The 115,343-nt window shown below is 62.6% G+C and carries 86 protein-coding genes, 1 tRNA gene and 8 pseudogenes (2 of these 95 running past the window's edge); 39 read left to right on the top strand and 56 right to left on the bottom strand.

Features of this window, described 5'->3' with window-relative positions; genetic code table 11:
• The 3 genes from ABIA42_RS29750 to ABIA42_RS29740 all read left to right on the top strand — a co-directional run.
• Positions 1 to 260: the 3' portion of a Panacea domain-containing protein gene (locus tag ABIA42_RS29750; protein WP_157790214.1), read on the top strand. The gene continues 184 nt to the left of window position 1, outside the view; 260 of the gene's 444 nt are visible here — the last part of the coding sequence; its start codon lies beyond the left edge, outside the window; the stop codon is at positions 258 to 260.
• Between the two features lie 639 nt (positions 261 to 899).
• Positions 900 to 1,460 carry a hypothetical protein gene (locus tag ABIA42_RS29745; protein ID WP_370118471.1) on the top strand — a complete coding sequence of 187 codons (561 nt, stop codon included), beginning with the start codon at positions 900 to 902 and terminating at the stop codon, positions 1,458 to 1,460.
• The gene (locus tag ABIA42_RS29740; protein ID WP_370118474.1) at positions 1,450 to 1,614 is read left to right on the top strand and encodes a hypothetical protein; all 165 of its coding nucleotides are present in this window, start codon (positions 1,450 to 1,452) and stop codon (positions 1,612 to 1,614) included. Before ABIA42_RS29745 ends, ABIA42_RS29740 begins: the two co-directional genes overlap by 11 nt.
• 40 nt (positions 1,615 to 1,654) lie before the next feature.
• Here the strand turns inward: ABIA42_RS29740 and ABIA42_RS29735 are convergent, their stop codons facing one another.
• Positions 1,655 to 1,864 carry a hypothetical protein gene (locus tag ABIA42_RS29735; RefSeq protein ID WP_370118477.1) on the bottom strand — a complete coding sequence of 70 codons (210 nt, stop codon included), beginning with the start codon at positions 1,862 to 1,864 and terminating at the stop codon, positions 1,655 to 1,657.
• 641 nt (positions 1,865 to 2,505) lie between these two features.
• Between ABIA42_RS29735 and ABIA42_RS29730 the strand changes: the two genes are divergently transcribed.
• A complete protein-coding gene (locus ABIA42_RS29730; protein ID WP_370118480.1) occupies positions 2,506 to 2,865 on the top strand; it encodes a hypothetical protein in 360 nt (119 codons plus the stop codon).
• Between the two features lie 799 nt (positions 2,866 to 3,664).
• On the opposite strand, the gene ABIA42_RS29725 is transcribed toward ABIA42_RS29730, so the two are convergent.
• The gene (locus tag ABIA42_RS29725; protein WP_183711709.1) at positions 3,665 to 3,925 is read right to left on the bottom strand and encodes a hypothetical protein; all 261 of its coding nucleotides are present in this window, start codon (positions 3,923 to 3,925) and stop codon (positions 3,665 to 3,667) included.
• 452 nt (positions 3,926 to 4,377) lie between these two features.
• On the opposite strand from ABIA42_RS29725, the gene ABIA42_RS29720 reads away from it, so the two are divergent.
• Entirely contained in the window at positions 4,378 to 4,650 is a 273-nt protein-coding gene (locus tag ABIA42_RS29720; RefSeq protein ID WP_370118483.1) for a helix-turn-helix transcriptional regulator, read from the top strand.
• On the top strand, positions 4,613 to 5,782 hold the full coding sequence (locus ABIA42_RS29715) for a tyrosine-type recombinase/integrase (protein ID WP_370118486.1): 1,170 nt from the start codon (positions 4,613 to 4,615) through the stop codon (positions 5,780 to 5,782). Before ABIA42_RS29720 ends, ABIA42_RS29715 begins: the two co-directional genes overlap by 38 nt.
• 821 nt (positions 5,783 to 6,603) lie before the next feature.
• Here ABIA42_RS29715 and ABIA42_RS29710 read toward each other — a convergent pair.
• A complete protein-coding gene (locus ABIA42_RS29710; RefSeq protein ID WP_370118489.1) occupies positions 6,604 to 7,569 on the bottom strand; it encodes an IS110 family transposase in 966 nt (321 codons plus the stop codon).
• 248 nt (positions 7,570 to 7,817) lie between these two features.
• Here ABIA42_RS29710 and ABIA42_RS29705 point away from each other — a divergent pair.
• The 3 genes and pseudogenes from ABIA42_RS29705 to ABIA42_RS29695 form a co-directional block, all read left to right on the top strand.
• Positions 7,818 to 8,513, top strand: a pseudogene (locus tag ABIA42_RS29705) (IS5 family transposase); the annotation flags it as partial.
• A 126-nt stretch (positions 8,514 to 8,639) separates the two neighbouring features.
• Positions 8,640 to 9,677, top strand: a complete 1,038-nt coding sequence (locus ABIA42_RS29700) for an IS481 family transposase (protein WP_370118492.1) — start codon at positions 8,640 to 8,642, stop codon at positions 9,675 to 9,677.
• Between the two features lie 76 nt (positions 9,678 to 9,753).
• Positions 9,754 to 10,398, top strand: a pseudogene (locus ABIA42_RS29695) (transposase); the annotation flags it as partial.
• A 299-nt stretch (positions 10,399 to 10,697) separates the two neighbouring features.
• Here ABIA42_RS29695 and ABIA42_RS29690 read toward each other — a convergent pair.
• A protein-coding gene (locus ABIA42_RS29690) for an IS3-like element ISRj2 family transposase (protein WP_109866565.1) occupies positions 10,698 to 11,827 on the bottom strand; the annotation gives its coding sequence in 2 pieces (ribosomal slippage) (positions 10,698 to 11,575 and positions 11,575 to 11,827; 1,131 coding nt in all).
• Between the two features lie 104 nt (positions 11,828 to 11,931).
• Here ABIA42_RS29690 and ABIA42_RS29685 point away from each other — a divergent pair.
• The gene (locus ABIA42_RS29685; protein WP_370118494.1) at positions 11,932 to 12,318 is read left to right on the top strand and encodes a hypothetical protein; all 387 of its coding nucleotides are present in this window, start codon (positions 11,932 to 11,934) and stop codon (positions 12,316 to 12,318) included.
• Positions 12,319 to 12,508: 190 nt separating this feature from the next.
• Here the strand turns inward: ABIA42_RS29685 and ABIA42_RS29680 are convergent, their stop codons facing one another.
• The 3 genes from ABIA42_RS29680 to ABIA42_RS29670 all read right to left on the bottom strand — a co-directional run bounded on the left by ABIA42_RS29680 (position 12,509) and on the right by ABIA42_RS29670 (position 15,913).
• Positions 12,509 to 13,147 (bottom strand): hypothetical protein, encoded by a 639-nt coding sequence (locus ABIA42_RS29680; protein WP_370118497.1) that lies wholly within the window; start codon positions 13,145 to 13,147, stop codon positions 12,509 to 12,511.
• 181 nt (positions 13,148 to 13,328) lie between these two features.
• On the bottom strand, positions 13,329 to 13,583 hold the full coding sequence (locus tag ABIA42_RS29675) for a hypothetical protein (RefSeq protein ID WP_370118500.1): 255 nt from the start codon (positions 13,581 to 13,583) through the stop codon (positions 13,329 to 13,331).
• 1,200 nt (positions 13,584 to 14,783) lie between these two features.
• A protein-coding gene (locus ABIA42_RS29670) for an IS3-like element ISRj2 family transposase (protein ID WP_109866565.1) occupies positions 14,784 to 15,913 on the bottom strand; the annotation gives its coding sequence in 2 pieces (ribosomal slippage) (positions 14,784 to 15,661 and positions 15,661 to 15,913; 1,131 coding nt in all).
• Positions 15,914 to 16,813: 900 nt separating this feature from the next.
• On the opposite strand from ABIA42_RS29670, the gene ABIA42_RS29665 reads away from it, so the two are divergent.
• Both ABIA42_RS29665 and ABIA42_RS29660 read left to right on the top strand, forming a co-directional pair.
• Entirely contained in the window at positions 16,814 to 17,806 is a 993-nt protein-coding gene (locus ABIA42_RS29665; protein WP_370118503.1) for a hypothetical protein, read from the top strand.
• Between the two features lie 62 nt (positions 17,807 to 17,868).
• Positions 17,869 to 19,374, top strand: a complete 1,506-nt coding sequence (locus ABIA42_RS29660) for a protease pro-enzyme activation domain-containing protein (protein WP_370118506.1) — start codon at positions 17,869 to 17,871, stop codon at positions 19,372 to 19,374.
• Positions 19,375 to 19,777: 403 nt separating this feature from the next.
• Here the strand turns inward: ABIA42_RS29660 and ftsZ are convergent, their stop codons facing one another.
• Positions 19,778 to 20,803: a cell division protein FtsZ gene (gene ftsZ, locus ABIA42_RS29655; RefSeq protein WP_370118509.1), complete on the bottom strand. Its 1,026-nt coding sequence runs from the start codon at positions 20,801 to 20,803 to the stop codon at positions 19,778 to 19,780.
• Between the two features lie 978 nt (positions 20,804 to 21,781).
• Between ftsZ and ABIA42_RS29650 the strand changes: the two genes are divergently transcribed.
• The 3 genes from ABIA42_RS29650 to ABIA42_RS29640 all read left to right on the top strand — a co-directional run bounded on the left by ABIA42_RS29650 (position 21,782) and on the right by ABIA42_RS29640 (position 23,743).
• The gene (locus tag ABIA42_RS29650) at positions 21,782 to 22,612 is read left to right on the top strand and encodes a nodulate formation efficiency C protein (RefSeq protein WP_370118512.1); all 831 of its coding nucleotides are present in this window, start codon (positions 21,782 to 21,784) and stop codon (positions 22,610 to 22,612) included.
• Positions 22,609 to 22,779 carry a hypothetical protein gene (locus ABIA42_RS29645; RefSeq protein WP_370118515.1) on the top strand — a complete coding sequence of 57 codons (171 nt, stop codon included), beginning with the start codon at positions 22,609 to 22,611 and terminating at the stop codon, positions 22,777 to 22,779. Before ABIA42_RS29650 ends, ABIA42_RS29645 begins: the two co-directional genes overlap by 4 nt.
• 616 nt (positions 22,780 to 23,395) lie before the next feature.
• Entirely contained in the window at positions 23,396 to 23,743 is a 348-nt protein-coding gene (locus tag ABIA42_RS29640; RefSeq protein ID WP_370118518.1) for a transposase, read from the top strand.
• 303 nt (positions 23,744 to 24,046) lie between these two features.
• On the opposite strand, the gene ABIA42_RS29635 is transcribed toward ABIA42_RS29640, so the two are convergent.
• Entirely contained in the window at positions 24,047 to 24,358 is a 312-nt protein-coding gene (locus ABIA42_RS29635; RefSeq protein ID WP_370118521.1) for a DUF3768 domain-containing protein, read from the bottom strand.
• Between the two features lie 1,148 nt (positions 24,359 to 25,506).
• Positions 25,507 to 25,947 (bottom strand): hypothetical protein, encoded by a 441-nt coding sequence (locus tag ABIA42_RS29630; RefSeq protein WP_370118524.1) that lies wholly within the window; start codon positions 25,945 to 25,947, stop codon positions 25,507 to 25,509.
• Positions 25,948 to 26,110: 163 nt separating this feature from the next.
• Here ABIA42_RS29630 and ABIA42_RS29625 point away from each other — a divergent pair, with 163 nt between their 5' ends.
• The 3 genes from ABIA42_RS29625 to ABIA42_RS29615 are packed head-to-tail and all read left to right on the top strand — an operon-like array spanning position 26,111 to position 29,753.
• On the top strand, positions 26,111 to 27,175 hold the full coding sequence (locus tag ABIA42_RS29625; RefSeq protein ID WP_370118526.1) for an Mbeg1-like protein: 1,065 nt from the start codon (positions 26,111 to 26,113) through the stop codon (positions 27,173 to 27,175).
• Entirely contained in the window at positions 27,176 to 28,717 is a 1,542-nt protein-coding gene (locus tag ABIA42_RS29620) for a hypothetical protein (RefSeq protein ID WP_370118529.1), read from the top strand.
• A gap of 4 nt (positions 28,718 to 28,721) precedes the next feature.
• Entirely contained in the window at positions 28,722 to 29,753 is a 1,032-nt protein-coding gene (locus ABIA42_RS29615; protein WP_370118532.1) for a hypothetical protein, read from the top strand.
• Between the two features lie 684 nt (positions 29,754 to 30,437).
• On the opposite strand, the gene ABIA42_RS29610 is transcribed toward ABIA42_RS29615, so the two are convergent.
• From ABIA42_RS29610 to ABIA42_RS29585, 6 genes and pseudogenes are all read right to left on the bottom strand, one after another.
• On the bottom strand, positions 30,438 to 30,923 hold the full coding sequence (locus ABIA42_RS29610) for a transposase (protein ID WP_370118534.1): 486 nt from the start codon (positions 30,921 to 30,923) through the stop codon (positions 30,438 to 30,440).
• A gap of 136 nt (positions 30,924 to 31,059) precedes the next feature.
• Positions 31,060 to 31,152 (bottom strand): annotated as a pseudogene (locus tag ABIA42_RS29605) (hypothetical protein); the annotation flags it as partial.
• Between the two features lie 110 nt (positions 31,153 to 31,262).
• A complete protein-coding gene (locus ABIA42_RS29600; protein ID WP_370118537.1) occupies positions 31,263 to 31,568 on the bottom strand; it encodes a transposase in 306 nt (101 codons plus the stop codon).
• Between the two features lie 37 nt (positions 31,569 to 31,605).
• Entirely contained in the window at positions 31,606 to 32,208 is a 603-nt protein-coding gene (locus tag ABIA42_RS29595; protein WP_370118539.1) for a replication-relaxation family protein, read from the bottom strand.
• Between the two features lie 422 nt (positions 32,209 to 32,630).
• Complete coding sequence (locus ABIA42_RS29590; RefSeq protein WP_370118542.1) at positions 32,631 to 34,757, bottom strand: ATP-binding protein; 2,127 nt, start codon at positions 34,755 to 34,757, stop codon at positions 32,631 to 32,633.
• Complete coding sequence (locus ABIA42_RS29585) at positions 34,747 to 34,929, bottom strand: hypothetical protein (protein ID WP_370118543.1); 183 nt, start codon at positions 34,927 to 34,929, stop codon at positions 34,747 to 34,749. Before ABIA42_RS29585 ends, ABIA42_RS29590 begins: the two co-directional genes overlap by 11 nt.
• Between ABIA42_RS29585 and ABIA42_RS29580 the strand changes: the two genes are divergently transcribed.
• Positions 34,928 to 35,161: a hypothetical protein gene (locus tag ABIA42_RS29580; protein ID WP_370118546.1), complete on the top strand. Its 234-nt coding sequence runs from the start codon at positions 34,928 to 34,930 to the stop codon at positions 35,159 to 35,161. The genes ABIA42_RS29585 and ABIA42_RS29580 overlap by 2 nt on opposite strands.
• Positions 35,162 to 36,235: 1,074 nt before the next feature.
• On the opposite strand, the gene ABIA42_RS29575 is transcribed toward ABIA42_RS29580, so the two are convergent.
• A complete protein-coding gene (locus ABIA42_RS29575) occupies positions 36,236 to 36,940 on the bottom strand; it encodes a hypothetical protein (protein WP_370118548.1) in 705 nt (234 codons plus the stop codon).
• 152 nt (positions 36,941 to 37,092) lie between these two features.
• Between ABIA42_RS29575 and ABIA42_RS29570 the strand changes: the two genes are divergently transcribed.
• A tRNA-OTHER gene (locus ABIA42_RS29570) sits at positions 37,093 to 37,194 on the top strand.
• A gap of 544 nt (positions 37,195 to 37,738) precedes the next feature.
• Here ABIA42_RS29570 and ABIA42_RS29565 read toward each other — a convergent pair.
• Complete coding sequence (locus ABIA42_RS29565) at positions 37,739 to 38,236, bottom strand: hypothetical protein (protein WP_370118550.1); 498 nt, start codon at positions 38,234 to 38,236, stop codon at positions 37,739 to 37,741.
• 1,678 nt (positions 38,237 to 39,914) lie between these two features.
• Here ABIA42_RS29565 and ABIA42_RS29560 point away from each other — a divergent pair.
• Positions 39,915 to 40,916, top strand: a pseudogene (locus ABIA42_RS29560) (IS256 family transposase); the annotation flags it as partial.
• Between the two features lie 308 nt (positions 40,917 to 41,224).
• Here ABIA42_RS29560 and ABIA42_RS29555 read toward each other — a convergent pair.
• Positions 41,225 to 42,442 (bottom strand): IS110 family transposase, encoded by a 1,218-nt coding sequence (locus ABIA42_RS29555; protein ID WP_370123862.1) that lies wholly within the window; start codon positions 42,440 to 42,442, stop codon positions 41,225 to 41,227.
• A gap of 262 nt (positions 42,443 to 42,704) precedes the next feature.
• Between ABIA42_RS29555 and ABIA42_RS29550 the strand changes: the two are divergent.
• Together ABIA42_RS29550 and ABIA42_RS29545 are read left to right on the top strand one after the other, a co-directional pair.
• Positions 42,705 to 42,920: pseudogene (locus tag ABIA42_RS29550) on the top strand (transposase); the annotation flags it as partial.
• 558 nt (positions 42,921 to 43,478) lie between these two features.
• On the top strand, positions 43,479 to 44,006 hold the full coding sequence (locus tag ABIA42_RS29545; RefSeq protein ID WP_370157182.1) for a 4'-phosphopantetheinyl transferase superfamily protein: 528 nt from the start codon (positions 43,479 to 43,481) through the stop codon (positions 44,004 to 44,006).
• On the opposite strand, the gene ABIA42_RS29540 is transcribed toward ABIA42_RS29545, so the two are convergent.
• From ABIA42_RS29540 to ABIA42_RS29475, 14 genes are all read right to left on the bottom strand, one after another.
• On the bottom strand, positions 43,989 to 44,729 hold the full coding sequence (locus ABIA42_RS29540; RefSeq protein ID WP_370118556.1) for a class I SAM-dependent methyltransferase: 741 nt from the start codon (positions 44,727 to 44,729) through the stop codon (positions 43,989 to 43,991). The two genes, ABIA42_RS29545 and ABIA42_RS29540, sit on opposite strands and share 18 nt — an antisense overlap.
• Before the next feature lie 92 nt (positions 44,730 to 44,821).
• Positions 44,822 to 46,249, bottom strand: coding sequence for a KamA family radical SAM protein (locus ABIA42_RS29535; protein WP_370118559.1), 1,428 nt, complete (start codon positions 46,247 to 46,249; stop codon positions 44,822 to 44,824).
• Positions 46,246 to 47,049 carry an acyl-CoA dehydratase activase gene (locus ABIA42_RS29530; protein WP_370118562.1) on the bottom strand — a complete coding sequence of 268 codons (804 nt, stop codon included), beginning with the start codon at positions 47,047 to 47,049 and terminating at the stop codon, positions 46,246 to 46,248. Before ABIA42_RS29530 ends, ABIA42_RS29535 begins: the two co-directional genes overlap by 4 nt.
• Before the next feature lie 17 nt (positions 47,050 to 47,066).
• Positions 47,067 to 48,227 carry a 2-hydroxyacyl-CoA dehydratase gene (locus tag ABIA42_RS29525; protein WP_370118565.1) on the bottom strand — a complete coding sequence of 387 codons (1,161 nt, stop codon included), beginning with the start codon at positions 48,225 to 48,227 and terminating at the stop codon, positions 47,067 to 47,069.
• Positions 48,228 to 48,296: 69 nt separating this feature from the next.
• The gene (locus tag ABIA42_RS29520; protein WP_370118567.1) at positions 48,297 to 49,424 is read right to left on the bottom strand and encodes a 2-hydroxyacyl-CoA dehydratase subunit D; all 1,128 of its coding nucleotides are present in this window, start codon (positions 49,422 to 49,424) and stop codon (positions 48,297 to 48,299) included.
• On the bottom strand, positions 49,421 to 58,666 hold the full coding sequence (locus ABIA42_RS29515; RefSeq protein WP_370118570.1) for an amino acid adenylation domain-containing protein: 9,246 nt from the start codon (positions 58,664 to 58,666) through the stop codon (positions 49,421 to 49,423). Before ABIA42_RS29515 ends, ABIA42_RS29520 begins: the two co-directional genes overlap by 4 nt.
• Entirely contained in the window at positions 58,650 to 61,856 is a 3,207-nt protein-coding gene (locus tag ABIA42_RS29510; protein WP_370118573.1) for an amino acid adenylation domain-containing protein, read from the bottom strand. The genes ABIA42_RS29515 and ABIA42_RS29510 overlap by 17 nt, the downstream gene beginning before the upstream one ends.
• On the bottom strand, positions 61,853 to 65,131 hold the full coding sequence (locus tag ABIA42_RS29505; protein ID WP_370118576.1) for an amino acid adenylation domain-containing protein: 3,279 nt from the start codon (positions 65,129 to 65,131) through the stop codon (positions 61,853 to 61,855). The genes ABIA42_RS29510 and ABIA42_RS29505 overlap by 4 nt, the downstream gene beginning before the upstream one ends.
• 29 nt (positions 65,132 to 65,160) lie before the next feature.
• Positions 65,161 to 66,342: an acyl-CoA dehydrogenase family protein gene (locus ABIA42_RS29500; RefSeq protein WP_370118579.1), complete on the bottom strand. Its 1,182-nt coding sequence runs from the start codon at positions 66,340 to 66,342 to the stop codon at positions 65,161 to 65,163.
• Positions 66,339 to 68,111 carry an asparagine synthase (glutamine-hydrolyzing) gene (asnB, locus tag ABIA42_RS29495; protein WP_370118581.1) on the bottom strand — a complete coding sequence of 591 codons (1,773 nt, stop codon included), beginning with the start codon at positions 68,109 to 68,111 and terminating at the stop codon, positions 66,339 to 66,341. Before asnB ends, ABIA42_RS29500 begins: the two co-directional genes overlap by 4 nt.
• A 3-nt stretch (positions 68,112 to 68,114) precedes the next feature.
• Positions 68,115 to 69,149 (bottom strand): 7-cyano-7-deazaguanine synthase, encoded by a 1,035-nt coding sequence (locus ABIA42_RS29490; RefSeq protein ID WP_370143687.1) that lies wholly within the window; start codon positions 69,147 to 69,149, stop codon positions 68,115 to 68,117.
• Positions 69,146 to 70,678, bottom strand: a complete 1,533-nt coding sequence (locus ABIA42_RS29485) for a class I adenylate-forming enzyme family protein (protein ID WP_370118586.1) — start codon at positions 70,676 to 70,678, stop codon at positions 69,146 to 69,148. The genes ABIA42_RS29490 and ABIA42_RS29485 overlap by 4 nt, the downstream gene beginning before the upstream one ends.
• Before the next feature lies 1 nt (position 70,679).
• A complete protein-coding gene (locus ABIA42_RS29480; protein ID WP_370118589.1) occupies positions 70,680 to 70,922 on the bottom strand; it encodes an acyl carrier protein in 243 nt (80 codons plus the stop codon).
• Positions 70,923 to 71,012: 90 nt separating this feature from the next.
• Positions 71,013 to 71,405, bottom strand: coding sequence for a hypothetical protein (locus ABIA42_RS29475; protein WP_370118592.1), 393 nt, complete (start codon positions 71,403 to 71,405; stop codon positions 71,013 to 71,015).
• Between the two features lie 685 nt (positions 71,406 to 72,090).
• Here ABIA42_RS29475 and ABIA42_RS29470 point away from each other — a divergent pair.
• The 3 genes and pseudogenes from ABIA42_RS29470 to ABIA42_RS29460 form a co-directional block, all read left to right on the top strand.
• Positions 72,091 to 72,735, top strand: a pseudogene (locus ABIA42_RS29470) (transposase); the annotation flags it as partial.
• A gap of 42 nt (positions 72,736 to 72,777) precedes the next feature.
• Positions 72,778 to 74,559: an ATP-dependent helicase gene (locus tag ABIA42_RS29465; protein ID WP_370123865.1), complete on the top strand. Its 1,782-nt coding sequence runs from the start codon at positions 72,778 to 72,780 to the stop codon at positions 74,557 to 74,559.
• 44 nt (positions 74,560 to 74,603) lie between these two features.
• Positions 74,604 to 75,155, top strand: coding sequence for a hypothetical protein (locus tag ABIA42_RS29460; protein WP_354140899.1), 552 nt, complete (start codon positions 74,604 to 74,606; stop codon positions 75,153 to 75,155).
• A gap of 62 nt (positions 75,156 to 75,217) precedes the next feature.
• Here the strand turns inward: ABIA42_RS29460 and ABIA42_RS29455 are convergent, their stop codons facing one another.
• From ABIA42_RS29455 to ABIA42_RS29440, 4 genes and pseudogenes are all read right to left on the bottom strand, one after another.
• Positions 75,218 to 76,561 carry a YhcG family protein gene (locus ABIA42_RS29455; protein ID WP_370118595.1) on the bottom strand — a complete coding sequence of 448 codons (1,344 nt, stop codon included), beginning with the start codon at positions 76,559 to 76,561 and terminating at the stop codon, positions 75,218 to 75,220.
• Positions 76,558 to 77,799: a site-specific integrase gene (locus ABIA42_RS29450; RefSeq protein ID WP_247973351.1), complete on the bottom strand. Its 1,242-nt coding sequence runs from the start codon at positions 77,797 to 77,799 to the stop codon at positions 76,558 to 76,560. Before ABIA42_RS29450 ends, ABIA42_RS29455 begins: the two co-directional genes overlap by 4 nt.
• Before the next feature lie 150 nt (positions 77,800 to 77,949).
• Positions 77,950 to 78,567, bottom strand: a pseudogene (locus ABIA42_RS29445) (RadC family protein); the annotation flags it as partial.
• Positions 78,568 to 78,622: 55 nt separating this feature from the next.
• On the bottom strand, positions 78,623 to 79,543 hold the full coding sequence (locus ABIA42_RS29440; protein ID WP_370118598.1) for a DMT family transporter: 921 nt from the start codon (positions 79,541 to 79,543) through the stop codon (positions 78,623 to 78,625).
• Between the two features lie 131 nt (positions 79,544 to 79,674).
• On the opposite strand from ABIA42_RS29440, the gene ABIA42_RS29435 reads away from it, so the two are divergent.
• Positions 79,675 to 80,271 carry a bifunctional transcriptional activator/DNA repair enzyme AdaA gene (locus tag ABIA42_RS29435; RefSeq protein WP_370143686.1) on the top strand — a complete coding sequence of 199 codons (597 nt, stop codon included), beginning with the start codon at positions 79,675 to 79,677 and terminating at the stop codon, positions 80,269 to 80,271.
• Positions 80,272 to 80,402: 131 nt separating this feature from the next.
• Here ABIA42_RS29435 and map read toward each other — a convergent pair whose 3' ends face one another.
• Both map and ABIA42_RS29425 read right to left on the bottom strand, forming a co-directional pair.
• Positions 80,403 to 81,221, bottom strand: coding sequence for a type I methionyl aminopeptidase (gene map / locus ABIA42_RS29430; protein ID WP_271531330.1), 819 nt, complete (start codon positions 81,219 to 81,221; stop codon positions 80,403 to 80,405).
• A 186-nt stretch (positions 81,222 to 81,407) separates the two neighbouring features.
• Positions 81,408 to 82,725 (bottom strand): annotated as a pseudogene (locus ABIA42_RS29425) (mechanosensitive ion channel family protein).
• 208 nt (positions 82,726 to 82,933) lie between these two features.
• Here ABIA42_RS29425 and ABIA42_RS29420 point away from each other — a divergent pair.
• Both ABIA42_RS29420 and ABIA42_RS29415 read left to right on the top strand, forming a co-directional pair.
• Entirely contained in the window at positions 82,934 to 84,727 is a 1,794-nt protein-coding gene (locus tag ABIA42_RS29420) for a potassium/proton antiporter (RefSeq protein WP_271531332.1), read from the top strand.
• A gap of 182 nt (positions 84,728 to 84,909) precedes the next feature.
• Positions 84,910 to 85,170, top strand: a complete 261-nt coding sequence (locus ABIA42_RS29415) for a hypothetical protein (protein WP_370118603.1) — start codon at positions 84,910 to 84,912, stop codon at positions 85,168 to 85,170.
• Between the two features lie 57 nt (positions 85,171 to 85,227).
• On the opposite strand, the gene modC is transcribed toward ABIA42_RS29415, so the two are convergent.
• From modC to ABIA42_RS29385, 6 genes are all read right to left on the bottom strand, one after another.
• Positions 85,228 to 85,890: a molybdenum ABC transporter ATP-binding protein gene (gene modC / locus ABIA42_RS29410; protein WP_370118606.1), complete on the bottom strand. Its 663-nt coding sequence runs from the start codon at positions 85,888 to 85,890 to the stop codon at positions 85,228 to 85,230.
• A 2-nt stretch (positions 85,891 to 85,892) separates the two neighbouring features.
• Complete coding sequence (gene modB / locus ABIA42_RS29405; RefSeq protein WP_370118608.1) at positions 85,893 to 86,588, bottom strand: molybdate ABC transporter permease subunit; 696 nt, start codon at positions 86,586 to 86,588, stop codon at positions 85,893 to 85,895.
• Between the two features lie 13 nt (positions 86,589 to 86,601).
• Positions 86,602 to 87,387, bottom strand: a complete 786-nt coding sequence (gene modA / locus ABIA42_RS29400) for a molybdate ABC transporter substrate-binding protein (RefSeq protein ID WP_370118611.1) — start codon at positions 87,385 to 87,387, stop codon at positions 86,602 to 86,604.
• A 194-nt stretch (positions 87,388 to 87,581) separates the two neighbouring features.
• Positions 87,582 to 88,085 carry a hypothetical protein gene (locus tag ABIA42_RS29395; RefSeq protein WP_370118614.1) on the bottom strand — a complete coding sequence of 168 codons (504 nt, stop codon included), beginning with the start codon at positions 88,083 to 88,085 and terminating at the stop codon, positions 87,582 to 87,584.
• A gap of 312 nt (positions 88,086 to 88,397) precedes the next feature.
• Entirely contained in the window at positions 88,398 to 89,288 is an 891-nt protein-coding gene (locus tag ABIA42_RS29390) for an autotransporter outer membrane beta-barrel domain-containing protein (protein ID WP_370118617.1), read from the bottom strand.
• A complete protein-coding gene (locus ABIA42_RS29385; RefSeq protein ID WP_370143685.1) occupies positions 89,227 to 90,192 on the bottom strand; it encodes an Ig-like domain repeat protein in 966 nt (321 codons plus the stop codon). The genes ABIA42_RS29390 and ABIA42_RS29385 overlap by 62 nt, the downstream gene beginning before the upstream one ends.
• 405 nt (positions 90,193 to 90,597) lie before the next feature.
• Between ABIA42_RS29385 and ABIA42_RS29380 the strand changes: the two genes are divergently transcribed.
• Positions 90,598 to 90,798 (top strand): hypothetical protein, encoded by a 201-nt coding sequence (locus ABIA42_RS29380; RefSeq protein ID WP_370118623.1) that lies wholly within the window; start codon positions 90,598 to 90,600, stop codon positions 90,796 to 90,798.
• 79 nt (positions 90,799 to 90,877) lie between these two features.
• Here the strand turns inward: ABIA42_RS29380 and mepA are convergent, their stop codons facing one another.
• A complete protein-coding gene (gene mepA / locus ABIA42_RS29375) occupies positions 90,878 to 91,822 on the bottom strand; it encodes a penicillin-insensitive murein endopeptidase (RefSeq protein ID WP_370118626.1) in 945 nt (314 codons plus the stop codon).
• Positions 91,823 to 92,276: 454 nt separating this feature from the next.
• Between mepA and ABIA42_RS29370 the strand changes: the two genes are divergently transcribed.
• On the top strand, positions 92,277 to 94,448 hold the full coding sequence (locus ABIA42_RS29370) for an EAL domain-containing protein (protein ID WP_271531341.1): 2,172 nt from the start codon (positions 92,277 to 92,279) through the stop codon (positions 94,446 to 94,448).
• Positions 94,449 to 94,639: 191 nt separating this feature from the next.
• Here ABIA42_RS29370 and ABIA42_RS29365 read toward each other — a convergent pair whose 3' ends face one another.
• Complete coding sequence (locus ABIA42_RS29365; RefSeq protein ID WP_370118629.1) at positions 94,640 to 95,794, bottom strand: acyl-CoA dehydrogenase family protein; 1,155 nt, start codon at positions 95,792 to 95,794, stop codon at positions 94,640 to 94,642.
• Between the two features lie 367 nt (positions 95,795 to 96,161).
• Between ABIA42_RS29365 and ABIA42_RS29360 the strand changes: the two genes are divergently transcribed.
• On the top strand, positions 96,162 to 96,644 hold the full coding sequence (locus tag ABIA42_RS29360; protein ID WP_271531343.1) for a Spy/CpxP family protein refolding chaperone: 483 nt from the start codon (positions 96,162 to 96,164) through the stop codon (positions 96,642 to 96,644).
• A gap of 193 nt (positions 96,645 to 96,837) precedes the next feature.
• Positions 96,838 to 97,971, top strand: coding sequence for an OpgC domain-containing protein (locus tag ABIA42_RS29355; RefSeq protein ID WP_370118632.1), 1,134 nt, complete (start codon positions 96,838 to 96,840; stop codon positions 97,969 to 97,971).
• Between the two features lie 36 nt (positions 97,972 to 98,007).
• On the opposite strand, the gene ABIA42_RS29350 is transcribed toward ABIA42_RS29355, so the two are convergent.
• From ABIA42_RS29350 to ABIA42_RS29340, 3 genes are all read right to left on the bottom strand, one after another.
• Positions 98,008 to 99,228 carry an MFS transporter gene (locus ABIA42_RS29350; RefSeq protein ID WP_370118635.1) on the bottom strand — a complete coding sequence of 407 codons (1,221 nt, stop codon included), beginning with the start codon at positions 99,226 to 99,228 and terminating at the stop codon, positions 98,008 to 98,010.
• Positions 99,229 to 99,372: 144 nt separating this feature from the next.
• Positions 99,373 to 100,488 carry a winged helix-turn-helix domain-containing protein gene (locus ABIA42_RS29345; protein ID WP_370118638.1) on the bottom strand — a complete coding sequence of 372 codons (1,116 nt, stop codon included), beginning with the start codon at positions 100,486 to 100,488 and terminating at the stop codon, positions 99,373 to 99,375.
• Between the two features lie 111 nt (positions 100,489 to 100,599).
• Positions 100,600 to 102,186, bottom strand: a complete 1,587-nt coding sequence (locus tag ABIA42_RS29340) for a winged helix-turn-helix domain-containing tetratricopeptide repeat protein (RefSeq protein ID WP_370118641.1) — start codon at positions 102,184 to 102,186, stop codon at positions 100,600 to 100,602.
• A 150-nt stretch (positions 102,187 to 102,336) separates the two neighbouring features.
• Here ABIA42_RS29340 and ABIA42_RS29335 point away from each other — a divergent pair, with 150 nt between their 5' ends.
• From ABIA42_RS29335 to ABIA42_RS29325, 3 genes are read left to right on the top strand one after another with little or no spacing between them, the layout of a single operon-like run.
• On the top strand, positions 102,337 to 103,254 hold the full coding sequence (locus tag ABIA42_RS29335) for a DUF1127 domain-containing protein (protein WP_370118644.1): 918 nt from the start codon (positions 102,337 to 102,339) through the stop codon (positions 103,252 to 103,254).
• 37 nt (positions 103,255 to 103,291) lie between these two features.
• The gene (locus ABIA42_RS29330) at positions 103,292 to 104,266 is read left to right on the top strand and encodes a Bug family tripartite tricarboxylate transporter substrate binding protein (protein WP_370118647.1); all 975 of its coding nucleotides are present in this window, start codon (positions 103,292 to 103,294) and stop codon (positions 104,264 to 104,266) included.
• 25 nt (positions 104,267 to 104,291) lie between these two features.
• A complete protein-coding gene (locus ABIA42_RS29325; protein WP_370118650.1) occupies positions 104,292 to 105,308 on the top strand; it encodes a methyltransferase in 1,017 nt (338 codons plus the stop codon).
• A gap of 204 nt (positions 105,309 to 105,512) precedes the next feature.
• Here the strand turns inward: ABIA42_RS29325 and lepA are convergent, their stop codons facing one another.
• Positions 105,513 to 107,324, bottom strand: coding sequence for a translation elongation factor 4 (lepA, locus tag ABIA42_RS29320; protein WP_028178572.1), 1,812 nt, complete (start codon positions 107,322 to 107,324; stop codon positions 105,513 to 105,515).
• 114 nt (positions 107,325 to 107,438) lie between these two features.
• Between lepA and ABIA42_RS29315 the strand changes: the two genes are divergently transcribed.
• On the top strand, positions 107,439 to 109,064 hold the full coding sequence (locus tag ABIA42_RS29315; protein WP_370118654.1) for a glycosyltransferase family 39 protein: 1,626 nt from the start codon (positions 107,439 to 107,441) through the stop codon (positions 109,062 to 109,064).
• A gap of 127 nt (positions 109,065 to 109,191) precedes the next feature.
• On the opposite strand, the gene ABIA42_RS29310 is transcribed toward ABIA42_RS29315, so the two are convergent.
• From ABIA42_RS29310 to ABIA42_RS29290, 5 genes are all read right to left on the bottom strand, one after another.
• A complete protein-coding gene (locus tag ABIA42_RS29310; protein ID WP_271531350.1) occupies positions 109,192 to 109,509 on the bottom strand; it encodes an HPr family phosphocarrier protein in 318 nt (105 codons plus the stop codon).
• Positions 109,506 to 109,907, bottom strand: coding sequence for a PTS sugar transporter subunit IIA (locus ABIA42_RS29305; RefSeq protein WP_024339151.1), 402 nt, complete (start codon positions 109,905 to 109,907; stop codon positions 109,506 to 109,508). Before ABIA42_RS29305 ends, ABIA42_RS29310 begins: the two co-directional genes overlap by 4 nt.
• A 133-nt stretch (positions 109,908 to 110,040) precedes the next feature.
• Positions 110,041 to 110,565 (bottom strand): HPr kinase/phosphorylase, encoded by a 525-nt coding sequence (locus ABIA42_RS29300; protein ID WP_370118659.1) that lies wholly within the window; start codon positions 110,563 to 110,565, stop codon positions 110,041 to 110,043.
• Positions 110,562 to 112,358, bottom strand: coding sequence for a stimulus-sensing domain-containing protein (locus ABIA42_RS29295; RefSeq protein ID WP_370118662.1), 1,797 nt, complete (start codon positions 112,356 to 112,358; stop codon positions 110,562 to 110,564). The genes ABIA42_RS29300 and ABIA42_RS29295 overlap by 4 nt, the downstream gene beginning before the upstream one ends.
• A gap of 117 nt (positions 112,359 to 112,475) precedes the next feature.
• Entirely contained in the window at positions 112,476 to 113,177 is a 702-nt protein-coding gene (locus ABIA42_RS29290) for a response regulator transcription factor (RefSeq protein ID WP_008542552.1), read from the bottom strand.
• 244 nt (positions 113,178 to 113,421) lie between these two features.
• Between ABIA42_RS29290 and ABIA42_RS29285 the strand changes: the two genes are divergently transcribed.
• Positions 113,422 to 114,171, top strand: coding sequence for a HugZ family protein (locus ABIA42_RS29285; RefSeq protein WP_370123869.1), 750 nt, complete (start codon positions 113,422 to 113,424; stop codon positions 114,169 to 114,171).
• Positions 114,172 to 114,235: 64 nt separating this feature from the next.
• Positions 114,236 to 115,343, top strand: the 5' end (the start) of a protein-coding gene (locus ABIA42_RS29280; protein WP_370118665.1) for a tetratricopeptide repeat protein. The gene runs 1,487 nt beyond the window's last position; the window shows 1,108 of its 2,595 coding nt (coding positions 1–1,108); it begins with the start codon at positions 114,236 to 114,238; its stop codon lies off the right edge, out of view.

The following is a 115,343-nucleotide window of genomic DNA, read 5'->3' as shown; positions in this document are numbered from 1 at the left end:
ACCGGCAGGTTCGGAATTTCGGAAACAAGCCAATTCAGGACGTGTTTTTCTGGGCTCCACCCATTGGTGGGACTCAGGAGGCGGCCACACTGGATGAGGCGTGCAACTTCCTTATTCAGAAATCACCGGGTGAATTGGTTGCCATGACGCATTGGCAGAATGGAGCTTGGGCTCGTCACTATGTCCCTGGATCAAGAGGCATCCCAATCCCCGACGCCGACATCATTGCCGAGTACCGCGCGCGAGTCGGAGGCGCATGATTTCTCTGTCATCGTTAGGCAGTCTCCGTCTCATCCAAATATGGTTGAGACGAGTGCTGCAGCGCTGGAAGCCGCTCTCCAGAAAGAGGCCGATGAGCGCCGCGAGGAACGATTCTACTGGATATGCGCGTGCATTACGCTAATTGATTTGGCCCACATTTCCCCACTTAGGATTTGTGGCCGTCATCTGCATTTTTCTGATTCAGATAGTCGCACTTGCCGCCCTGGCCAGAAAATATGCTGATGAGAACATCGCGATAGCGATCGACAAAATCATCGCATCGATTTGCGACAGGTTCGGGTGGAAGTAGGGCGGCGAGATCCTATCCGTAAAAGCCAATCAAAAAACGGATAGCAAAAAACGCCCCTGCGACTACGGCTGCCGTGATGGCTATCGCGAAACCAACCCTAAAGCTTTCGCTCATCAGTTCCCCCTAGGCCGCAGGCACATCCCCCTCCGAAATTGCGCCTGCGGCCTCCGCTGCGACGGTCCGCAATCATGCCGGTCACTGCGGTAGGTGTGCGACTACAAATTCCAGTAGTTGACCAGTTCGTGTTCTCTGGGCCGAATCGCTATCGAGCGAAGCCTATGTCAGTCGCGAGTCAGAATCACGACTGCAAGAAGGGGAGAGCAGAGCAATGTCTCCACTAAAAGCAATTACCAGTTGGCTGGAAACGCTGGACCTGGACATGCAGCTTGAGGTCGCGGGTTTCGCGGCGTTTTTGATGTTTGAGCGGGACGACGTTCTCACGATTGGCAGGTCGGAGCACCTTGAATCTCTTCATCAATGGTTGAACGAGCCGGGCTTATCAACATACGTCGCCGCAGACCGCGCTTTATCCTTTCGAATATGCTTCGGCAGTTTTGTCGCGGACAGAATGACGGACGCTGGATGGAAGCGAACCGAAGATCTGGTCCACGAAATCCTTAAACAGGCTAAGCGCGACGGAAAGTTCGCTGCTGCACGCAAAGCGCAAAGGATGCTAGCGCTTCTCCCCGCTCGAAAAGAGAGTTGGAAACATGTTGTGAAATCTTGGAACGAATTGGCTGCGACTTACCTAACCCATGAGGCTGTGACAAGTTGGAGCGCCGCCAAGAAGCGTGTTGGCCTGAGTGTTATTTCAAGTAGCGGTGTTCCCATTGTTGCGGTCAGGTCGCGTCATCGAACCGGAAGCATTGAGTGCAGTGATGGCGAATGAGCAGAATGATTACCCGGGCCAAATAGCGCGGATCGAAATCGACGAGTCTGCGGCGATCTGCGTTGAGCAAATCGACGACGAAATCACCATTGCCATCGCGAGCGTTGTCGGCGTTCATTTTCAGGTGACGGCGGATCAGGCGCTTGGCCGCTGAGAATGCGACGAGATCCAGCGCGTCAGTCGAGACGTAGTGGCTACTTCTTAATCGAGTGCTCTTGAATAAACCGCGCGGCTCGCACGCGTGCTCGCTCCATCATGTCTTCCTTCGCTTTCAGGGCGGCAAGTTCTGATTCAAGCCGCTCGAAAAGTGGCAGGTAGACTTCACCGCCCTTGGGCGACTGATTCATGAGGATAGCTAGACAATCAAGGCAGCGTTCGAGCACTTCGATTGTGATCTCGCCCATCGCGTCCTATCCCCAGCGGATATAGATCGAGACCAAAACTGAAATAAGAAATGCGATGGCTCCAACTAAGAACACCGGCGGCCCCTTGGGCGCGATCGCCTCTCGCAACCACCGCCAGAATCTCACTTCCCTCTACCTTTCGGGCCTAGATCTTCAAGCGGCGAGGGCATTAAGATCAATGTTCGACATGGTTGTCACCGAATCATTGTTGGCACCGCCATGCTGGCTGGCGGGGTGGTAAGTGTGACTCTAAAAGAGCGCGGCATCCACCTTCCTGTGGACGCGCGAAAGCGCCCCCAAGGTAGGGGTGGATTTTTTACCGAATCAGGGCAATCTGTCCGTGGGCTTGGAAACCCGGACCAGAGCTATAACCGCACATCCACTTGGTCAGGATGCTCCCGATTGGCGTCGGGGGTGACGGTTGAATGTTCAAGGTTGCAGACTGCCACCTTGAACGACGGACGCACTTGGCGGTGCGGCTCCGAACCCTGCCTTTATGGCCGGGGGCGGGCGTGCTGTCCAGAGGGTTTCGGCCCTTAAAAGCGCTCGGCGTGTCGCTCTAGCACGTTTCCAAACCCCGGCTGCCGCGGCTGCCCCGCGGCGAGGGCCTTGGAAAGCCTTGAACTCAGAGCATCACCACAATGAACTCCCATATCCAAATCGATACCCAGGCCGCGACACCCGTCACCATCGGCGCCACCACGAGCGAACTCGTCGCAATTCACGACATCGCCCACACCCTGGCGGCTGTGCTGACCGGGCTGGCCCAGGCACCGCGCTGTAGCGGACCGGCCGACGCGTGGGCGGCGAGCCTGTTGGAATGCCTGTACGCCGCCAGGGGCGCAGCCGCCGCCGCGATGCTGACGCGCACCGATGAAAACCAGATGCGGGTTGTCGCGCTCGCCCAGAGCTTGGAATGGGCCATGGAGGACGAGGATTCTGCGGCCTTGCTTAGGGTGGTTGAGGACGTGGCATCCCGGCCGGGGGCGGTCGCGCTATAATCGCAAGACAGATTCGGCGGCCGGTCCTACCTGACAACCATCCCGCGCCGCTGAGGCCCGCTCCAGCCGCAAGTTGGGGCGGGCTCTTACTTCCCGTCGCAGTAGGGGGCGCGTTTCTTAAGGGGCGCCCCCGCGCCGCTGAAGGCACCCCGTCCGAAAGGGCGGGAGTGTTTTTCTTTGCAGGGCGGGGCGTTGTCCTTCCGTTCCGACTTCGCGGACGGGTAGATCGGTTCCTATCGCTTCCGTCGTTCCATTTTGGAAAGCTCTTCTAGAAACCGCTCAAGCGCTTGGTTGCCTGCATGTTCGGCTGCCATTTGTGATTGAAAACCACTTGCCCCGATCCTGATCCCCATCGGCGTGCTGCGCCTATGCAATTCCCACCGCCAAGGGTGCGGACGCACTCCAGTATCGGTGATCTCAATGTAATAGTCTGGCGCCGTTGCCATACACGGAGAATATATCGCAGCGCGCCAAAGGGAATAGGAATCGGGTGGCGTGGGGGATTGGGAGCAGATCACCCAACGCTGAGCGAGCGGCGTAAGTCGACCTAAAGCCCGACCGAGCCCTCACTTATCCAACCATATGAACATCACCAGGCTGAAGGTTAAGCTCTTCGAACATTCGCTGCTGCTCTGCGGTGATCGGGACATCCAACACTTCCGCGGTCCAGCCTTCTGGAACGGCAGCGAGAACCAATAAATTTGCTCTGTTGTGTCGTCCGCAGTCACCTGAACGACCGAAAACGAGCTGCCAAACGACTCTGCCATTTCGTTCAATGCGGCAACTAGCGCTCGGGTTTCTAATCCGAGGCGACTCGATCTCGCTTTGCCGGTCTTCCTTCCTGCATATTCTCCAGCGCGGTCGGCGGTTGTAAGCCCGGCGATGTCAGCCATTCATTGATGTGAGCGGCGGTATCGGCCTGGCGGGCTCGTCTAAGATATAGCTCGCGCTGGGTGCCGGGCGGCAACTGGGCTGCAGCCTCCCTGAACCGCGCAGCCTCCTCGGCCAGTCGCTCTTCAAATGTCTTAGTATGTTTGGTTCGGTTACGACGCTTGATCATGCGCTGCACCTTTCCGTCAGAGGAAGGCGGGAGCGCATTGTCGCGTTCTCATCACCGATGTTTGCCACAATACCGCGCGGTGATGGCATTAAACTAACCAAGTCGTGGTTGCTTTCTATAACCTTTGTTAAGTCATTGATTTATTTTGAGAACTACTCAATTGTGCTAACTACTCATTTTACTGGAAACACAACGTTACCGCGCCCCCCACCCGCCCTGGCCCGCTCACGAAGGAGGGGCGGGCGCTCTACTTCCCGCCGTTCATGGCGTGTCGCCATAGGGGCTGGGCCGCCTCTGGGAGACCGGCTATTTTCTTTGGCATCGCCGCAGAAATTTACGGGTTTTGACTGGGATCCGCGCCGGCTCGATGTATACTTTCGGGTGGCGCGCATTTCGCCGGAAGGCGGCCTTAGAGCCGTGTTAAAGCTCGTAATTCATTCAGGGGCGCGCTCTTGCCCAATCCCGCCAACGATAACCAACGCGTACAGCCGCGCGGCCTGCGCCGCGCCGATGCGGCTCGATACTTGGGCATCAGCCCGACTCACTTCGACAAGCAGGTAAGGGCCGGTGCCGCCCCCAAGCCGCTGGCGCTATTCGGCGTGAACATTTGGGACCGCAACGACCTGGATGCCCTCTTTGAGAGCGCGCAGCCGGTAAATGACAACGAATGGGACAGCGTTCTGCGCCATGACGAAGAAGCCGAGACATCTTCACGTCTACACTGACCGTCATGGCCACGAGCGCATATACCTGCGCAAACCCGGCCAGAAGCGGGTCCCGTTGCCAGGGCCGCTGTTCAGCTACCAGTTCTGGGAGTCCCACCACAGGGCCGCGCAGGGCGTTGTAGCGGCCATTCGCACGAGCGCCGATCCAGAAGAGCGCAACCCGCCCGGCAGCGTGTCGGCGGCGATCGCGGGCTACTATGGCAGCGCAGAATACAAGCAGCTTGCTGATAGCTCGCGAAGCAATCGCAGGCGCATTCTTGAGCGGTTCCGGAAGGAGCACGGAACGAAGTCTCTGGCCAAGCTGGAGACGAAGCACATCAATGCAATCATAGACAAGAAGGCCGACAAGCCCGCCGCCGCGAACGAGCTACGGAAGTTGCTTCACATCGTGTTCGAGTACGCCATCGGCGCGGGCATGCTCACCGATAACCCGATCAAGCGCGCCAAGCGCGTCAAGTACGTTAAGCGTTCTCACCGAGCCTGGACCGATGCCGACGTTGAGGCGTACCGCGAGCGCTGGCCGGAAGGCTCGCCGCAGAGGCTCGGTCTGGAGCTGTTTATCCACACCGGCCTGCGCCGGAGTGATGCCGTAAGGCTCGGGTGGGATCACGTCAAAGAGGGCTGGATCACCATCACAACCGTCAAGTCGCGGCACAAGAAGACGCTGAACGTTCCAATCCACCCGACGCTCTGGCACCACATCAAAGACACCCCGCGCAACCAGCGGACCTTCTTGCGGACCAAGTGGGATAAGGACCGAAGCGCCAAGGGCGCGACGAACTGGATCCGCAGCGCGGCCCATGAGGCTGGACTGCCTTCGGACTCGTCGCCGCACGGCCTGCGGCATGCCATCTGTGTTCGGCTAGCTGAGGCAGGCTGCACCCCGCATCAGATCCAAGCAATCACCGGCCACGACAACCTCGCCGAGATCGAGACCTACACGAAAGCGGTGAGTCAGAAGCGTTTGGCGCAGATCGCAATGGACAGTTTGGCTACCCCAAAAACCGGGTTAGCCAGTTTCGACGCTAATGCATTGAAATTACTAGAAGCTTTGGCGCTCCCTAGCGGAATCGAACCGGCTACCCGCGAAGTAGGAATTCGCTGCTCGGCTAAGACGCCGATTGACTACTGAAATACCGTGACCAAACCGCGCCAAAGGACGTTAAACAAGCGCAAACGCTACTGTTTTTGTTGGTTTTTCGATTGCGACTTACGTTTGGGACGCAGAGGTCGCAGGTTCCGATCTTTCATGCAACAAGCCGGGGGATTTCCTGTTCGACCAATCGCAATAATCGGGTGTTGCGTGTCCGGGATTTGAACTTACTCGGCGATTGTTTGGGCGGTGATCCGCCTTGAAGACGCCATCGACACTGTTAGCTGTTGGATCGGCCCATTGCAGCCACTCATTCCCTCCAATGGATCCACTCTTCGACGCTGCGTCCCTCGATCTCGGTGGCGGCCGCGGCGCCTATTGATCGCAACGCCGTCAGAAAATCGCGCACGCCGGGGAGCACGCGCCAGTCCTGCGCTGATCGCCGTTCCATCTCCAGGGATATGTACCAATAGGTCCGGAATGGTGTTCGAGACCTGCAAATTGCGCAGCATCTCATGACCTCGCTCATCAACTTCGCCATTAATTCGTCGTTCGTTCTTTAATCGCGGGCACAGTGTCAACCCCGACAAACAAAAGTGATCCACTGCCGGGTTCATGGTTCTTTCCGCGGTCGTCTCGATGCAGGAGCGCCGCATGATGGCGTTCAAGAGGTGTGGCATCTCGATGTGAAGAGCGCGGTGCATGGAAGCCCGCAGGGACGACTTCGAGATTGCCCACACCTTCGTCCCGGCAGGGACGCTTGTTCCGCCGGAGGCGGATCTGGGTTGGTTTAAGACTTGTTCATGCGGTGCGCATCTCTGCCTGGAATTCGGTGCCATCGGTCCAGATGGCATGGAGGATCACAGCCATTTTGCGAGCGACGGCAACCTTGGCCCTCTTTGCGCCGATGCGTTTGGCCAGCTTGCTGCCCCAGCGCTTGAGCGCAGAACCTCGCCTGACACGGTCAGCAGGACGTTCGCGGCCTCGAACAAATAAGTCCGCATCTGGTGGTTGCCACGCTTGGAGATGCGGCCAGTGCGATCCATCTCACCGGATTGATAACGTCTTGGTGTCAGGCCGAGATAGGCGCCCACGTCGGCGGAATGTTTGAAGCGAGTGGGGTCGTCGATGGTAACGACGAAGGACAGGGCAGTCAGGGGACCGATACCGGGAACGGTCATCATTCGCCGAACAGTTTGGTCGCCTTTTGCCACTGCCATGAGTTGTCGATCGAACTTCTCAATTTGCTCAGTCAAACAGGATTGGGCAAGGAGCAGCGGTGCGAAAATATCTTGCAAATCCGGCGCTTCAGCAAGCACGGCATCGACTTTGCGAGCCAGGTTGGTCGAGCCGGCCTTGCCGAGCACTATTCCCAACCCCTTGCACAGACCGCGCATTTGATTGTCAATATCTCGCCGCAGATTTACCAGCTTGGTTCGAGCCGCCAGCATCGAACGGGTTTTCCAGCTCTCCGCCCCCTTCACGGCAGCTTCCCGGTACCATCCCATGCGGGCCATTTCAGCCAACCCCTTGGCATCGTTCTGATCCGACTTGTTGATGCGCATCGATAGCGCCGCGTTGGCGTGACGCGCATCAAGGCAAATCACCGGAAAGCCCAGTGCCCTGAGTTGATGCCAGAGCCAATTGGATAGCGAGCCCGTTTCAAAAACGATCCGCTCAGCACTGCCGGCATGACGCCGTAGGAGCTTAGCGATCGCCTCCGGATTGGTCGGCGCACAACCTTCGAATGTCACGCCTCCGGCCTGGTCCAAAACGCAAATGCTGGTTTCTTCCATAGAGATGTCCAGACCAACGTACTGCTTCATAGCGCGGCTCCTCTTCGATTTGCTGACGCCGATCGTACCGATCCTCGTGTTCTCAAGAAGACGTCAGCCGCGATTACGCCATGTGAAGAATTCGGAAGCGATTGATCTGTCGCAGTGATTTGACGCGAGCAAGTATTCGATTTTGCAAGAAAGCCGTGGGTAGGTCCTGGTTTTCTTGCGTTTTTGGATTCCGGATTGGGCGGCTTCGTGATTCCTTTGACGGCGAGATTCGCTGTTGGGGAGAACCCATGAGCCATCCGCGCGACGATCGTCAGGACGATCTGTTTCGTCCATCTCTGGAGAAGATCATCAACCTTCGCCATCCGTTGGTGCGTCTGGCGGCGGAGATCGATTGGGACTTCCTGGCGGGACGCTTCAGTTCGGTCTGTCGCCTCGGGCCGGGGCAGCCACCGTTGCCGACACGATTGGTAGCCGGACTATTCATCCTCAAGCACATGCACAATCTCTCTGACGAGGCGCTGTGCGACAGGTGGGTCGAGAACCCGTATTTTCAGTATTTCTGCGGCGAGGTGGTGTTCCGGCACGACTTGCCATTCGATCGCTCGTCGCTGACCCGCTGGCGCCAGCGGCTGGGTGAGGAGCAGATCGCCGCGCTGTTGCAAGAAAGCCTCTCGGTGGCGCATCGAACTGGGGCAATCGAGACCAAAGATCTCGAGCGGGTCGTTGTGGATACCACCGTACAGGAGAAGGCGATCGCGCATCCGAGCGATGCGCGGCTCATGCACCGGGCGATCGAGAAGCTGGTCGGTTTGGCCAAACGCGAGAGCGTCGAACTGCGCCAAAGCTATCTGCGCGTGGCCAGGCGCGCCGCCATCATGGTGGGACGCTACACGCATGCCCACCAGTTCAAGCGTGCCCGGCGAGAGCTCAAATTCCTGCGCACCCGGCTTGGCCGCATCATCCGTGACATCAGACGCAAGATTGTAGAAGTTTCGACTTAATCTGACGGCAAGGTTTGAACTGGCAGGGAATGGAGCTGCGGGCGAGCAGGAGCGCTCACCCAAAGGGCGCTCCCGCGCAGCCCGCAGCGTCTCACAGGAGACGTTACCATGACCCAGGAACAGAAGGTCATTCGCGCGAAAGTCGGCATGTTGGAATTGGCCAAGCAGCTCGGCAACGTCAGCCAGGCTTGCCGGATGATGGGCTATAGCCGCGACAGCTTCTACCGGTTCAAGGAACTGTACGACAAGGGCGGCGAGCTGGCGCTGGTTGAGATCAGCCGCAAGAAACCGGTCCTGAAGAACCGTGTCGCGCCGGAGGTCGAGGCAGCCGTCGTTGAGCTGGCGATCGACCAGCCGGCCTGGGGGCAGGTGCGGGTCAGCAATGAGCTCAGGAGCCGCGGCCTGTCGATCTCCCCGTTCGGCGTGCGGGCGGTGTGGCTGCGTCACGACCTCGCCAACGTCAAGAAGCGGCTGACGGCGCTGGAGGCCAAGATGGCTCAGGACGGCCTGGTGCTGACCGAGGCCCAGCTCGTTGCGTTGGAAAAGGCCAAATCCGAGAAGGAGGCGCACGGCGAGTTCGAGAGCGAGTGCCCCGGCTATTGCGGTGCGCAGGACACCTTCTCCGTCGGCAACATGAAGGGGATCGGGCGGATCTATCAGCAGACCTTCATTGACACCTACAGCAAGGTGGCGTTCGCCAAGCTGTATGATCGCAAGACGCCGATCACGGCGGCCGAACTGTTGAATGATCGCGTGGTGCCGTTTTTCGATGCGCGGGGCATCCCGCTGAACCGGATCCTGACCGACCGCGGCACCGAGTATTGCGGCAATCCGGAGCATCACGAATATGAGCTCTACCTTGCCGTCGAAGACATCGATCACACCCGCACCAAGACGAGGAGCCCACAGACCAACGGCATTGTCGAGCGCTTCCACCGCACCGTGCTCGAGGAGTTCTATTGCGTCGTGTTCCGCAAGAAGATCTATCCGAGCATCACTGCCTTGCAGAGCGATCTCGATGAGTGGATCGCTGCCTACAATGAGGGGCGCCCGCATCAGGGGCGCTGGTGCTACGGCAAGACGCCGATGCAAACCTTGCTTGACGCAAGTGCTCTGTCGAGAGAGAAATTGTTGCCGGCTGCGTGAGGTCGGACATGAAACCTTTGTCGGACACCTGCCGCGACAAAGCACTCACTGTCAGCTCAAGTCCCTTCTTTTACACAAGATCGAGGGCGACCCTGCGCTTGAGGATCGCTTTGGTCCGCTGCTCGATCTCGCCCACCGGGTTCGCCATCAAGAGCAGCGTCAGCGCGGTCCCAAGGTCTACTCGTTGCACGCCCCCGAGGTGGAGTGCATCGGCAAAGGCAAGGCCCGGGCACCTTACGAATTTGGCTGCAAAGTCTCGATTGCCACGCCTGCCACCGCGCCCAAAGGCGGGCAATTCGTACTGCATGCCAAGGCCCTGCACGGCAATCCCTATGACGGCCACACGCTCGGTCCCGTCATCGCCGACCTCGAAAAGCTCACTGGTGTTGCAGCGCGCCGCATCCACGGCGACAAGGGCTACCGCGGCCACAACTATCCTGACAGATTCAAGGTCTGGATCAGCGGCCAGGTTCGCCGTGTCACCAAAGCCATCCGCCGCGAGATGCGGCGTCGCGCCGCCGTCGAGCCTGTGATCGGCCATCTCAAGGACGACCACCGAATGCGCCGTAACCATCTCAAGGGTCGCGACGGCGACCGCACCAACGCCGTGCTCGCCGCCGCCGGCTACAACTTCAGCCTGCTCCGCCGCTGGCTCACCGAACTTTTATGCGGCCTGTTATGGATACTCTGTCGCCACCTATCGCAACCACACCTTGCGTAAAACGGTGCTCAGGGACGTTCTTCACGAACGACAACTTAGAGTCTTATTAGTCAGGTACGTAAAGTCCATCCTGGCGTTTGTCTGGACAATCGTCGCACTCATGGTTAGCCTGTCAATCGTTAAGAAGTTCCCGGCTCAAGCAGACATGATCTGAGAGCTGGCCCCGGTTGTTTGGACAGCGCCCCGCTGGATTTAAGTGGATTCCTGCCGGGTTATGCTGAACGCGGGGCTTTACGATTTTGTCGTTGCGTCGGGAGGGCGTAGCCCGACCAGAGCGACGACAAAATCGTCGGCGACGGTCATGCGGCCATCACCATAGCTTGCGTGCCGAAGTAAGCCTCGTCGGGCGTGCGCCCGTCAAGGCTCGAGTGAGGGCGTCCCTGATTGTAGAAGGCCAGATACTTGGCAATTGACGCTCGCGCCTCGGACACGCTGTCGTAGGCGCGGAGATAAACTTCTTCGTATTTGACCGTGCGCCAGAGCCGCTCGACAAACACGTTGTCGCGCCAGGCGCCCTTGCCATCCATGCTGATGGCGATCTTCGCGTCCAGCAGCACATCGGTGAACTCGAGGCTGGTGAACTGGCTGCCCTGGTCCGTGTTGAAAATCGCGGGCCTGCCGTGCTTCGCCAACGCCTCCTGGACCGCTTCGACGCAGAAGGCCGCCTCCATTGTGATCGAGACGCGATGGGCCAGGACCCGTCGGCTGAACACATCGACGACCGCCGCGAGATAGACGAAGCCACGCCGCATCGGAATGTAGGTGATGTCCATTGCCCACGCATGGTCGGGCCGCTCGATCTTCAATCCGCGCAACAGGTACGGGTAGATCTTGTGACCCGGAGCCGGCTTGCTCGTGTTCGGGCGACGATAGACCGCCTCGATCCCCATGCGCTTCATCAGCGTCGCGATGTGGCGGCGACCGGCGTATACCCCCTCCCGCCGCAGCAACGATCGCAGCATACGCGCTCCCGCGAAGGGATAATCGAGATGCAGCTCATCGAGCCGACGCATCAAGGCAAGGTCCTCGGCCGAAACTGGCCGAGGTTCATAGTAGACCGTGCTGCGAGCCAGCTTCAGGACCTTCGCCTGGCGCACGATAGAAAGATCATGACCGCGGTCGATCATCGCTTTGCGCTCAGCAGGCCCGCCTTGGTGAGCGCGCCGGACAAAAAATCGTTTTCCAACGCCAGCTCGCCGATCTTGGCATGCAACGCCTTCAAATCGACCGGCGTCTCGGCCGATGTCTTGTCATGCCCAAACACGCCGGCGGCGCCTTCCAGGAGCTGGTTTTTCCAGATCGTGATCTGGTTCGGATGAACATCAAACAGTTGCGCCAGCTCCGCCAGTGTCTTGTCTCCTTTGACCGCAGCCAAAGCAACCTTCGCCTTGAATGCCGGAGAATGCGTCCGGCGGCTCTTCTTCGTCATCTTCGCTCCTGATTCGCAGCAAGAATCCTCGCCGCTGTCAGGCAGAAAATCCACTCAAGCTACTGTCCGAATTTGCGGGGCCAGCTCTCTGTCTGGATATTGGAATGTTTTGGGCTGCGTTGAACCCTTTTGTGGTCTCGCTGCCCATTAAATGGTTGATTAAAATCGGCGATCAGAACAGCCTTCCATCGTCCTTCCGCAAAGACCTCGATCTAACTCATTTCGAGGATTCAGTGTGGAGGCTTTCGTTGTATTCAGGCTTGGTTAGCCTCGTGGGTGTTGCTTCGTTTGCGTCCATTCCTGCTCTCGCCTATTGGCAGAGCCCATACCTCGACGCCACCAAGCGCCTTGTAGGCATAGACGTCGTTTCGGGAATACCACGTAGCTATTACATGCAACTTGCATTGGCGGTCGTCCTGCTCATCATTCTGTTTGCTTCTGTAGTCCGCTATAGGACTCTCGGAAGAGCCGCTTATTGCAGGAAAAGTTAGAAGGTAAGCAACTGACGGCTGAAGTTCAGACAGGGCTAGCCCTCGGAAATGCAGCGAGGACACAAGTGTGCCGGCGGATGTCCCTCGATTACGCGCTCAAGGGGGCGAATCTTTTGCCAACAATAAGGTGTCCGAAAAGGCGTAGTAAGTCAGGGTCTCACGGACATTTTGCGCCATCAGCCGGCCTTGCTCAACCTGGCGGTGCAGCAAATCCTCGACGCTTGCCCCTTCCGCTCGTAGCGAACAAGGTAATGCAGCCCCTCCGTCGTTTGCCACCGTCCAGGACGATACGGCAGCAGTCGCCCTGCACCGACGCGCAGCGCGGTCGTTCAGTCTTGCCCCCCTCATACCCGGCAGGATCGAAGTCGCGAGCAGTCCATTCCTCTCCGGGTTCTAGGTCAGCTAGGTCAATTACATGGCCCGTGCCTTCAACAGTCCACCCTCCCATCTTGGCCGCCCCCTCGGGGGTGGCCATGCGCCGGGAGATAACCACTTCATCTGTAGCGATGTTGTAGAGCTTTACTTTGTAAACGGTGGTCCTGGCCATCTCTATTTCCATTTCCTCTTGATCTGCGTCGTGGGCGTATCCCCGCACATGAATCAGCACTAAGTTGCCCCGCCTGGGCAGCGGCGCAAGCCGGTCCACGATGTGCTGCGGGGCTCCTTCTTTGATTTCTACGCCGTATGCGTAAACCAGCCCATCGTCGTTGGCGATCTCGTTTATCCTATACTCGATTTGATTTAATTCATCGAGCGTGAGGTCAAGTGCCGCGGCAATCGCCTCAGCTTCCTCGCGATCGTACTCATCTTCAAGCTGTCTGCTGCTCATTGTACTTCACCCATCATCCCGAATGCCCGTTTCCTAAAAGATCAACTTCGTCTGCATCGGCTGCCAGCATATGCTCCAAGGCCTTTACATAATGAGTGAGCGGTGAGATTCGATCGACTATCCTGGGCGGCGCTCGCGGCTGTGGCATTTGGCAAGGCTTAGTATTCTCAGCGAGTGGGAATCAGTTCACGTCTCGAAGGTAGTTCAGCATACTGTTGCACGCATTCTCGGCCTCAGCGAAGCTTTGGAGCGGCCAGCCGAGAATCCTGATCGAGCCACGGCTCTGGTCAAGCGGACGCCACGAGGCGACGTAGCCCGACCTTCCGCGGAAGCCACGACCAGTCGGGCTCTGGAAGCTGATCACGAACGAATAGCCGTCGCTGTTCGCACTCCAAATTTCCATGTCTTCGCCAGCGCGATGGAATTGCAGGGGCATCAGGCTCCGTTCGCCTGGTCAACCCGAGGACGAAATGCTTCGGTCGAACGACGTGACGGGTCAATACATGGCAGCTCTCGCCGGCAACTTACGTTTCCTCGTCAAGTCGTGGCATAGGTCTGGAATTCCTAGCAGCTCGGCTTGTCCGGTCCAGCCACCTGCGTGGGTCACTTGCCTGAAGCTAGAGATGAGAGCGTATTCAGCGAAACGCATCCTTGGCGTCAATTTGTCCTGATGTTTATCATTTCGATCAAGTGCCTGAGCTGGTAGTTGACCGCGACACGAGGCATTGCCAGAGTGAGGGTGGAATGCAAATCTCCGCGTCTTCGCATGAGGAGTGTCTCGGCAGGATCGTCACCGAGCTACCTTGTGGGCGTCGACGGCGAGTGCGGAGCGCAGGTCCACCTTGGCGTGGCACGCTGAGCGGGCACAAGCTCGGCCAGTGATCTCGCGGCTGGTTGCGACAAGCCAGCTCTCATAAGTGCGCCATGCAGCGCGGCTTTCGCATCGGAGGGCCATCATGACAAATTCGGAGCGCCATTTTCGACCCGGTCCGGACGTCGCTCCCTACCGGAGTGGGGCTGGATGTTCGCTCTCGGCGACACTGTATCTGAATCACTGGCTTCGTGGCGCTCAGCAGCGTTGCGCCACGCGACCGTGCCGAGTGTGCTATTAGTTGCAGTGATGATGATTATCGCCGGCGTCGCCAAAGTGATTAATGCCTTTCAGGTAAGGCGTGGGGCAAGTTGTTGCTGTGTGCTCTTTTGGGGGCGCTTTACATCGTCGCCGGTTTCCTGACATTTGAAAATGCAGCGCTCATCGGTGTTCTGCTTACACTGATCGTCGGCGCATCGCTGGTCGCCGTCGGCTTCATGCGCGTGTTCTTGGCATTCAGCATGAAGCGCGCAACGGTTGGGGGCAACCTCTCGCGCGCTTCAGCGCAACCCCAGAGGGTGACTAAGTCTAGGAAACACATCTAGAGGAGGAATGACATGCCTAACGACGCTGAAGCCGGTACGTGGTCGGGGTTGTTTTCTCTGGTGTTGGGGATCATAGAGCTGGCCCCGGTTGTTTGGACAGCGCCCCGCTGGATTTAAGTGGATTCCTGCCGGGTTATGCTGAACGCGGGGCTTTACGATTTTGTCGTTGCGTCGGGAGGGCGTAGCCCGACCAGAGCGACGACAAAATCGTCGGCGACGGTCATGCGGCCATCACCATAGCTTGCGTGCCGAAGTAAGCCTCGTCGGGCGTGCGCCCGTCAAGGCTCGAGTGAGGGCGTCCCTGATTGTAGAAGGCCAGATACTTGGCAATTGACGCTCGCGCCTCGGACACGCTGTCGTAGGCGCGGAGATAAACTTCTTCGTATTTGACCGTGCGCCAGAGCCGCTCGACAAACACGTTGTCGCGCCAGGCGCCCTTGCCATCCATGCTGATGGCGATCTTCGCGTCCAGCAGCACATCGGTGAACTCGAGGCTGGTGAACTGGCTGCCCTGGTCCGTGTTGAAAATCGCGGGCCTGCCGTGCTTCGCCAACGCCTCCTGGACCGCTTCGACGCAGAAGGCCGCCTCCATTGTGATCGAGACGCGATGGGCCAGGACCCGTCGGCTGAACACATCGACGACCGCCGCGAGATAGACGAAGCCACGCCGCATCGGAATGTAGGTGATGTCCATTGCCCACGCATGGTCGGGCCGCTCGATCTTCAATCCGCGCAACAGGTACGGGTAGATCTTGTGACCCGGAGCCGGCTTGCTCGTGTTCGGGCGACGATAGACCGCCTCGATCCCCATGCGCTTCATCAGCGTCGCGATGTGGCGGCGACCGGCGTATACCCCCTCCCGCCGCAGCAACGATCGCAGCATACGCGCTCCCGCGAAGGGATAATCGAGATGCAGCTCATCGAGCCGACGCATCAAGGCAAGGTCCTCGGCCGAAACTGGCCGAGGTTCATAGTAGACCGTGCTGCGAGCCAGCTTCAGGACCTTCGCCTGGCGCACGATAGAAAGATCATGACCGCGGTCGATCATCGCTTTGCGCTCAGCAGGCCCGCCTTGGTGAGCGCGCCGGACAAAAAATCGTTTTCCAACGCCAGCTCGCCGATCTTGGCATGCAACGCCTTCAAATCGACCGGCGTCTCGGCCGATGTCTTGTCATGCCCAAACACGCCGGCGGCGCCTTCCAGGAGCTGGTTTTTCCAGATCGTGATCTGGTTCGGATGAACATCAAACAGTTGCGCCAGCTCCGCCAGTGTCTTGTCTCCTTTGACCGCAGCCAAAGCAACCTTCGCCTTGAATGCCGGAGAATGCGTCCGGCGGCTCTTCTTCGTCATCTTCGCTCCTGATTCGCAGCAAGAATCCTCGCCGCTGTCAGGCAGAAAATCCACTCAAGCTACTGTCCGAATTTGCGGGGCCAGCTCTCATATCGATCGTCGCGGTCGTCGTATGCTGGATCTCGGGAGTGAACGTCAGAGGTGCTAGACCAGAAGCGGTCCTTGCTGTGTGGATCGTGATATCAGGGAGCGTCATGGCGCTCTGGGGTCTTGGGAGACTTTTAAAGCTAAAGCCCAAAGTGGGGCAGCCCACCATAACCGCATGGGTTGGAATCTTCGCTGTGACCTTCACGATTTGGGCGATCGTCGCGGACAGATGAGAGCGGATGCTATGGCTTTCGTCGCCTTCCGGTGCTTGGGGTCCCAGCCTAAACCCCATACTTTGGCAGTGGCTGCATCCGTCGCGTTGAAATACCGCAGCTACAAGCAATTAGGTGACGGCAAAATCCGCCTGTTGTCTGCAGCCAAACGGTGAAAGAAAGGTTTGCTTTGAGCGCACACTGAGGTGTTCGAGAAACTCGCTCAGAGAGTTATTGTGGTTTATTTTAAATAGTTCTCCTCCGTTCCTTGCGGGGAAGGGAGCGAGTTCTAAGGCCGCACCCATAAGCGCGAGGATCAGTCGAGGGACCTACGGTGACCACTCGATCTAGCAACGGTGTGCGCTGATCAGTAGGTCCGCCGGAGACCGACCAGTTCTCGTAGGTGCCGCGCAGAAGGTTTCGGGCTATCAAACGCAAGCGTAGAGCAAAATGGATGTGGAGTGCGCTTGGCGCCTTTGCGTTAGTTTGCGTCCGGAAAGCTGCCAAGGCCGTCTATCGGGCTTTGCGTCCGGCAGTTGTCCCCTCAAGGGGGACGGCGGAGGAGCTACAGTGATTCGAAGGCCCGTGCTCCGCTCTAGAAATGACGCGGGATTTCGTTACGACGGGACGCGGGGAGCGTGCCACCACGTGCGCGCCGGCGCAGGTCGCGACGCTGACCGCAGCACTGCCGCAGCAGCCCCCGGTGACGCCGGTCGCAAGTCCGAAAATTCTGAACGTGCCGGCGCTGGTCGCGCTGGCTCCGCGACAGCCGGGACTGCAGCCGCACGTCGTCCCCGGGGCTACGGAGGACGAGCCAAGCGAGGAAACCCGTCGCAACCGGGCAACTTTTGATTTTATCGCTTGTAACAAACTGCAAACGAAAGCTGGATTGCGAGTGGCCTTCGCCAGCGGGCAGCCGATCTCGTTTCCAATTGAATCGATGGAGGTGAAGGCCAACTGGGTTCCCGTCGGCAATCGAAATCCGGCCGAGTATCACGTAAACACGGCCTCAGATAACAAGCGCTACGCGCTCGTTTCGATGCACGTCATATCCAAGCAGATCCCGAATTGGACCTGGGCCACATTCGAGCACAAGGACAATCTTGGACGCTGTGACTTCATCGGCTGCCACGACAAATTTGGCGCCGTGGTTCAGGATGTCGCGCCGCATACGTCGCCCGGCGGGAAGTACGACCCTTGCGTCAAGACGCCCGCGCTCAAGAAACTCTTTGCGGACAACGGACTGCCTGCGCTGTGGGAGAACTACTGCCTGAAGGGCAGCCAGACCGATTTCGTGACTGCGACGGGGCTCAAGACGTTGCTCGGCAACTCGGTGACGGAGGCCGGCTTCGCGGACACGTCCTCATGTCTTACTTGCCATGCGCGAGCATCAGCCAACGTCGCTGGCAAGAATCTCTACGGTGCCGGCTTTGTTGCACCGCCGCTTTGCCCGGCTGGACAGAGCCTCTGCAGCCCGAATGGTGCTCCGCTGCCGGAGTGGTTCTGGAACAGTCCAGGCCAGCCGAACCAGTCGCTGCTCGCGCTGCAGACCGACTTCATCTGGTCGATCCCGCGGCACGCGATCGGTCCCTGATTGTCGTGGCGAGAGCTGCGAGGCGGCGCAGAGGCCCGTCTAAGCGGCCGGCGGCCGCTGATGTGGAATATCTGTCGCCGAACGCCCCGCTGAGCCTGACGCTGTATTTGCGTCATCGTCTGCCAGTACGCTGGCGTCCCGGCAGTGCGATCGACCTGTCCGAACTGACGCGGCGCGTCACCCTGAGCCAGTTGAGGGCTGAGCGGCGGCCCATCCTGAAGCGCTCGGTTGAGCGCATCCGCCGGTTTGCCAAGCGGCAGGGCATGACTGTGATCGCGGTCGATTTCCTCGGCCGCCGCGTCAGGCTCAGGGCCAGCGCCGCCGCTGTCGAACGCGCCTTCGGCACGCGGCTGGCATGGATCCGCGACGGCGGAGTGTGGCGCTACTACCCCTGTTACAAGCCGCGCGTGCCGCGGCAGTTGAAACCGATCATTCATGCCGTTCTTGGCCTCGACACCAGGAAACCGCGGCTCAGCCGCCTGCGGGAGAATGCCAGCGCGGGGAACGGCATCGGGCTGCTTCCCTCCGAGATGGCCCGGCTTTACGGTCTCGATCGCGGCGGTCGCGGGCAAGGCCAGTGTATTGCAATTATCGAGCCCGCCGGCGGATATAGAACCGACGACATCGTCAAGGCCTGTCAAGCCATGCAGATCGCGCCGCCTCAGATCGTCGACGTCAATGTCGGGACCGGCCGCAACAGGCCGGGGCCGAATCCTCGTGCGGATGCGGAAGTGGCCCTTGATATTCAGGTGGTCGCCGGCGTCGCACCCGAGGCGCGGATTGTCGTGTATTTCACCGAACTCAGCGAGCCCGGGCTAGTCGCCGGCGTCAGCCGGGCGGTGCACGGCCCCGAGCGGCCGAACGTCGTCATCATCACCTGGGGCGAGCCCGAAACGCTCTGGCCGGCAGAGTCGCGGCTCGGCCTCGACCCGGTGCTGCAGGATGCCATCCGGCTTGGGATCACCGTGCTTGCGACCGCGGGTGACGATCTGGCCTCGGAGCGCATGCAGGACGGCAGGGTCTACGTCAACTATCCAGCATCGAGTCCCTACGTGCTGGGTTGCGGCGGAACGCGAATCGTGCTCGACGGCGCTCGCGGCAGCATTGTGAATGAGACGGTGTGGAACGATAATGGAGTGCACGGCACCGGCGGTGGCATCAGCGAGGAATATCAGGTGCCCGCTTTTCAAGCCGCGGCCCGGATTCCGGGCTCGCTCAATGACGGCAGACGCGGACGCGGGGTACCGGACGTCGCCGCTGCTGCCGCGCCGACAAATGGCTACCGCATCTTCCTCAATGGCGTGGACTTCGTCGCAAGCGGGACAAGCGCGGTCGCTCCGCTCTGGGGCGCGTTCATTGCGCTGATCAATGCAAGACGCGGCCAATCGCTCGGCTTTGTGAACGGTCGTTTGTACCAGTTGCCCAACCTGCTGCGTCCGATCGTCACCGGGGACAACAAGGATACAACGGGCCTTGGTTACAATGCCTGTCCCGGCTGGAACGCCTGCACCGGTCTCGGTTCGCCCGACGGCGGTGCCATCGTAACGGCCCTGACCAGCATTGCATGAGCGCGAGATCGCCGGCACGCATTACCTTCCCAGATGATCTGTCGCCCGTCTTCCTCGCCGGGCGCCTCCTTGATGTGCTGAAAGACATGCCATTTGTGAACAATGGGCGGAGCATCGGTCATAGCGCCTGATCCGATTGCTGATGACGGTTGCGCTCTCAATGACCCGCGAAGCGATGTCCTCGAAAGACAGATGATCATTATCAAGATAGGCCCGTCCCGTGGCCCAAAGCCTTGATGTGTCCCATTCCATTTTGCTGGGCGGTCTAATCATCCGCGCTGCCTCATATTCCAGATCGGCGTTGCCGATACCCCTCCTGGGTAGCGGGCGGTCGGCGGCATGGCGCCCCCTTAGATGGGCCGCCAGCCGTGCGCTATGCTCGATATGGTCCAAGGCGCGAGGGCTATCGTTGCGCAGCCGGCCGGCGAGTTCCGAAAGGGAGATTTCTGCTTTCCACCGGTTCTGCCTGGCTGAGATTATCAATGCCGGTCCCCACCACCGAGACGCGCACCGTACCTTCCAACTGCTCATCAAAAGTGGCGCCGATGATAATATTGGCATCCTGATCGGCCTCTTCGCGAATGCGGCTAGCGGCCTGGTCGACTTCGAACAGTGTCAGGTCCTTGCCGCCAGTGATAGAGATGATGAGGCCACTGGCTCGCTTGATCGAGGGGTCTTCGATCAGTGGATTGGAAATCGCGGCTACGGCGGCTTTGAGCACACGCGATGGGCCAGAAGCCTCGCCCCTGCCCATCATCGCCTTGCCCTTTTCGCGCATGATCGAGAGAACGTCGGCAAAATCGAGATTGATCAAGCCCTCTTTGACTATAAGGTCGCTGATGCAGGCCACACCCGAATGGAGCACTTGGTCAGCCAGGGCGAAAGCTTCGGCGAAGGTGGTCTTCTCGTTGGTCGCCCGAAACAAGTTTTGGTTTGGAATGATCAGCAGGGTGTCCACCGTCTTCAGCAGATCCGCGATGCCGGCTTCGGCAAGGCGCATTCGGCGTTGACCCTCGAATTGGAATGGCTTTGTGACAACACCAATGGTTAGAATGCCAAGCTCACGCGCGGTCTTGGCAATGACAGGCGCTGCCCCGGTGCCGGTGCCGCCGCCCATGCCGGCGGTAACGAACACCATGTGTGCGCTGGTCAAATGTTTACGGATGGCATCGATTGCCTCTTCGGCCGCGGCGCGCCCGACGTCAGGCTGCGAGCCGGCCCCGAGTCCTTTAGTCATCTGGGTGCCCATCTGGATGAGGCTCTTGGCCTTCGACATCGTGAGCGCCTGTGCGTCTGTATTGGCGACGACGAAATCGACACCCTGCAAGCCGGCCGCGATCATGTTGTTGACGGCATTGCCCCCGGCGCCGCCGACCCCGAACACGATAATGTGCGTTTTTAGCCCGCGAACATCGGTAATGTTGGTCATTTTCGGCCTCACGATTGCGTCGGTAAGCTGGGAAACGAGATGACTCGAAATGCTACCTCCAAGCATTGCGATCTGCTTTGACCAAGTCCGCGGCTAGATGGCCCAGTCTGGACCGGCTCGTCCGTGGCCGTCGATCGAGCCACCAGCATAGGCGCTTGCGCTCGAGATCTGCCCGATGACCAACTGCCGTCGCCTCAAGCCGCGCGATCTCTGCCTGCAACGCCAGGATACTTTCCGCTCGCAGGGCGTTGTTTGCTGTCGACCACCGGTTCGCCGTGGCTTAGCCGCATTTCGGCGAGATCAACGCACACCAACGCGTTGCCATCGTCTGAAAGTGAGCGCGGCAACTGACTGCTTGGCGAGCGAACGGGCGGCCCCTGGCGAGATTTTCAGGCGGTCAGCAGGTGCGACATAGGTCAGCCTCTCAATTGCATCGGCTGTCCTCCTGGGAGCGTACCGAGCAATGTGCGCAGATCGCGAAAAGCTAGGCCGTCATGGTTAAAAGATTCTTAACGCGCAAGCAGATTGATCTTCCGTCGGCGCGCGGGTGGGAGCAGTCTTCATTCCCCCGTACGCCTCTCCTTTAGCTAACGAGGGATTGGCGTGTTGTGGAATCAATATGGGTTCTGATCATCCGCGGTCGCTCAAGAAGAAACCCTCGTATAAGCGGGGTGATGCGTTGCGGCGCATCCTTCACAGAAGCGGAAACTTGCCGGGCAAGCGAATCAAACACACTGTGCATGTTCTCCAGCGCCAGCTGAGGTGTTACGTCAAAAGACGAGCTAACCAAATGGCCACGGACCTCCGTAGGCCCGTCCGCAGAAAAATGTTGGCACCTGCATCAGATCGCCAGCAGCCGGTGGCAAATGGAATTGGGTTGGATACCAACCAATCCTGGTAGCTGCGTCGCGACTATCCTCAAGATACAATTCTGCGCGGATATAAGGACAAAAGGACAGCGGCGCGGGGTAGGACAAAATGATCGATAGGCGTGTGCTTTGGTTTTGTCTCGGTCTTGGTCTCTGTGTCGGCCTTGTCGTATGGTTCATTTTTCCGGGCGGGCTGGCCGGTAAGAGCGATGGCGTTCGGACGAGCGACAACCCCCTTATCGATAAGGTCAAATCAACCTGGCGAGCGCAGGATGGTGAGACAGCGGAGCAAATCTTCACCAAGGTCTCGAAGGTAGCGCACTTCATCCCCAGGGGATGGGAGGTTGGTCAAAAGACCGACTCGGGCGAGCCAGTTATCTTTTCGTGGGCCAAACACCGGGCCGATAAAACAAAGGAAGAGTACACGGTCACGTGGGAGGTGGCGCCCGATGGCACAATGAAAATTGTGGCGCCGTATGCAAAGCCGATGGAACTGGGCTGGCAGGCGTTCGCACTCTCGCTCATTGCGGACGAAGTGACAAACGACGAAAGCGGCGTGAACCGTCACTTTCTGCATAATCCCGCCAACTTCAACTTCGTAACCACCGCGCAGGGCAAGTTGGGCGATCTTCTGCGGCGTGGCCGCTGCACTATCGGCGAGCCGGTTGGAGTGCATTACTCGCCGATGATAGATGAGCAGCAAACCGCGAAGGGCGGCCTCTGGCGCGTCGAGCTTTCGGTCGACTGCAATGTTCCCGGACCTAGTTATTTCACCCGCGACGGAGTCGTCATTTTCGAGAAGCGCGAAGGGCAAGATTGGGAGCCCCAATCGTTCTTTGCCAAGCTTATCGCCACGTATGCACCAGGCTCGTGGTTTGAGCTTGCCGAGCCGAAAGATCAGGGAGCGCTCGACGCGGACAGGAAGGTGTTGCCAAAATGACGTTCGCTGTCGATACGTCGAGCGTCGACGATGATAAAGGCGCATCGCTATTCAAAGTGTCTGCGCTTCGTGCTGCACGTCTCGATCTCGGCAACCAAGCGCAAGTGGAGTGTGTCGGACGGTTGGGCGAGGCAAGATTGCAGGCCAATACGGTTGCCGCGCTTTGACGTTCCGGCCTGTTGTGATCAATACCTCAATTGATCAGCCGCTAACTTCTGTGTACAGCGGAGCTTATCGAGTATTGGACCATAGCAGGACGCATCGATTATCCAATCCCGCTAGGCGATCGTCTCGCCGAACCGCGATCGCTCCGTCTCCGCAACCCCGACCAGCTCCGACGGAGCAATCGCCACCGGCGTGCCACTGGAGAGAAAGAATGGCAGCTTGACAATAGCCCGCAATTTAAGGGCCGATTGACATCCATCGATCTTTTCGACCTTTCGCCATTCGCCGCTGACGTCGGTCGATGAGGGCTCACTTGCTCGGCCGCCAGTTTGGTCTCTTCAACGCAAAAGCCGCCATATGGCGGCTTTTACGTTATGCTTCATCACCTTTGCCGTATCGTCTTTGCTAATAATACTGCGTGGTTGCCCACGGGTTGCCCAAAAAGTGATAAAGTCTGACTAATCCCGGCTAACTTGAGTACGATTGAACGCCTCCGATTCTTGGCTCTACTTCTAGTCTTTCCTTCTTTTTGGTCCATTTCCAAGCTCAAATCAAAGCTCGCAGATCAGGGTTCAGCGCCTCGCGACACTTGGCGCTGTTGGAGAGACGACCGCCACGGTGCTGGTTGCCGAGGTCTATCATCGTTCGTTCGAAACGCGACGACACGTGGCGTCGTTCGTTGGGCTCGCGCCCAGCCCTTACAATAGCGGTGACACTGGTCGCGATCGAGGTATCCACAAAGCAGGCACCAAGCTTGCTCGGCAAACATTGGTCGAGCTGGCTTGGTTCTGGCTCCGTTACCAGCCAAACAGAAAACTTTCGTTGTGGTGGCACGAACGGTTTGGCGGGATGGGGATGCGCGGTCGCAAGGTTGGCATCGTTGCTCTTGCACGCAAATTGGCCATCGCCTTGTGGCGCTTTGTCGAGCAAGGGGTGGTACCGGAGGGCGCTACGTTGAAGGTCTAACGAGAACAATGTCGTTTCTGAGCTTGCCGCAACTGCGGAAAGGCGGGCTGGCGACCGGGAAGATTGATGGCTCTTCGTAGCCCAGTAGTAGTTTGGTCGCCTCCCGTGCCTTTCAGGCTCCGGCTTACGTGAATAGCGATTGTGGTGCGAAGGCGATTGCCTTCGACCGGATACAAGTCAATGCGCTGGTGCGCATGGTCACGGCTGCAGCAGGAACGATCGAAGTTGGCTTAGCAAGAGTGAGTAAAACCGAGTCTTCAGAAAAGAGCCCCACTTTTGAATGTGGGGCAAGTCGCCGTGGCGTTAGTACTCGGAGGCCAACATGATCGTCAGCACACGATTGACGACGGGATCTCGATTTGCGTCCTTGACATCTGGCTCCTCATACAAGTCGATCTTCCAGAAGAACTTTCGACCCACCAGGTCGAAGCTTCCGAAGTCGTGCTCGCCATGAGGATCGTTCTCCTCTGTCAACCCGGAGAAATCCGCTACCTGACGGAGCGCCTCGGCCTTTACGCAATCGGGCAGCTCAGCGACTCCGATTGTCATCATTACCTTGCCGCCACAGAAGGTGTGCCGGAAGGCATCGTTGAGAAGGGCGATACTATTCATCATCGCACTCCTCCGCGTCCTTGCTCCTATAAGGCGGCATGTGGCGAGCGCCGCAGTATGGACAGTCATCGTCACATTGTGCGGACCACACGTCGCTCCACTCCCGGCTGCATTCCGCGCGGTGATAGTAGCTACGAACCAACATCGTCGGCCTCCTAGATTAGGCAGACGAGCACAAGTGCTGAGATGATCGTCTTGCCACCGCATGCTTCGCAGAAGCCCTGGTCCTGGTCGGGCTCCAATGTCGGCGGTGTTGTTGCACCCCTCCGTCATGCAGATCGCCGGGCTCGCATCTTTCAGGAGAGCTGCCAACAGAAGATCGTCCAGGTCTTGGAAGCCCCTCTGATCGCAAAGCGTCACCAGCTTTTGAACTCTCTGGGCAAGAGAAATGTTGGACATCGTGTCCTCCTCGCTACGAGCACCCGACCCATTCGGGTGCTCGTTCGCGAGGTGGAGCGAGCGTCCACTACTGAGCGAAATTAGAAGAAATGCTCAATCGATCGTATGGACGCTCGTCGCGATGCCTCCGCCTCGCCACCGAAACCCGGACACGCATGCAGGTTCCGGATCGCAGGGCGGAAAGTGAAAGAACAAATCTGCAACGATTGTCGCGGCTAACGCCAAATGAGTGGAGAGGCGAAATCGTGCTCCTGGGTCACGAGGCCGACCAAGGAGCCTTGGACATTGAGCTCGTCAGACGACCTAGTCGGGTTTACTGGCGCCTCGTTCGTTGCTACGCCGGAAACCGAGCGGCTGATGAGGAGAGGGATCGCTGTAATTGAAATTGCGACCAAGCCGATCGCAATCAGTGCGCCGCGTTCCTTCATGATGAAAGCATATAATGTCAATCGCTTCACGTCGAGCTAACACGATCCCACAGTCCACTCCAGTAGAAATGATCGGCAACGCAGTTGCAGCGCGACCTGGGAATTCATTATCGGAACGACAAAAACGGCGCCACCCCGCAAGCCGTGGATGAGTGAGGATCGCCGGATGGGCCTGTTCGATGCCGCGGCTCTGGCCCTTACATTCTTTCAGTCAATCGACGGGTAAATTGGATTACCAAGAAAGAGCACCTCACGGAGATGCGCGCTTGCAGGCGCGCAGATAGAAGCAACGTCCAAGTCGACCTCGCAGCGAGGACGGGGGGATTACAAGACCTGCTTGACGCAAAGGTAACGTCCGCTTGGCGGGGTGAAACTAACGTCCGATAGGAAACCTTCTTTCTGAAGTAGCATATTGGCTTCGGAGTAAATATTCCCGTGCAAGTCAACACATGTGCCTCCGGCGAACATGAATGTGAAGTTCGCGGCTGCGATTGCAATATAGCCAACAGCGAAAGTAAGATTCACTCCTGCTGACCCAAATGACGGCGGTCGATACGCAAAAAAAGCGCTTGCTGCACCAAAGCTCAGCCATTCTGAAAAGAACACCAGCTCTAGAGCCGGCGGATTTGCACCAAAGCCACCAGATACCAAAAATGCGAATCCCAAATATTCGAGCCAGGAAAATACAACCAAGCAGAATACGCCGCTGATTACTCGAATGAACCAGAAACTACTATTGAGAGATTTGATACCACTGTAACGCATCAATACGCACATCTTAGCATTTTGGCTGTCCGGCGCACGGGAATTACTAGGCACCCAAAGCAATCAGGTGTTGCGGCGCCGATGGGGGAGGAGCAAAATGATCCGTTAGTGCTCGGCAAATGTTTCCTTCGCAATCCTGTGAGCTTTTGAGACAGGGTATCGGATGTTGGCGCAGCGCGCACTGTTGATTGCCGCCTCTTTTGGGCTGTTTGGCCTCTTTGATTTTTCTCGCGCTGCGGGGCAAATCGGAGAGCACGATATTGATATTCCGACCAAGAACCTCATCCTGCCTTATGTATACATGGCTCAAGACGCCTACTCTAACAAAGGGAGCGCAACGATTCCCGATGGGTGGACACGCGTCGAGGCTGGATGGATAACAAAATTCAATCAGGCTGCCGCCTCGTCCGGCTTCTTCGCTGCTGTGTATGGGAATGATAAGGGCGACATCGCAATCGGATATCGTGGGACCGTCAGCAGCGTCGATCTTAAGGCGGACGTGCAAGCTCAGACTGGTACTATTCCAGATCAGTACAAATACGCGGTCCAATTCGCTGAACAAGTCAAGCAACAGTACCCACTTAGGCGTTCGCTTAGCACAACAGGACATTCTAGCGGCGGCGGAAAAGCTGCCTATGTAGCCCAGCAGACGCCCGGTATTGCCAATGTTGTGACCGTTGACTCCGCGCGCCCCCCGATCGTCAGTGGTGCGACGGCGGGGAGCACGAGCCAAATCAATCTGGTTACGCGAGGCGAGCGCATTGGAGACGCAAAGTCTGATCAAGGCGCGGTTTTGGGAATGGGCCAATTATCTGGAAAGACAGTTTACTTCCAGCCCACCTTATCAGATGCACTAAGAATAAGGTCTCTCGAGACTGCGGTTGGGGCTGTCGTCACTGGCGTTCCTGGAACAGTGGCGGGCAAGATAGCTGCGGATTTCATGGGCGCTCATAAGGTGCAAGTCGCCGTCAATGCGCTTACAGCAATGATGGACCCAGGAGATCAACGGGCACCTACGGGGGCGCGACAGAACTCTGGAAATGCCCAAGATCCTTTTGGGGCGGTCGCCGGAATAACGCCTGCAAGAGTTCAACCAAATTTTGTGTCCAAGCCCCTGTCTACCGGGCCATCTCAAAGCGCCTCCATTATCCCAAGTCAAGCGGGGCAAGCGCCGCGAATGCAAACTGGACCTGGAGGCATTTCATTGAGTCGCGCGGCTGCCGACTGAATGCCGTTCGAAATCGCGCTAGATGCGTCCGCCCTGACCGACGGAAAGATTGTGCTATCGGGTCGCGCTTCACAGAGCCAGATGGATGCGGCGTTATTTTTGACGGCACTTCGAGCGGCCTGCGAAGATCGCGACCCTTATTTCAGCCTTGATCCAGATGACGGAGCGCTTTGGAGCCAACAAGGGGATCAAGCCTCCAGTGAATTTTGGAAAAGGATAAAGAAGGACTTCCCGTCCAGCGTCGCTCAATTACGAATGAAAGATGCTCGGCCCGGCATCAACGTTCGCACTGTCTCAGCTACGCAGGACTACCCTAGCATCTGGCATGACATTTCGCCTCGTTACCCCAACTTTCGTGCGAAATTGGTCTTCTATCCGGAGTGGCTGCGGCAAACCCGATTGGGAGAGGTTCTTTACAAGGCCGATGTGCTGTTAAAGGAGCTATCTTCGGGCGTCTCAATTCTTGTGCCGGGCAAGCTTCGTGCGTCGGCGATCCCCGGGTACCTTTCCGCAGACATTGAATACGCGGCCAAGGGCCTTCTTACCGGCACCCACGACAGAATGGCCGAACGCCCACAATGGCGCGGAAGTCGGCTGTGGTTCGAAATAACCCCCTCCGACTCGCCCACAACAATCATGAACGAAGCGGCCTCGCCACCATCATTGGGCGACTCCGCACTTCGATCGCTTCTTCAATCGAAGGGACTTATTCGATCGGCTGATCAAGCAGCTCGCAATGGATCATTCTTCGTGCGCCGCGGCAGCATATTTGACCTTTCGCAAGTTAATCCGATAATGTTCGTTCGCGTTCATGATCACGCAACCAACAAGGACTTGTCGGACCACGATCCGAGGCTAGACGGGCTGGCGGCGGACGTGAGTGCTAGGTTCGCTCAATATGCCCAACATTACGATGAGCTAGGATTACTTCGAGAAGTCTTTCGCGCTTACATTGCGGCCCGCAAAGTCACGGAAGCCAACGACCGTCTCTGTGGCACCCTGGACGCGATGCCGCTTCTCGATGCAGAGAAGCCTAAAGCGCCGCTTCCCAATTATCATCCTAGCGAATTATTCGTTACGGTCGCTAGCTGCTCGGCCGTATCTAAAAAGGGTGGCCAAACGCAATTCGTCAAAGCCTCATCAATGAGCGGCGGCGTGTCGATCGCCGGCCAGAAATTTGCCGAGACGGCTATGCGCGATGGTGAGACAACCGTCACGCGCGCGGTCGAAGCTGCCCTTGCTGGCGTCAATCTCGGTAAGCCAGACGCGATCGATCCCGATCGGAAGTTCATCTCGTTTATCGTTGATGACGGGGCCGGCGCTCCTGTGCGTCTGGCGTCCAATGCACGCGATCCATTCGTCCCGCGTAGTCTCAGCGACTATCCGATTGAAAATGAGCCAACTCCGTCCGCAATTTCTCGTAGCCCAACAACTTCAACGACAGGCAAGGTCGATGTGGTGATCGTGTTGCTCGTTGCCGTTTTGCTCCTTGCTTTCGCACTCAACTATCTGAACCGCGGGAATCGCGCAGCACGTAGATAGTCGCATGATCGATACAAAACAAACTGTTCGCTGCACCGGTTGCGGGCAACTGAATCGGCTGTGGCCGGAAACCGTCAGATCTGGATTTTTCAAATGCAGCAAATGCGGAAAGATCTTGCGTTCCGTGACCTCCAAAGACGGCGGTCAGAACGTCAGACCCGCCTTTGCGCTTGCAGCGCTTGTAGCAGCGATCCTCTTTGTCGTTTTCGTCGGTCTCAGATTAGAACAACAATCGAAGAGTGCTGGATCGCAACGTGCACCTACAGTTTCGACGGCCACCGCAAAACACTCTTCTACATATCCAGTTCGCGAAATCGAACATTCGATCCCACCACCCGTCCTCCCTGCGGGGGTGCCTGTTCCCTCACCGCTACCTGTTCGCGATTGCCGGGACGCCGACGTTTCCTGCATCTTGGAGCGAAACGAAGAGATCATGGCACGGAACAAGGATGTGATGTCTGGAGGCCCGGGGCAGATGATGCCCTTAACCAAGATACCCATTTTGCCTGTACCCCCTGCCCAGACGCTTGTCGTGGCCAAGGCACCTAGGGGGACAGATAAGAATCAGGTCGCCGTTCGCAGCGCGTCGCCGACCACAATGAATCTAACCAAGCCCGCTCCCCCGACTGGAGACTTGCAAACGCGCAATCGCAGAAACGCGATTGCACCCTTTAGCGTTCGGACGAAGACAGGATCCAACTACCTCATCAAGTTGGTCAACGTGGCGAATTCAAAGGATCAGATTTGGATCTTTCTGCGAGGTGGAGAACCCTATTCCACCAAAGTACCAGTTGGAGCGTATTCGCTTCGCGTCGCATCGGGATCTACTTGGTACGGTCGCGGGGAGCTTTTTGGGCCTGACACCCGCTTCTTCCGTCTGCGAGGGAAGAGAGGTGCTGCAGTCGCTGAGACGCCGATTTTGGAATTCAAGAAGGAGCGCAACCGCATTGTTGGACACACGCTGAGTTTTGAGGGCTCCGGCGACGGAAATATGGAACAAGAGGCGATGACCAGATCGGAGTTTGACGCGAACTGATCATCCGGAGGCAACGTGAGTGGGAAGCCAGCTCGCACGAAGCGGGCCCACAGCCCTCGAATGAGGTAGCGACGGATGACCCCACCCCGATCAGCCGACAGCATCCAGCCTCATATATTTGTTGCGCTGCTCATAACGACCCCTATTGCAGTCGGATCGTACTGCCGTTTCCGTCCTGCCAAATGTGAATCAATGGATCATTCCTCTGCAACTCGTCGGCTACGGCAAACAAAAAGAGGGAGGGTCCGGGGCTCAGCGGTTCGTTCAGCCGTTGCAGCCTCTCAATCATGGACCAGGCACGTTGTTGATCAGTAGTCACAATAAGCACTCGGAATGTCTTCCAGCCAAACTGTTGCGTATGTTGTCCTTGACTGTACGCGGTGAGATAAGCTTGCATCTTTCGCCCGAAGCTAGTCTGTCGAAAATCTGAGCGCGAGATCGGCATCGTGCCTCGGTCGATCTCTACCATGAAGCAACGGCGCGAGCCATCGGGAAACATCAGACCGAACACAAGGTCGGGAACTACGGCGAGGTCGTGAGAGCTGGCCCCGGTTGTTTGGACAGCGCCCCGCTGGATTTAAGTGGATTCCTGCCGGGTTATGCTGAACGCGGGGCTTTACGATTTTGTCGTTGTGTCGGGAGGGCGTAGCCCGACCAGAGCGACGACAAAATCGTCGGCGACGGTCATGCGGCCATCACCATAGCTTGCGTGCCGAAGTAAGCCTCGTCGGGCGTGCGCCCGTCAAGGCTCGAGTGAGGGCGTCCCTGATTGTAGAAGGCCAGATACTTGGCAATTGACGCTCGCGCCTCGGACACGCTGTCGTAGGCGCGGAGATAAACTTCTTCGTATTTGACCGTGCGCCAGAGCCGCTCGACAAACACGTTGTCGCGCCAGGCGCCCTTGCCGTCCATGCTGATGGCGATCTTCGCGTCCAGCAGCACATCGGTGAACTCGAGGCTGGTGAACTGGCTGCCCTGGTCCGTGTTGAAAATCTCGGGCCTGCCGTGCTTCGCCAACGCCTCCTGGACCGCTTCGACGCAGAAGGCCGCCTCCATTGTGATCGAGACGCGATGGGCCAGGACCCGTCGGCTGAACACATCGACGACCGCCGCGAGATAGACGAAGCCACGCCGCATCGGAATGTAAGGTGATGTCCATTGCCCACGCATGGTCGGGCCGCTCGATCTTCAATCCGCGCAACAGGTACGGGTAGATCTTGTGACCCGGAGCCGGCTTGCTCGTGTTCGGGCGACGATAGACCGCCTCGATCCCCATGCGCTTCATCAGCGTCGCGATGTGGCGGCGACCGGCGTATACGCCCTCCCGCCGCAGCAACGATCGCAGCATACGCGCTCCCGCGAAGGGATAATCGAGATGCAGCTCATCGAGCCGACGCATCAAGGCAAGGTCCTCGGCCGAAACTGGCCGAGGTTCATAGTAGACCGTGCTGCGAGCCAGCTTCAGGACCTTCGCCTGGCGCACGATAGAAAGATCATGACCGCGGTCGATCATCGCTTTGCGCTCAGCAGGCCCGCCTTGGTGAGCGCGCCGGACAAAAAATCGTTTTCCAACGCCAGCTCGCCGATCTTGGCATGTAACGCCTTCAAATCGACCGGCGTCTCGGCCGATGTCTTGTCATGCCCAAACACGCCGGCGGCGCCTTCCAGGAGCTGGTTTTTCCAGATCGTGATCTGGTTCGGATGAACATCAAACAGTTGCGCCAGCTCCGCCAGTGTCTTGTCGCCTTTGAGCGCAGCCAAAGCAACCTTCGCCTTGAATGCCGGAGAATGCGTCCGGCGGCTCTTCTTCGTCATCTTCGCTCCTGATTCGCAGCAAGAATCCTCGCCGCTGTCAGGCAGAAAATCCACTCAAGCTACTGTCCGAATTTGCGGGGCCAGCTCTGTGCGCGCGTTCGCTCTGCGAGATCGTAGCTCGCAATGCGAACGGGTTTCGCTTTTTGCAGGTGCGCCCAGGCGAGCTCGCAATAATCTCTTCGGGATGAATGAGCCGTACGTCACTCCGGCCACGCGTGGACCGTTCTAGCGCTATGTGAAACTCGACGATCTCCAACTGATGTTCAATAAATGGTCGGCCCGCTTCCCGATTTTTCCGGCTCCACTCGAGATTTGCGAACTCAGCGCCGCCCTCGGTGAGCAACTGAGCACCGAGGTCGCCAAGCGCATACACCATAGGCGCCGAACCTGCTGTGGGGTAGTAGTCGAGCTGCGCGCGTGGCCTATCGACATAGCCAGCATGATAGAGGCGACACAGCCGGTCATTGGTACGATCGACTGAACGGCCTACAAGGGCCGCAATGTGAGCAGATCGCAGGAACCGATAACGCGCTAGTTGCCGCAGGATCAGCACGTCACCGTCAGTGATTCGAAATGGAATGGCTTCTGGCGAGCGACGGAAGCGAGGCCGACGTTTTGGGGGCGCTAAGGTATCGTCCATAGCGCGAGACTGTATCAGACGAGACCGTGGATGCAGATAATCAGCCGCGCCAGCGCAAGAAAAAGTGAAAGATCATTGCTGTAGCTCATCGATCCACATGCCTGCACATGCACACCACGCTCGGCAGATCGCGCCGTCGGATAGAGCAGACCTGACGCACTGCAGACGCAATCTTCACACCGAAAGGAGGTGGTTAATATGGAATTAAATAGCAAGATCGCGCGAGTTAAAGAGCTCATCGCTAAGCGCGAAGAACTCGACACGGAGCTCAACGAGCTTCTTGGTGGTACAGCGCGCGAGCGACGCGTTCCCAAATGCTCGATCTGCAATGAGCCTGGACACCGAGCGAGTACGTGCCCTTCAAAGCCGGCCGACGTACCGAACTAACAGCAAGCCCGCTTCGGCGGGCTTCCTTTTGTGCGCTATGAGCGCCAGTCATCACCGCCCAGGTCTCTCGCGGCTACGGACTCTCCATTCACCGGTTCTTTCAGGCCTTTATTCGACGGCTTCTCAACATCGATCCGAGCAATTACCGAGGCCGCCGGGTTAACCGCATAACGCTCTCGAATTCTCCTCCGGACCTCGGCGTGCTCATGGGCCGTCATGCGCGGCGCCCCATTTAAGTCCGTGGCCGGGATGCCAACCGACAGCGCGGCATTTGTCAGACCGCGGACATACGCCGCGAAATGGTACTGCGGCTGATTGAGAATGAAGTCGGGGGTGGTTCGCATGTCGCGCGCAAGCGCATGAGCCGCGGCGTCGCTGATCTTCGAGGCGAACTTTATCGCAGTCGCACCATAGAGCGCATCGAGTACGTGCGGCTGCATCTGCTGCAATCGCTGATGAGCAAGGACCAAGCCCACGTTGAGCTTACGCGCCTGATCGAGGATGACCGGGATCTTCGGATCGCGCTTGATGAAGTCTTGGCACTCATCGATGTACACGAAGCAAGGAAGGCGCTGCCCCTTTGGGAGAAGCTGACGCTTGTGTGCGGCGAGTAGGATCATTGAAATGAAGAAACGACCCACGATCTCCACGCCGTCTTCTTGAAGCAGGCTTTGCGGAACGTTGATGAGGATAACTTTCCCAGCACTCATTTCAGTGAAGAAGTCGAACTTCGACTTGGGTGCCGAGAACATTCTCGACAGCGTCCGGATGCGCTTGACGGCAAAGAGCCGGTCGACGACCTGCTCCTTCGTGCGGTCGAACTCCTTGCTGTTGAACTTTAGCTCGAAAAAGCGCCTCCCATCCGGATCATGCTTGGAGAGGTGCTCCTTGAATGTGGCAAGTCCTCCGGGCTGCATCAGGTCGATAAGGGTGTCGAGGGTGGCCGACGGGATAGTGAGTAGAAGCTCGATCGTGAAATGAAATAGGGTGTTCTGCCTACTCGTCATCTCCGCCGAAAGTAATGCACTGAAGATGTAATCGTAGAGCGCTAGCACGGCGTTTCGGAACCCTTCGTGCTCGGCCGGCGAGTAGGAATGCATTTCCCCGATGCCGACTTCGAAGAGATTGAGGGCGACCGGCCATTCGACGTCCTCGGCATCGATGACGACCAACTTGCCATCAAGGCGCTCCCCAGGCGCAAATACCTTCAGGCCCTCGATCGCTTTGATGAGATCGCGGTTGCTTTCCATCACGACAATGGACGCTTGGTCCGAAGCGACAAGGTCGAGGTCACGCAAGATCAAGTACTGAAGTAGTGTCGACTTGCCAGCACCTGGCGGCGCAACGATCCATTGGTGCTCGAAACGAGTCTTTGCGGGGATGCTAAAGGGTACCGGGCAGCGGAAGAGGTCAAGAAACGGCGTTTCACTCAAATAGGTTTCCACAAGCTCCTCAGGCGGAAGATCGGAATTGTCGGCCTCCACGAGCGGTTTGCGCGGCTTCTCTTCGTTCGGGGAAACACCCGAGGCGAGACACATATTTCTGTACAGGCGGTCTTGGAGCGTTGAAAATAGACCTGCTTCTGCGTTTTGCCGCTGGCAAATGGTAGCTATCAGCCTGGCAATGAGATGGCCTGGATTACGGAGAAGACAGACAACGGGAACCGTGAGCGATGGCGTCGCGTCAGTGTCATCCGGTGGGTTTGGCAGCGCCGAGACAATCGCTTCAAACAGTCCAGCGAGCGTATCCATGAGTAGCTCGGCGACCCGCTCATCGTTGGCATGAAAGTGCTGCTTGGCACGGAGGTATCGGCGAAGATCAACGTGCTCCTTGAGAGAGAGGGCTGCAGTTTTCAGATCGATCTCCGGAAAGGTAAAGATTGTCGTTTCCAGAGCGAGAATCTCTTGCTGACAGCGATCGAGCGCCTTTAAGAGCGTGGATGACCGTGGCAGATCAACGGCCTCTCCGACCCGTTCGCCAATCAGCGTATTGACGTGCTCTATCGCCTGAGGATTGGCCCACAGCGAACCAACATAGGTAGCGCACACTTCATTGTAGAGGGCCGTCGTTTCAGACAGGTCACGCGCCCGCTCGTCCGTAAAACGCCGAAGAAACGGCGTAAACGGAGACGGAGGTATGTACTTTGGAAGCTTAGAACTCAACGACCTCCTCCCGCCCGTCGAAGGTCTGTGCCGTTTCAAGATATGCCTTGAGATTTTTGCAGGCGCTTAGAATGGCTGCTTCGGCACCAAGCAGCTCGTCGAGATCCTTGCATTCGATGTGCTGGCCACTCATCAAGGTCTCGATGGTAACCCGAAGCGAAAGCGCCATCATGGCTGCACTGGCAATGCCGCGAGTGCTTCTCCAAAGTGAGCGGCCGGTAGTGCTGCTTGCGCTCGTCGCCGTGTTTCTTACGTGCCTCGCTATCGTATACGACGAGCTTTCCAAGACCGTACTTGCTCACCAGTCCTTTTTCATCAGGCGTGAGATCAGTGCGCGCATCGAGCGCAAAAATGACTTTGCCGCCGAGCATGCCGCCCGCACGCTGCGAGCGCTTAAGCTTTAGTTGCATGGAGTATTTCTCCTCTGCAAAAAAGTCAGTATGCACGCTTGAGAGGCAGAAAGATAGTCTCTCCCGTCGCGCGATCTTGCTCTTCCAACTTGAGCGCTGACCGTCTGCTCCGGTGAGCCCGAGCCAAGTGCCTCTACAACTTTTCGAGGACTCGCTGAGCTTGTCCTCCTAATGAAGAGATTGATGAGGCTCGGACGAAGTCTGAGATGGAATCAATCTCGAATATGAGGAGGAACGCATGTCCCGCTTTCGCGCGTCGTGGTGCGGCAGCACCACGGAAGTCGCACGGCAAGTCGGGGTTTGTCGATCATACATGCTGCCCCAGGCCGGCACGTGCCAACCGTCGACCCCGCCTTACCCTAAAGGCGGGGCGTATGGCGGGGCATAAGGCTGGATCGCCAGGAAAGCCCTCTAAGGAGGAAGGGCTGGCTTTGGAGGGCCAGCCCCGCTCCTTACTTTCTCGGAGCGTCGGCAGGTTTGGTTTTGGCGCGAGCCTCAAGCCACTCGACAATCTCGTGCAGCCACCAGACCGGCGGACTGTTTCTGTGAGCACGTAGTTTGAAAAACATCGGTGCCTCACCAGATGCACAGAGCCTAAACCAGTGCGTGCGGCTGTAGGGAATTCCAAGTGCCTTAACCCCACGCCAGTTGACCACTTCCTTTCCAGTCATCGCTTAGCTCCATTTGTTGGGAGCCGTCGCGACGGCTGTTAAGTGTCAGCCGACGACTTAAGGTAGCACGTTCTGAAGCTGGTAGGACTCGTAGTTTTTCATCGCGAGCACCATTTCAGGTAGGTAAGTATGCCTGTCGTAGACATTTTAGACGTCTGAGCGGGACGAGACGTGATTGACTAGGCGTTCGGCGATGTGGGGCATCGACCGATGCGAGCGTGGATTGTGCGGCATGTCCGGCGAAGATCGTGAAGCGTCCACTTGGTGACACCACTCGCTTTGTCGAGTGCTTTCTTGCTCTTCGACCAACCATTAAATGGCGTTGATCTGCCGCGAGCTGGAAACAATAGAGAATTGCATGTGAGCAGGGGAGCCAGGATAGACAGAGTCAAGTTGCCTACTGGAAGTTCATGGTCTCGCTGTTCTTGGTTAAGGTACCTGGAAGAGAGACAGTTTTCTGGTTATGAGAGACGTGGGCCTTGTCCAAACCTGCGACCTCAGTTTTGCGTTGGCCCATGAGGATCAATAGCTTGACGATCGTGCGATAGCCCTCCGGCATGTCCTTATGAAGCTCGGAGCATGCAGTCCAAACTTTCTTGAGTTCTTCATCGGAGAGGACCCGCGTCCGGGACGGGATCGAGCGGCGGTCGATACCTGTTGTAGGGTTTTCGGTGATGTAGCGACGGTTGGTGCACCACGTGAAAAAGGTTCGTCCCACGCGGAGCGCCGCGTTGAATTTCTGAGGCGTTTTGATCGCTTCAAGTCGTCGAACGATCTGATTGTGGGTTATCTTCCCAAGCTGCCCTGGAATGTCGAAGTGACGGTCGAGGCGGTCCTTTAGATCTTGGACCGTCCGTACTCGCCTTGCTTTCTCTTTCTCCTTGAGGAAGAGCTCACGCGCTTTCGCGACGATTATGGATTGAGGTTGGATCCGGCCCAGCGTCTTCTCGGCGAGAATTCGCTTTGCCTCACGGCGAGCCGCCGCAAGGCTGATGAGGGGCCATCGGCCGATCGCTCGGCGCGAGTTGTAGGTCTTGAGGATGAAGGTCTTCGCGCGCCCTGCGAGACACGGCAAGCGAATGATGGAAGGGTCTGGTCCCAATAGTCCACCGTCCCTTTCTTCGGAGGGAGAGGCAAAGACCGAAGTCCGACGTCTGAAAGCTTGATGTGTGGCAGCGCCTTGGCACCTCTAAGGGGCGAATTGAAGCGCCCAATGAGGATGCACTTCGGGGAGGGAAAAGCAAGAATAAACAGGATCTTGTGGGAGCTATGACGTACCTTGGCGAACGTTGAAAAAGTAACGTTTTCGTTTTCCTAAACCGTAGGTCGGATGTTCGAGTCATCCCGGGATCGCCAAGTTATTTCAATGCATTAGCGAAATGCTTCCTCTCGGGTGTGGCACCTCATTGGCACCGCCAACGCCAAAGGTGCGAAGGAGAGCGACCAGACGAGAAATGCGGTCGTGGCGAATGATCGGATCTCGGCAAAACAACGACTCTCCCGCACGAGCACGCGCAGACAATGCGTCCCTGGTATGGACGCAGGTCAGATCATTCGCTTTGTGCGCGTTGATTTCGCCATGACGACCGCGTTTTCGCCATCAAGGACGACGATCGCTTCTTGCATGTACATTCACGGAAATTCGTGAGATCGCCGAGGCGGTGCTGGCCACAATGGAGATGACCCAAGCCGCGGCTGAGATTGTCAAGGGCTGTACGGGTTTCGCTGATCAGCTGGAGGCCGGCCGCGAGCAAGCCGCAGTCACGGCTTTACAGGTGGCCACGCCGGCCGGGAGTGCGTGAGGTTTCTAGTGGCCGAGCGCGTCTTTCGTTAACGACGCGAGCCAGCATATCTTAATGTCAGAGGTTGGCCCGGAACATTCCCGGCGTCTTGTGTGCCATCAGGACAAGTCACCATGGCAGAGTTGAACTTTTTGCTCGCCCTCTATAGGGACCATGCGCAACTCTAAGCCAGCTTGCATATAGCCGCTGAAATAGCTGGTGGACAATAAGAAGCCTCCGACCGACGCCATTATGACGAGGAAAAAAACGAGGCCGACGAGCCAATGAACCAGGATCGCGGTGGCAGCTTTCTCGCGCTTCATCAGTTTTTCCATGGCAGAGTCCGCAAACTGCCACGCGAATGCGACTGCCACCATGCCGGCAGCCAAGCCGAAGATCGAAAATCCTAGCGTCGACATGTAGGGCTCGATATTGCCCTTATCTTTCATCGTCGCGATGACAGTCGCCAGCGTTGCGCCATTTAGCACCGCCGCCGCCACAGCGATGCGATTCCTGCTCTCCGCCCACGCTTGAATGAGTTTGAGATCGAACTCTCGTTCCTTTAGTTCGTCCGCATTTTGCGACACCGATCCCTCGTGGCTCTGTTCTTCGCTCATTTTGAGCCCTTCGCCTTCCGCCCGATCTCGACCAGTCGCGCCTGCCGCCGCGCCTTTTCAAACATTCTTAGCCGCGCGCGGGTCCTCTGGAAAAAACAATCTGCCCAGCGGATTGGGCGAGCAGTAACTCCGCTAGGGCCGTGCGCTTCGCGGATGACATCGGACGGCTTGCTCGTTTCTCAAATTCACTCAGGATGTCGCGCTTCATTTCCCCTTCGCCTTTTAGTCCGATCTCGACCAACCGGCGGATGGCCTCGGAGCGTTGCATTCACACTTGGGACGGGACATCGCTGTGGAGATGGCGAGCAAAGGCGACAGCCGATGTGTCTGGCGCAACTTCGTAGGTTTTGAAGTCCCTCAGTCAGAGGGCAGCGTTGCGATGGGGTCACGCACTGCGCCACGGCAGTGGGGCTCTCTCACCGCCATCAGACATTCCCCGTAAGTGTCGAGAATCCAGTTGCGATCCGCAACGGTCCAACCGGTTTGAGATTGTCGTGACAGTGTATCGATCGCTGTTCCATAGTCGCTACCTCTTCCATCAGCTTAAATGCGACCTGCTCAGCAGAGTTTTCGCCTATGTGAACCACTGGGACGGGGCCTGACATTCCTCGTAACTTCATGCGAAGACGATCCGCAACCTAGAACAACGGGCGCGGGGGTCGAGCCACCAGTTTAGGTGGGGGTCTGTGGACGGTGGCCTTGGCGCGCCCGCAGGTCCAGTCTGGTTCACTGAGGTACATGCTTGTTTCCAAGGATGATAGTTTTCACAGCCGCCTGTTTCGAATGCAAATGCGGCGTGCGCAGAAGCATTGAAATTGTCGCGGCGAGTCCAGCCGCGTAGGGATGGCGGCGCACTACAGAGTAGCAGTACAAAGGAGACACAATCCGCGCGCCACCAGAGTAGGTAGGAGCCCGATCCACTGTAGATGTTGTACGGTCAGCCGCCGTTAGGCCTTGGCTGACTCCGCGGGCCTATAAGAATCAGGATCTGAACAATGAGACCTAAAAAGATTACCAACTTAAGCGCCAAAGTTAAGAAGCGCATGGTCCATATCGAAAGTATGACGCTAGTCCAGATTCAATGCGTCATGATGGATTGTATGTTCGAGCGGGCTGCTGGCAAAGCGCCGACGCCGCACAGCTATAGGGACATGAATTTAGCTGGGAGAGCCTAGATAATGACCTCTTGGAGGTGCCATTTGCCAGGTAAGCGATTTACACGATGGTCTGAGCTGGACGACCAGCGGATACTCGAACTGCGGGAAGCCGGGCGAGTTACGAGAGAGATCGCGAGAGAGCTAAAGCGCAGTGAAGCGGCGATCAGAAACCGGGTCGCCAAGCTTGCACGCCCAAAGAAAGAACTCGCGGCGGGGAGTTAGGACGAAGAGGAGCGGCGTCTTTATTTGTCGTCGAGCCAAGGGCCGTCAACTCGGACGCCACGTCTCCACAATTGGGGATGCGGGGTGCCGATACCGACGACGATTGCCGAGGGTAATGAGGTTCACCCGAACCAGATCTATGGGTCGTGTCCCCAGTGATGGTGTAGCTCGGTAGAGCAAAGCCGCCCGTACGCGCGCCCCCAAATAGCGCCGTAGCGGGCGGGCGGCTTTGCGGGGGTCACCGGCGATTCGCCGGTAGGATCGGGTTGCGACACGCCAACGCAACCGAGGAACCACCGATGACCGACGATATGATGAACCTGCGCACGCTCGTGGAGAAGACCCCTGATGCCGATCTGTTGCGCGAGATGATCGGCTTTGCCGCCCAAAGGCTGATGGAGCTGGAAGTCGAAGGCCAGACCGGGGCGGCCTATGGCGAGAAGAACCCCGAGCGTCTGGCCCAGCGCAACGGCTACCGCGACCGGATCTGGGAGACCCGCGCCGGTACGGTCGAGCTTCGCATCCCCAAGCTGCGTAAGGGCAGCTACTTCCCGGGCTTTCTGAAGCCGCGCCGCATGGCCGAGAAGGCGCTCACCGCTGTGGTGCAGGAAGCCTATGTGCAGGGCGTCTCGACCCGCTCGGTGGACGATCTGGTGCAGGCTATGGGGATGAGCGGCATCTCCAAGAGCCAGGTGAGCCGGCTGTGTGGCGAGATCGACGACAAGGTGAAGGCGTTCCTTGCCCGGCCGATCGAGGGCGACTGGCCGTATCTGTGGATCGACGCCACCTACGTGAAGGTGCGCCAGAATGGCCGCATCGTCGCGGTCGCGGTGATTGTCGCGGTCGGCGTCAACAGCGACGGCCGGCGCGAAGTTCTCGGCATGGACATCGGCCCCTCCGAAGCCGAGACGTTCTGGACGGCGTTTTTGCGCAAGCTCGCCCGCCGCGGCCTGCGTGGCGTCAAGCTGGTCGTCTCCGACGCACACGAGGGCATCAAGGCCGCCGTCAGCAAAGTGCTCAACGCCACCTGGCAGCGCTGCCGCGTGCACTTCATGCGCAACGCGCTGGCGCATGCCGGCAAGAGCGGGCGGCGCGTCGTCTCCGCCTTCATCGCCACTGCGTTCGCCCAGGACGATGCCGAAGCCGCAACAGCGCAGTGGCGGAAGGTCGCCGATCAGCTCCGTCCCAAGCTGCCCAAGCTCGCCGGCTTCCTCGACGAAGCCGAGACCGACGTGCTCGCCTACATGACCTTCCCGCCGCAACACCGGACCAAGCTGCACTCGACGGATGAGATGGACAAGCGATTTTTTAATGACCGAGATGACGATTGCGGAAATCGCGTACGTCCATTCTTTTGTTCGGCGCCGCGGGCCATTCTTCCGTCCCGGCCACCGATCTCGCAGCCGCCGCGCGCAGGGACGGTCAAGGCTGGCCGCGTTTGCGGCCACCGCGAGGCTTGGCCTTGACCGGCCCGAGCACGGCGGCATGCTGGCGTGGAACGGGACTGCATTCCTGGCTGGCACTTGCCGTCAGCGGCGGTTATGGTTGTTGAGCGCGGGCGACCTCGTGGCGAAGCGTGACGCGTCGGCTGCAAGCGTCACCGGACTGCCTATTTTGTCCTGCCGAGCTGAGGCGCCCGCGCGCCGGGTTTTGGCCGCCGCGGTTTCCATTGCGACACCAATCGTTCGTAGCTTCGCTCCGCCTGGGCGGCAATCAACATCTCACGGTCGCGCAGCGCCTTGATGTTGTAGGCATAGGCTGGTCCACGCCGGCTGCCCTTCTGTTGCGGATGTCCAGCTTGAAGTTGCATCGCGCGGGTCTTGTTGGCGACCAGCGCCGGGCGCGCCCACAGGTAATCCTCGCCCTTCGTCAGCAAATGCCAGCAGAGCACCGTGAGCTTGCGAGCCACGGCCACCGCGGCGACCTGATGGCCACGCCGGGCGCGGATCCGCACGAAAAAAGCGTGCAGTGGACCGGGCGCCTTGGCCGCGGCCCAGGCCGCCTCGACCAACATGGCGCGCGCGTGACTGCGGCCGATCTTGCTGATGCGACCGTGATGGGCCGCTCCCAGTCCCGACTGCCGCACCCGCGGGTTCAGCCCGAAATAGCTCACCAGCTTCTGCGGGCTGTTGAACCGGCTGATGTCGCCGATCGCCGCCACGATGCCGGCGGCGACCGCCGGGTTCACGCCCGTGATCGTCATCAATCTGTTGACCGCGGAATCCTCGATTGCGTCGCGCGCGATCTCGCGGTCGAGCAGGACCAGGTCTTCCGCCAGCCGGTCAAGCTCACGGACATGCCGATCGATGGCCGCGCGCTCATCGTCCGGCAACTGTTGGGCGGCCAACCACGCCCGGCCGCGGGCGTTGAAAAGATCGGCATGTGGGCACTTCGGGATCAAGTGTGCGTGCAGGATCGAATGCACCTCGTTCTTGAGCCGCGTGCGATGCCGCACGACCTGGTAGCGCCGCGCCACCAGTCTGCGCTTGCGTTCGGTCTCCGCGTCAGGCGTCCAGATCTGCGGCAGGTACCCGGCCGCCTGCAGACTGGCGAGCGTGCCGGCATCGATCTTGTCGGTCTTAACGTGAGCCTGGGCGATCGCCTTCACCTGCAGCGGATTGGCGATAATCACCCGTGCCACGAACGGCGCCAGAACCCGCGACACCGCCATGCTGTTGGCGGTCGCTTCGACCACCACCTCATCACTGGCCAGCAGGGTCTTGCCAAATCCCTCCAGCGCAGTCCGCGTCATATCGATGCGGCCCGCATGTCGGAGCCTGCCGTCCTCCCAAAACACCACCTCGCCGAAAGTTCGGTGGACGTCGATGCCAATCACCCGTCGCATTCGCACCTCCTCTGCCAGACACATGACGGGAGCAGCGGGCGACACGACAACTACGGATTCGCGCTCGCGGCGCAACCGGGCGAGTCGCAGAGGCGGCCAGCTACTAACTCGAGCTCTCGGCTCATCGTGTGCATCGGCCTGCCCGCACTTCGTGCTCCCGGTGCCTCTGTCCCGGTGGTCGCACCATACGCCACGATGTAGGCCACCGCAGCGGAACGTTGGCACCGAGCATCTCATACCGGTTACCAATCCGATCGAGCGCCTCAACGGTGAGATCAAGCGACGGACAGAGGTCGTCGGCATCTTCCCCAACGAAGACGCCATCGTCCGCCTCATCGGTGCGATCCTGCTGGAGCAGAACGATGAATGGGCCGTCCAGCGCGCCCGCTACATGACACTGGAAACCATCGCGCCGTTGAGCGATGATCCAACCGTCAGCCTTCCGGCTATCGCCAGCTGACCTGCCCGGCCCATGCCGGTGAATGCGGTGCCCCACCGCCAGTTACACCACGCTTGGGGACACGATCGTACGCGGCGGATCGGTCTCGCTCGCTCTAACGTCTGAAAGGCCCATTGTTTGGAGAAGCGGCGGTGACGCATCTTGCGTCGAATTCGCCCCTCAAAGTACTTCACTACCACCTCCAGGTAACTCGTCTAAGGGGTTTCGATGGACATTCAAGGTGGGTGGGCTGATTACTTTTGTTCGGATCAAATGCCCGGCAGCGAACGCGAGTCTATTTGGACTTGCTTGCGCGTGCCAAAAATGTCCCAAATGTCCGATCGACCCTGCGCGCGGAGCGATGGATGCCACGTTCCCAGTTGACGACCCGCGGGATGACCATGGCCCTCGCGCGAAACGCGGTGGAACTTCTCTTCGTCTCGATCGATGTTACGCCATCCGTTGTTGCGCGCCTCTTGACTTTTCTCACTTCAGCCGAAGCGGATCGTGCGGCGCCGTTTTCATCGTGACGAGGATCGACGCAGAAGCATCGTTGGCCGCGCCGCGTTGAGACACCTCTTGTCCCGGCATCTGGGCGTCGAGCCGCAAGCGTTTCGTTTTGATCTGCGGGAGAACGGCAAACCCTTCCTGCCGCAGTCGGACATCCACTTCAACGTGAGCCATTCAGGCGAGGTCGTCGCGATCGCGCTAGCGGCGAACGAAGTCGGGATCGACATCGAGGCCAAGCATCACATTCCCGAAATGGCGGCGATCGCGGCGCGTTTCTTTTCGAAAAACGAGGCGGAGCGCGTGCGCGCCGCGACCGATCCGACCGACGAGTTCTTTCGCATCTGGACCATGAAGGAAGCGGTCGTGAAGGCTGCGGGACAGGGTCTCGGGCTCCCGCTCGATTGTTTCACTGTTCCATCCTCTGCGCCGGCGCCGCGGCCCGTGATTCCCGTCGGTGAGCCGCCGATCATGACAAACTGGTTTGTTGTCCAGATTGAAGTCCCCGACGGATACTACGGCGCGGTCGCAATGCGCGGCTCCGACTGGCGCGTGGTCGCACGATGGCTCCCGGCGCGGAATCTAGCCGCAGGAAAATGAGCCGCTCCGCTCCAGCACGTAGATGAACCACGGCGCGACCGTCATCTCGCTGACCCAGGAATAAGGCTCGTCGGCGCGCCCGAGCGGGCGGTACTCGGTGCGCAACACGAGCCCGCTGGCCGCAAACAGGTCCAGGTAGTCCTGGTGAAACCAGACGAGGTCGACTACGGGCCGCGGATCACCGACGTCAGTCATGACGATGCGGACCACCTCGCCGCTTTTCGCCACGCGGTTCTCGGGAAAGGCCTCAGTTGTGAACGACGCCCATTCGTGCCTGTATATCTCCGGCGTCGAGCCGAGCATGATGACGCGCCCGTCCGGCCGCAGCAGGCGTCTCAGGCCTTCCAGCAAGGCGCGCCGGTTGGCGAGGTCGGGAATATTGTCGAATGCGAAAGCCGAAAGCACGAGGTCGAGCGATCCGGGCGCGAACGCGCTGAAATCGCCGTTGCCGACCAGGCGATAGTCTCCGTCCGGATCAGCTTTCTTGGCAGCTGCGATCATGCTCCGCGAGATGTCGATCCCGATGGCGTCGAACTTGAGCTTCTTGAGGAAGCGGGTCGAACGGCCAGCGCCGCAGCCGAAGTCGAGTGCCGCACCACCCTTTACATGAGCCGCGATGATGGTCGGCAGATCGCGGTAGGCGAGATAGTACGTACAGGGGAACTCCAACCGCGCGTACGCCTCGGCACGCGCGGCATCGTCATAGACGTTGGAGAAGGACATGGCTTCGCTCCTCTCAGGATATCGCCGCAAGGGCCGCGATGGCGGCACTGCTCGCGCGCCACTCAGGAATTGGCCGGGGGCTTTGTCGTACGTCAATGCAGCAGACACTCCGTCTCCGACTGCAGCCGGTGGCTCCGGCCGTTGTCGGTCCAGCAGTCGAACGGGAACCGATCTTGCCTCCCGACGGGCCGCAGATGATCGAGCCAGGTCGCGTCCGGGTCGCACGCGGCGACGAAGAGCGTGCGATCGAAGGCCGGATCGCGCGCCTGGAGGAAATCGCAGATCAGCATCGGCGTGTCCGGATCGGCCGCCCCGGCACGCGCCGGCAGCGCCGCCAGCGCGGCGGCCGCGCAGTCGTCGAGCAGGCTGCGCAGCGTGACCGAGCCGAGAATCCGTACCTTGCCGGGGAACGCCGACATCGACGGGCCCTGCGCGGTGCGACCGAGGCCGGACACACGCGCCTGCGCCTGTCGATGGACGTCGAGCGCCCGCACCAGCGGCACCTCGAAGTACTTGCGCGCGCCGGTGTCCCGCTCGACGAACATGTAGTAGGGAACAAGCCCGAGCCGCACGCCCGTCCGCCACAGCGCGGCCCACGCCTCGGGGTTGTCATTCACATGGCGGATCAGCGGCGTCTGCATGCGGATCTGCGCGCCGGTCGCGCGGATGCGGCGGATGGCCTCGCGGGCGATCTCCGGCGCGAGCTCGGCCGGATGCGAGTAGTGCCCCATGACGGCGAGATGCCGCCCGGCGGCGACGATCTGCTCGAACAGCCGCAGGCAGTCGTCCGCATCGTCGTCCGACACGAAGCGATACGGCCACGAGGCGACCGCCTTGGTACCGATGCGGATCGTCTGAACGTGCTCGAGCGCGGGATCGAGCAGCGGCTCGATGTACTTCCGCAGCACCGGCGCGCGCATCACCATGGGGTCGCCGCCGGTGACGAGCACGTCGGTCACTTCGGGGTGGACCTTGAGATAGGCGACCAGGTCGGTGGCATCCTTGCGAGCGAACTTGAGGCCGTCCATGTCGACGAATTGCGCCCAGCGGAAGCAATACGTGCAGTAGGAATGGCACGTCTGTCCCTGAAACGGAAAGAACAGCACGGTCTCGCGGTACTTGTGCTGCAGGCCCCAGAGGGGCCGTCCCGCCACGATCGGCACGTTGTGGGTGAGCTGCCCGTCCGGATGCGGATTGAGCGCCAGCCGGATGCTGCGGACGGTCCTGGCCAGTGCTTCGCTGTCATTCTCGCGCAGGCATTGCTTCACCTCGCCGAACTCGTCGGCGTCGAGCATCTCTCGCTGCGGGAAGATTAGCCGGAAGATCGGGTCGTCGGGGACCTTGGACCAATTGATCAGGTTCTCGACCACGTAACGGTTGGCGCGGAACGGCAGCACCTGCGCGACGACCTGGATGGCCTCGCGCAGGTCGGGGTCGAGGGCGGCCCATTCCGGCAGCTTGCCGATGTTGTGCCGGCCGATCGCCTGGTAACGGCCCATCTTCGTGCCACACAGGTTCATGAGCGCCTCCGTGGCGCGCTAGGCGGCGCGCGGCGCCGCTGGCCGATGAACGCCGCACCGATCGCGCCTCTGACCTGCGGGTTGTCCACCACGTAAATGTCGGTCTTGAGCGCGTCGGCGAGCGCCCGCACGACGCCGGAATTGAGCGCCACTCCCCCGCTCATCCCGACCCGGCCGCTGATCGTCACGGTGCGCAGCAGCGAGGCGGCGCGCGCCGCGATCGAGTTGTGGACGCCGCGCACGATGTCCGGAATGGGTGTCCCGACCGCGACCAGGGAGACGACCTCGGTCTCGGCAAAGACCGTGCAGGTATTGCTGATCCGCACGGTGTTCTGCGAGCGCGCCGACACCTCGCCGAGCTGGTCGAGCGGGACCCCCATCGCCCGCGCGGTGACCTCGAGGAACCTGCCGCAGCCGGCCGCACACTTGTCGTTCATGGCGAAGTTCTCGACGTTCCCGTGCTCGTCGATCCGGATCGCCTTGCTGTCCTGGCCGCCGATCTCGAGGATCGTGCGGATCTCCGGATTGATGAGGTGCATGCCGAGCCCGTGGCAGGTGATCTCCGAGAGGTGCTTGTCGGCGAACGTGATGTTCTCCCGCCCGTACCCGGTCGTGACCACGAAGCCGACGTCGTGGCGCCTGAGCCCGGCCTTGGCCAGCACCTGCTCGTAGGTGGTCTCGGCCGCCGCCCGGTTGGTGCCTCCGGTCAGCACCACGTCCGATGCGATCACCTCCAGGCGATTGTTCATGAGGGCGGACTTCGTCGATAGCGAGCCGACGTCGATGCCTACCGTGATCATGTTGTTGCGCCTCCATCCTATTGCATCAACTCGAGAAAAGCGTCGACCCGGTTCTTAACGTGGTTAAACGCGTAGTTGTTGCGGTCGACCAGGTCGGCATTGATCGTGATGTGCTTGATCTTGCGCTTTGCGGCGAAATCCCTGAGCATCGGACTGATGCCGGCGATGCTTCGGCATCCCCACACGTTGACGATCACAAAGCCTTCGACAGAGAAGCGATCGCAGATCCTCTCCAGCTCGACGGACATCCGCTCCGCATTCCAGTGGTAGAGGATCGCCCGCTCGGCGATGCTGTGCAGCGGCCGGCTCTCATCGAGGCTGCGGAGATTGGCGTTCCACAGGGGCGCCCAGTAGAGGATCTCGACCACGCGGCTCATGTGGCGCAACAACTCGTGTGTCTCCTCAGGGACCTGGCCGATCCACATAACGCGCTTGCCGCCGCCCGGCGCGTCCTTAGCAAGGTCGGCGGCCGCCTGGTACAGCGCCTTGCATAGGGTCACGTTCTCCCGCGCGCCGAAATAATTCATCCCGAAGATCTCCTGCAGCTCGCGCGAGACGCCGGGAAGCTTGTGGGTCTCGAGCAGTGCCACCGTCTTGCGGTAGTACTCGCGGGCCTCGTTGGAGAACGCGACCGCCCGCTGCAGGGACTCGGAACTCCCCTCGAGTCCGAGCTCCGCCGCCATCCTCTCTCGCATCCGCTCGATCTGCCCTGCGACGTAGCCGATTGCGTCCTCGTCGAGCGATTCCGGGGTGTTTAGCGCGATCACCGGCACGTCGAATCGCTTCCCGGCGAGGCACATCTCCTTGGCGAGGCCCTCGCACGGCTGGTCGTTGGTCAGGACGACGTCCGGCGTCGGATAGCAATCGGCCAGCATCATGCCGTACGGCCCGCGCAGGAACGAGCAGATGTCGCGTGACAGCCCCTTCTCCTGCGTCAGCTGGAAGATGCGGTTCACGTCGACCGACTGGGCGAGCATGATCGCCATTGATTCGATGTTCCACGGCATCGCGCCCGCCGCGAACACGACCTCGGTGGGAAACTGCTCGGACACGTACGCGACCTTGGAGTCGTCGCGGTAGGCGTCGGCCAGGCGATGGCAGTTCATCACCGAGCGCATGCGGATTGCCTTGCGCAGGGCCTGGGGGGCCTCGGCTTCATCGGCATGCGGCTCGCCCATCAGGCCGAGCAGGTTCTGATATTGCGCTGCGCGCTCTCCTTCGCGTCTCTCGGTTCTCACGGCGTCACCTCATGTCATCCGGGATTCCAGAAATGTCTGAATTCGCGTTCGCGTACCGGCGATGTTCGTCGCGTTGCGCTCGCCTTCGATGAACAGCACCGGGATCTTCTCGGCCTGCAGCCTCTGCTGGATGTAGGGGTATTCGTGCAGGTTGGTGTCGCAGAACTTGAGAACGTAATAGATGACCGAGTCGACGCCGTAGGCGCGCACCAGCTCGAGCATGTGGCGCATCCTCACATCGGTATCGAGGCGGCGCGCGCTCGTGTGCTTGTCGAGATAGTAGGCGGCGATCGCCGCGACCGGCTCGGCGTCGGGATCGATGCGGCCTTCGAAGTACTTCGCTCCGTTGCTGATGTCGGCGCAGATCGCTTCGGCGCCGGTGTCCTCGATGGTGTCGATGATACCCTGGTGATCGAAGTAGCTGCCGCAGATCATGACGCGATGCGGCCGCCGCCGGGGCATGGAGTCGGAGGCCTTGAGCGCGTCGAGCAGGGTCGCGACGCGGTGGTTGAACGCGTCCTTGAGCCCCGTTGTCGCCGCCTTGACGACCCCGATCGCTTCGCCGCCCGACAGCACCCGCCTGCCGTTGCGGGCATGGCGATCGAGTTCCTGTACCAGCGCGCGCAACCGGTTGCACGTCTCGATCGCCCGCCCGAGCGCATCGTCGCCGATCTTGCGGTCATAGCGCCGCTCGAGCGCCCCGATCAGCTTGCGCAGTTGGGTCGCGAAGTAGGCCTTCGAAAGGTCGCTGGCATCCCCGGGCAGATCGAGATAATACGCCGACTGGCCGGGCACATCGCACGCCCACGCCTCGCACAGGCGCTTGCGCATGTCGCAACCGTTGACGAACACGACGCCGTCGGCGAAGTCATGGACGCCGTCCATCCCTTCGCTTAGACAGCCCAGCACGTACGAGCAGTAGTTGGCGCTCAGTCGCGCGGCGGCATCGCTCGTGTTCGCTTGTTCCCCGGTGATGCGAAACGGGATCGCTCCCGCGGCGAGAAGAATTTCCTCCGGCGTGTGAATCGACACGAATCCGAGCTTCGGTTCCGGGCGGGCGCGCAGCAGCTCGAGCCGATCTCGGTGCAGGTCGACGACGTCGCGAATGGCATCCTGCACGGCGGTTGCGGTGCTCATGACGGGCTCCCAGATGCCTCGATGGCGTTGGAAATGGCCGAGATCGTCGGGGCAGACCGAATCCGGCAGAGGTCGGGTGCGGCGCCGAAGCTCGAATGGATGCGGGTCGCCAGCCGCGCGGCCGCCAAGGATGTCATACCGAGCGCCGACAAGTCCTCGTCCGGGGAAATCGTGTCGACGCCCAGCACGTCCCCGACGATCTCGGCCACCTTGGCAACGGACGGGGGCGAGGCTGCGGCCGGCTCCGGCGCCAGTTCGGGAAGCGGCAACTGCTCGCGCTGCACGCGCCCGTCGAGGTCGCGCGGGATCGCGCCGACCTGCATGTAGGTGTCGGGAATCATCGCCGGCGGCAGCCATTGCGCGAGGTGGTGCCACACCGCCTGGACGAACGACTGGGCCGGCACCGGCCCGGTGCCGCGGACCACGATGAAGGCGACCAGCCGCTCGCTCAGCGGATCGCGGTCGTCGAATACCACGACGGCGTCGTCGATGGCGCCGTTCGATCGCAGCAGGCACTCGATCTCGGCAAGCGACACGCGGTGGCCGTCGATGCTCGCCTCCATCACCGGCCCGGTCAACGCGATGGTACCGTCGGCGAGCCAGCGCGCCGACTGGCCGGTGCGAAACATCCGGCCCGGCGCCCCATGCGGACACGGCTCGAATTGGCGCGACGTGGTCTCCGCATCGTCCCAGTAGCCGGCCGCAACGCCGGCGCCGGCGACGCACAGCTCGCCGCTCACGCCGACCGGCAACATGCCGTCGTCATGGCCGAGGATCCGGATATGTGACAACCCGGCCGGCTTGCCGATGTTGTCGCCCGCCCCGGTGCCGCGCACCGGGAGGCTCGTCGCCAACACCGTGGTCTCGGCGGGGCCGGCGCATCGCACAAGCTCGTACTTGCCCCGCCGCACCGCTCCCACATGGCCGCCGCAGGTCAGCACGAAACGCAGCGTCTCATTCTCGAGCCGCGCCAGCCTCTCGCAGTGCGGCGCCGGCAGCCAGGCGTGGGTCGGGCCGTTCCGCCGGAGAAAATCGTCGAGCAATCGCCCGTCGCGCGCCGTCTCGTCCGGCAGTATCAAGACCGCTGCGCCGGCGCCCAGGAACGGCCACAGCTCGAGGGACGACGACCGCCCGGCGACATCGCCGTATTTGACGCCGCGATCGTCCGGCGCGACGGCGAAGCGCTCGACGTACCAGCGGCATCGCTCGCGCAAGGACCGCTGCTCGATCATGATACCTTTGAGGACGCCATCGCGGTCCGCGGCGTACTCGACCAGCGCAAGCGCCGCGCCGTCAGGCCACCGATCGAGGCTCGAATCGTCCGCTTCCAGCGCGGCCGCGCCGGCGATATCGACGAATGGCACGGCGCAGCGTGGCCGGCGCGATCGCGCGTCGCCAAGTAGCAGCGGTGCGCCGCTGTCCGCCAGGACGAACGCGAGGCGCTGCTCCGGCCAGTCGCACCCCACCGGAACGTATGCGGCGGACGCCTTCCACACCGCAAGGATGGCGACGATCATCTCGAACGAGGGCCGCGCCATGATGGCGACGCGATCGCCCGACTGCACGCCGGACCGCACGAGATGCCGGGCCAACCGGTTGGCGCGCCGGTCAACCTCGCCGAACGTCGCCTGCGTCCCGCCGCACAGGGCGGCGACGCGCGTTGGCGCGACCTGCGCCCAGTGCTCGAACAGGTGCAACACAGTGCGGTCGTCATCCGCGGCGCGGCTCGGCGGGTTGAACGTCTCCAGGACCTGCCGCCTCTCTGCGTCGGTCGCCAGCGCGATGTCGCCCAGCCGCATGGCCGGATCGGCGACGATCTGCGCCAGAAGGTGCAGGTAGCGGTCGGCGAGGCTGCGCATGGTCGAGCGGCGAAACAGCTCGGTGCTGTACTCGAGCTCGAACGCGATGCCGCTCGCCCGTTCCAGCGCCCCCAGCGTCAGGTCGAACTTGGAGACGTGGTAGCCGGCATCCATCTCCTCGACGCTGACCCCGGGCACCTGCATCGCCACGAAGGTCTGGTCCTGCACCACGAATATCGTCGTGAACAGCGGCTTGCCGCCGCGCCGGATCATGTGGGAGACCATCAAGTTCCACAGCGGGTATTCCTGATGCTCGAGCGTGCCCAGAACGTCGGCCTTCACGTGCTCAAGGAACTCGTCGAAGCGTAGCTCCCGGCGCGGCCGGCTGCGCGTCGCATGGGTGCTGACGAACATGCCGATCACGTCCTGCACGTCCGCCAGGTAGCGGCCGGACGTCGGCACGCCGACGATGACGTCCTCAGCGCCGCTGTATTTCGAGAGCAGGACGTCGTAGGCGGCCAGCAGCAGCATGTAGAGCGTCACGCCATGCCGCGCGCACAGCGCCTTAAGAGCGACGTGAGTTTGCTGGTCCACCTCGAAGCGCAGCCGGCCTCCGGCGAACGAGAACGCCTCGGGACGCGGATAGTCGGTGTCGAGCCGCAGCAGCGGCGGCGCGTCGGCGAACAGTTCGAGCCAGTACTTCTCCTGCGCGCGCACCTTGTCGGACTTCAGGTGGCCGTCGAGCCACGCGGCGAAATCCTTGAACGTCGCAGCGGGGAGCGCCGGCTGCGCGCCGGCGTAGAGCTCGGCGATCTCCTTGTACATCAGCCCCATCGAGGTGCCGTCGCTGACGAGGTGATGCACGTCGATCATTAGCACATGGTCGCCGCCGCGGAGCGGCACCAGCGCGGCGCGGATCAGCGGCGCCGTCGCGGGGTCGAACGGCCGGATGAAATCGCGCACCACCTCTTCGAGGTCGTGCTCGTCGCATTCGGGAAGCCGCTCGAGCGCGAGCTCGACACGCGGCGCGACCTGCAGCCTCAGCCGCCCCGCCACCATGCGGAACGAGGTCCTGAACGCCTCGTGCCGCTCCGTCAGCCGCCGGAAGGCCGTCTGCAGCCGCGCCGGATCCAGCTCGCCGCGCAGCCTGAACGCGAACGGCAGATTGTACTCCACGCCCTTTCGTGAGCTGCACACCGCGTGCAGCAGTGCCTGCGTCGGCGTGGTCGGGTAGTGCAACGACGGCGGCGCCGGCTTGAGCACCGCGCGATCGTGTGCCGCGACGTTCTCGAAGCAGCGGGCGAGCGACGCGACGGTCGGATGATCGAACACGACGCGGAGCGCCAAATCGGTCGCGAACTCCTTGTTGGCCTTGGCGAGCATGATCGTGGCTCGCAGCGAATCGCCGCCGATCTCGAAGAAATTGTGGTCGATTCCGACGTGCTCGCGCTCCAGCACGCCGCACCAGATGTTCGCCAGCCGCCGCTCGGCATCGGTGCGCGGCATCACCGTGCCGCGCGCGGCCGCGCTGCTGCTGTCGAGCGCCGGCAGCCCGGCGAGGTCGATCTTGCCGCGCGCGTTGAGCGGGATGCTCTCCACCGCGAACAGTTGCGCAGGCACCATGTAGTGGGGCAGCCGCTTCGCGAGATACGCGCGCAGCTCGGCCGGCTCTTCGTCGGCCTGCCAGACCACGCAGGCGCATAGGTGCTTGTTGCCGTCCCGGTCGTCGCGCGCGACCACGACCGCGTCCTTTACGGCGTCATGCGCGAGGATCGCGGCCTCGATCTCGCGCGGCTCGATGCGGCAGCCGCGCACCTTAATCTGATTATCGGTGCGACCGATGAACTCGAGACTGCCGTCGGGCAGCCAGCGCACCACGTCGCCGGTCCGGTACATCAGGCTACCCGGCTCGAACGGATTGGCGACGAATTTCTCCGCCGTCCGAGCGGCATCGCCCACGTAGCCACGCGCGAGGCCCGCGCCCGAGATGCACAACTCGCCCGGGACGCCGATCGGCACCAGCGCGTCGGCCCGGCCGAGCACATAGGCCCGCGTGTTGAAGATTGGCCGGCCGATCGGGATGTGCTCGGACGCCTCGGTGACCATCGCGCTGGTGGCGACGACGGAGCTCTCGGTCGGCCCGTAGTTGTTGACGACGCGGTACCGTGTTGGCCTGAACAGGCGCAGACGGTCTCCGCCGGTCAGCAGGATTCGCAGCGAGGTGTTCTTGAGCTCGCCGAACAGCTCGTAGATCTGCGTCGGCAGGAAGCTGACGGTGATCGCGTTGTTCTCGAAATACCGGTTGAGCCTCGGCAGATCGATCCGGACATCCTCATCGATAACGTGCAGCTCCGCACCCGCCTGCAGGTAGGGAAAGATCTCCCACACCGACGCGTCGAACCCGAAGCGGGCGAACTTGGTGGCACGGTCCGCTGCCGTCACGGCGAACGTCTCGTTGTGCCAGGTGCACAGGTTGTTGACCGAGTGATGCTCGATCAGGACCCCCTTAGGAGTTCCGGAGCTGCCCGAGGTGTAGATCAGGTAGGCGGGATCGTGCGGACCGACGCGGGCGTCGAGAGCGGAGTCGTCTCCCTGGTAGACGTCGGGGGCCTCAAGATCAATCACCGGCCGCGAGGTGTCCCGCCACTCGGCGCCGCCGGCGGTCACGACGACGCAGGTGCAGCTGTCGCTCATCATGGCACCGGCACGATCGGGCGGGCAGTCGCGATCTATCGGCAGATAGGCGCATCCAGCCTTCAGGATTCCGAGCACGCCGACGATCATCCCTGTGCACGGACCGGCAATGATCGCAACCGTTTGCCCGGCGGCCGCACCGCGTGCGGCCAGACGGCGGGCCATCTGGTTGGCCCGGCAATCCATCTCACGATAGGTGAGAGCCGCCCCCTTAAAGACGATCGCAGGATGATCCGGCGTGCGCCTCGCCTGCGCCTCTATCAGCCCGTGAATGGTCTGCTCCGCCGGATAGGGGCGGCTGGTGTCGTTGAATTCGACCAGAAGTTGGCGGCGTTCGGCCGCGGTCAGCAGGTCGAGCTCTGCGATCCGGCAACTGGGATCGACACTGATTTGCTCGAGGATGTGCCGGTAGTGCGCGGCGAGCCGCTCCATGGTGCTGCGGCGGAAGAGCTGGGTACAGTATTCGAGCTCGAAATCGATGCCGCCGTCCCGCTCGGCGGCGAGTAGCGTCAGGTCGAACTTGGAGATCATCAAGTCGAAGTCGAGCGGCTCGATCCTCGCGCCGTCGACCTCAAATGATCGTCGGTCGTGAGCGACCATAGCGAAAACAGTGTCGAACAGCGGATTACGGCTGAGATTCCGCTCGACTGCCAGTTGCTCGACCAGTTCGTCGAACTGGTAGTCCTGATTGGCGTAGGCTTCCAGCGCGCGATCACGCACACGGGCGAGGAACTCGGCGAACGGCAGCTCGTCGCGCGGCTGGTTGCGCAGCGCCAGAGTGTTGACGAACATGCCGACGATCCGCTGCAGGGCCGCATGGTTGCGCCCAGCGACCGGCGTGCCGACTACGATATCGTCCTGGCCGGCGTATTTCGCCAACAGTACTGTGTAGGCGGCGAGCAGTAGCATGTGCATGGTCGTGCCGCAGCGCCGATTGATCGCCCGCAGCCGTTCGATCACCGGCGCGTCAAGCCGGAACTTCACAAGGTCGCCGGCGAAGGATTGGACGGCGTGACGCGCAAAATCGGCCGGGAGGTCGAGCACCGGCGGTTCTCCCGCAAAAACTTGCTTCCAGTGCTCGCGTTGCGCACAGATCGCGGCGCTGCCCGCATTGACACGCTGCCACACCGCGTATTCCTTGTACTGGACGGACGCCGCCTCGATCGACTCGCCGCGATAGGCCGCGACGAGATCCTCCAGGATGATCTCGAGCGAGATGCCATCAGACACGATGTGATGCGAATCGACAACGATGGTGTGAGCGTCCGGCGCATCGGCTAGAAACGCGGCCCTGATCAGGGGCGCACTGGCGAGATCGAACGGTCGGACGAAGCGGGCCATCGTCTGCGCGACGGTCGAAAGCCTGTCTGCTGAGAGCGGCTCGAACGCGAAGTTGACGCGAGGATGGACGATCTGGACGATCTCGCCCTCGTTCAGCGCGAACGAAGTCCGCAATGCCTCGTGGCGGGCGACGAGCGCCGCGAACGCCCGATGCCATCGCGCACGGTCGAACGGTCCCTTGACCGCGATCGCCCACGGGACGTTGTACTGGACGTCGTCGGGAGCCATCTGATTGAGGATCCACAGCCTTTTCTGCGCCGACGACACCGGATAGTGCGGCTGCGCACCGACCGGTTTGATGTCGGCCGACAGCCCCTGACCGCTAGGCGCCAGCAGCTCCCCGAGCTCGCGAATGACGGGATGGGCAAACACGTCGCGGAGCTCGAGCTTGGCGCGCAGCTCGCGCTCGATCATCGCCACCATGATGGTCGCCTTGAGCGACTGGCCGCCCAGCTCGAAAAAATTGTCATCGACCCCCACCCTTTCTAGACCCAGGACCTGTTCCCAGATCCTCGCCATCGCGAGCTCGATTGGCGAACGGGGCGGGGCATAGGGACGGCCGGAGAGCGTGAGCTCCCGCGGATCGGGGAGCGCCTTCTTGTCGACTTTGCCGCCGCGCGCCAGCGGAAGCGCCAAGAGCGAAACGAACCAGGTCGGCAGCATGTGGGCCGGCAGTTGCTGCGCAAGCTGCGCCCGCAAATCAGTTGCCGACGCGTGGTTATCCATCACAACATAGGCGCACAGCCGGGCATCGCCGGCGCTGTCATGCCACGTGGTCACGACCGTGGCCGTCACTCCAGCCAGGCGGCGAACATGTGCCTCGACCTCGCCCAGCTCGATCCGGTAGCCGCGGATCTTCACCTGATCGTCGTTGCGTCCGAGGTAGTGCAGGGTGCCGTCCGCAGCGAGCCGCGCCAGATCGCCGGTGCGGTACATGCGAATGACGTCGTCGCCGATGCGCCTGGTCACGAAACGCTGGGCCGTGCGCTCGGGGTCGTTGAGATAGCCATTGGCGAGGCAGAGACCCGCGATGTAGAGCTCTCCTGTGACGCCCACCGGCACCCGGTTGCCATGGCCGTCGAGAACGAAGACGCTCGTGTTGTCGATCGCCCTGCCGATCGGCACCGACAAAGACCTATCCACGGGCTCATAGCGATGGATCGTGCATCCGACCGTCGCTTCCGTCGGGCCGTATTCGTTGAACTGCTCGACCCGCCCGTGAAAGCCCGCATCGATCTCGGCGGCCAAGCTGGACTTAAAGTCCTCGCCTCCTACAATGATCTTGCGCAGCCTCTTAGGAACCCGATCGCAATCGCGCAGCACCTCAAGCAGGAGGGCGAGATGCGAGGGCGTCACCTTCAGGAGCTCGACCCGATCGTCCCGCACGATCGCGCGCGTCAGTCCGAGCGCATCGGTGCAGCGATAGACCACGCAGCACCCGCCGCTCGTGAGCGGCACGAACAGCGACGTGATGGTCAGGTCGACCCACAACGGGGAATGCAGCGCGAATGGCGTGTCCCGGCCAGCCTCGTAAGTCGCCGTCGCACAAGTCACGTAGTTGGCAAGCGCCGCGTGGGAGATCATGACGCCTTTGGGCGTGCCGGTCGACCCTGATGTATATAGGACGTACGCTGGATCCTCCGGCCTGATCTGTGCGGGCGGCAGAGGGTCATGGCTGCTATGTTCGATCTCTTCGCCGAGCCGGATCACGAGGACGCCGGGGCACGCGGGCCAATCCGCCTGACCGTCGCTCAACAGCAGGGCGACGCCGGAATCGGCGCGAATGCGCTCGAACCGCTCGGCGGGCGTGGCGGGATCGATCGGCAGAAAGGCCGCGCGGCATTTGAGAATGGCAAAAAGCGCGACGAGCATGTCGGCCGACGGCGAGGCCGCCACGGCGACGAGACTGCCGGGGCCGATACCGTTCCGCTGCAGCCTTGCGGCCCAAGCGGTCGAGCGCCGATGGAGTTCGCCGTAACTCAGGTCACCCGCGGACGACGAGACGGCACAATCCCCCGGAGCGGCGCGGACCTGCGTGAGGAAGAGATCGAGCACGTTCGTCTCGCCTGTCTGCCAGTGCGCAGGGGCCGTCAGTCGGTACTCATCCGCAGTCAGCATGTCGATCTCTGACAGCTTCACGCGCGGATCGGCAGTCACGCGTGCGAGGATATTGAGATAGTGGGCGGACATTCGTTGGATCGTATCCCTGCGAAACAGGTCGGTGCGGTACTCGAGCTCGAGCATGAGCCCGCCATCCTGTTCTTCGATGACGGTCAGGCTGAGGTCAAACTTCGCGATGTGGTAGTCGAGCTCGTACCGGCTGAACTCGATCGCACCGTAGCGCCCGATCCCGGGCTGTTGCGTGAGCGCACAGAACATGGTGTCGAACAGCGGATTGCGCGCAAGATTGCGCGCCGGCGCGATCCGATTAACCAGTTCCTCGAACTGAAAATCCTGGTTCTCGAACGCGCTCAGACAACTACCCCGCACCTCCTTTAGATATTCGATGAAAGCCAGTTCGCCCTTCGGCCAACTCCTCAGCACCAAAGTGTTGACGAACAGACCGACGACGTCGCGGAATCTTTCCTCCTGCCGGCCGGCCACCAATGTCCCGAGGACGACATCGTCGTGCCCCGCATATCTCGCCAATAGGATGCAGTATGCGGCGAGGAGAACCATGTACATGGACGCGCGGCCGCGCGCCGCGAGGCCGCGCAGCGCGGTAACAAGCTCGGCGCTCGGTCGGGTGAAAATTCTCGCGCCGGCGTACGAATGCGCCGCCGTTCGCGTGGCGTCGGTCGGCAGCCTCAGCTCAGGCGGATCGGCGAGGAGGGCGAGCCAGTAGGCCTCCTGCGCCTTTGCCTGCGCGGTGCAAGCAAACTGCCGCTGCGACTCGGCGAACTCTGCATAGTCGGCGGATGGAGGATCGAGACGCTGTCCGCCGTAGAGCCGGCCGAGGTCCCGGCTAAGCACGTCAACCGATACCCCGTCGCAGATGATGTGATGCAGGTCGATCAGGAGCACATGCTCGGCGTGCTCCAGCCGGATCAGACAGGCGCGCAGCAGAGGCGCGCGATGAAGATCGAACGGCCGTACGAATGCTGACTTGATCCGTTCGACATCGGCATTATCACCGGCGACGAGGACCGGCAGCGCTACGCGGACATGGGGTTTGATCTTCTGGACCACTGCGTCGCCCGCGACCGTGAACGCGGTGCGCAAGCTGGCGTGGCGCGCGACGAGCGCCGCCAGGGCCCGGCGCAGCTGGCGCACGTCGAGCGGTCCCTCGAGCCGAAGGGCGAGCGGGACGTTGTACGCCGTGCCCTCAGGCGACAGCCGATTAAGCACATACATACGACTCTGGTTTGCAGAGGCCGGGCGTACCGCGGGCTTAGCGGACGATCGCATGGGAGACCTCCCCCGGCTTGCAACTCACGATCGCCAAGGCGAGCTCCTCCACGGTCGGCGCGTCGAACACCATTCGCAGCGAGACAGGGACGCCGAACTCCGCCGTCAGCCGGCATGCCAGCGCGCTTGCCTGCAGCGAATGCCCGCCAAGTGCGAAGAAGTTGTCGCTGGCGGAGACCTCGGCCCTGCCCAGGAGCTCGCACCAGATGCGAGCGATGCCGATCTCCTCCGCACCGCGCACTGGCACCCTGTCCTTGATCTCGCCGCCAGCTTCCGGCAGCGGCAACGCCCTCGGGTCGATCTTGCCGCTTTCGGTCAACGGCAACCGCTCGACCCGGCAGAAACTGGCCGGTACCATGTAGCCGGGCAACAGGGTCGCCAGGTGCGCGCGCAGCGCGGCGGCGCCGACCGCGGTGTCGGCGGCGAAATACGCGCAAAGTTGCTGGTTGCCATCCTCGCCGGGCACCGGCAAGACCGCGACCTCCCTGACGCCGGGAAGCTCGAGCAGGCGATTTTCGATCTCGCCCGGCTCAGTGCGGAACCCGCGGATTTTCACCTGCCGATCGGCCCGGCCGATGAACTCGAGCATGCCGTCCGAGCGCCGCCTCACCAGATCGCCGGTCCGATATAGGCGCTGTCCCGGTACAAACGGATCCGCCACGAACCGTTCGGCAGTCAGCGCGGGACAGTTGAGATACCCGCGCGCCAGCCCGACGCCACCGACGAAGAGCTCGCCGATTGCGCCGACCGGCGACAGCATCATCTCGCGATCGAGAACATAGGCACGCGAGTTGGGGATCGGCTTGCCGATCGGGACCGTGCGCAGCTCGCCGCGAGTGATCGGATAGCAGGTCGAGAAGGTGGTGTTCTCGGTCGGCCCGTAGGCGTTGATCACGGTGAGTCGCGGGTTCGCCTTGCGGGCGAGCTCGACATGCTTGAGCGACAGCACGTCGCCACCGGAAAGCACGTAACGAAGCGGTCGGAAAACGCTCGCATCCGCCTCCACCAGATGGTTGAACAGCGCAGGCACGCAGAACATGACCGTGATGCGGTTCTCGGCGAGAAACGCGCCGAGTCTCGCGGCGTCCAGCAGCACGTCGTCGCCGGCGAGATAGAGCCGAAGCCCATTGAGAAGCGCGCCCCAGATCTCGAACGTGGTGGCGTCGAATGAAGGTACCCCGGTCTGCAGGATGCGGTCGTCCGCGACGAGACGCATGTAATCCATGTTGGTCGCCAGGTTGACGACGCTGGCGTGCTCCACCATCACCCCTTTCGGCGTCCCGGTCGATCCCGACGTGTAGATCACATAGGCGAGGTTCGACGGCCCCGTCCCGCTCGCCGTGTCGACCTCGTAGGCGCCGGCCGCGCCGGTCTTGCCCAGCCGGAAGACGGGGCCGGTGAAATCGAGCGCCGGCTCGTCGTCATCGGCGCGGATCAGCGCCCGCGGCGCGGCGTCGTCGAGTATCTCCTGCACCCTTCTTGCCGGGCTGTTGCGCGCGACGGGCAGATAGGCGCCGCCCGCCTTGAGGATCGCAAGCTGGCCGATCACCATCTCGGCCGAACGCTCGCCGAGGATCGCCACGATGCCATCAGGGCCGACGCCGCGCTCGCGCAGGGCCTTGGCCAGGCCGTTCGCCTCGGCGTTGAGCTGCGCGTAGGTCAAGGCACGCTCGCCGTCCACGACGGCGAGCGTGTCGCCTTTCCTGGCGACCTGCGCCTCGAACAGCTCGTGCACGCATTTCGTAGGCGGATAGGGCGTGGGCGGCGGATTCCAGCCGTCGACCAGCTGGCGCCGCTCGGTCTCCTCGACCAGGCCGAGCTCGGCCACAGGCACGTTCCAGCCGCCGCGAAGCAGGCGCAGCAGCGTGATGTAGTGGCCGGCGAGCCGTAGCACTGTCTCCTTGCGCAACAGATCAGTGTTGTGCTCGATGCGGATCTCCGCGCCTTTGGTCCCCCAGTGGAGGTCGAAGATCAGGTCGACCTGGACGGCATTCGTCTGCGTCGCCACGTCGATGGAGCGCGCCCCGTCGAGGCCGGCGAACAGCGTTTCGTCCTCGGCGTTGCGCACCACGTTAAACATGGTGCGAACGAGCGGGACGCGCCCTTCCCCCCGCCGCGGCGCCAGCCTCTGCACCAGCCGCTCGAACGGATAGTCCTGCATGCAATAGGCGGCTTCGACCTGCGCATGCACCATCTGCACGAGCTGGTCGAACGTGCAATCGCGGCGCACGTCGACCCGCACCGCGGTAATGTTGACGAAGAAGCCGACCGTCTCGTTGAGGTCGGCCGCATAGTGCCGGCCGGAAAACAGCACCCCGGTGGTGATGTCGTCCTGCTGGCAGATCTTGTGCAGCAGCACGAGATAGGCGGAAAACAGGCTCGAGAACAGGATGACCCGCCGCTCCCAGCCGATCCGCTGAAAATCGTCAATCAGGTCCTTGTCGATCTCGACGATCTCGAGCCCGCCCTTGAACGAGACGGCCGCGGAAGGAGCCGCGTCCGTCGGCAGGTCGAGCGCCGGCGGCTCGTCGCGGAATTGGTCGAGCCAGTAGGCCTCCTGCTCCAGCGGCCGCTCGGGCGCGAACTGGCGCCGCTGCCAGACCGCGTAATCGGCGTAGTCAAGGCGTACCGGCGCCAGCCCGTCCGCCGCACCCCCGACCAGTCCGTTGTAGATGGCGGTGAGATCGCGCCAGAGCAGATCGACGGATGCGGCGTCGGCGATGATGTGGTGGACGCGCAGCAGCAGGACGTGGTCTTGCGGCGCGAGCCCGAGGAGCACGACCTCGAACAGCCGCTCCTCGAAGGTCCATCGCGAGATCGGCTTCTGGCAGATCTCCGCCAGGCGCGCCGCGATCGCGCTCTCGACGCCGTTCTGTGCCTCGCGCGAGATGTCGATCGCGCGGAACGCGCCCGCGCCGCGCAGGTCGAACGACTGCGTGGCGCCGCTCGCCCGGTTAGAGATCCGCGTGCGCAGCGCCTGATGCCGCTCGATCAGCAGCTCGATGGAGCGGCTGAGTGTCCGGGCGTCGAAAGGCCCGGTCAGGCGCTTGCAGGTGTTGATGTCCCAGATCGAGCTGTCAGGCTCGAGTTCGCACAGGTGAAGCACCCTCTCCTGCTGGAAGGTCAGCGGATACGGCCCGACGCCCCCGGGCGGGATCGGCGGATATGATGGGATCGAGACCTGTGTCACGGTGCGCCCTCCCATGTGCGGATGCGCGGCGCCGCGCTTGACCCGGGGTCGCATGGCGGGCCCGCATCAGGCGCGCGGCTCTCGGCCCGCGCCCGTGAGCTCTCGACCAGCGCGGCCATCTCTCGGATGGTCGGCAACTCAAGAAAGTCGATGACTGACAGCCGCGTGCCCAGCGCGGCATCGACTGCTGCGATGAACCGGAGCGTCAGCAGGGAGTTGCCGCCGAGCTGGAAGAAGCTGCTGCTCGGGTTGAGCCCGCGCGCATTCAGCAGCCGCTCGGCGATGTCGATGATGGTCTGCTCCAGCTCCGTCGCCGCGCCGAGGGCCGGTGCGACCGCGGACTCGCCCGGCCACGGCTCCGGGAGCGCCTGCATGTTGATCTTGCCGTTCGCCAGCCTAGGCAGCCGCTCGATCGCAATCAGATGCGCCGGAATCATGTAGGCGGGCAGCCATGCGGCGAGCTCGTCGCGGATCGGCTGGGCCGCGAAGCTGCCGGACTGCATGACCAGGTAGGCGACGAGCTCCTTCTGGCCCGATCCGTCCGTGCGCACCTTGATCGCGACGTCTGCCACGCCGGTGCAGGTACGAAGCTTGCGCTCGACCTCGCCGATTTCGATGCGGAAACCGCGGATCTTCACCTGCCCGTCGGACCTGCCGAGACATTGGATCAGCCCGTCCTCGCTCCATTTCGCCAGGTCTCCGGTGCGGTAGAGTCGTTCGCCGGGCCAATGCGGGTTCGGCCGGAACTTGTCGTCGGTCAGCGCGGGATCGTTGAGATAGCCGCGCGCGAGCCCGGCGCCGGACAGGCAGAGCTCGCCCGTCAACCCGACCGCGACTGAATTGAGCTGCGCGTCGAGAATGTACGCCCGGGTGTTGGGAAACGGCCGGCCGATCGGAACCACGAGCGTCCGGTCGGCGCGCGGCAGCGCGTGCCTGCTGGCATAGATCGCGGCCTCGGTCGGGCCATAGAGATTCTCGAGCCGCACGCCCCGCACTCTCGCGTGGAACCGGTCGACCAGCTCCGGCTTGAGCGGCTCGCCGGCTGCGAACACGTAGTGCAGCCGCTCGAGTGTCGGCGCGTCCTGATCGCGCACCGCCGACAGGAACGCGTCGAGCATGGACGGAACGAAATTGATGTGCGTGACGTCGTAGGACGCGATGGCGGCGAGCAGCTTGGCCGGGTCCTTCTCTCCGTCCGCGTCGAGCACGGCGAGCCGTCCCTGCGCGAAGAGCCAGCCGAACAGCTCGGCGGCGGCGACGTCGAAGGTGTAGTTGGTCTTCAGCAGGATGGTCTTGTCGGACAGCGCATACCGGGCCTCAAGGAACGCGAGCGTGTTCATCAGCGCGCGATGCTCGACGATGACGCCCTTCGGCCGTCCGGTCGAGCCGGAGGTGTAGATGACGTAGGCGGGGCCCGCAGGGTCGACTGCGCGCCCGAGGTTTTGCTCGTCGTCCGAATATGCGGACTCCTCGTCGACGCAGATGCGGGTCAGCGGCGGAAGGGCGGAATCCCCGGCCGCTGCGGAGACGGCCGCGCCTCGGAGAAGGAGCGTGCGCGCGCCGCTGCTCTGCAGGATGTAGAGGATGCGCTGCAGCGGGAACTGCGGATCGAGCGGCAGATAGGCCGCGCCCGCCTTGAGGATCGCCAGCAAGGCAATCACCATCTCGGGCGAGCGCTCGAGCAGGACCGCGACGGTAGCGCCGTGATCGACACCGGAGGCGACCAGCGTCGCGGCGAGCTGATTTACCCGCCGGTTGACCTGTTCGCAGGTGAGCACGCCGGCGGCGGACACAATCGCCGGCTCGCCCGGGGCCCGCGCGGCGCGCTCCTCAAGCAGGTCGACGACGGTGGGCGCCGGCGGAGGCGGCGCAGCCTCGCCCTGCGCGAATGACAGGACGAGACGCCGCTCGTCGTCATCGAGCATGCTAAGCGCGCCGGCGCGCGCATCGGGCGCGCGCGTGATCGCGTCGAGAAGGGTCGCGTAGTGGCGCAACATGCGCAGGACGGTCGCCTGCGCGAAGAGATTGGCATTGTATTCGATCCGCAGCTCGCAATCGTGCGCGCCCATGTGAACGTCGAAGAACAGGTCGACTTGGGTGACCGTGATGTCCGGCTCGCGCCACTCCTCAGTTTCAACCCCGCTGAAGGCCTGCGTCTCGTCCGGCACGCTGATCATGTTGAACAGGGCGCGGAAGAGCGGGTTCTGCTTTCGCCCGCGATCGGGCGCGAGCTTGTCGACGAGGCGCTCGAATGGATAATCCTGCATCTCGTAGGCGTGGATGACAGAGGCATGCGTCGCCTTGACGAATTGCTCCACGGTCTGCGTGGGATCGAGCCGCGCGCGCAGTGCCACGGTGTTGGAGAAGAAACCGGCCAAAGCCTTGAGCTGTGGCGTGTAGTGGCGGCCGGAAAACACCGATCCGACGACGATATCGTCCTGGCGGCAGTAGTGATGCAGCAGCAGGTAGCATGCGCTCAGCATGGTGGAGAACGGGATCACGCGCATTTGCAGGCTGAACTTCTGAATGCGCTTGGTCAGTTCGCGCGACAGGCGATGTCGCGCGAGCGCCCCATGGAAACTCACCACCGCGCCCGCGTGATCGTCGATCGGAAGGTCGAGCTCCGGCAGCTGGCCGGCGAACTGGTTGAGCCAATAGGCCTCCTGGACGCGGGTACTCTCCTCGCCGAAGCGGCTGCGCTGCCATTTCGCGTAGTCGAAGTAGCCGATCGCCGGCTTTCCCGGCAACGCGGCGCTTGCGAGTGCCGCATTGTAGGCGACCTTGAGATCGCCCCACAGGATCCGCAGCGTGGTCGCATCGGAGATGATGTGGTGCAGCTTGAGGATCAGCCACGTCTCCGCCTCGGTTCGCCGAACCAGCACGACCTTGAACAGCCATCCGCCCTCGAGCGTGAACGGCGTCTGGTATTCGCGGTTGAGCAGCGCGCGCGCCTCGTCCTCGCCGGCCTGCGCAGGCATCTCTACGAGCTCGAACGTGCCGTCCGGCGTGTCGTGCTTCGACTGGAATGGCGTGCCGGCGATCAGTGCGATCCGCGTCCTCAGCACCGCGTGTCGCTCGACCAGCGCATCGATCGCCCGCTTCAACGCGGCGATGTCCAGTCGACCGACCAGCCGCTTGCAGGAGATCCGGTTCCACAAGGGACCGTCCGACGACAGCTTGTTGAGATAGAGCACGCGCTCCTGCTGAAACGAGAGCGGATAGAGCTGGACCTCGCCGCAAGGCTCGATGCGCAATGGTGACGTCTGGCTCCGCATGTGGATCTCCTTGGACTCTCTGCCGCCGGTCAACCCGGATCGGCCCGCGAACTCCCATTCAGCCCCTGCGCGCGGCGGGTGCGCGCCTTGATCATCTCGTCGGCAATGATCAGCCGCTGGATTTCCGACGTTCCGTCGCCGATCTCGGTGAGCTTCGCGTCGCGGAAGAAGCGCTCGAGCGGGAGGTCGCGGCAGTAGCCCTGGGCGCCGTGGATCTGGATGGCGTCCCGGGTCGCCGCGACCGCCGCCTCGGAGGCGAAGAGCTTCGCCTCGGCGGCTTCCTTGAAGAAGCTCTTGCCCTCATCGCGCAGTCGCGTCGCCTTGTTCAGCAGCAGGTCGGCGGCGCTGATGTTCATCTCCATGTCCGCCAGCATGCGCTGGATCAGCTGGAAGCGGTACAGCGGCTTGCCGAATTGCCGGCGGCGAAGGACGTGATCGACGCACAGATCGCGCACGCGCTCGGTTATGCCCATGGCGATTGCGGCCATGCCGAGCCGAGCCGTGGGTAGCGTGCGCTGCAGGATGTCGAAGCCGCGGTTCTTGCGGCCGAGCAGATTCTGCTTGGGAACAGGCGAGTCGCGAAAGATAAGCTCGCCGGTGTCGGAGGCGCGCATGCCGAGCTTGCGCTCGCGCCGGCCGCTGGCGTGGAATCCCGGCGTCCCCTTCTCGATCACGAACAGGCTCAGCCCCAGGGCACTGGCCGCATCCGAGGTCTTGGCGACCACCACGGCCACGTCCGCAATATTGGCATTGGTGATGAAGAGCTTGGCGCCGTTAAGGACGTAGCCCTCGTCCGTCTCCTCTGCCTTGGTCCGGATCGACGATATGTCCGAGCCGCTCTCGCTTTCGGTCATCGCGAAGGCGCCGATCTTCTCGCCGGCGATGAGCGGCGGCAGGAGGCGGCGCTTGAGCTCTTCGTTGCCGCCAGCGAAGATCGGATCGCACGCGAGCGTCGCATGCGACAGGGCGGTCATCGCGGTCGCGGCGCAGGCCTTCGCGACCTCCCTGATTAACCCGATGTAGGTCGTGTAGTCCAGCCCGCAGCCGCCATATCGCGCCGGATAATGCGTGCCATACAGGCCGAAGGTGCCCATTTGCCGGAACGCGTCGAGCGGAAATGCCTCGGCCTCGTCGGCGGCGGCCGCGATCGGCGCAATCGCCTTGGCGACGAATGCCGCGCCGCTCGCGAGGATGTCGTCGATGCCGGTCATGCGGCGAATCCGAACGCGGCGTGCCATGCGTCGAGGGCAATCAGGGCATGCGCCGTGCGATAGACCGCGAGATCGTCGTTGGCCGCGCATGGGCCCCGCTTGCGGAGAAAGTCGGAGACCTTGTCGGCGTCGAAATAGCGGGCGATCGTCGAGTTGGCCGATCGGACCAGCCGCTCGGCGCGGTTGCGCTCCGCCACCAGGGTCCTGGCGTCGACCGGGATCGGGACCGGGCGCTTCTTGCGCGTCACGACCGGCACCGGGAGGAGATCGTCGGCGATGTGCTTGAGCAGGATCTTTTCCGATTCCGCGGTGGACTTGAAGGCGGATGGCATCTGCACGACGTACTCGACCAACCGGTGGTCGAGGAACGGCACGCGCGACTCCACGCCCCACGCCATACTGATCTTGTCGAGGCGCTCGAGCATGTCAACCAGGTAATACTTGAGGAATAGATACAGCCGCTTGTTGAGCGCGTCGTCGGTGTCGAGCGCGCCCATCTCCTGCGCAAGCGTCGAGCGGATCCGGTCGCGGGACGCCGTCGCGCGCTCGATCGCCGGATCCAGCAGGGCGCAGACCTTGTCGAGGTAGGGCGCCCACGGAAACTCGGTTGCGGGCTCCGGGCCGTTGAGGAAGAAGTAGTAGCCAGCAAACAGCTCGTCGGCGCCCTCGCCGGACATAACCACCGTGGCGCTGGGCTTCACGCCGCGATACAGCAGATAGAGCGAAGGCGATGTGAGCTCGACCGGCTTCTCGACGTGCCAGGTTACCCGATCCAGCACGTCGAAGTACTCGTCCGGCCGAAAGAGGAGCTCGGTGTGATCGGTGCCGTAGGCCCGCGCAACCATGCCGGCGTAGTGGGCATCGGATTGACGGCACCGCGCCTTGTCGTTGAGGTCGTAATCCATCGCGAAGGTCTTGAGGCAGCCGGGCGCATGCTTGACGGCGAAGGCGGAGACGAGGCTGGAATCGAGCCCGCCGCTCAGCAGGGTGCCCAGCGTCACGTCGCTCGCCATTTCCATGCGGACCGCCGAATTCAGCAGATGCCGCACGCGGTCGCAGCACTCATCGAACGAGTCGCCGTGCTTGAGGCTGTCGCGCTCGAGCGACCAGTAGCGATGCTTCCTGACCAGCCCGTCCTGAACCACGACGATCGATCCCGGTGGCAACGATTGGACGTCCTTGAACATCGTCTTGGAGTCGAGCAGCGTCGTGCATAGCAGGGCTTCGGCCACGGCGTTGACGTCGACGGCGGCATTGATCGCTGAGTGCGCCAGAACGGCCTTGATCTCCGAGGCGAACACGAACTGCCCGCCGCGCATCGCGTAGTAGAGCGGCTTGACGCCGAGCCGGTCGCGTGCAAGGAGCAATAGATCGCGCCTCCGGTCCCACAGCGCGAAGGCGAACATGCCGTTGAACTGCGACACGCAGCGCTCGCCGTATTCCTCGTAGGCGTGAACGATGACCTCGGTGTCGCAGCGGGTCGTGAAGCGGTGACCGCGGCGGGCGAGGTCCTCGCGCAGCTCGGGGTAATTGTAGATTTCGCCGTTGTAGGTGACCCAGACGCTGCCGTCCTCATTGGCGATCGGTTGGCGGCCGTTCTTGACGTCGAGGACCGACAGCCGCTGGTGCCCGAGCCCTACGAAGCGGTCCATATGGAAGCCACAGTCGTCGGGCCCGCGGTGCGCGAGTTGCGCGTTCATGCGCGAGAGCACCGCGGGCGAGACCGGCTCATCCTTGCGCATGTTCACGACGCCGCAGATTCCGCACATGGCTCATGCCCCTCCGGCACGGCGGCAGCAGGAGCCGCACATCAGCTCGCGCTCCACGTCCGTCGCCACGTCGATCGCCGCGCCCTCCGGGTCGGCCAGCCGCTCGGCGGCCACGTCGCGAGGAAGCGAGCCGAGGCGGACCATCTGGCTCATCTCGTAGTCGTAAGGGTGGAATCCGTAAAGATTCTTGTGCCGGATGATGCCGAACGCGTTCAGCCGGCAATTCGTCGAGTTGGGATCGACGTCGGCCGGCCTTCGCCATCCGAGGCCCATGATGCTTCGATATATCTCCGCCTCGTCGTAGCCGAGGATCGGCAGCGGGCTGACGATGTACGGGAAGGGACGCGTCTGGTATTCGTCGCGTCTCAGCATCACATGGTCGTAGATCCACGAGCCCGTGCGCTCCGCCAGCTTGGCGAACAGCTGCCGCCGCATCGCGAACGGAATGGTGTTGTCGCGGTAGATCAGCTCCTTCTCGGACCGCAGCACCTGGCCGGGGCTGTTGCCGAGAATGACCATCGAGATCTGCCTCGCGATCGCCGTGCGCAGCGCCGCGGTCATGACCATGCGGATGCACGAGATGCAGACGCCGCTGCCGAACTTGGCGAGATAGTCGGGGTAGACACGCGCCAGTGCGCTCGCGAGGAAGATCTCATTGAGGCGATCCTGGCGATACTTGACGATCACGTGGTCGACGTGAAGCGCTGCGACCACCTTGCGCATGTTTTCGAAGGCTGCGCGGGACAGGAAGCCGTTGTCGAACGTGACCGCCAGGAGATTCAGGCGGAATTTCTCCTGCAGCACCTTCAGCAGGAACGTGCTGTCCTTTCCGCCGCTGAACGCAACCACCGCGTCGTATCGGCGCCCATCCGACCGGTTCGCCGCGATGACCTGCTGCAGTGCATCGGCGAGCTGTGCCGCGCGCGCGGGCGTCGTGTCGCGCCGGACGAACTCCCGGCAGATCGAGCACACGCCGTCGTCGCCGAACGAGATGTCGGGAAAGCCCGCCGAAAGCCCGCACTGGATGCAGTGTCTCATGGCGCCGCCGCGAGCGCCAGTGCGGCACGATCGATCTTGTGGGTGCTGGTGAGCGGGATCGCCGCACAGAACTCGATCTCGTCCGGGCGCATGTAATGCGGCAGCTCGAGCGCGCATGCGCGCGCGACGGCCTGGTAGGTGACGGTCGCACCCGGCGCGCGCGCGACGATCGCCCGTATGGTGGGCGCGCAGCGGTCGTCCTGCCCGCACACGACCGCCGCCATGGCGATGCCGTCGATCCTGGTGAGGCATTGCTCGATCTCCTCGGGGTAGACCTGGTGCCCGAGGCGCTTGATCATCGTGTCCTTGCGGCCGACGAAGTACAGGTAACCCTCGTCGTCGAGCATCCCGAGATCGCCGGTGTGGACGCCGTCCGCCCGAAAGGTGGCGTTGCGGTCTATTTTCCAATAGCCGGGCGACACGAAGGCCCCGCTGTGCACGATCTCGCCGACGGTGCCCGGCGCGCACGACCGCCCGTCCTCGTCGACCACCGTGATCGTCACCCCGGGCAGCGGCCTGCCCACCGAGCGTGGCTTCCTGGAAAGTTCGGACGGCGCGAGACACGTCGATCGAAACGCTTCGGTCGTCCCGTACATCATGTAGAAGTCGGTGGTGCCGAGCGCACGCCGGAGCTGGGAGAGCTCGCGTTCGGGAAACACCTCGCCGATCAGCGAGACATAGCGCAGGTCGGGGAACGGGGGCTCGAGCAGCGCCGCGTGATTGTTGAGCATCATCCGCCACAGCGACGGCATGGCGTGAAAGCCCGTGATGCGCTCGGTCACGAGCGTTCGGACGATGTCGGCCGGGAAGGTCGAGTCCTGCAGCACCAGCGTGCCGCCGACCAGCGTCGCGGTGAACAGCTGGCTCAGGGCCCCGTCGAATGAGAACGGCGTGATGCTGATCAAGCGGTCGCGCGGGCCGTTCTCCAGCACCCCGGCCGAGACCACAGTCGCGTCCGACAGGATGCGATGCGTGACCTTGATGCCTTTGGCTCGCGCCGTCGTCCCCGAGGTATAAATGAGCGCCGCGAGATCGTCCTCGCTCACCGCCGCGGCCGGCCACGGGGTGCGCGGCCAGTCTGCTCCGATCGCGCCGAGCGCAAGCGCGGCAAGCCGGCCATGCGACGCGCGCGCGCCGCCAGTGCGGATCAGAACATCCGGCAGGAGCCCGCGCTGCGCCGCACGGGCGATGGCCGCCTCCTTGCTCGGGTGGAAGAAGACGGCGGCCGGCTCCGTTCCGGCTAGGACGTGCTGCAGCTGCTCGTCTCGGAACGCCGGATTGATGTGCACCATGACGGCGCCGGCTTTGACAATCGCGAAGATCACCGCGACCTCGTCCACGCATTTCGGCCCGTGCATGGCAACCCGCGCACCGGGGTCGACGCGTGAGCGCAGGAAACCGGCAATTCGCGTCGCACGGTCCTCCAGCTCGGCAAACGACAGGCGCTGGCCGCCCAGGACGATCGCCTCTTTGTCGGGATTGTCCCGCGCGGTCCTGCTCAGCATGTCGTGGACGGCGAGCATCGGCATGCTACCCGGCGACGGTCTGCTTTTGTGCGACCAGGCTAACGAGCCCGTCGACCGTGCCGAAATGGTCCATATCGACATCCTCGCCGGAAATCTCGAGCTCGAACGTTTCCTCGAGGAACGCAACGAGAGACAGGACGTCGAGCGAGGCCAGCATTCCCGCTTCGAAAAGATTGCAGGATTGGTCGAAGCCTTTCTCATGCGAGACCTCCTCGACGTAGGCGACGATCGTCTCTCGTATGCCCATGTGACGATTCCCCGTTGGGCCGCGCGCGCAAGTGCGCTCCGTCTCCGCGAAAGAGACCGGTATCTCTGCGAACTGAGCTGACGTCGCCGGCTAGGCGGCGTTCTGGCTTGCCGGCACGACGTTCACCCAGGTGCCCAAGGCGGCGACGAGGGCCGCGGGCACCGGGACCCATCGACACAGCACAGTGTCGTGCCTCACCTTGAGGATGGCGATGTGAGGACCTTTTTCCGTCTCGGCGGCCTGCGCCTCCGCGTTCTCAGCCCGCGGCCCGGCCGCCGGGGCATGTACCTGAACATCGATCACGTCCTCCGGATCGATCTCAAAATGTGATCCGCTCGCCTCGAAGCAGCAGATCCGCTCGTTGGCGTATACGATCGAGCCTGCGAGCGTGATCTCGCCGGGGGCGGCAGCGGCCGTTGGCGGGGCTTGACGGGGGGGAGGCTCCTTGTGGGGCCAAGTGGCTACGAATTCGTCGTAGTTCATTGCCGTTCTCCGTGGAATCAGAACCAACCGCTGGGCACCATTGAACGTCGGCGCGCCGCTCTCAGGAGGCGCGGATCAGGATTGCATCGAATCGCCATTGGCAGCGCCGATGCTCGAGTTCCGGTCTTCCGGACTCAGCGACCTGAGCGCACGAAAGACATGCGTAGCAATCACACTAACCCTGCCGCCTCCTTCCGACCTTCGTCGAAGCCGGACTGCCCTTCTACAAAAGTAAGCAAACCACTAACGCAACGATCCAACAGAACCGGACGCAAGAAACGGCGCGAGCGTCTCTAAGAACGCTCCCTCAGTTACCTGAGAAACGCAAATGAAAAACCTATTAACTTTGGTAGCCTTTTATGATCGACAGCCAATGGGCGGATTCAAACGGTCGTCGCAACCTCCAACCTCCGAGTGTTGCGACGACCGTTTGAATCCGCCATGCGCGTACTGCGCTCTATGGCGCGACCTCACCGGGGCACTCGGCATCGGAGCCTCAGCCGGCATCATTCGGGTTGTCGTGTGCGTCCGTCTTGCCGGCGCTCGCGAAGCATGGAGGCGCTGGAATTCGCACTGTAGAAACGAACGATTCGTCAAATCTGGCGATAGGATAACGCGCCGGACGCAATCGATCATCACGGCTCATAGAGAGCTGGGCATGATAGCTGGAAGTGGTGCAAATACCGATCTTCCGCTTTCGGGGCGGATGGTCCAGCTCCTGGTGATCGCTCGCCGCTTCCGCTGCGATGCCGTCCTGTGGGGGCGCCAAATCTTTACTGAGCGCTTCGCCGAAGGGGTACTGGCCCCATCGGCGCGGCGCACGGGAAGACTAGATTCAATTGTCCATCACCTCGGTCTGGCGCTTGGCGGTCGACCGGCGGCAGGCTTCGCAAAACGGCTGATGCTGACAGTGAGTAAGGATACGCTGCTGCGCGTGGTCCGACGCCGTCACCGTCCGCCAGCTGATCCGCTCAGGGTTATCGGCATTGGTGACTGGGCCTGGCGGCGCAATCCCAGCATCATCTGCAACCTGGTGAGGCGCCGGGTAGTCACCTCGCTGCCGGATCGTGAGCGCGCGACCGCCCAAGCCTGGCTGGCTGCTCATCCCACGATCTCGGTCGTCGCTCGCGATCGTGGCGGGGGATATGGCGAAGCCGCTGCAAAGGCCCTGCCGCACGCGGTGCAGGTCGCCGACCGTTGGCATTTGATGGAGAACGCCAGTCGGGCCTTCCTTGACGCCTTCCGCAAATCGATGCGCCAGATACGCATCGTCATCGGCGCGACCACGATTAATCCCAAGCTGCTAACAGCCGCCGAGCGCCTCCAGTATGCTTGGCGAGCTGGTACGGCAGTCCCGTTGGACTGGTTGCGCATGTCTAGTGATCGCGCGCTTCGTCAGGCCCTGGCTGAGCTCCAGGAGAACCCGGAACAGTCGGCCGCTGTCATTGAAACCGGGCATTGTGTCGTGCTGGCCGGGCCCGGAAGTGGGAAGACCAAAACCCTGACGACGGCTATGGCGCGGGTTTTGGCGCAAGACGTGGTCGAACCGCGAGGCGTCGCCTGTATCACCTACAATAACGAGTGTGCGATCGAACTCGAAACTCGTCTTGCCCGCCTCGGCGTCACTCCTGGAGTGCGCGCCTTCATAGGGACGGTGCATGGCTTTGCGCTGAGCCAGGTGATCGGTCCTTATGTCCGCTGCGTGCCCACGGGCCTTCCTCCTAACTTCAGGCTCGCGACGCGATTGGAAGCGAGAGCTGCCGTGGAGGTGGCGTACCGGAACGCCATCAACGGCACCGACGATCCCCACCGGCGGTGGGAGTTCGCGTCCGAGAAGCGCAAGCGCGATGTTGATCGCTCGCGGCCCGAGTGGCGTGGGCGCAATCCCGAACTGGCGGCTTTCATCGAGGCCTATGAGGTGGAACTGCGCCGACAGGGCTTGCTTGATTTCGACGATATGCCGCTTCTCGCCTACCGCATGATCAGGGAACATGTCTGGATCCGTGAGGCTCTCCGCGCACGGTTCCCAGTGCTGTTTGTGGACGAATATCAGGATCTCGGCCACGCATTGCATGAACTCGTTCTGCTCTTGTGTTTTGAGGGGGGAATCCGGCTTTTCGCCGTTGGCGATGCCGACCAGTCAATCTATGCCTTTGCCGGTGCCAATCCTGAACTGCTCGAAAGCCTGACGCGGCGCGCCGGTGTGCGGACCATCAGGCTGCGCTTCAATTATCGGTCGGGCGGAAAGATCATTCGCGCTTCTTTGGGCGCGCTTGGCGAAGAGCGCGATTACCGCGGTGTCGACGGGGCCCCCGAAGGGGATCTGAACTTTTGGCACGTCCCGTATGGTCATGACTCGCAGGCCCAAGCCATTGCCGTCACGATCATCCCAAAGCTCATCGAACAAGGGTTTGAGCTCGGGCAAATCGCGGTTCTCTATCGAGCGGCGTGGCTCGGCGACAAGGTCGCGCATGCGCTGAAAGAAGCCAATATTCCCTTCGTCCGAACAGACACCAACGCCCTCGTCAGAAGAAACTCGCGCCTCGCGCGCTTCATTGAGGATTGTGCTCGTTGGGTGACCGGGGGATGGAGAGACGCTGATCCACCTTATGCGCGGGTTCTGTCGCAGGCTATTGCGCTCGTATTCGGGCGGCATGCCAGCGAACGCGAGCATCAGGATTTGTCCGCGCAGCTTATGACATTCCTCAATGCCTCGATCGGGAGGCAGGAGACAACGCATGCGTGGCTGGAGCGCTTTCATCGAGAAATCGTCACGCCTTGGCGCGACGTTGCCCGAAATTCGGAAGTAGAATGGCACATCTGCGACGAAATGATCACCAACACAGATCCGACGCGAGATCTCGATCTTTCACTCGCTCACTTCGCGGGGCGTGTCGAAGGAGCGGGACGCGTAAATCTCAGCACCCTACATAGCGCCAAGGGCAGGGAGTTCGACGCCGTCATCATGTATGGTGTCAACGCCAGCGACATCCCGAGCGAACGCGACAGCCGCACCCCGGCAGGGCTTCGCGAAGCAAGGCGGCTGTTCTACGTCGGCGTGACGCGGCCGAAGAAGCACCTCAGCCTAGTGTATCAGGAGCACCACCACTCGCCGTGGGTCCTCGAACTCTACCAGAGAAGCCAGCGGGACTAGGAACGCCTCACAGGATGGGCCACGCGCCAAAAAAGAGAGGAAAAGTGAAGAAATATCATATTGATCTCAGCGAGAGCGAAGCCGAGCTTCTTCAAAGGATCGATCTTCGCGTTTCGCACCACGATCATGCTGATGGGCATGCGGCTTACAACGCCAACAAAGAGCCCATTCTGGCGCTCTTGGGTTCGTTGAGCGAGCGCAAGGCGGTGCCGTTACAAAGACTGAACTATTGGAGTGATCCTCGGTACAATTTTGGTCGGGTCAAGGCTTCTCGAAAAGGACTATTCGAGCGCAACGGGTGCACGGGATCCGAGATTTACACGCACCCTCATTTTATTCCGTATCTGAGATATTTCTTGTTCGGTCCTGAACTTCCCGATGACGTAATCGCGAAATTCGAGGCAAAGGTCGGTAATCCAGAATGGGTGACATCGAGCGATGTCGTGCCAATCGGGAAATTTGCTAGGGATCTGACAAGGGAGCATCACCTCGATGTTTCCGACGCGCCGGAGGAGTTCTTCAAGCTATGCCTTGATATGGGCTTGAGCCTTAGCACCGCAGAGAGCGTCATGCGGTCGGTACGACAGGTTCGCTAAAGAGTTACGCACTGCGCGTTGGGGGCTTGCCTCTTACGTTCGGTACCTGATCGCTCAGCGTGTCAGTCACCGGCTCCTATCTCCCCAAGCTCGGCCAAGAAGACTGTGCCGATGTCAACGGCCTGCTTTGCAGCGTCTGCGTCGACGTCGACCCCGTGCGAGGCTTCGTTCATGACCCGCAGGGCCCTGAGCAGTTCCTGGGTGCTGGCCGGTGCGATCCCGTGCCGTTGTAGGTCCCGTAGCATATTCATGATGCCGACCGGCCGGTTCGCCGCGACGCCCTTTGCCACGGCGAGGTCGCGGAGCGCTCGTTCGATCTCAATGCGAAGCTTCACCACTGACATCAGCGGGAACTCGCGTGCAAACTCCTCCACCGTCGGAAGGTCCCCTGCAAGCTGAGGCGGAAGCGCATGGGAGAGCTGATATTGAGCCACGCCCATCGGCTTGGTGGAATCCCGGAGCGCATATTCCACGATGACCTCGTTGCGCCCCTTACACAGGATGATGCCGATGGTTGGCTTGTCATCGGGGTGGCGCAATTGATCGTCCACGGCCGAGAGGTAGAAGTTCATCTTCCCGGCAAATTCCGGTTTGAAGTCCTCGATCTTCAATTCGATCACCACGAAACAACGCAGGCGTAGGTGATAGAAGAGGAGGTCGAGATAGTAGTCTTGGTCGCCGACCTCGAGGTGGTATTGGCTGCCGACGAAGGCGAAGCCCTTGCCGAGTTCGAGGATGAGCGAGCGCAGATGCGCGATGAGACCACGTTCGAGATCGCGCTCCAGCATTTCGGGGCCAAGCGAGAGGAAGTCGAACGTATAGGGGTCCTTGAGGATTTGCTGAGCGAGCTCGGATTGCTCGGCCGGAAGGGTTCGCGAGAAGTTGGTCAGCGCACTGCCTTGACGAGCGAAAAGATTGCTGTCGATCTGGTGGGCGAGGACGTTACGGCTCCAGCCGTGCCCGATCGCTTGCCGGGCGTACCAGGTGCGTTCCTCGGACGCTTTGACGGCGTCAAGAAGGCGGACGTTATGGCCCCAGGGCAATAGTGCAACAACCTGTTGCACAAATTCGCTGTCGGGCCAGGCCTCGGCGAAGGCGCGCATATATTTCAGGTTTCGGGCCGAGAGTCCGGTCATCTCTGGGAAGGCTCGGCCGAGATCCTCCGCCAACCGATCGATGACCTTGGCGCCCCAACCCTCTCGCTCCTGTCGGCCGAGAATGTCCCGACCGATGGTCCAGTACAGGAGGACGAGCTCCCGATTGACCGAAAGGCCGGCCCGGTGCCGTGCCGCTGCGATTTTCTGTTTCAGATCGCCGACAAAGGCAGAGTAGCTCTGCAGGTCGATCTCGACGGTCGCCTTACCAGTCTTAACGCGGCGATGGGGCTTGGATGGTGTAGAACTCATGCGGCCATCTTCACGTGCTTCTTGGCAAGCATGGCACGGACGAACTTGTCCCATTTCATCATGCCGGCGCGTTTCTCGGCCATGTAGTTCCAGCGGTCGTAGTGCTTCGAGCTGACGTCCTGCAGGGCATGGTTTTGCAGGCGGTCGCGGACTTCCTTCGGGATGCCGGCCTTGCCCGTCAAAGTCTTGAAGGTCCGGCGCAGGTCGCGGTTCGTCACATAGGGGATCACGCCGCGGTCCCGCTGGCGCCACATGAACGAATAAAGCGTGCCGTGGCTGACGGGCTTCGACGGATCCTTGGCCGAAGGGAAGAACCAGCCGTATTCATTGACGTTGATGGATGAGATCAACTCTGCGGCCAGATTCGGCACCGGAACGGCATGGGGCTGGTCGTTCTTGGTCGTGGACCAGTCGATGATCTTCTCCTTAGCGTCCCATTGGTCGATGTGGAGGCTCGCGATCTCCTCGACTCGCTGGCCGGTCAGCATGAGGATTCGGACCGCACGGGTATACGGCGGATGGACAGGCGTATCGGGGCACTCTAGCCAGCGATAGAGCTGGACAAACTCGTCCTCATCGAGCCAGCGCGTGCCCTTGACCTTCGGTTCGGTCGGAATGCCGGTCGCCGGATTGAAGGGGATGCGGAAGCGCCGAGCGGATTGCTGCCGATAGTCGTTGTCTGACTTCATGCCCCAGCTAAAGGCCGCGTGCATGTACGACCGCACATGGTCGGCCATCGACTTGGCGCCGCGTTCGTAGATCGGTCGGATCAGTTCGATGATTTCCTCTGACTCGATATCGCGGGCGAGGCGGTTGCGCCCGAGCGTGTCCGCAATCTTGTTCAGGCCCTTTTCGGTTTCTTTCCAGGAGGGTTTGTCCGCAGCCTTGAGCGAAGCGACATAGCCCTCGAAAAGATCGGCCACAGTGCCAGGGCGCGTGTCGGTCGCGATTTTGATGCTTCGGCCCTTCTGGATCACGTCAGCGAAGTCGCGCTTGAAGATTTCTCGCGCCTGCGCGAGCGACATTGACGGGTAGGCGCCGAGCTTCTTCTTGGTACGCTTCCCGTCGCGCCACTGCTGCGCCATCCAGTCGGCCGTGACGCGCTTCGGCATGGGCTTGAGGACCAGGACGAGACGACCGGTGCCGCGCCCTTCGCCGTCGGCGAGGTTTTCTTGCTTCTGGCTCATCTCGACGCGCTTTAGCGCATGTCGGATTGCTGTGTCGGTCAGGCTTGGCATGGCGTTCCTCCTGGTCCCGCAACTGGGATCGGTCGAGGAGAAACGGGGATCGTTTGCTGGGATCGGAAAGCCGTTTTCAACCCCTCTAACCGCCCCCAATTTGCCATAGCCGCCCCCTGTACGCAATGCACAAAAAGCGGCTATTTCATTGATGTTTCTCCGGTATTGAGCGTGATCCAGCGTGATCGAAATGGGGGTAGTGGGATGGTTGTGCACCAGGATCAGCGCGGTGGCGGAGAGTTCGAGCGCGCGCTTGATCACCTCGCGCGGATAGACCGGGGTGTGGTCGACGGTCCCGGTCTGCTGCACCTCGTCGGCGATCAGCTGGTTACGCTTGTCCAGAAACAGCAGGCGAAACTGCTCCTTCTCGGCAAACGCCATGCTGGTGCGGCAATAGTCGATCACCTCGTTCCAGGACGACAACGCGTTGCGGCTGTTGACCCCGCCCTTGGCGACGCGATGCGCCGCCGCGGCGATCAGCTTGAGCTGGTTGATCGCCGCCTCGCCGACCCCGTCGACCTCGCGCAGGCGTGCCACCGGCGCATGAACGACCTCGGCGAACGAGCCGAACGTCTTGATCAGCGTCTTCGCCAGCGGCTTGGTGTCCCGCCGTGGCAGCGCCGGAAACAGCGCCATCTCCAGCAGCTCGTAATCGCTGAGCGCATCCGCGCCCGCGCTGTAGAAGCGTTCGCGCAGCCGCTCGCGGTGGCCGAGATAGTGCGGCGCGTCCTCAGGCTTGCTCTTGTCGTGGTCGGACTTGGCGGGCATCGGCCGCCAGCATTGCCCTGTCGGGAGAATTTTTCAATCGGCAATTGTAGTCGCCTCATGGCTTCCGCATGGGTGCGGTCACCGCTATGACCCCCATGACGATGAACGTCATGCCGACCAGCATCGACCAGGTGAAGCTCTCGCCAAGGAGCGTGGTCCCGAGCGCGACGGCGAAGCCCGCGCGCAGATAGCTGCCGCTCGTCGTGCCGAGCGGGCCCAGCGTGCGGATCAGGCGGAAATAGATCACCATTGCGAGCGCGGTGCAGACGATCGCAAGACCGAGCACGGCTGCGATCGCCTGTTTCGTCGGCGCCAGCGTCCAGGGCCGGTCGAGGACCGCGGCTATGGGCAGCATCAGGGCCCCGGCGCAGCTCATCGCACCGGCTGCCGTGACGACCGCGGGAAGGCTCGCGAACCGCTGCCCCCAAATCGGTGCGAGCGCGTAGCAGAAGCTCGCAACCAGCACGGCTGCCTGTGCCAGCGGCGCGGCGGTGCCGATCCCCGAGAGCGCGTCGACTCCCATGGTCAGGGCAACGCCTGCCAGGCCGAGAGCAACACCGATGGTCGTCCGGCCGCCGATCTCCTGTCGTCCGCGCCCGGTCGTCATCGCGATCGCAAGCACGAACATCGGCGGAGTCGCGTTGAGCACGCCGGCGAGACCGCTGGTGATATGCGTCTCGCCCCAACTGATCAGGGTGAAGGGCAGCGCGCTCTGCAGCAGCCCCTGCACGACGAATGCCGCCCACACCGACCCTTGGCGCGGCAGGGTGTATCCCTGCGTAGCTGAGATCAGGACCAGGAGAATGGCCGCGATCGTCACCCGCGCGGCGACCATCGTGAACGGCGGAATCGTCGGGATTGCAATCTTGATGAGCGTGAACGAGCTGCCCCAGATCAGGGAGAGAAGCAGCAGGAGCCCGATCTCGAATGCGAGACGGGTTTGCCCTGACGTCGTCTGCTGCGCCGGTGTGCTCATGCGATCTGCTCCGGGATCCGTCGACACTATGATCGGGAGCGGCGATGCAGGCTGGCTGAATTCGGACCTCATCGCCCGGTGGAGTCCGATTTCAGCTACTCGGCGGCACGCCTTGAAACTATGATTTCGCCATGACGACAGGCTCCGCGCATCGGCAAACGCTGCCACCGCATCTCGATCGGGAAACCTGCGATCGGGCGCGCCTCGCGCGGGCGCGCGCCTTCGACGGCCTGTTCTTCTCCGGCGTCCGCTCGACGCGCATCTATTGCCGGCCGGTATGTCCGGTTCGGCCGGCCCGCTCCGAGAATGTCACCTTCTATGCGACCGCGGCGGCCGCCGAGCGGGCCGGCTTTCGCCCGTGCCTGCGCTGCCGGCCGGAAGCTGCGCCGGGTTCTCCGGCCTGGATGGGAACGGCCACCACCGTTGCGCGCGGCATGCGGTTGATCCACGACGGTTTTCTGGATCGGGCGTCCATGACGGATCTCGCAGACGCGCTTGGCGTTGGGCCGCGCCATCTCCTGCGTCTTTTCCTGCGTCATGCCGGGGCGAGCCCCAGCGAGATCGCGGCAACGCGGCGCGTGCAGGAAGCCAAGCGTCTGATCGACCGGACTGACATGACGTTGGCGGAGATCGCCTTCGCCGCGGGATTCGGCAGCGTTCGGCGCTTCAACGACGCGTTTGTCGCGACCTACAAGCGAACGCCATCATCATTCCGCCGCCGGCGATAGAAGACGATACTGTGCCGTCATGCCGGGGCGGTGCGAAGCACCGAACTACGGTGCGCAATTGCGCACCTGAGAATCTCGAGATTTCGGCTCGCTCGCTGCTGCGAGCGCCCCGGCGATGACACGCAGGGCAATCACCCGATCTGCTTCTCGCCGTGCCGCTCCGACAGCGTGAAGATCTCGACGCCCGTCGCGGTGACGCCGACGGAGTGCTCGAACTGCGCCGACAGCGAACGGTCGCGGGTGACCGCGGTCCAGCCGTCGGAGAGAATCTTCACGTGCGGCTTGCCGAGATTGATCATCGGCTCGATGGTGAAGAACATGCCGGGCTTGAGCTGCACACCCTCGCCGGGCCGGCCGACATGGATGATGTTCGGCTCGTCGTGGAACATGCGCCCGAGCCCATGGCCGCAGAAATCGCGCACCACGCTCATGCCCTGCGGCTCGACGAAGCTCTGGATGGCGTGGCCGATGTCGCCGGTGGTTGCGCCGGGCTTCACGGCGGCAATGCCGCGCATCATCGCTTCATAGGTGACCTCGATCAGCCGCTCGGCCTTGCGCGCGATCGGGCCGATCGCATACATCCGGCTGGAATCGCCATACCAGCCGTCGACGATGAAGGTGACGTCGATGTTGACGATGTCGCCTTCCTTCAGCGGGCGGTCGCCGGGCATGCCGTGGCAGACCACGTGGTTGAGCGAGGTGCAGGTCGAGTAGCGGTAGCCGCGATACATCAGCGTCGCCGGATAGGCGCCATGGCTGAAGGCGAAATCGCGGACGAACTCGTCGATCTTCGAAGTCGGCACACCCGGCCCGACGATGTCAGTGAGCTCGTCGAGGCATTTTGCCACCAGCGCGCCCGCCTTGCGCATGCCGGCGAAGGCGCTCGGCCCATGCAGCTTGATCTGTCCGGTCTTGCGCAGGGAGGTATCGGTGGCTTCGACGTAGCTCATGCGTGTCAGGTCTTCTCGGGGCTGGTCTCGATATCGGCGGAAAGGCTTGATTTCAGGCCCCAATTTAATGATTGCCGGCCTTCATGCAAGCCGAGGCAGAGCGTTTTCGAGCGAAGTGGCTACCGGTTCGGGTGAAGAAAACGCGTCAAAACAAGAGCCCTGCCGGCCCCGGGTGCGAAAGCGGCCCTAATTCGGCACTTCTACGGTGGTTTCCACCGGCAGGGCGCCGCCGCGGATGCGGATTTCGCGGACGGGATAGGGAACCCGGATGCCCTCGCGCTTGAACGCGTCCCACAGCTCCAGCATCACGTCGCTCTTGACCTTGTCCATGCCGTCGGGGTCGGCGATCCAGAAGGTCAGCGAGAACTTCATGCCGGCTTCCGCGAACTCGGTCAGGACGCAGGTCGGCGGCTTGCCCTTCTGCGCGCGCGGGTGGGCGGCGGCGGTCTCGGCGGCGAGCGTGCAGACAAGGCGGGGGTCGGCATCGTAATTGGTGCCGAAGGCGATCTTCACCAGCGTGTTCTTGTCGGTATAGGTCCAGTTGACGACCTTCTGCGTCACCAGATCCTCGTTCGGCACCAGGAATTCGCGGCCGTCGCCGGCGGCGACGGAAATATAGCGCGTCTTCATCGCGCTGATGCGACCGGTATTGTCGCCGATGGTGACGAGATCGCCGGGCTTCACCGACTTGTCGGCGAGCAGGATGATGCCCGAGATGAAATTGGCCACGATCTTCTGCAGGCCGATACCGATGCCGACGCCGACCGCGCCGGAGAACACCGCGATCGCCGACAGGTCGATCCCGACGGCGCCGAGCGCGATCACGATCGCGACGGCAAGCAGCCCGATACGGATGATCTTGACCAGCAGCACCTGCACCGACGGCGTCAGATCGGTGGTCGCATTGATCCGGCTCTCGGCGAAATTGCTCGCAATGTTGGTGAGCCATAGCGCGATCAGCAGCAGCGCGCCGGCCTTGAGCGCCAGCAGCGGGGTCAGCCGGAGGCCGCCGAGCACGATCGCAAAGGAATCCAGCAGGTCGACCGTCGCATCGAGCTGGCCGAGGATCGAGAGCGCGGCGATGAGCCAAGCCGTGATCGACACCAGCTTGACGATGAAGGCGTTGCGCAGCACCGAGGTCACGAGCCGGATCACGAGCCAGGCGAAGCCCAGCTTGGCCGCGACCATCAGGAGGATAGCTGCGGCTCGGCCAGGTCGCGTGGTACATAACCACGCGCGAGATGATCACGAGCAGCGTGAACACCGCCGTCGAGGCGCTGGAGACCATCACCCGGGCGAAGTGGCGGAGCGGCAGCGGCCAGCGCATCGCCAGCGAGGTCATGTCGACGCGGCTGCGAATCGCGGCCTCCGCGGCATAGGCGATGCCGGCCGCGGCCAGCATGAGACCGAATTGCAGGTAGAACCAGGGTGAGGAGATTTCCGCCCCGACGCTGCGTGCGGTCGTCTGCACGAACTCCAGGAAGTCTTTGAGGTCCATGTCCATCGGTCTCGTCGGCAAGCGGGGGAGGAATTGATTCGAGGGAGGCGCAGAATCCCACAAAGGACGCGGCCGGACCATCGATACACCGTCAAGTGAAGCGCGTTAAGGCCGCAAAATGCGGGCAGATTGCCGCGAACCATGGAAAATGGGTTGGCGCGCGAGTCCGCCGACGATAAGGATGCAATCCCAGCGATTTTTATCCGGAAGGTGGATGGCTTCCCTCGACTCCGTCAGCATCGCCATATTGCTCGGCGCCGTCCTCATCATGGCCGGCATCCTCTCGAGCTTGCTCGCGCTGCGCTTCGGCGCGCCGTTGCTGCTCGTCTTCCTTGGGATCGGCATGCTCGCCGGTGATTCCGGCCCTGGCCAGCTCCAGTTCGACGACGTCCGCACCACCTATCTGGTCGGCTCCGTCGCGCTCGCCTTGATCCTGTTCGACGGCGGCCTGCGCACGCGCTTTGCCAGCATCCGCACCGTGCTCGCCCCGTCCGTGGTGCTCGCGACCGTCGGCGTGCTGCTGACCGCGCTCGTCACGGCGCCATTCGCGAAATACGCGCTCGATCTCAACTGGTCGGAATCGCTGCTGGTCGGTGCCGTGGTGGCCTCGACCGACGCGGCCGCCGTGTTCCTGCTGGTGCACACCCAGGGCCTGCGCCTGCGCCCGCGCGTCGGCGCGACGCTGGAGGCGGAATCCGGCACCAACGACCCGTTCGCGATCTTCCTCACGCTCATGCTGGTGGAATACATCTCGGTCGGCTCGAGCTCGCCCGGCCATGTGCTGGTGGAGTTCATTCAGGAGGCGGTCCTGGGAGCCATCGTCGGTGTCATCGGCGGACGCCTGGTCGTGATCGCCCTCAACCAGGTGGCTTTGCCGCAGGGCCTGCACGCCCCGTTCGTGGCCACAGCTGCGCTCGTGATCTTCGGCGGCTCGCAGATCATGCACGCCTCCGGCTTCCTCGCGGTCTATCTCGCCGGCATCATCATCGGCAACCGGCCGACGCGCGCGCATAATTCGGTGGTGACGTTCCTCGATGCCGCGACCTGGCTGGCGCAGATCGTGATGTTCGTGCTGCTCGGCCTCTTGGTCTCGCCGAGCCGGCTCGGCACCACCGTGTTGCCGGCCGTCGCCGTCGCGCTCGTGCTGATGCTGGTGGCGCGGCCGCTCGCGGTGTTCGTGTGCCTTTCGCCGTTCCGCTTCAACTGGCGCGAGAAGATCTTCATCGCCTGGACCGGCCTGCGCGGCGCGGTCGCGATCTTCCTGGCCTCGATCCCGATGCTGGTCGGGCTGTCCAAGGCCTATCTCTACTTCGACGTCGCCTTCGTCGTCGTCATCATCTCGCTGCTGCTGCAAGGCTGGACGCTGGCGCCCGCCGCACGCAAGCTGCACGTGGCGCTGCCGCGCGCCGAGCGCGGCCCGCGGCGCGTCGAGCTCGACCTGCCCGGCCAGCTCGAGCAGCAGCTGGTCGGCTATCCGGTGCGGCCCAAGAGCCTGTATTTCCGCCGCGGCCTGATCCCGTCCTGGTCCAAGCCGACGCTGGTGATCCGCAACGAGAACATCCTGACGCCGGTGGAAGCCGACCCGATCGCGCCCGGCGACTACATCTATCTGCTGGCCCCGCCGGAAAAGGCCGAGTCGCTCGACCGCTTCTTCGTCGACATGCAGCCGGGCACGGCGCCCGATCCGCATCTGCTCGGCGACTTCATGGTCTCCGGCGACCACACGCTCGCCGAGCTCGCCGAGATCTACGGCGTCAAGGTCGGTGAAGACGAAGGCAACCTGACCCTGGCCGACTATTTCGACGTCCATCTCGACCGCGCGCCGAAGGAGGGCGCCGAGCTCGCCCTGGACGAGATCGTCCTTGTCGCGCGCTCGATCTCCGGTGGCCGCGTCAATCTCGTCGGCTTGCGTCTGCCGGAAGAAGACGAGACGCCCGAGCCGCTGACGCGCGCGCAGGCGCTGCGGAAGAAGCTCGCGGAGCTGTGGACCTCGGTGGCAGGGGTCTAGCCTCCTCTCGTCATTCCGGGGCGCGCGTCAGCGCGAACCCGGAATGACGAGGATGGGGAACCGCCACCAAATCGCCGCAACCGCCGAAGATTTGCGCCGCTTCGTGAGCGCGAAACCCGGAACGCCCGGCGGCGTCGCTCGTTCTAAGCCGCGTAACAGCTTGGAATGACAGGAGTATGCCAATGCGAAAGTTCATCCTTCCGATCGCCATGGCCCTTGCGCTCGGCACGGCTGCGCCGGCGATGGCCTATGACACCGGCGATCAGATCTCGATGCAGGTCGCGCTCGATGTCGCGAGCGATCTCGGCGTCGTGACGGTCTCGCACACGAACTTCCTTGGCGATGAATGGCAGATCGAGGGTCGCGACCGCGCCGGTCGCTGGATGGAGGTGGACGTCGATGCCCGAACGGGCGAGGTCCGCAACGTCGATCGCGGCTGGTAGCTGAAAGGAACACTGTGGCCCGGATGGAGTGCTGGCGAAATCCGGGCTACCGCCGCCTCACGTCAGCACCTTGACCCCGCCGAACGACGTCACGCGGCCCTGCTTCAGCAAGACGATCTGCGTCGCAAGCTGGCGCAGCTCGGCGGCGTCGTGGCTGACATAGACCATCGGCACGTTGGCTTCATCCCGCAGCCGCACCAGATAAGGCAGGATCTCGAGCTTGCGGCCCTCGTCGAGCGCGCCGAGCGGTTCGTCGAGCAGCAGCAGGCGCGGCTTCGAGAGCAGCGCGCGTCCGAGCGCGACGCGCTGGCGCTCGCCGCCCGAGAGCTTTCCGGGACGGCGATCGAGCAGCGCGCCGATGTCGAGCAGGTCGACGATGCGCTTGTGCTGGGAGGGATCGGGCGGCAGGCGGTTCATCCGCCGTCCATAGTCGAGATTCTGCGCGACGTTGAGATGCGGAAACAGCCGCGCGTCCTGGAACACATAACCGATGCGGCGGCGCCAGGTCGGGACATGGATGCCGGCCGCGGTGTCGTCGACGGTTTCGCCGTCGATCACGATGATGCCGCGGTCGGGCCGCAACAACCCTGCGATCATGTTGACCAGAGACGTCTTGCCGGCGCCCGAGGCGCCGAACAGGCCGATGGCACGGCCTTCGCTGGCGAAGGATGCATGCAGCGAGAATTCGCCGAGCTGCTTTTCGACGTCGACACGCAGCATGGTCAGTTTCCGTGCAGGCGCGCGGTGGCGCGGCGGGCGAACCATTCGGCGGCGATCAGTGCGCCCAGTGCCAACACGATCGAGACGACCACCAGCCGTCCCGCGGCGGCATCGCCGTCCGGCGTCTGGATCAGCGAATAGATCGCCGAGGATATCGTCTGGGTCTCGCCGGGAATGTTGGAGACGAAGGTGATCGTCGCACCGAACTCGCCGATCGCCTTGGCGAAGCCGAGCACCATGCCGGCGAGCACGCCGGGCAGCGCCAGGGGCAGCGTCACCGTAAAGAACACTTTCCACGGCGCGGCGCCGAGCGTCTCGGCCGCCTGCTCGAGCCGGCGGTCGATCGCCTCGATCGACAGCCGCATCGGGCGGACCAGCAGCGGAAACGCCATCACGCCGCAGGCCAGCGCCGCGCCGGTCCAGCGGAATGAAAAGACGATGCCGAGATGGTCGGCGAGGAAGCCGCCGACGAGGCCGCGGCGGCCGAACGTCAGCAGGAGCAGATAGCCGGTGACGACGGGCGGCAACACCAGAGGCAGATGCACGACGGCGTCGAGCAGCGACTTGCCCCAGAAATCACGCCGCGCGAGCAGCCACGCCAGCGCGATGCCGAATGGCGTCGCCACCAGCGTTGCGATGACGGCGACCCTGAGCGAGAGCAGGATCGCCGTCCATTCGGCAGGAGAGATGTCGGACATCAAGCCGCAGACATCAAGTCGTGGGACTGACCAGGAACTTGAAGCCGTACTTTTCGAAAATGGACTTGGCCGCCGAGGAGCGCAGGAAGGCCAGATAGTCGCTGGTCTCACCCTTCGCGGTCGTGGTCGCGGCGACGGGATAGACGATCGCGGGATGCGAAGCCGCCGGGAAGGTGCCGATGGTTTTCACGCCGGGCTCGACCTTTGCGTCGGTCGAGTAGACGATGCCGAGATTGGCTTCGCCGCGGGCGACCAGCGTCAGCGCGGCGCGGACGCTCTCGGCCATGGCGAATTTCGGCTCCGCGGCCTGCCAAGCGCCGAGTTTCTCCAGCGCGGCCTTGGCATATTTGCCAACTGGCACGGACTTGACGTCGCCGGTCGCGATCCTGCCGCCGCCCGCGAGCTTGGCGAGATCGAAGCCTTGCGCGATGTTGACGTTGTCGATCTTGGCATCCTTCGGCGCGATCAGCACGATGCCGTTGCCGAGCAGGTTGACTCTGGAAGGTTCGTTGATGGTCTTCTTGGCGATCGCGTAGTCCATCCAGTCGGTGTCGGCGGAAACGAACACGTCGGCCGGCGCGCCCTGCTCGATCTGCTTGGCGAGCACCGAGCTTGCCGCATAGCTGACGCTGAACTTGACGCCGGTCTTGGCGGTGTAGGCGGCGTCGATCTCGTCCAGCGCGTTCTTCATCGAAGCGGCGGCGAACACGGTGATGGTCTTGTCCTCGGCGGCGGCGGGCGAGAGGGCCGCGCCAGCGAGGATCACGAAGGCGGTGAAAAGTCCTGAAATGCGTAACATGGGGAGCGCTCCGTGCGAGTCCGCGCGCGCAAAATGCACGCGCAAGTCCGGCGTTGGGTGGGTTGATGCGACGGGTGGAAGCGCTGCTCCACGGGGCCCGGCAGCGGCTTACGACCGGCAGGGATATCGCTCCGGGCAAACATAGCAGGCCGAGGCGTCAGGTCAAAGGGCGACCGTTTGTCCGACCAAACGCCCTATTGTGCCGGCAGGATCGCGATCGAGACCGAATTGTCCTTGGCGCCGCTGACCTGGAGCACGAAGGGCTGCGCTGAAAGCTGGTATTTCATGGTCTTGCGGATGCCCTCGCAATCGGTCGCGCCGCTGAAGGCCACGGGCGTGAGGGCATGCCCATCTTGGACCACGTCGACCCAGGCGCCAGTGGACAGGCTGATCGTGTACAGCCCGGCCTTGGCGGACTTGACGCTGGTAAATCCGGCAAAGGTGCCGTCCTTTGACGCGCGCTCCGGCGTCGTCGGCAGCCTTGCTTCACTCGGGACAACCAACTCCAGCGTGATGGCCGAGGACGGCAATGCCGCCTGCTCGCTTCCCGAGGCGAGCCTGGTGCGGTCCGGTGCCGTGAGCGCGGCGCGCTCGCGCTCGATCGGCCATTTGAACTTGTCGCAGCCGCTGGGTTCTTCGGCGGCGAAAGCGGAGGTCGTACTGATCGTGAACGCAGCGAGCAGGGAGAGGACGCGCATGTGAAATCCCATCGTTGGCCACGCGACGGCGCGAGGCTTGCTGTCAGGCTTGTTGGTCAGGGAGGCGCGTCCCGAGAGGGCCGCGAGCTTACGACACAGCGGCAAGGCATTCTAGCGTACCTGGGTGGCGCGCACCAACCAACGAGTTCGTCATCCCGGATCTGCGCTGACGCTTGTCGGGGACGACGGCGGTGGGGGACGCCAGCCCGCATGCCACTGCTTACGGCCTCGCATCCGCCGCGTGCAGCACGACCTTGCAACCGCCGGCTCCCGCGCCGCAATCTGCATGGCTCCTTCGACTGTGGATTTGTCCTAGAAGGGGAAGGCGGCCTGCGCCTTGGCACTCCAGAGTGTGTAATCGCGGCCCAACCCGCCGACTTCACCACCGAGCGAGACCCGCGGTCCTCCTGCGAATGTCATCGCCGCGCCCGTGGTGACGCGCGCCGACCATGACTGGAGGACGACGAGCGGAACCGTGGCGATCGAGGAAAGCCCGCTGGTATCGGTCCCGTCCTGGCTGAAATAGTAGTCGGCGTAGATGCCGACATAGGGCGCGAGGGTGAGATCGGACCCGATCATCCAGGGCCGCGCGGCCTTCAGGCCAGTGCTCGCGCGACCGGAGGAGAAATTTCGGTCGGTCTGCGCAGTACCAAGGCTGTCCGTATAGCCATCCTGATGCTCCCACAGCGCGTAGAGGCGCGCGGACGGTTCGAGGTCGACATCGGCCAGCCGGTAGTTGCCGGTCAGGCCCGCCGACACGAGCACGCGCCGGCCGGGCAACGAAGCCGCGGCCGTCCCGGCCGTCAGCGAATAGTCGAGCCCGGTATAGGCCACGGCGACATCGAGGCGGAGACGATTCCAGAACCGCCAGCCGAGATAGGCGCCGCCAGTCCAGCCGTCGCCGCGGAGCCGGGCGGTGAGAAAGGTCGAGTCATATCGGAAGTTCTCGTAACCAACGAGCATGCCGATCAGAACGTCGGGCGTCAGCCTGCGGGTCAGGCCGGCCGTCACATTGATCTGACCGCCGGAGAGATCGTTCGCGGTGCCGGAGTTGTTGCGAATGCCCCCTCCGCGCACATCGATCCAGGCTTGCCAGTCGCGCTGCGCGACGCGCGGCGACGCTTTCGTCACCGGCCGGGCGCTACCCGCGTAAGCGAGCGCCGAGAAGGCATGGTCGACCCGGTCGTTTGTCGGCGACCGCATGGGCCCCGAACGGTCCTTGTCTGCCACCGTCATCGTCGGCCGCGGCGAAGTTGAACCGCATGCCGTCACCGTTCGACATCACCGGCGATGGATTGTCGGAGAAGCCGTCCGCGATCGCGCCGTCGATGGCGCCGGAGATGGCTTGGCCCGAAATCTGCGCCACAGTCCTGGTCGCGACGATCTGCATCGACCGCAGCTTGCTGCTGTCGGCCGGCACGTTCACCATCTGGGCAAGCGCTGCGGACGCAGACCCGGAGAATCCGGGGCCGGCATGATATGTCGCCGTGATGTTGTGCGTCCCGACCGAGAGCGATGTCGTCGTCAGGGTGGCAACGCCCCCGCTCAGGGCAACGGTACCGAACACGACGCCGCCGTCGCTGAAGGTCATCGTGCCGGACGGAGAACCGCCGCTGCTTGCCACCGATGCACTGAATGCCACGGCCTGCCCGGACTGGCTCGGGTTCGGCGACGACGTCAGGGTCACCGACGTACTGGCGTTGGTATAGGTGAAGCCGCCGGAGAGCGTGCTGCTGCCGACATTGTTCGTGACGACCACGTCTACCGCCCCCGCGGCATGCGCCGGGACGACGGCGGTGATCTGCGTGCCGCTGTTGACGGTGAAGGAGGTCGCTGCGCTGCTGCCGAACGCCACGGCCGTGGCAAAAGTGAATCCAGTGCCGGTGATGACGACTGACGTGCCGCCTAGCGCCGCGCCGGTGTTCGGGCTGACCGAGGCGACGGTCGGCGCCGGCGCATTGACGCAGAGGCTGGCGACACTATCCGCCGGATAGAGCGTGCCGCCAAAATACAGCGTGTCCGATGTATCCGCCGGCACGACGTAGGTGAAAGCCGTTGTGGTCGGACCCGCCAAGACCGCGAACGCCGTACCATCTATCAGAGACATGAAACTGTTCCCGGAATTGTTCGTAAGGATGAGCGTGATCGTATCGCCTCGGACAAATCCTGTCCCCGGCGTGGTCACGCCGAGGGGTGTGATGCTGATCGCATCACAGCCCGGCGAAGCCATTGCGGCATCCAGCCAGCCAAACGCCGCGCACAGCGATGCCAGCGCCACCAACGCCTTCCGAACAATCCGCATTCCAGTCCCCCGGTCTGTCGCGCCAGAGGCGCGGCAGACGTGCCGCAAGTCCGATCCCGCTGCATAGCAGGCAGCTCAGTGGGGCAATGTGCCCAGAATCTCAGGTTCACATCTCGGACGAATGCTGGTGCCGAAACGACACAATCACCGGCAGCGGACGGCCGCCGCCACTCCCTCGTCGGTTGCGTGTCGCTGTGCGGCTGAGTACAGATGAACAACGAGGTTGGCGCCCGGCCGGAGCACCAGCAGACAAGGCCACGCGACCTTGCCGCGTTGAGCAGCGATGCGGACGAAGCACATATGAGCGAGCTGGCAGCGGCCGCCCCCGGAATCGGCAGACAGGCGCTGGCGACACTTCGCGCGGCGACGAGCGCGGTCGACGGCCCGCTCCATGTTCTCGGCCGGCGGTGATCCTCATCGCGCTTTAGGGGTCCCGGATCCGCGCTGTGCTTGTCCGGGATGACACTGGTGGGTGAGGCGGCAGCGTAGCTTACGGTTTCGCATCCGCCGCGTGCAGCACCGCCTTGCAGGCCGCCGGCATCTGCGCCAGCGTCATCGGCGGCTTCGGCTTTGGCGGCTCCGGGGGCGGCTTGGGGTGCAGCACCGCGTCGGAGAACCAGTAGGCGAGATCGGCGGGTTTGCAGCCTTCGTCCTCGGCCTGTGACGGCTGGCCCTCGCATTCGCCGGCGCCCGCCGGGCAACGCATGCGGATGTGGAAGTGGTAGTCGTGGCCCCACCACGGCCGGATCTTCGACAGCCATGCGCGATCGCCCTTGGCCTCGCGGCACAACGCCTTCTTGATCGCGGCGTTGACGAAGATGCGCTGCACGCCGGGCTCCCGCGCGGCATCGCGCAGCACCAGCACATGGCCAGGGGTGAATACCTTGGGATCGACGTCGAGCCGGTCCTGGCGCACCATCATCACGGCCGACATGTCCTCGCGCTCCTCGCGCGAGAGCCGGCGGTCCGGCATCGGCGTCAGCCAGATGTCGGCGTCGAGACCGATCTGGTGGCTGGCATGGCCGGACAGCGCCGGCCCGCCGCGCGGCTGGGCGATGTCGCCGACCAGGATGCCGGGCCATCCCGCGTCCTTGTGCGCCCTCGCCGCGAGCCGCTTGATCAGCGCGATCATGTCCGGGTGGCCGTAGCTGCGATTGCGCGACAGCCGCATCACCTGCCAATGGTCGCCGTTGACCGGAATCTGCACGGCGCCGCCGATGCAGCCCTTGGCGTAGGAGCCGATGACATGGGCCGGCCCCTTCGACGGCAGCAGCTTTCGCGCGAACAGCTCCTTGGCGGGGAGATCGGGGTCGTTCGGATTGGCGAGCGGCGGCAGCGGCTTCGGGGTGATGCTGCCCTTGTCCTGGGCCAGCGCACCGCCGGCAGCCAGGAGAGCAAGCGAGAGCAGGAGGAGGGTGCTGCAGCGGCGACTCATGCTGACGTCCTTATAGCCCAATGCGGCACCAGGGTTAAGGACGAGGCTTTGAGCGGGTCGCAACGTCGCGGCGCACGGGCCCCAAATTGCGTCTCAAATTGCCGCTTTTTAACGCCGCAATAACCGTATCCCGCATTGACCAAAATTCGTGCGCGGAGGGAGGAATATCCGCGGCTCGCATGCAATCGCGTGCGATTTCGGAACTGATTCAGGTGCGCGCGCAGTTTTGCGCCAGATCGCCCTTTGATTGCGGTGCCGGACTCAGTTCGAAGGCGCTTGCCGCCGCGGCCGCGCCGCGCAAACAGGCAGCAAGGTCCGCTTCGCGCGGACCGCGGCCGGGCAAGATTACTTTTTTTTCAGACACTTGCCTCAAGACTTGCGGCCACCGGGCGCGCGACTGGGACGAGTGAAGTTGAGTTTGGGGTCTCGAAAAACGAAAAAGCCAAAGCAAAACGTGCTTGCCCGCGCCGGCAGAAAGGCGCGCAAGCCGCGTTTCGCGTGCGCGCCGCGAGACCTTGCCGAGCGCGACGAAGTCCTGCGCAGCCGTGCCGAGGCGGAAGCGGCGATTGCGGAAGCGCGCAAATCCCATGAACGCCTGCGCCAGGCCATCGATATCCTGCCGCAGGGCATCGTGTTCCTGGATGCCGAAGGCCGTTACGTCCTCTGGAACAAGAAATACGCCGAGATCTACAGCAAGACCGCCGATCTGTTCGAGGAAGGCGCGCGCCTCGAAGACACGCTGCGCATCGGCGTCGCGCGCGGCGACTATCCCGAGGCCATCGGTCATGAGGACGAATGGATCGCCGAACGTCTGCAAAAGCTCTATCAGCCCGGTGCGCGCCACGAGCAGAAGCTGTCGGATGGTCGCGTCATCCTGATCGACGAGCGCCTGACCGACGACGGCGGGGTCGTCGGTCTGCGCGTCGACATCACCGAGTTGAAGCAGCGCGAGGCTTCGTTCCGCCTGCTGTTCGACGGCAATCCCGTGCCCATGATCGTCTGCGCGCTGGATGACGAGCGCATCATCGGCGTCAACGACGCCGCGGTGGCGCATTACGGCTACAGCCGGGCCGAGTTCGAGAGGCTGAAGATCCGCTCCCTGCAGGCCTTCGACAGCGAGCCGCCCTGGACCGCCGAGCGCTCCGGCGAGGAACAGGCCGGCCGCACCTGGAAACATGTCAAGGCCGATGGGACGCTGATCGACCTTGCGATCTACTCCCGCGAACTGACCTATGCCGAACGGCCCGCGGTGCTGCTCGCGCTGATGGACATCACCGAGCGCAAGCGCGCCGAGGCGCGGCTCGCCTTCATGGCCCAGCATGACGGGCTGACCGGCCTGCCCAATCGCAGCCTGCTGCGGCAGCAGATGGACGAAATGCTGCTGCACACGCGGCGCAGCGCCGAGAAGGTCGCGCTCCTGATGCTGGGGCTCGACAATTTCAAGGCGGTCAACGATACGCTGGGGCATGCGGTCGGCGACAAGCTCCTGCGCGGTGTCGCCAAGCGGTTGCGCTCGACCCTGCGCGAGGAGGACGCGCTGGCGCGGCTCAATTCCGACGAGTTCGCGATCGTGCAAGGCGGACTGACCCGTCCCGAGGACGCGGTGATGCTGGCCAAGCGCCTCCTGGAAGCCATCGCCGATCCCTATCTGCTCGACGGCCATTCCGTGGTGATCGGCGCCTCGATCGGCATCGCCATGTCGCCCGGCGACGGCGACGATTCCGAGAAGCTGCTCAAGAGCGCCGACATGGCGCTGTCGCGCGCCAAGCTCGACGCGCGCGGCACCTTCGCCTTCTTCGAGGCCGCGCTCGATGCGAAGGCGCAGAGCCGCCGCAAGATCGAGGTCGAGCTGCGCGACGCGATCCAGAACGACGTGCTCCGTCCCTATTACCAGCCGCTGATCGATCTCCAGAGCGGCCGCATCACCGGCTTCGAGGCGCTGGTGCGCTGGCCGCATGCCGAGCGGGGCATGGTCTCGCCGGCCGAGTTCATTCCGGTCGCCGAGGACACCGGCCTGATCAATCCGCTCGGCGGGCAGATGCTGCGTCGGGCCTGCCTGGATGCCGCGGCCTGGCCCGACGACGTTCGCGTCGCCGTCAACCTGTCGCCGCTCCAGTTCCGCAGCGGCAATCTGCTCTCGGTGGTGACGGACGCGCTGAAACATTCCGGCCTGCCGCCGCGCCGGCTCGAGCTCGAGATCACCGAGACGCTGCTCCTGGAGAAGAGCGCGCAGGTGCTGGCGACGCTGCACGCGCTGCGCGCGCTCGGGGTGCGCATCTCGATGGACGATTTCGGCACCGGCTATTCCAGTCTCAGCTATCTGCGCAGCTTCCCGTTCGACAAGATCAAGATCGACCAGTCCTTCGTGCGCGATCTCGGCGCCAACCGCGAGGCGCAGGCGATCATCCGCTCCATCGTCAGCCTCGGCAAAGGTCTTGGGGTCACCATTACCGCCGAAGGCGTCGAGACCGAAGCCGAGCTCAGCTGTCTTCGCGCCGAAGGCTGCCACGAGGGCCAGGGCTTTCTGTTCAGCAAGGCCCGGCCGAATGCGGAGATCATCGGCCTGCTCGCGGCACAGCGCGGGATTGATGCCGCCGATGACGAGGACGCCGCGCTGGTGGCGTGATCTCTCGTTCCTTTGGTACGTAAGGGACGCGCCGCTCTCTCGGTTAACCTCTCCCGCTTGCGGGAGAGGTCGCGCCGGAGGCGCGGGTGAGGGTTCTTTCCTCTGGGGGATTGCCTCGTTGCGGATACACCCTCTCCCCCAACCCTCCCCCGCAAGCGGGGGAGGGAGCGCAGCGTCACTTGTGGCTGCGATTAGCGACCTTTCGTCAAGATCGCCTTCCCGACATCCTCGTAGTGGCTATCCCGCGCCTGGATCTGCTGCGCGATGGCGTGCATGTCGCGGAACCGGCGCTCGAACGGATTGCTGCGGAACACCGCGGTCGCGCCGGCCATGTGATAGGCGGCGTCGACCACGCGTGCGGATTGATGGATGGTCCAGGTCGCGGCGAGGCGGACCGCGTTCCGATGCGCCGCGCTGAATTCGCCGGTCGCAGACAGATCGCGCCACATCGCGTCCGCAGCCGCATAGAGATAGGCGCGGGCGGCGCGCAAATCACCCTCGGTGCGGCCGATCAGCCCCTGGACCGCTCCGGAGTCGCGCATGGCGCTAACCGCCAGCGATTGGTGCTTTGCCCGTGCCAGCGCGATCGCCGCATCCAGCGTGGCGCGCGCGACGCCCAGCGACACCGCGGCAAAGCCGAGGCTGAAGGTCGAGCCGGTGCCGATCCTGTAGAGCGGGCCCGGCTCGCGCAGCGCCGACGGCACGTCGCGAAACGCCGTGAAGCGCTCGGGGATGAAGAGGTCGTTGACCTCGTAAGAGTCCGTGCCGGTGCCGGCGAGCCCGATCGCCTGCCAGACGTCGTGCAAGGTCGCGCGCGCAACCGGAAACAGGATGGTGCGTACCTCCGGCGATCCATCGGCATTCTTGCGCGGCACGCCGTCAGCCCCGACGATGCGGACATGCGCGCCCAGCCAGCTCGCCTGCCGCGAGCCTGAGGCGAAGTCCCAGCGCGCGGTGACGCGATAGCCGCCCTCGACGATGCGCGCCTCATGCGCGATCGCGCCCCAGGCGAGGATGCCGGGCGGCGTGCTGAATATTTCCTGCGCGGTGTCGTGGTCGAGCCAGGCCGCGATCATCGCGCAGACGCCGCACTGGCCGAGGCACCAGGCCGTCGAAGCATCCGCCTTGGCGATTTCCTTCAGCATCTGCATGAAGGCCTCCGGCGCGGCTTGCGCGCCGCCGAGGCTCTGCGGCAACAGTGCCCGGTAGAGCCCGTTCTCGGTCAGTGCAGAAACGACGCCCGGCGTCAGCCGCCGCGTCCGCTCGATCTCGTCGGCCTCGCGTGCGATCAAGGGGGCGATGGCTCGCGCCCGCTCGACCAGGCCAAATCCGGAAAGCTCGGACATTCGCGTCGTCTCGCCCCTGCCGTGAGCAGTAGAGGCGCGATGGTGGTCCATTTGGCTGATGGGATCAAGGCGACGCCGTCGGGCGGAACGAGCGCGTCATGGCCTGCCGCGGCGGTTCTGTTGACTTGGGTCAAGTCGAACTCGGCGGGCGAGCCCACAATTGCAACAAAGGCGGAACCTCGGGAGGTCCACGATGCGACATCAGATGCTTGCGGCAGCCCTGCTGCTCCCCCTCCTCGGCAATTCCTCACTCGCGCAATCGCCTGCCGACCACCAGGCCCATCATCCGGATCAGAAGGACGCGCCTGCAGCCGGTCCGGCGACGCCGCCGGAGGCGCCGCGCGGCACCGCCCCATCTCAGGGCAGGATGGGCGGCGGCATGATGAACATGATGGGCGGCAACATGCCGATGTCCGACATGATGCGGATGATGGGCATGATGCGTCAGTCCGGCGGTGACTGCATGAGCGGGATGGAGACCGTCGATCGCGTGGAAGGCCGGATTGCCTTTCTGCGCACCGAGCTCAAGATCACCGATGCTCAGGCGCCGGCCTGGAACGCGTTCGCCGAAGCGTTGCGTGCGAATGCCAAGGCTCTCGGAGAGCTCCGCGGGTCGATGGCCGGCTCCGGGTCAGAGACCTTGCTGGATCGCGTGACCTGGCAGGAAAAATGGCTGTCGGCGCGGCTGGAGGCCACCCGTGCGATGAAATCGGCGCTGACCAACCTCGTCGGCACCCTCTCCGACGAGCAGAAAAAGACCGCCGACGAATTGCTCGCGCCCAACATGGGCATGATGCCGATGATGCAGGGTGGCCGGATGGGCGCCATGCCGATGCAGGGCGGAAAATGAGGGCCTCACTCGCATCCTCGCCATGTCTCGACAATGTTGGCAAGTGCGGTGTGCTTTCTGGACCGTAGCGGCGTGGCAATGTACCGTCAGCGGTTGATTGAAGTGATGAGCCGGCGTCCACGACATCACCGCGCTGGCCCGGTAAGCGCTCGCCGTGGCGAGACGTTCTGATCAAGAGAGGCAGTGCGCTGGAGTGAAGTGGACTGCGACCATACCGCCACCCCTGGCGAAGCGCGATCTTCGGATCGATTTCTTTCGGGGCCTTTCCCTGTGGTGGATCTATATCAATCACATCCCGGAAAGCTATCTGAACCGGCTCACGCCCAAGAATTTCGGCTTCAGCGATGCGGCAGAGATTCTCGTATTCCTGTCGGGCCTTGCGTCCGGTATCGTCTACGGCGACCTCTTGCGTCAGTCCGGCTTTGCGGCCGCGAGCTTGCGCATGTTGCGGCGTTCGTTCGAGATCTATGTCGCGCAAATCATGACGGTCGTCCTGTTGCTGGCGGAGGTGGCGTACATCGCGGCATGGCAGCCCGGCATGTTCGATCACGCCAATCTGGCCATCCTGCTGCAGGAGCCCGCAGAGACACTGCTTCAGGTGGCACTGCTGCGCTATTCCCCGGTCAATCTGGACCCTCTGCTCTTGATGGTCATACTCCACTTCGCGCTCATTCTCATCGTGCCGCTGACGATACGCGCTTGGCCGCTGGCCTTGGCCGGATCCGTCGCTCTCTATGTTCTCGCCCATCAGTTCGACTGGTACATCCCGGCCTATCCAAGGGGGCAACTCTATTTCAATCCGCTGAACTGGCAGCTGCTGTTCGTGATCGGCATCTGGTGGGGGGCAAACCGCGGCGATTGGCAGCTTGCCGTTCTCAATTCCCGGGTTCTTGCCGTTCTGGCGGCGGGCTACGTGCTGTTCTCGTTCGTGATCACCCTGGGCTGGCAGATCCACGCGATCGAAGCCTATGTGCCGGAGTGGCTGTCGCGCCTGATCTATCCGGTCGACAAGACCAATCTCGATATCCTGCGACTGTTGCATTTTGCTGCGCTCGCACTGCTCTGTTGGCGCCTTCTTCCAAGCAATGCCAGCATCTTGAAAGCCAGAGCACTGAGACCGCTGATACGATGCGGCGAGTACTCGCTCGCGATCTATTGCGCCAGCGTTCTGCTGTCCTTCGCGGCTCATGCGCTGCTCAGCCTGGGCTGGAACAGCCTGGCATGGCAGACGCTGGTCACTCTCCTGGGCCTGGGCCTGATGAGCGCCATGGCGATATTGCTCGCCGCAATCGATCGCGGCATGTTTCCCAATCTCAGGCCGTTGTAGTTTCGAACACGAATGCGCAGGCGCATTATTCCGCCGTCAGGCCGCAATGCGGCCGAGATCGAGCGATGGCCGGCGCCTGGTCGGGAAGCTCAGCGCCACCGCGACGGCGGCGAGCCCGATCGCGAACGAGCCGGCGTGCAACCATGTGTAGCGCTGGAAATTGTCGAACACGATGCCGCCGGCCCATGGCCCGAGCGCCATGCCGAGGCTGGCGAAGGCCGACACCGCGCCGAACACCGTTCCCATGATGCGCGCGCCGAAGAATTCGCGGACCAGCACCGCATAGAGCGGCATCACCCCGCCATAGGCGAGACCGAACACGACCGAGAGGGCGTAGAATTCGCCGAGCTGCCCCACCGCGAGATAGGCCGCGATGCACATCGCCTGCACCAACAGGCCGCCGACCAGCACGGGCTTCGCGCCGATGCGATCGGCCAGCGCGCCCAGCAGCAGGCGGCCGCCGAGGCCTGACACGCCGGCGACGCTATAGACCGTCACCGCCGTGAGCGGGGCGATGCCGCAGACCATTGCATAGGATACCATGTGGAAGATCGGGCCGGAATGCGCGGCGCAACAGGCGAAATGCGCCGCGGCGAGCGCGATGAACTGCGGCGTGCGCAGCGCCTGCGCCGCGGTCAGCTCGACATCAGGCACAGCGTCCGTCGTTGCGGGACCGGCAGCGAGCGGTGCCGGACGCACCAGGAAGCAGGCGGGGATCAAGAGCGCCCAGGCAGCACAGCCGATCACCAGCATCGCGGTGCGCCAGTCATAGGCCGTGATCAGCCAGCTCGCGGCCGGCGCGATCGTCACCGGCGACACGCCCATGCCGGCGGAGACGAGAGCTACCGCAAGGCTGCGGTTCTTCTCGATCCAGGCGCTCGCGAGCGCCATCATCGGTGCATAGAAGCTGCCGGCGGCAATGCCGATCAGCACGCCGAAGCAAAGCTGGAATTGCCACAGGGTTGCCGCCTGGCTCGCCGTCACGAGACCGAGTCCCAGCAGAATGCTCCCTGACAGCACCACGATGCGGGTGCCGAAGCGGTCCGACAGCGCGCCCCAGAGGAAAGCAGCCACGCCCATGCAGAGGAAATCCAGCGTCGCCGCCGCCGACACGCCGGCGCGCGACCAGCCCATCGCTTCCGAGATCGGCTGCAGGAACACCGCCAGCGACAGCATCGTGCCGAACCCGACACAGGTCATCAGCGCACCTGCGGCGACAACGACCCAGCCATAGTCGAAGCCTGACGGCTTGCTCATGCGTTTCCTCGCGCTGTTGGTTTTGTTGGTGGTGCGCAGAAGGGATGGTGGCCTATCCGCAGGCGGAGGGCAAGGTTGCTCGCAATACGCGGGCACAGAGCTTGCTATCTTGCAACTGCAATGATCCGGCGTCGGCGCGCCTGGTTAGGAGGTGTCCTGTGCCGCGGTTACGTTACCTCCGCGTGTCCGTTCTGTTTGCCACGTCCACCCGTAAGCCGAGATCAGACTCATGTAAGCCTGAAAATCCGTGCCGGTCATATTCAGGGAGCGGCTGCACTGTTGGAGGGCTTCTTCATATTGACGGAGGTGCAAGTGTGCGACGCAGAGGAGCCGCGCTGTGATGGTATCCTGCAATACGGTCAGATTTGCGAGGTCTCCGTCGAACCGATCCGACCAGATGTCGCGGGCAGTCTGGAGATCGGTCAGAGATACGTTGACCCGCACCTGATCTCCGTTGCGTCTCACCGCGCCCCGCACGGCCCAACGGATGCCGAGATCCGTCCCGAGCTGCTGCAAATCGATCGGCTTCTTCTTGTAGGTGAAAGCGGTGTCGCGTCCAATGACGAGCGTGGCGGGCGTTCGCGCTAGATCCGTCGTCAAATCTGTCGAGATAGAATCGGCAAAGGAATCCTGCGCTGGATCGTCGTTGAGGCTGGCGAAGGGCAACACGACGAGAGAGAGGCGAGGCGCGAGCTTGGGCCCGGCTGTCGGCTGTCCCTGGATATTTTGAGATTCCCGTTGGGCGTCGGTACGGACCGTATTCCAGGCATTCCAGTATCCGGCAACCCCGCCGGCAATTGCGCCGATGGCAGCGACCGACGCCAGCACGCTGCCGACGAGCTTTAAACGACCTCCGAGGTCCTCCAGCCAGCCGGCGAATCGCCGTTCGCCAACAGCGTCTGAAGAGGCAACCGGGACCGTAATCGCTGCGGCGGTTCCTGGCTGCCGATCCTCATCGTACACAGCGCCCACGAAACGAAAGCCCTTTCGTGGGAATGTCTTGATAAGACGTTGTTGCTGACCGGAGTCACCGATCGCGCGTCGGACGGCATTCAGCCGGGTCGTCAGCGCCGCATCGGATACGATCCGGCCATTCCAAATCGCGTTGACGAGATCGTCCTTGCTGACGACGCGATCCCTGCTGCGGATCAGATGTTCGAGCAGATCGAGAACCTGGGGTGTCGTGGGCACGACATCGAGGCCGCGCCGCAATTCGCGCCGCTCGGTATCCAACACACAGTCCTCGAAGAAATAGCGCATGGCACCATTCCCCAAGCCTGCCCTCTACCCTCCGAGGGCGCGGGAGAAGTTACCCGCCGACAATAAGCCTTCGGTAGCGAAAATGTAAGCCGCGAACATCGGTCCACCCCGTCACGGGGTGGCGGCGCCGTGCCTTTCCGGAAGGCCCGCTTGGCAGAGACCCTTCTCGAAGATCGCGAAGTCATCTGCCCGGCGAAACGGTGCCAGATTCCTGAGATTTTCACGAAGATCCGGATTGCATTGAAGCGCTTGCAGGAGGGGGCGTTGCGCTCGCTCATCCCGCCCGGCGAGTGCGTTGCCGGCTGCGGAAATGCAGGTCACGAGCAGAAAACTCGTCTGACCACGCAATGCGCTCTCGGCGCATGATACTGCCGCGTCATACCGGCCCGCCAGAAAATGCGCATACGCCATGGCGCCGTGCGCGTCGTAGTATATGGGCGGATCGAGCGGGCTGAGTCTCACGGCATGTGCGGAGTGCTCAAGGGCGAGATCAGGCTCTCCCCTCCAGACTCTCAACCAGGCACTGGTGGCCCAGCCCTGAGCGAAATTCGGGTTGTCAGCCAACGCCCGGTCCACGTAGGCTGCTGCGTCGTCGAACTCATGGGCTATGAAGGCGAGTGCATATCCACCCACGGACAGTGCGACCGGATCATTCGTCCCCAGTTCTACAGCCTTCCGGGCCAGCCGAGTGGCTTCCGCGATTTCCTTTGCCGGATCGCTGATCCAGCCATTCGCCTTGCGCCGGACATAGCACCAGGCGGCCATCGCGTAGCCACAAGCCAGCCGAGGGTCGAGTTCGGTCGCCTTGCAAAAAAGCTGCAGCGCATCGGTGTTCGCGTTGTTGGACCGACGGGATTTCGTCAGCCCTCGCAGATAATGGTCATACGCATCCAGATTCTCGGGCGGCTTCCGCCTTGCCCGCTTGATCTCCTCACGCTGCAGTTTCGGGGCGATTGCGCCGACGACGCAGGACGTCAGATTGTCCTGCAGATCGAACATGTCCTCGATCGGGCCCTCAAAGCGGTCTGCCCAGAGGTGCGTTCCAGTTTCGGCATCGATCAGCTGTCCCGCGATTCGAATGCGATTTCCGGCCTTGCGCACGCTGCCTTCAAGGACGTAGCGCACACCAAGCTCGCGGCCGACCTGTTTTACGTCAACGACCCGCCCCTTGTATGCAAAGCTCGAATTGCGTGCGATCACGAACAGCCAGCGAAAATGAGCGAGGGCCATCGTGATTTCCTCCACGATGCCATCTGCGAAATACTCCTGTTCCGGATCGGAGCTGAGGCTGACGAAAGGGAGCACGGCAATCGAGGGCTTATCGGGCAGTGGGAGGACCGCTGTCCTCGCGTCTGGCTGGAAGTGGGCGGCCGAAGAATCCGGCACCTGTCCTTCCCGAACGGCTGCGACGAAACGGAAGCCCTTGCGCGGGATGGTCTTGATCAGTCGCTGCGTTCCCCCGCAATCGCCGACCGCGGTGCGGGCGGCATTCATGCGGGTCGTAAGCGCAGCCTCGGACACGATGCGCCCTTTCCAGATCGCGTTGATGAGGTCGTCTTTGCTGACGACGCGCTGCCGGTTGCGGATCAAGTAATCGAGAATGTCGAAGACCTGTGGCGCAACGGAAACGACATCAGCGCCGCGACGCAGCTCGCGCCGATCTGTGTCGAACACGTGTTCATCAAAGAGATAGCGCAAGTTGCTACTCCGCCGGATGACGCCGCCTCCGCAACGATTGGGCCATAAAATAAGCCGCCGGTAAGGAAAATGTAAGCCGCACGTCAAGCGTGTCCGGCGAAGTCCTGACAGCCTGTCACCAGGAGAGTGATTGCCGAGGGGAAATCGCCGATGAGCGCCATCTACGGCTCTGCACGGATGCGACGGACTGCCACATCCCTGCAGCAAGCCATCAGCCTGTTCCTGCAATTCCGGACCGCATTGCGGGAGCGCCGCGCGCGGCAGAGGGTGCGAGCCGCCCTTGGTGCCCTCAGCGATCGGGAACTGATGGATATCGGCATGACGCGCGGCGAGATTGACTACGTTGCCTCGCAACGAAGCATTGCAAGGCCGCACCGTTCGACACTCCGATCCATTGGCGATGCGCTTCAGATCCTGTTGCTCGTCAATCTGTTCAGCTTGATTTCTGTAGATCGCACCGAGGCTCAATGCACTGCGCAGGATGTTCTGCGCAGAGGCTTGGCGGCCAAGGGAGCTCCGCCGGGTCAAAAAGCGATGATTCCGGTCAGCTCCGCCGCAGATGTCCTGGTGTGGAAGACGATCCGGATGGGGACATTCACGGATACTCTTGCGCTTCGGAACGCGTTGAGCGCGATCGGGTGCGGGGTCGGAAACTCGGCGGCTGAGATATTGGCTCGACCGGCCTTTACGCTGAACCACGGGCAGGCGGAGGTTGCGCTTGTCGCCGTGTCGGTTGCCGAGCTCGGTTTTCAAGACGCCGCTTCGCTGCGGGAGATCTATCTGCGTGCACAAGAGCTCGGTTTCGCCCTTGCGCCCGCTGAAATCGCGCCGCAGCTGAGACTTCAATATTTGGACCAGCCGATCGGTGAGTTTCTCACTATTGGCATGGAGCCCATCAGGACATGGGCGGGTGAAGCCACACTTCTCACCGTGGCGAATGGCGGAGCAGGCCTCATCCTGATCGGTCAGGACGGCCGCGATGATGCGCAGATATCTGTGATGTCCCGTTTTGTGTTCGTGCGACCCCACACAGCCCCAGCTGTGGAAGCCGCCGCGATGGAGAGATAGTTCGCCGTCTATTCGGGCTGGGTCAGGGAGACAGTCGATGATCACACGTCGCGACGTGTTGTCGGCGGCCGCTGCCGCGCTTTCCGCCACGCAACTTGTGCCGCGGGCGCTCGCACAACCGATCGGGAGAACCGTGCATATCCTGACGGGATTCACGCCTGGGCTGCAGGACGGGTTGGCGCGGCTCGTGGCCGGCCAGATGGGCGGGTATGCCGACACCATCGTGGTCGAGAGCCGGCCGGGCGCAGCCGGTCGCATCGCGGTGGAGGCGGTGAAGAACGCCGACGCGGATGGATCGGCTATTCTGTTCGCGCCGCTCGGCTTCATGATGTTCTTTCCGCACGTCTACAAGACGCTGAGATACCAGCCGCGGGATTTCACGCCAGTGTCGACTGTCGCCTCGACCCCGACCTTGCTGACGGTCGGTCCCAAGGTGCCGGCCGACGTCAAGACGCTGGCGGATTTCGTGGCCTGGTGCCGCGCCAATCCGAAGCAAGCCACCTTTGGCACGCCGGGCGCCGGTACCACCTTGCATTTTCTCGGTGCGATGCTGGGCCGCACCGCCGGCTTCGACTTTCTTCACGTGCCCTATCAGGGCGGTGGCGCGATTCAGGATCTGGTCAAGGGCGTGATTGCTGCGACCGTCATGCCGATCGGCAGCTCGCTCGGGCTCGTCCAGTCCGGTGATCTCCGCGCGCTGGCGACCACCGGGCCGCGCCGCTGCCCGTTTGTTCCGGCGGTGCCGACGGTGCGGGAGGCCGGATATCCGTCGCTCGAGGACCTCACATGGTTTGCGTTTTTCGTTCCGGCCAAGACACCGGCGCCGATCGTCGATAAGCTCAACGCCGCGATCCAGGCGGCCTTGCGCACCGACGAAGTCAAGGCCGGCATGGCAAAGCTGGCCGTCGAGCCCGACGCGATCGCCATGGAAGACTTCGCCAGGCTGATCGCATCCGAATCCGACCGGTGGAAGGCGATCGTGGAGGCAACGGGGTTCGTCCCGACCGATTGAACCCGGCATTGACAGGAGGCAACACATGAGCGGGCCGGCATCCGTACATGATCTCGTGCAGTCGCATCGCATCACCGCGGTGATCTATGCCGCGGCCAAGCTCAATCTCGCCGAGGCCATCGGCGATGAGGCGAAATCGGTGGCCGAGCTCGCCGGGCTGGTGTCCGCCGACGAAAATGCGCTGCGCAGGCTGCTCGTCGGCCTGACGACAATTGGTCTGTGCAGGCAGGCCGACTGGGATCGGTTTGCCATGACCGAGCTCGGCCGGCAGCTCGACGAGACCGCCAACCCGTCCTTCAAGGATTGGGTTCTCTTCGAGGGCGAGATGCTCGCGCAAGCCTGGAGCGGACTGGTCGAGTCGGTTCGTTCCGGGAAGAGCGCGGGTGAGTTGCGCGGCGATGGCGACGATCGCTATGCCGCCACAAGCAATGCGCCGGAGTTCACCCGCCGGTTCAACGCTGCGATGGTCAACCTCACGCGGACCCTCGTTCCAAAGATCGTTGTGGCGCACGACTTCACGGTTGCACGCGTTGTCATGGATGTCGGCGGCGGTACCGGCGAATTGATCGGCGGCCTGCTCCAGCACAATCCGCATCTTGAGGGCATCGCCTTCGATCTGGCGCGCTGCGAGGCAGGAGCGCAGGCGCATTTTGATCGGCTTGGCATTGCCGATCGCTGCCGGTTCGTCGCCGGTAGTTTCTTCGAGAAGGTCCCGGGCGGTGCCGACACGATCCTGATGAAGAGCATCCTGCACAATTGGAAAGATGATCGTTGCGAGGTCATTCTGCGGAACTGCCGGGACGCGCTGCCGGCCAGCGGAACGTTGATCGTGATCGAGCGGATCATGCCGGAGCTTGCCACGACCGAGCCCCAGGATCGCTCCTGCGCCATGAGCGATCTTAATATGCTGAGGGGACCTGGCGGCCGCGAGCGGACGGAAGCCGAGTACCGCAGGCTCGGCGTCCTGGCCGGCTTCGCCTTCGCCGGAACCAGCAATATTGGCTCGTTCAGCCTCGTCCAATTCAGAAAGGTTGGAGACTGACTGCCGCGTGGCTTCCTAGCCCGCCGGTCGCTTCAGCTGCGATCATGCCATTATGCCGGTGTTTTGCCCGACGCTTCAAGTGCAATTTCGTAAAAACAAAAAATGCAATTCTTATAAGCCCCTTGCTACTGTGCATGGGGTTGTTTTCGCATTTTTTGTTGAGGCGGGGCTCGCGCGGGCAGAGGGAAGCGGGCGACGGCGCCTTCAGCTATCCACCTTCAGCGCGGCGATGAAGGCCTCCTGCGGGATGTCGACCTTGCCGAACTGCCGCATCTTCTTCTTGCCTTCCTTCTGCTTCTCCAGAAGCTTGCGCTTGCGCGTGATGTCGCCGCCGTAGCATTTTGCGGTGACGTCCTTGCGCAGTGCGCGCACCGTCTCGCGGGCGATCACCTTGCCGCCGATCGCCGCCTGGATCGGGATCTGGAACATGTGCGGCGGGATCAGCTCCTTCATCTTCTCGACCATGGCGCGGCCGCGCCCCTCGGCACGGGTGCGGTGGACCAGCATCGAGAGCGCGTCGACCGGCTCGCCATTGACCAGGATCTGCATCTTGACGAGATCGGCCGGCTTGTAGTCGGTCAGGTGATAGTCGAACGAGGCGTAGCCCTTGGAGACCGACTTCAGCCGGTCGTAGAAGTCGAACACGACCTCGTTGAGCGGCAGGTCGTATTTCACCATGGCGCGGGAGCCGACATAGGTGAGCTCCTTCTGCGCGCCGCGGCGGTCCTGGCACAGCTTCAGCACGCTGCCGAGATATTCGTCGGGCGTCAGGATCGTCGCCTCGATCCAGGGCTCCTGGATCTCGGCGATCTTGACCACGTCGGGCATGTCGACGGGATTGTGGATCTCGAGCTCGCTGCCGTCGGTGAGCTTCATCTTGTAGATGACGCTCGGCGCGGTCGCGATCAGGTTCAGGTCGAACTCGCGCGACAGCCGCTCCTGGATGATCTCGAGGTGCAATAGGCCAAGGAAGCCGCAGCGGAAGCCGAAGCCGAGCGCGGCCGATGTCTCCATCTCGAACGAGAAGCTGGCGTCGTTGAGGCGCAGCTTGCCCATCGCGGCGCGCAGCGTTTCGAAGTCGTCGGCGTCGACCGGGAACAGGCCGCAGAACACCACGGGGATCGCGGGCTTGAAGCCCGGCAGCATCTCCGTGACCGGCTTCCTGTCGTCGGTGATGGTGTCGCCGACGCGGGTGTCGGCGACTTCCTTGATCGCGGCGGTGATGAAGCCGATCTCGCCGGGGCCGAGCTCGTCGACCTGCGTCATCTTCGGCGTGAAGAAGCCGACGCGCTCGACGTCGTAGGCCGCGCCCGTGCCCATCATGCGCACGCGCTGGCCCTTCTTCATGGTGCCGTCGACGATGCGCACCAAGACGACGACGCCGAGATAGACGTCGTACCAGCTGTCGACCAGCAGCGCCTTCAGCGTGGCGTCGCGATCGCCCTTCGGCGGCGGCAGGCGGGTGACGATGGCCTCCAGCACATCGGGAACGCCGAGGCCGGTCTTGGCCGAGATCATCACCGCATCCGAAGCGTCGATGCCGATGACGTCCTCGATCTGCTGCTTGACCTTCTCGGGCTCGGCGGCGGGCAGGTCGACCTTGTTCAGGACCGGGACGATCTCGTGATTGTTGTCGAGCGCCTGGTAGACGTTGGCGAGCGTCTGCGCCTCGACGCCCTGGCTGGCGTCGACCACCAGGAGGGAACCCTCGCACGCCGCCAGCGACCGCGAGACTTCGTAGGCGAAGTCGACATGGCCGGGCGTGTCCATCAGGTTGAAGATGTAATCCTTGCCGTCCTTGGCCCGGTACTGAAGGCGCACCGTCTGCGCCTTGATGGTGATGCCGCGCTCGCGCTCGATGTCCATGGAATCGAGCACCTGCTCCTTGCCCGCCATCTCGCGGTCGGAAAGGCCGCCGGTCATCTGGATCAGGCGGTCGGCCAGCGTCGATTTGCCATGGTCGATATGGGCGACGATGGAGAAATTGCGGATGTTGGAAATGGGGACGGTCGTCATGGGCGCGGGATACCACTCACATCCCCGTGCGGCAACCATATTGCTGTATTTTCAGGGCCTTTCTTCACGCCAAGCTGATTCCACGGCAGGCCAAAACGCGCTACGCAACGGCCCATGTCCACCACCTCGATCCCATCCGCCAGAGCGCGGGCGAAGACCCGCTTGAGTTACAACCGCTTCCGGGCCTGGCTGGTTGCCTGCGCGGTCCGTCCCGAGGCGCGCCTGTGGCTGGTGATCCAGCTCGCCATCCTGCATGCGGTGCTCTGGACCTTCATCCTGATCAATATCAAGGCGGCGCAGGACGTTCACATGGACGTCGCAGAAGCCTATGGCTGGGGCCAGAAATTCCTCTGGGGTTATGGCAAGCACCCGCCGTTGTCGGGCTGGGTGGCCGGCCTGTGGTTCAAGGTGTTCCCGGCGGCGGACTGGGCGACCTATGCGCTCGCTATGGCGACGGTGAGCGTCGGCATGGTGATCTGCTGGCTCGTGAGCTTGCGCGTGGTGGATGCGCGACGCGCGTTCCTCGTCGTGGTGATGATCGCACTCTACCCGATCTTCAATTTCAAGGGCTTCAAGTACAACCCGGACCTGCTCCAGCTCGTCACGCTGCCGCTCCTGGTGCTCGCTTATCTCAACTCATTCGAGAAGCGGACCTGGCAATCCGGAATCTTGCTCGGCCTTGCCGGCGCGCTGGCGCTGATGACCAAATATTGGGTGCTGACCATGATCGGCGCCATCGGCCTCGCCGCGCTGATCCATCCCGACCGGTTGCGATTCCTGTCGTCGCCCGCGCCATGGGTGGCGATCGCGACCATGGTCGTGGCGATGATCCCGCACATCGTCTGGCTGGCGGACGCGCATTTCGTGCCGCTGACCTATGCCGGCGACACCTACAGCCTCCAGGACAGCGGTCAGGTGCATCAGCTCGTCGCCGGCTATGTGCTGCATAATTTCGGGTTGCTGGCATTGCCGGTTGCGCTCGCGGCGCTGGCCATGGCGCTGGTGCCGCCGTGGATCAAGTTGCTGCTGCGCGACCCCTCGCGCATCGTCACGCGCGCCTGGGCACGCGGCGTCAATCCCGGCGTCAATCTTTCGCAGGCGCTGAACGTCTGGATGATCCAGATCATCGTCGCCTTCGGCCCGCCGCTCGGCGCCCTGGTCTTCAGCATCTACATGAAGACCGATTGGGGCATCTCGCTGTTCTTCCTGGTCCCGCTCGCGCTGGTCGCGATTCCTGCGTTGCGGGTGCAGAGCGCCGTGCTGTTCAACATCGCCGCGATCTGGCTCGTGCTCAGCGCTGCGACGCTCGCCGCTTCGCCCTGGATCGCCGCGCGCGAGATGGCGGCCAATGCCGGCAACACCGCGACCTATGGCGCGCGCTCGGAGCTGGCGCGCGAGCTGACCCAGGCCTGGCACGCGCGCTTCGCTTCGCGCTGGGCCGTCGTCGCGGGAACGATGGAAACGATTCAGCCGATGGTGTTCTACAGCCCCGATCACCCCAGCCCGTTCACGCCCAACGAAGCCTGGGCTTCCGGGCTGACCTCGCTCGACGACATCAAGAGATACGGCTTCATCGGCGTGTTCGATGCGACCGACGAACGCCTGCCCAAGTTCGAGAAATGGATGTCCGAGACCGCGCCGAACGCCGAGCGCATCGTGATGACGACGCGCCGCTTCACCCACGGGAGGGCGGGCCCGTCGGTGACCTGGAACATCTACATCGCAGCGCCTGGGAAGTGATCGCGGCGTTGTCGGTCTCGTAGGGTGGGCAAAGGCGCGAAGCGCCGTGCCCACCATCTCTCGGTAATCGCGATGGAAGATGTGGGCGCGCTTCGCTTTGCCCACCCTACGGCACCGAGCGCGTGGCTCAGATCCCTTCCTCGTTGAACTTGCTCTCGACGAGTTCGGTGATCGCCGCGAGCGCGGCTTCGGCATCCGTGCCGGCGGCGGATACCGTGATCGTCGTGCCGGGACCGGCGGCGAGCATCATCAGGCCCATGATCGAGGTGCCGCCGACGGTCTCGCCGCCGCGCGTCACCCACACCTGCGCGTCGAAGCGCTCGACCGCCTGGACGAATTTCGCGGAGGCGCGGGCGTGCAGGCCGCGCTTGTTGATGATCAGGAGATCCTTGGAGATCGCGCCCGCGGGCACGCCTGTCCCCGCTTGTGACGCCTCCCCGCTCATTTGCCGGCGAGCACGCGGCTGGCGATGGTGACGTATTTGCGGCCCGCTTCCTGAGCCATCGCGATCGCGTCGGGCAGCGAACGCTCCTCGCGCACCTTGGCGAGCTTCACCAGCATGGGAAGGTTGATGCCCGCGAGCACTTCGACCTTGGGCCGGCTCATGCAGGATATTGCAAGGTTGGATGGCGTGCCGCCGAACATGTCGGTGAGGATCGCAACGCCGTCGCCGGAATCGACGCGATTGACCGCCTCGATGATGTCGCTTCGGCAGAGATCGGAATCGTCTTCGGCACCGATCGTGATCGCTTCGATTTGCTTTTGTGGACCCATGACATGCTCAAGCGCTGCCTTGAATTCGTCGGCAAGGCGCCCGTGGGTCACAAGTACTAGACCAATCATCGGAAAACTCCTCGCGGGCGCTTTTGGTGCACCGCACGAACGCGCCACTTTGACCATCCAGAGCCCCCGCGCAAGAGGGGATGTTGCGTATCTCCCTGAATATAGACGGATGGATAATGGGAGCTGCGCCGGTCTATTCGGTCGCGATACTGGGGTTCATATGGTTACAATTTCCCTTCGAACAATCGCCGGTAGGGTTAACGGAAGATGAACTCTTGGTAGTGGTCAAGGCCGCAACAACCAGGAGGAGGGGCGAATGGTCGCGGCCGACCGGGACTCGCGGTATTTCGACACCAAAAATGCTGGTTTTCAACGATTCCGCCGCAGGCAGGCGCTCCGCGTCCGCCGCGTCCAGATCGACCACGAGACCGACGGTCGCATGCTCCACGAAGTCGCAGCGACGGATTCCCAAGCCCCGGATCTCGATCAGGCCAGCCAAGACCGGCGCGGGCCGCACCTCAATTTCATGGCCGACTGTCGCCAGATGGACACGGTCATCGCCGACCAGAACGGCCCTTTCGACCACGCCCGAGCGTCCCGCCATGATCAAATCAAAGGCAAGGCGCGACTTGCCGGAGCCCGAGGGTCCGCGGATCAGCACCGCCAGAGATCCGACCTTGACGGCGGAGGCGTGAACGCTGGGCCCGCCGTCGCTCATAGGGCCGGCAGCCTGACCACGAAGCGCGCGCCGGCAACCGTCGGAGCCCCTTCGGCATCCAGCGGGCCAGGACGGTTCTCCGCCCAGATGCGTCCGCCATGGGCGTCGATGATCTGCTTGGAGATCGACAGGCCGAGGCCGGAGTTCTGGCCGAAACCCTGATGCGGACGGTCGGTGTAGAAGCGCTCGAAGATGCGCTCCAGCGCGTCGGCGCGAATGCCGGGGCCGTCGTCGTCGACCACGATCTCGATCTCGCCGCGGACGCGGCGGCAGGTGAGACGCACCTTGCTGCCGGCTTCCGAGAACGACTGCGCGTTGGAGAGCAGGTTTGAGACCACCTGCCCGAGCCGTGAATCGTGGCCGCTCACGGCGAAGGTATCGGTCGGGCTGCGGCCCTCGAAGCGCATCTCGACCGCGACGTCGTGGCCGAGCTTGGTTTCATTGGCGACCGATACGAGCGTCGTCAGCAGGCGCCGCAGGTCGACCGGGATCGCATCCTGGCGCTGCAATTCGGCGTCGAGGCGGCTGGCGTCGGAGATGTCGGAGATCAGCCGGTCCAGCCGCTTGACGTCGTGCTCGATCACCTCGAGCAGGCGCGCGCGGCTGGTCTCGTTGCGCGCCAGCGGCAGCGTCTCGACCGCCGAGCGCAGCGAAGTCAGCGGGTTCTTCAATTCATGGGCGACGTCGGCGGCGAACATCTCGATCGCCTCGATGCGGCTGTAGAGCGCGCTGGTCATGTCGCGCAGCGCGCCGGAGAGATGGCCGATCTCGTCGCGGCGGCGCGTGAAGTCGGGAATTTCGATGCGGGCCTTGATGCGGCGGCGGACGCGCTCGGCGCTGTCGGCGAGCCGGCGCACGGGCCCGGCGATCGTGCTCGCGAGCAGCAGCGACAGCATGATCATGACGGCGGCGGCGACGCCGCCGACCTTCAGGATGGCGAGGCGCTCGGCGGTGACCATCTGGTCGATGTCGTCGCCTTGCGTCGACAGCATCAGCGCACCGTGGATCGCGCGCGAGCGCAGCACCGGGACAGCGACCGACACGATCACTTCGCCGCGCGCATTGACCCGCACCATCGAGCGTTTCTGGCCCTGCAGCGCGTCGCCCACCTCCGCATAGCCATTGCCGTTCTCGGGCCCGAGCTCGCGATAGAGCGGCAGGTCGCCGCGGTTCAGCCAGGTGCGCACCGCGACCATGCCGCGCTCGACGAAACCGGGCTTCTCGGCCGGAGGCGGCAGATCGAAGCGCAGCACGTTTTCCAAGTTGCGGCTGTCGAGCAGCAGGCTGCCGTTCGGATCGTAGATGCGGGCGCGCGTCTTGGTCGGCGAGATCAGCGTGCGCAGCACCGGTGCCACGCGCTCCGGATTGATCGGGAAGTCCAGCGGCGAATACTCGTCCGAGCCGCCATAGGTCTCGCCCGGCTTGAGGTCGAGCAGCCGGTCGGGGTCGATGGTGATGGCGTTGGTCTGCACGGTCGCGGAGGCCGCGATCGCGCCGGCGATGATCTCGGCCTGCACCAAAAGGCTCTGCGCGCGCGCGTCGATCAGCCCGGCGCGGAATTGCGACAGGTACAGGATGCTCGCCACCAGCGCGACGAGGCCGGCGAGGTTGAGCGAGACGATGCGCCGGGTCAGGCTCGAGAAGGACAGCGCGAAGAAGAACTGCCCGGCGCGCTTCAGCCAGTTCAGCGGTCGCCAGCCCTGCGGCTTTTCATCAGTGACGTGCTCCGGAACGCCGTTGGATGCAAGATCCCCGGCGCTCTGGTCTGAGTCAGGCTGCGTTCGGTCAAGCAATGCTCACGCCCGCGTTAGGACAGCTCGTGCGAAGGTCCCCGCATCCTAGAGCGATCCTGGTCCCGATGGAACGAGAACCGGAGATGACATCGATCTTCGTGAAGGGCGCCCGCCGCCTCAGGCTTCCTTGAAACGGTAGCCGACGCCGTAAAGCGTCTCGATCATCTCGAACTCATTGTCGACCACCTTGAACTTCTTGCGCAGCCGCTTGATGTGGCTGTCGATGGTGCGGTCGTCGACATAGACCTGGTCGTCGTAAGCGGCGTCCATCAGCGCGTTGCGGCTCTTCACCACGCCGGGCCGGGTCGCGAGCGCCTGCAGGATCAGGAATTCGGTGACGGTCAGCGTCACCGGCTCGTTCTTCCAGGTGCAGGTGTGGCGTTCCGGGTCCATGCGCAGCAGGCCGCGGTCGAGCGCCTTGGCGTCGTTCTCCTTCGGCGCGACGGTCGGGTCCTTCGGCGCAGAGCGGCGCAGCACCGCCTTGACGCGCTCGACCAGCAGGCGCTGCGAGAACGGTTTGCGGATAAAGTCGTCGGCGCCCATCTTGAGGCCGAACAGCTCGTCGATCTCCTCGTCCTTGGAGGTGAGGAAGATCACCGGCAGGTCGGATTTCTGCCGCAGGCGGCGCAGCGTCTCCATGCCGTCCATGCGCGGCATCTTGATGTCGAGGATGGCGAGATCGGGCTGGGTGGTGCGGAAACCGTCGAGCGCGGAGGCGCCGTCGGTGTAAGTCATGATGCGGTAGCCTTCGGCTTCCAGCGCGATCGAGACGGATGTGAGAATGTTGCGGTCGTCGTCGACCAAAGCGATTGTGGGCATGAGCCTCTGCTTTCTGCTTTCCGTTTGGGTCGTGGCTTGAAACGGCGAGCAATCCAGTGATGCGCCGCATACATACATGGGTGCCGAAGTGGCGTTCGAACCTTGTCACCGAGCAATGCAAGCTGGGCTGAAGTGTGACCAAGTTCCACGAAACACGGCAGATTCGCCGCATCTCGACCCATAACCGGGCTCTCGTTTACCCGAAAGAAGGCCCTCCATGCAACCACCTGACCAGAGAAAGCCGATGCAGCCGACTCCCGATTTCGACCCCGGAAAGCTCGCCAAATCGCTGCTGCGGCGGTCCCGGCAGGGGGCCCTGGCGACGCTGATGACCGGCAGCGGCGATCCCTATTGTTCCCTGGTCAATCTCGCCAGCCACCCCGATGGCTCGCCGATCCTGCTGATCTCGCGCCTGGCCGTGCACACCCGGAACATCCTCGCCGACAGCCGGGTCTCGCTGATGCTGGACGAGCGCGTGGCCGGCGATCCCCTGGAAGGCGCCCGGATCATGCTCTCCGGCCGGGCGGAGGAGGCCGAAGCCGACAAGGCTCTGCTGCAGCGACGGTATCTCAGTGCCCATCCATCGGCGGAGGGCTTTGTTTCGTTCAAGGATTTCTCCTTCTTCCGGATCCGTCCCACGGGGACCCATCTGGTCGCCGGCTTCGGCCGGATCGTCGACCTCAGGCCCGATCAGTTTCTCACGGATCTCACCGGCGCCGAGGACCTGCTGGCGGCGGAAGAGGGCGCCGTCGGGCACATGAATGCCGACCATCGCGACACCATGAACCTCTACGCAACGCAGCTCCTCGGTGCCGCCGAGGGCGACTGGCGCTGCACCGGCTGCGACCCTGAGGGCCTCGACATGCAGGACGGCCAGACCACACTGCGGCTGGACTTCCCGGAGCGGGTCACGGACGGCACGGCGCTGCGCAAGATGCTGGTTCGCCTCGCCGGCGAAGCGCGCATGAAGATGGACCAGAGCGCAACGACTTGAACGCCGCGACCCGTCGCTGCGACCCATGACCGTGATGGTATTCGGGCTCGCAACGAGAGGGGTCATGACGCGTCATTGTATGGCATCGGCCGCGGGTCTGGCGCTCGCGATCATCACGTTGCTTGCCACCCCGGCCCTCGCCCAGAAGGGCGATCTCGCCGCACAGGGGGCGCGGATCAACGCACTCAATCAGGCCGGCAAATATACCGAAGCGTTGCCCCTGGCGCAGGCCATGGTCGCGAGCCTGGAGAAGGCCAACGACGGTCGCGAGCTGTCCGCCGCGCTCAACAATCTCGGCCAGGTCCATGCCGGCCAGGGCCGCGACGATCTGGCCGAGCCGGTCTACAAGCGCGCCATCGCGCTGATGGAGAAGTCGCTCGGCCTCGACACCGGCTTGATCGCGCCCGAGCTGAACAATCTCGCCGCGCTGTATCAACGGCAGGGCCGCTTCACTGAAGCCGAGCCGCTGTTCAAGCGCGCGCTCGCGGTCAGCGAAAAGAGCCTGTCGCGCGAGCATCCCGATGTCGGCCGAGCTCTGAACAATCTCGCCACGCTTTATGTGAAGCAGGAGCGCTTTGCCGAGGCCGAGCCGCTGTTCCGGCGTGCGCTCGCGATCTATCAGAAAGCAGCCGGGCCCGAGCATCCCGCGGTCGCGACCGTCCTGAACAACATCGGTCAGGTCGATCGCGACCTCAATCGCGACGCCGATGCCGAAGCTCCGATCAAGCGCTCGCTCGCGATCCGCGAAAAGGTGCTGGGGCCGGAACACCCCGACGTCGCGCGCTCGCTCAACAATCTCGCCGGGCTCTACCAGCACCAGAAGCGCTATGCCGAGGCCGAGCCGCTTTATCGTCGCGCCCTGGCGATCCGCGAGCGTGCACTCGGACCGGATCATCCCGATGTCGCGACTTCTGCGGGCAATCTCGCCAATTTCCTTCAGGCGATGGGACGGACTGCGGACGCTCTGCCATTCGCGCAGAAGACGCTCGTCGCCAATCGTGCCCAGCTGCGCGTGGTGCTGCCGATCCTGTTCGCTGCCCGGCAGCAATCGCTGCTGACGAACGACAGGGCGCTCGATGACGCGCTCGGTGCGATCCAGCGCGGCACGCAATCGTCCGCCGCCTCCGCCGTGAACAAGCTCGCAGTGCGGCTAGCCGCCGGCAGCGACCGGC

Source organism: Bradyrhizobium sp. USDA 327, from assembly GCF_041262065.1.
In the GTDB taxonomy this organism is placed as follows: Bacteria; Pseudomonadota; Alphaproteobacteria; order Rhizobiales; family Xanthobacteraceae; genus Bradyrhizobium; species Bradyrhizobium liaoningense.
The sequence above is the reverse complement of the archived record's forward strand: the minus strand, read 5'-3'. Positions and strand labels throughout refer to the sequence as shown.

Bases quoted from the DNA above. Each gene is read 5' to 3' on its own strand.
- ABIA42_RS29620 (WP_370118529.1), top strand. From the start codon at position 27,176: ATGCCGTTCGAAATCGCGCTAGATGCGTCCGCCCTGACCGACGGAAAG.
- ABIA42_RS29615 (WP_370118532.1), top strand. From the start codon at position 28,722: ATGATCGATACAAAACAAACTGTTCGCTGCACCGGTTGCGGGCAACTG.
- ABIA42_RS29595 (WP_370118539.1), bottom strand. From the start codon at position 32,208: ATGGACGATACCTTAGCGCCCCCAAAACGTCGGCCTCGCTTCCGTCGC.
- mepA (WP_370118626.1), bottom strand. From the start codon at position 91,822: ATGAGTCGCCGCTGCAGCACCCTCCTCCTGCTCTCGCTTGCTCTCCTG.
- ABIA42_RS29530 (WP_370118562.1), bottom strand. From the start codon at position 47,049: ATGATCACGGTAGGCATCGACGTCGGCTCGCTATCGACGAAGTCCGCC.
- ABIA42_RS29540 (WP_370118556.1), bottom strand. From the start codon at position 44,729: ATGTCCTTCTCCAACGTCTATGACGATGCCGCGCGTGCCGAGGCGTAC.
- ABIA42_RS29485 (WP_370118586.1), bottom strand. From the start codon at position 70,678: ATGCCGATGCTCGCCGTCCACGACATGCTGAGCAGGACCGCGCGGGAC.
- ftsZ (WP_370118509.1), bottom strand. From the start codon at position 20,803: ATGACCAACATTACCGATGTTCGCGGGCTAAAAACGCACATTATCGTG.
- ABIA42_RS29520 (WP_370118567.1), bottom strand. From the start codon at position 49,424: ATGAGCACCGCAACCGCCGTGCAGGATGCCATTCGCGACGTCGTCGAC.
- ABIA42_RS29310 (WP_271531350.1), bottom strand. From the start codon at position 109,509: ATGAGCGGGGAGGCGTCACAAGCGGGGACAGGCGTGCCCGCGGGCGCG.
- ABIA42_RS29450 (WP_247973351.1), bottom strand. From the start codon at position 77,799: ATGCCAAGCCTGACCGACACAGCAATCCGACATGCGCTAAAGCGCGTC.
- ABIA42_RS29525 (WP_370118565.1), bottom strand. From the start codon at position 48,227: ATGGGCGAGCCGCATGCCGATGAAGCCGAGGCCCCCCAGGCCCTGCGC.
- ABIA42_RS29565 (WP_370118550.1), bottom strand. From the start codon at position 38,236: ATGAGCGAAGAACAGAGCCACGAGGGATCGGTGTCGCAAAATGCGGAC.
- ABIA42_RS29665 (WP_370118503.1), top strand. From the start codon at position 16,814: ATGACGCGGGATTTCGTTACGACGGGACGCGGGGAGCGTGCCACCACG.
- ABIA42_RS29365 (WP_370118629.1), bottom strand. From the start codon at position 95,794: ATGTCCGAGCTTTCCGGATTTGGCCTGGTCGAGCGGGCGCGAGCCATC.
- ABIA42_RS29380 (WP_370118623.1), top strand. From the start codon at position 90,598: ATGAACAACGAGGTTGGCGCCCGGCCGGAGCACCAGCAGACAAGGCCA.
- ABIA42_RS29300 (WP_370118659.1), bottom strand. From the start codon at position 110,565: ATGAGCGACGGCGGGCCCAGCGTTCACGCCTCCGCCGTCAAGGTCGGA.
- ABIA42_RS29715 (WP_370118486.1), top strand. From the start codon at position 4,613: ATGACGAAGAAGCCGAGACATCTTCACGTCTACACTGACCGTCATGGC.
- ABIA42_RS29730 (WP_370118480.1), top strand. From the start codon at position 2,506: ATGAACTCCCATATCCAAATCGATACCCAGGCCGCGACACCCGTCACC.
- ABIA42_RS29335 (WP_370118644.1), top strand. From the start codon at position 102,337: ATGAGCGCCATCTACGGCTCTGCACGGATGCGACGGACTGCCACATCC.
- ABIA42_RS29645 (WP_370118515.1), top strand. From the start codon at position 22,609: ATGACGTTCGCTGTCGATACGTCGAGCGTCGACGATGATAAAGGCGCA.
- ABIA42_RS29350 (WP_370118635.1), bottom strand. From the start codon at position 99,228: ATGAGCAAGCCGTCAGGCTTCGACTATGGCTGGGTCGTTGTCGCCGCA.
- ABIA42_RS29625 (WP_370118526.1), top strand. From the start codon at position 26,111: ATGTTGGCGCAGCGCGCACTGTTGATTGCCGCCTCTTTTGGGCTGTTT.
- ABIA42_RS29610 (WP_370118534.1), bottom strand. From the start codon at position 30,923: ATGCGTGGGCAATGGACATCACCTTACATTCCGATGCGGCGTGGCTTC.
- ABIA42_RS29580 (WP_370118546.1), top strand. From the start codon at position 34,928: ATGGCTGCACTGGCAATGCCGCGAGTGCTTCTCCAAAGTGAGCGGCCG.
- ABIA42_RS29515 (WP_370118570.1), bottom strand. From the start codon at position 58,666: ATGCGATCGTCCGCTAAGCCCGCGGTACGCCCGGCCTCTGCAAACCAG.
- ABIA42_RS29390 (WP_370118617.1), bottom strand. From the start codon at position 89,288: ATGCGGTCGCCGACAAACGACCGGGTCGACCATGCCTTCTCGGCGCTC.
- ABIA42_RS29685 (WP_370118494.1), top strand. From the start codon at position 11,932: ATGTTTTGGGCTGCGTTGAACCCTTTTGTGGTCTCGCTGCCCATTAAA.
- ABIA42_RS29420 (WP_271531332.1), top strand. From the start codon at position 82,934: ATGGCTTCCCTCGACTCCGTCAGCATCGCCATATTGCTCGGCGCCGTC.
- ABIA42_RS29635 (WP_370118521.1), bottom strand. From the start codon at position 24,358: ATGATGAATAGTATCGCCCTTCTCAACGATGCCTTCCGGCACACCTTC.
- ABIA42_RS29360 (WP_271531343.1), top strand. From the start codon at position 96,162: ATGGGCGGCGGCATGATGAACATGATGGGCGGCAACATGCCGATGTCC.
- ABIA42_RS29330 (WP_370118647.1), top strand. From the start codon at position 103,292: ATGATCACACGTCGCGACGTGTTGTCGGCGGCCGCTGCCGCGCTTTCC.
- ABIA42_RS29725 (WP_183711709.1), bottom strand. From the start codon at position 3,925: ATGATCAAGCGTCGTAACCGAACCAAACATACTAAGACATTTGAAGAG.
- ABIA42_RS29285 (WP_370123869.1), top strand. From the start codon at position 113,422: ATGCAGCCGACTCCCGATTTCGACCCCGGAAAGCTCGCCAAATCGCTG.
- ABIA42_RS29440 (WP_370118598.1), bottom strand. From the start codon at position 79,543: ATGAGCACACCGGCGCAGCAGACGACGTCAGGGCAAACCCGTCTCGCA.
- ABIA42_RS29490 (WP_370143687.1), bottom strand. From the start codon at position 69,149: ATGAGACACTGCATCCAGTGCGGGCTTTCGGCGGGCTTTCCCGACATC.
- ABIA42_RS29475 (WP_370118592.1), bottom strand. From the start codon at position 71,405: ATGAACTACGACGAATTCGTAGCCACTTGGCCCCACAAGGAGCCTCCC.
- ABIA42_RS29455 (WP_370118595.1), bottom strand. From the start codon at position 76,561: ATGAGTTCTACACCATCCAAGCCCCATCGCCGCGTTAAGACTGGTAAG.
- ABIA42_RS29680 (WP_370118497.1), bottom strand. From the start codon at position 13,147: ATGAGCAGCAGACAGCTTGAAGATGAGTACGATCGCGAGGAAGCTGAG.
- ABIA42_RS29700 (WP_370118492.1), top strand. From the start codon at position 8,640: ATGACCCAGGAACAGAAGGTCATTCGCGCGAAAGTCGGCATGTTGGAA.
- ABIA42_RS29740 (WP_370118474.1), top strand. From the start codon at position 1,450: ATGGCGAATGAGCAGAATGATTACCCGGGCCAAATAGCGCGGATCGAA.
- ABIA42_RS29600 (WP_370118537.1), bottom strand. From the start codon at position 31,568: ATGACGAAGAAGAGCCGCCGGACGCATTCTCCGGCATTCAAGGCGAAG.
- ABIA42_RS29735 (WP_370118477.1), bottom strand. From the start codon at position 1,864: ATGGGCGAGATCACAATCGAAGTGCTCGAACGCTGCCTTGATTGTCTA.
- modB (WP_370118608.1), bottom strand. From the start codon at position 86,588: ATGTCCGACATCTCTCCTGCCGAATGGACGGCGATCCTGCTCTCGCTC.
- ABIA42_RS29395 (WP_370118614.1), bottom strand. From the start codon at position 88,085: ATGCGCGTCCTCTCCCTGCTCGCTGCGTTCACGATCAGTACGACCTCC.
- ABIA42_RS29710 (WP_370118489.1), bottom strand. From the start codon at position 7,569: ATGAAGCAGTACGTTGGTCTGGACATCTCTATGGAAGAAACCAGCATT.
- ABIA42_RS29650 (WP_370118512.1), top strand. From the start codon at position 21,782: ATGATCGATAGGCGTGTGCTTTGGTTTTGTCTCGGTCTTGGTCTCTGT.
- modC (WP_370118606.1), bottom strand. From the start codon at position 85,890: ATGCTGCGTGTCGACGTCGAAAAGCAGCTCGGCGAATTCTCGCTGCAT.
- ABIA42_RS29585 (WP_370118543.1), bottom strand. From the start codon at position 34,929: ATGATGGCGCTTTCGCTTCGGGTTACCATCGAGACCTTGATGAGTGGC.
- ABIA42_RS29415 (WP_370118603.1), top strand. From the start codon at position 84,910: ATGCGAAAGTTCATCCTTCCGATCGCCATGGCCCTTGCGCTCGGCACG.
- ABIA42_RS29745 (WP_370118471.1), top strand. From the start codon at position 900: ATGTCTCCACTAAAAGCAATTACCAGTTGGCTGGAAACGCTGGACCTG.
- ABIA42_RS29630 (WP_370118524.1), bottom strand. From the start codon at position 25,947: ATGCGTTACAGTGGTATCAAATCTCTCAATAGTAGTTTCTGGTTCATT.
- ABIA42_RS29500 (WP_370118579.1), bottom strand. From the start codon at position 66,342: ATGACCGGCATCGACGACATCCTCGCGAGCGGCGCGGCATTCGTCGCC.
- map (WP_271531330.1), bottom strand. From the start codon at position 81,221: ATGAGCTACGTCGAAGCCACCGATACCTCCCTGCGCAAGACCGGACAG.
- ABIA42_RS29675 (WP_370118500.1), bottom strand. From the start codon at position 13,583: ATGCCCCTGCAATTCCATCGCGCTGGCGAAGACATGGAAATTTGGAGT.
- ABIA42_RS29535 (WP_370118559.1), bottom strand. From the start codon at position 46,249: ATGAACCTGTGTGGCACGAAGATGGGCCGTTACCAGGCGATCGGCCGG.
- ABIA42_RS29385 (WP_370143685.1), bottom strand. From the start codon at position 90,192: ATGTCTCTGATAGATGGTACGGCGTTCGCGGTCTTGGCGGGTCCGACC.
- lepA (WP_028178572.1), bottom strand. From the start codon at position 107,324: ATGACGACCGTCCCCATTTCCAACATCCGCAATTTCTCCATCGTCGCC.
- ABIA42_RS29480 (WP_370118589.1), bottom strand. From the start codon at position 70,922: ATGGGCATACGAGAGACGATCGTCGCCTACGTCGAGGAGGTCTCGCAT.
- asnB (WP_370118581.1), bottom strand. From the start codon at position 68,111: ATGTGCGGAATCTGCGGCGTCGTGAACATGCGCAAGGATGAGCCGGTC.
- ABIA42_RS29345 (WP_370118638.1), bottom strand. From the start codon at position 100,488: ATGCGCTATTTCTTCGAGGACTGTGTGTTGGATACCGAGCGGCGCGAA.
- ABIA42_RS29305 (WP_024339151.1), bottom strand. From the start codon at position 109,907: ATGATTGGTCTAGTACTTGTGACCCACGGGCGCCTTGCCGACGAATTC.
- ABIA42_RS29435 (WP_370143686.1), top strand. From the start codon at position 79,675: ATGACGACAGGCTCCGCGCATCGGCAAACGCTGCCACCGCATCTCGAT.
- ABIA42_RS29505 (WP_370118576.1), bottom strand. From the start codon at position 65,131: ATGCGGAGCCAGACGTCACCATTGCGCATCGAGCCTTGCGGCGAGGTC.
- ABIA42_RS29290 (WP_008542552.1), bottom strand. From the start codon at position 113,177: ATGCCCACAATCGCTTTGGTCGACGACGACCGCAACATTCTCACATCC.
- ABIA42_RS29315 (WP_370118654.1), top strand. From the start codon at position 107,439: ATGTCCACCACCTCGATCCCATCCGCCAGAGCGCGGGCGAAGACCCGC.
- ABIA42_RS29325 (WP_370118650.1), top strand. From the start codon at position 104,292: ATGAGCGGGCCGGCATCCGTACATGATCTCGTGCAGTCGCATCGCATC.
- ABIA42_RS29465 (WP_370123865.1), top strand. From the start codon at position 72,778: ATGTCTAGTGATCGCGCGCTTCGTCAGGCCCTGGCTGAGCTCCAGGAG.
- modA (WP_370118611.1), bottom strand. From the start codon at position 87,387: ATGTTACGCATTTCAGGACTTTTCACCGCCTTCGTGATCCTCGCTGGC.